The sequence below is a fragment of the Shewanella cyperi genome (genome assembly GCF_017354985.1).
GTDB classification, from domain to species: Bacteria; Pseudomonadota; Gammaproteobacteria; order Enterobacterales; family Shewanellaceae; genus Shewanella; species Shewanella cyperi.
Window position 1 is genome coordinate 3,876,632 of record NZ_CP071501.1, and the last position, 113,314, is coordinate 3,989,945.

Annotated in this window: 109 protein-coding genes, 1 tRNA gene and 1 pseudogene (2 of these 111 cut by a window edge); 71 read left to right on the forward strand and 40 right to left on the reverse strand. The window is 56.5% G+C overall.

Annotated elements, in window-relative coordinates; translation table 11 throughout:
• The 12 genes in view from JYB84_RS17185 to JYB84_RS17240 are tightly spaced (at most 33 nt apart) and all read left to right on the forward strand, a layout consistent with a single transcriptional unit that may run on beyond the window.
• Positions 1-502, forward strand: the final stretch of a protein-coding gene (locus JYB84_RS17185) for a glycosyltransferase family 2 protein (protein ID WP_207321223.1). Its footprint begins 1,193 nt before the window's first position; 502 of the gene's 1,695 nt are visible here — the last part of the coding sequence; its start codon lies beyond the left edge, outside the window; the stop codon is at positions 500-502.
• Positions 495-2,057: an HAL/PAL/TAL family ammonia-lyase gene (locus JYB84_RS17190; protein WP_207321224.1), complete on the forward strand. Its 1,563-nt coding sequence runs from the start codon at positions 495-497 to the stop codon at positions 2,055-2,057. The genes JYB84_RS17185 and JYB84_RS17190 overlap by 8 nt, the downstream gene beginning before the upstream one ends.
• Positions 2,054-2,482, forward strand: a complete 429-nt coding sequence (locus JYB84_RS17195) for an acyl-CoA thioesterase (RefSeq protein ID WP_207321225.1) — start codon at positions 2,054-2,056, stop codon at positions 2,480-2,482. The genes JYB84_RS17190 and JYB84_RS17195 overlap by 4 nt, the downstream gene beginning before the upstream one ends.
• Before the next feature lie 13 nt (positions 2,483-2,495).
• On the forward strand, positions 2,496-3,155 hold the full coding sequence (locus JYB84_RS17200; protein WP_207321226.1) for an outer membrane lipoprotein carrier protein LolA: 660 nt from the start codon (positions 2,496-2,498) through the stop codon (positions 3,153-3,155).
• A complete protein-coding gene (locus JYB84_RS17205; protein WP_207321227.1) occupies positions 3,152-5,446 on the forward strand; it encodes an MMPL family transporter in 2,295 nt (764 codons plus the stop codon). Before JYB84_RS17200 ends, JYB84_RS17205 begins: the two co-directional genes overlap by 4 nt.
• Entirely contained in the window at positions 5,447-6,712 is a 1,266-nt protein-coding gene (locus JYB84_RS17210; RefSeq protein WP_207321228.1) for an NAD(P)/FAD-dependent oxidoreductase, read from the forward strand.
• Between the two features lie 3 nt (positions 6,713-6,715).
• Entirely contained in the window at positions 6,716-7,348 is a 633-nt protein-coding gene (locus JYB84_RS17215; protein ID WP_207321229.1) for a DUF3261 domain-containing protein, read from the forward strand.
• A 33-nt stretch (positions 7,349-7,381) separates the two neighbouring features.
• Positions 7,382-8,581, forward strand: coding sequence for a beta-ketoacyl-[acyl-carrier-protein] synthase family protein (locus tag JYB84_RS17220; RefSeq protein WP_207321230.1), 1,200 nt, complete (start codon positions 7,382-7,384; stop codon positions 8,579-8,581).
• A complete protein-coding gene (locus tag JYB84_RS17225) occupies positions 8,574-9,065 on the forward strand; it encodes an ApeP family dehydratase (protein ID WP_207321231.1) in 492 nt (163 codons plus the stop codon). The genes JYB84_RS17220 and JYB84_RS17225 overlap by 8 nt, the downstream gene beginning before the upstream one ends.
• Before the next feature lie 24 nt (positions 9,066-9,089).
• Positions 9,090-9,815, forward strand: coding sequence for a 3-ketoacyl-ACP reductase FabG2 (locus tag JYB84_RS17230; protein ID WP_207321232.1), 726 nt, complete (start codon positions 9,090-9,092; stop codon positions 9,813-9,815).
• Positions 9,812-11,044, forward strand: a complete 1,233-nt coding sequence (locus JYB84_RS17235; protein ID WP_207321233.1) for a beta-ketoacyl-ACP synthase — start codon at positions 9,812-9,814, stop codon at positions 11,042-11,044. Before JYB84_RS17230 ends, JYB84_RS17235 begins: the two co-directional genes overlap by 4 nt.
• Before the next feature lie 14 nt (positions 11,045-11,058).
• Positions 11,059-11,826 (forward strand): hypothetical protein, encoded by a 768-nt coding sequence (locus tag JYB84_RS17240; protein WP_207321234.1) that lies wholly within the window; start codon positions 11,059-11,061, stop codon positions 11,824-11,826.
• A gap of 8 nt (positions 11,827-11,834) precedes the next feature.
• Here the strand turns inward: JYB84_RS17240 and JYB84_RS17245 are convergent, their stop codons facing one another.
• On the reverse strand, positions 11,835-12,959 hold the full coding sequence (locus JYB84_RS17245; RefSeq protein ID WP_207321235.1) for an HD domain-containing phosphohydrolase: 1,125 nt from the start codon (positions 12,957-12,959) through the stop codon (positions 11,835-11,837).
• A 163-nt stretch (positions 12,960-13,122) separates the two neighbouring features.
• Here JYB84_RS17245 and JYB84_RS17250 point away from each other — a divergent pair, with 163 nt between their 5' ends.
• The gene (locus JYB84_RS17250) at positions 13,123-13,431 is read left to right on the forward strand and encodes a rhodanese-like domain-containing protein (protein WP_207321236.1); all 309 of its coding nucleotides are present in this window, start codon (positions 13,123-13,125) and stop codon (positions 13,429-13,431) included.
• Between the two features lie 66 nt (positions 13,432-13,497).
• Here JYB84_RS17250 and JYB84_RS17255 read toward each other — a convergent pair whose 3' ends face one another.
• The 5 genes from JYB84_RS17255 to JYB84_RS17275 all read right to left on the reverse strand — a co-directional run bounded on the left by JYB84_RS17255 (position 13,498) and on the right by JYB84_RS17275 (position 17,123).
• Positions 13,498-14,085: an FMN-dependent NADH-azoreductase gene (locus tag JYB84_RS17255; RefSeq protein ID WP_207321237.1), complete on the reverse strand. Its 588-nt coding sequence runs from the start codon at positions 14,083-14,085 to the stop codon at positions 13,498-13,500.
• Between the two features lie 240 nt (positions 14,086-14,325).
• Complete coding sequence (locus JYB84_RS17260; protein WP_207321238.1) at positions 14,326-14,787, reverse strand: thioesterase domain-containing protein; 462 nt, start codon at positions 14,785-14,787, stop codon at positions 14,326-14,328.
• 1 nt (position 14,788) lies between these two features.
• Positions 14,789-15,226: a D-aminoacyl-tRNA deacylase gene (gene dtd, locus JYB84_RS17265; RefSeq protein WP_207321239.1), complete on the reverse strand. Its 438-nt coding sequence runs from the start codon at positions 15,224-15,226 to the stop codon at positions 14,789-14,791.
• Positions 15,227-15,231: 5 nt separating this feature from the next.
• The gene (locus tag JYB84_RS17270; protein WP_228290831.1) at positions 15,232-16,191 is read right to left on the reverse strand and encodes an alpha/beta fold hydrolase; all 960 of its coding nucleotides are present in this window, start codon (positions 16,189-16,191) and stop codon (positions 15,232-15,234) included.
• Positions 16,188-17,123 (reverse strand): virulence factor BrkB family protein, encoded by a 936-nt coding sequence (locus JYB84_RS17275; RefSeq protein WP_207323287.1) that lies wholly within the window; start codon positions 17,121-17,123, stop codon positions 16,188-16,190. The genes JYB84_RS17270 and JYB84_RS17275 overlap by 4 nt, the downstream gene beginning before the upstream one ends.
• A 117-nt stretch (positions 17,124-17,240) precedes the next feature.
• Between JYB84_RS17275 and JYB84_RS17280 the strand changes: the two genes are divergently transcribed.
• Both JYB84_RS17280 and JYB84_RS17285 read left to right on the forward strand, forming a co-directional pair.
• Positions 17,241-17,462, forward strand: a complete 222-nt coding sequence (locus JYB84_RS17280) for a hypothetical protein (protein ID WP_207321240.1) — start codon at positions 17,241-17,243, stop codon at positions 17,460-17,462.
• 23 nt (positions 17,463-17,485) lie between these two features.
• Positions 17,486-18,136, forward strand: coding sequence for a DUF2959 domain-containing protein (locus tag JYB84_RS17285; RefSeq protein WP_207321241.1), 651 nt, complete (start codon positions 17,486-17,488; stop codon positions 18,134-18,136).
• A gap of 43 nt (positions 18,137-18,179) precedes the next feature.
• Here JYB84_RS17285 and JYB84_RS17290 read toward each other — a convergent pair whose 3' ends face one another.
• From JYB84_RS17290 to typA, 4 genes are all read right to left on the reverse strand, one after another.
• Positions 18,180-19,061, reverse strand: coding sequence for a hypothetical protein (locus JYB84_RS17290; RefSeq protein ID WP_207321242.1), 882 nt, complete (start codon positions 19,059-19,061; stop codon positions 18,180-18,182).
• Positions 19,058-20,398 carry a diguanylate cyclase domain-containing protein gene (locus JYB84_RS17295; protein WP_207321243.1) on the reverse strand — a complete coding sequence of 447 codons (1,341 nt, stop codon included), beginning with the start codon at positions 20,396-20,398 and terminating at the stop codon, positions 19,058-19,060. Before JYB84_RS17295 ends, JYB84_RS17290 begins: the two co-directional genes overlap by 4 nt.
• 246 nt (positions 20,399-20,644) lie before the next feature.
• Positions 20,645-21,187, reverse strand: coding sequence for a phosphatase PAP2 family protein (locus tag JYB84_RS17300; protein WP_207321244.1), 543 nt, complete (start codon positions 21,185-21,187; stop codon positions 20,645-20,647).
• 242 nt (positions 21,188-21,429) lie between these two features.
• On the reverse strand, positions 21,430-23,244 hold the full coding sequence (gene typA, locus JYB84_RS17305) for a translational GTPase TypA (RefSeq protein WP_207321245.1): 1,815 nt from the start codon (positions 23,242-23,244) through the stop codon (positions 21,430-21,432).
• Between the two features lie 485 nt (positions 23,245-23,729).
• On the opposite strand from typA, the gene glnA reads away from it, so the two are divergent.
• Positions 23,730-25,139: a glutamate--ammonia ligase gene (gene glnA, locus JYB84_RS17310; RefSeq protein WP_207321246.1), complete on the forward strand. Its 1,410-nt coding sequence runs from the start codon at positions 23,730-23,732 to the stop codon at positions 25,137-25,139.
• Between the two features lie 174 nt (positions 25,140-25,313).
• Here the strand turns inward: glnA and JYB84_RS17315 are convergent, their stop codons facing one another.
• Together JYB84_RS17315 and JYB84_RS17320 are read right to left on the reverse strand one after the other, a co-directional pair.
• Entirely contained in the window at positions 25,314-26,429 is a 1,116-nt protein-coding gene (locus JYB84_RS17315; protein WP_207321247.1) for an aminotransferase class V-fold PLP-dependent enzyme, read from the reverse strand.
• Positions 26,430-26,432: 3 nt separating this feature from the next.
• Positions 26,433-27,611 carry a PrnB family protein gene (locus tag JYB84_RS17320; RefSeq protein WP_207321248.1) on the reverse strand — a complete coding sequence of 393 codons (1,179 nt, stop codon included), beginning with the start codon at positions 27,609-27,611 and terminating at the stop codon, positions 26,433-26,435.
• Positions 27,612-27,785: 174 nt separating this feature from the next.
• On the opposite strand from JYB84_RS17320, the gene JYB84_RS17325 reads away from it, so the two are divergent.
• From JYB84_RS17325 to glnG, 8 genes are all read left to right on the forward strand, one after another.
• A complete protein-coding gene (locus JYB84_RS17325) occupies positions 27,786-28,247 on the forward strand; it encodes an Lrp/AsnC family transcriptional regulator (protein WP_207321249.1) in 462 nt (153 codons plus the stop codon).
• 80 nt (positions 28,248-28,327) lie between these two features.
• A complete protein-coding gene (locus tag JYB84_RS17330; RefSeq protein WP_207321250.1) occupies positions 28,328-28,879 on the forward strand; it encodes a zf-TFIIB domain-containing protein in 552 nt (183 codons plus the stop codon).
• A 1-nt stretch (position 28,880) separates the two neighbouring features.
• On the forward strand, positions 28,881-29,525 hold the full coding sequence (locus tag JYB84_RS17335; RefSeq protein ID WP_207321251.1) for a glycine-rich domain-containing protein: 645 nt from the start codon (positions 28,881-28,883) through the stop codon (positions 29,523-29,525).
• A 77-nt stretch (positions 29,526-29,602) separates the two neighbouring features.
• Positions 29,603-31,735: a 5-histidylcysteine sulfoxide synthase gene (gene ovoA / locus JYB84_RS17340; RefSeq protein WP_207321252.1), complete on the forward strand. Its 2,133-nt coding sequence runs from the start codon at positions 29,603-29,605 to the stop codon at positions 31,733-31,735.
• A gap of 98 nt (positions 31,736-31,833) precedes the next feature.
• On the forward strand, positions 31,834-32,145 hold the full coding sequence (ppnP, locus tag JYB84_RS17345; RefSeq protein WP_207321253.1) for a pyrimidine/purine nucleoside phosphorylase: 312 nt from the start codon (positions 31,834-31,836) through the stop codon (positions 32,143-32,145).
• Positions 32,146-32,224: 79 nt separating this feature from the next.
• The gene (locus JYB84_RS17350; protein WP_207321254.1) at positions 32,225-32,761 is read left to right on the forward strand and encodes a DUF4124 domain-containing protein; all 537 of its coding nucleotides are present in this window, start codon (positions 32,225-32,227) and stop codon (positions 32,759-32,761) included.
• 128 nt (positions 32,762-32,889) lie between these two features.
• Positions 32,890-33,933, forward strand: coding sequence for a nitrogen regulation protein NR(II) (gene glnL, locus JYB84_RS17355; RefSeq protein ID WP_207321255.1), 1,044 nt, complete (start codon positions 32,890-32,892; stop codon positions 33,931-33,933).
• 21 nt (positions 33,934-33,954) lie between these two features.
• Positions 33,955-35,373, forward strand: coding sequence for a nitrogen regulation protein NR(I) (gene glnG, locus JYB84_RS17360; RefSeq protein ID WP_207321256.1), 1,419 nt, complete (start codon positions 33,955-33,957; stop codon positions 35,371-35,373).
• Positions 35,374-35,415: 42 nt separating this feature from the next.
• On the opposite strand, the gene JYB84_RS17365 is transcribed toward glnG, so the two are convergent.
• From JYB84_RS17365 to JYB84_RS17380, 4 genes are all read right to left on the reverse strand, one after another.
• Positions 35,416-35,964, reverse strand: a complete 549-nt coding sequence (locus tag JYB84_RS17365; protein WP_207321257.1) for a porin family protein — start codon at positions 35,962-35,964, stop codon at positions 35,416-35,418.
• A gap of 132 nt (positions 35,965-36,096) precedes the next feature.
• Positions 36,097-36,639: a porin family protein gene (locus JYB84_RS17370; RefSeq protein ID WP_207321258.1), complete on the reverse strand. Its 543-nt coding sequence runs from the start codon at positions 36,637-36,639 to the stop codon at positions 36,097-36,099.
• A gap of 110 nt (positions 36,640-36,749) precedes the next feature.
• Entirely contained in the window at positions 36,750-37,619 is an 870-nt protein-coding gene (gene fieF / locus JYB84_RS17375; protein ID WP_207321259.1) for a cation efflux pump FieF, read from the reverse strand.
• A 101-nt stretch (positions 37,620-37,720) separates the two neighbouring features.
• Positions 37,721-38,179, reverse strand: a complete 459-nt coding sequence (locus JYB84_RS17380) for a Spy/CpxP family protein refolding chaperone (RefSeq protein ID WP_207321260.1) — start codon at positions 38,177-38,179, stop codon at positions 37,721-37,723.
• Positions 38,180-38,369: 190 nt separating this feature from the next.
• Between JYB84_RS17380 and JYB84_RS17385 the strand changes: the two genes are divergently transcribed.
• Both JYB84_RS17385 and JYB84_RS17390 read left to right on the forward strand, forming a co-directional pair.
• Positions 38,370-39,056: a response regulator gene (locus tag JYB84_RS17385; protein WP_207321261.1), complete on the forward strand. Its 687-nt coding sequence runs from the start codon at positions 38,370-38,372 to the stop codon at positions 39,054-39,056.
• The gene (locus JYB84_RS17390) at positions 39,056-40,453 is read left to right on the forward strand and encodes an ATP-binding protein (RefSeq protein ID WP_207321262.1); all 1,398 of its coding nucleotides are present in this window, start codon (positions 39,056-39,058) and stop codon (positions 40,451-40,453) included. The genes JYB84_RS17385 and JYB84_RS17390 overlap by 1 nt, the downstream gene beginning before the upstream one ends.
• 4 nt (positions 40,454-40,457) lie before the next feature.
• On the opposite strand, the gene JYB84_RS17395 is transcribed toward JYB84_RS17390, so the two are convergent.
• The gene (locus JYB84_RS17395; RefSeq protein WP_207321263.1) at positions 40,458-42,239 is read right to left on the reverse strand and encodes a sigma-54-dependent Fis family transcriptional regulator; all 1,782 of its coding nucleotides are present in this window, start codon (positions 42,237-42,239) and stop codon (positions 40,458-40,460) included.
• A gap of 248 nt (positions 42,240-42,487) precedes the next feature.
• Between JYB84_RS17395 and exaC the strand changes: the two genes are divergently transcribed.
• The 8 genes from exaC (at position 42,488) to JYB84_RS17435 (ending at position 54,080) form a co-directional block, all read left to right on the forward strand.
• A complete protein-coding gene (gene exaC / locus JYB84_RS17400; protein ID WP_207321264.1) occupies positions 42,488-43,999 on the forward strand; it encodes an acetaldehyde dehydrogenase ExaC in 1,512 nt (503 codons plus the stop codon).
• 141 nt (positions 44,000-44,140) lie between these two features.
• Positions 44,141-45,154 carry an XdhC family protein gene (locus tag JYB84_RS17405; RefSeq protein ID WP_207321265.1) on the forward strand — a complete coding sequence of 338 codons (1,014 nt, stop codon included), beginning with the start codon at positions 44,141-44,143 and terminating at the stop codon, positions 45,152-45,154.
• Positions 45,151-45,780 (forward strand): nucleotidyltransferase family protein, encoded by a 630-nt coding sequence (locus tag JYB84_RS17410; RefSeq protein ID WP_207321266.1) that lies wholly within the window; start codon positions 45,151-45,153, stop codon positions 45,778-45,780. Before JYB84_RS17405 ends, JYB84_RS17410 begins: the two co-directional genes overlap by 4 nt.
• Complete coding sequence (locus JYB84_RS17415; protein ID WP_207321267.1) at positions 45,761-46,210, forward strand: (2Fe-2S)-binding protein; 450 nt, start codon at positions 45,761-45,763, stop codon at positions 46,208-46,210. Before JYB84_RS17410 ends, JYB84_RS17415 begins: the two co-directional genes overlap by 20 nt.
• Positions 46,207-48,447: a xanthine dehydrogenase family protein molybdopterin-binding subunit gene (locus JYB84_RS17420; protein WP_207321268.1), complete on the forward strand. Its 2,241-nt coding sequence runs from the start codon at positions 46,207-46,209 to the stop codon at positions 48,445-48,447. Before JYB84_RS17415 ends, JYB84_RS17420 begins: the two co-directional genes overlap by 4 nt.
• 346 nt (positions 48,448-48,793) lie before the next feature.
• Positions 48,794-51,652: a TonB-dependent receptor domain-containing protein gene (locus JYB84_RS17425; protein WP_207321269.1), complete on the forward strand. Its 2,859-nt coding sequence runs from the start codon at positions 48,794-48,796 to the stop codon at positions 51,650-51,652.
• Between the two features lie 127 nt (positions 51,653-51,779).
• Positions 51,780-52,244, forward strand: coding sequence for a tRNA (uridine(34)/cytosine(34)/5-carboxymethylaminomethyluridine(34)-2'-O)-methyltransferase TrmL (gene trmL / locus JYB84_RS17430; protein WP_207321270.1), 465 nt, complete (start codon positions 51,780-51,782; stop codon positions 52,242-52,244).
• A 333-nt stretch (positions 52,245-52,577) separates the two neighbouring features.
• Entirely contained in the window at positions 52,578-54,080 is a 1,503-nt protein-coding gene (locus tag JYB84_RS17435; protein ID WP_207321271.1) for a hypothetical protein, read from the forward strand.
• A 113-nt stretch (positions 54,081-54,193) separates the two neighbouring features.
• Here the strand turns inward: JYB84_RS17435 and JYB84_RS17440 are convergent, their stop codons facing one another.
• A complete protein-coding gene (locus JYB84_RS17440) occupies positions 54,194-55,204 on the reverse strand; it encodes an alpha/beta hydrolase family protein (RefSeq protein WP_207321272.1) in 1,011 nt (336 codons plus the stop codon).
• 55 nt (positions 55,205-55,259) lie between these two features.
• Here JYB84_RS17440 and JYB84_RS17445 point away from each other — a divergent pair, with 55 nt between their 5' ends.
• Together JYB84_RS17445 and JYB84_RS17450 are read left to right on the forward strand one after the other, a co-directional pair.
• Positions 55,260-56,399: a sensor histidine kinase gene (locus JYB84_RS17445; RefSeq protein WP_207321273.1), complete on the forward strand. Its 1,140-nt coding sequence runs from the start codon at positions 55,260-55,262 to the stop codon at positions 56,397-56,399.
• Entirely contained in the window at positions 56,380-57,054 is a 675-nt protein-coding gene (locus JYB84_RS17450) for a LytR/AlgR family response regulator transcription factor (protein ID WP_207321274.1), read from the forward strand. The genes JYB84_RS17445 and JYB84_RS17450 overlap by 20 nt, the downstream gene beginning before the upstream one ends.
• A gap of 132 nt (positions 57,055-57,186) precedes the next feature.
• Here the strand turns inward: JYB84_RS17450 and JYB84_RS17455 are convergent, their stop codons facing one another.
• The 7 genes from JYB84_RS17455 to JYB84_RS17485 form a co-directional block, all read right to left on the reverse strand.
• On the reverse strand, positions 57,187-57,714 hold the full coding sequence (locus JYB84_RS17455) for a hypothetical protein (RefSeq protein ID WP_207321275.1): 528 nt from the start codon (positions 57,712-57,714) through the stop codon (positions 57,187-57,189).
• Positions 57,674-58,249 (reverse strand): hypothetical protein, encoded by a 576-nt coding sequence (locus JYB84_RS17460; RefSeq protein ID WP_228290832.1) that lies wholly within the window; start codon positions 58,247-58,249, stop codon positions 57,674-57,676. The genes JYB84_RS17455 and JYB84_RS17460 overlap by 41 nt, the downstream gene beginning before the upstream one ends.
• Before the next feature lie 132 nt (positions 58,250-58,381).
• A complete protein-coding gene (locus JYB84_RS17465) occupies positions 58,382-59,818 on the reverse strand; it encodes a M16 family metallopeptidase (protein WP_207321276.1) in 1,437 nt (478 codons plus the stop codon).
• Entirely contained in the window at positions 59,815-61,146 is a 1,332-nt protein-coding gene (locus tag JYB84_RS17470) for a M16 family metallopeptidase (protein WP_207321277.1), read from the reverse strand. Before JYB84_RS17470 ends, JYB84_RS17465 begins: the two co-directional genes overlap by 4 nt.
• Positions 61,147-61,440: 294 nt before the next feature.
• The gene (locus JYB84_RS17475; RefSeq protein ID WP_207321278.1) at positions 61,441-62,085 is read right to left on the reverse strand and encodes a class I SAM-dependent methyltransferase; all 645 of its coding nucleotides are present in this window, start codon (positions 62,083-62,085) and stop codon (positions 61,441-61,443) included.
• Positions 62,082-62,462, reverse strand: a complete 381-nt coding sequence (locus tag JYB84_RS17480; RefSeq protein WP_228289657.1) for a hypothetical protein — start codon at positions 62,460-62,462, stop codon at positions 62,082-62,084. Before JYB84_RS17480 ends, JYB84_RS17475 begins: the two co-directional genes overlap by 4 nt.
• An 84-nt stretch (positions 62,463-62,546) precedes the next feature.
• Positions 62,547-63,167 carry a tRNA-uridine aminocarboxypropyltransferase gene (locus JYB84_RS17485; RefSeq protein ID WP_207321279.1) on the reverse strand — a complete coding sequence of 207 codons (621 nt, stop codon included), beginning with the start codon at positions 63,165-63,167 and terminating at the stop codon, positions 62,547-62,549.
• A 171-nt stretch (positions 63,168-63,338) separates the two neighbouring features.
• On the opposite strand from JYB84_RS17485, the gene JYB84_RS17490 reads away from it, so the two are divergent.
• Positions 63,339-64,145 (forward strand): putative porin, encoded by an 807-nt coding sequence (locus JYB84_RS17490; protein WP_228290834.1) that lies wholly within the window; start codon positions 63,339-63,341, stop codon positions 64,143-64,145.
• 60 nt (positions 64,146-64,205) lie between these two features.
• On the opposite strand, the gene JYB84_RS17495 is transcribed toward JYB84_RS17490, so the two are convergent.
• Positions 64,206-65,408 carry a multidrug effflux MFS transporter gene (locus tag JYB84_RS17495; protein WP_207321280.1) on the reverse strand — a complete coding sequence of 401 codons (1,203 nt, stop codon included), beginning with the start codon at positions 65,406-65,408 and terminating at the stop codon, positions 64,206-64,208.
• A 104-nt stretch (positions 65,409-65,512) separates the two neighbouring features.
• Between JYB84_RS17495 and JYB84_RS17500 the strand changes: the two genes are divergently transcribed.
• Positions 65,513-66,505: a LysR family transcriptional regulator gene (locus JYB84_RS17500; protein ID WP_207321281.1), complete on the forward strand. Its 993-nt coding sequence runs from the start codon at positions 65,513-65,515 to the stop codon at positions 66,503-66,505.
• 69 nt (positions 66,506-66,574) lie between these two features.
• A complete protein-coding gene (locus tag JYB84_RS17505) occupies positions 66,575-66,883 on the forward strand; it encodes a hypothetical protein (protein WP_207321282.1) in 309 nt (102 codons plus the stop codon).
• A 126-nt stretch (positions 66,884-67,009) separates the two neighbouring features.
• On the opposite strand, the gene JYB84_RS17510 is transcribed toward JYB84_RS17505, so the two are convergent.
• Entirely contained in the window at positions 67,010-67,717 is a 708-nt protein-coding gene (locus JYB84_RS17510) for a hypothetical protein (protein WP_207321283.1), read from the reverse strand.
• Positions 67,718-67,923: 206 nt separating this feature from the next.
• Between JYB84_RS17510 and JYB84_RS17515 the strand changes: the two genes are divergently transcribed.
• Positions 67,924-68,373, forward strand: a complete 450-nt coding sequence (locus JYB84_RS17515; RefSeq protein WP_207321284.1) for a tellurite resistance TerB family protein — start codon at positions 67,924-67,926, stop codon at positions 68,371-68,373.
• A 71-nt stretch (positions 68,374-68,444) separates the two neighbouring features.
• Here the strand turns inward: JYB84_RS17515 and JYB84_RS17520 are convergent, their stop codons facing one another.
• Positions 68,445-69,203, reverse strand: a complete 759-nt coding sequence (locus tag JYB84_RS17520; protein WP_228289659.1) for a class I SAM-dependent methyltransferase — start codon at positions 69,201-69,203, stop codon at positions 68,445-68,447.
• A 174-nt stretch (positions 69,204-69,377) separates the two neighbouring features.
• On the opposite strand from JYB84_RS17520, the gene JYB84_RS17525 reads away from it, so the two are divergent.
• Positions 69,378-69,986, forward strand: a complete 609-nt coding sequence (locus JYB84_RS17525; RefSeq protein WP_207321285.1) for an energy transducer TonB — start codon at positions 69,378-69,380, stop codon at positions 69,984-69,986.
• 38 nt (positions 69,987-70,024) lie between these two features.
• On the opposite strand, the gene yjeH is transcribed toward JYB84_RS17525, so the two are convergent.
• Positions 70,025-71,281 carry an L-methionine/branched-chain amino acid transporter gene (gene yjeH, locus JYB84_RS17530; protein ID WP_207321286.1) on the reverse strand — a complete coding sequence of 419 codons (1,257 nt, stop codon included), beginning with the start codon at positions 71,279-71,281 and terminating at the stop codon, positions 70,025-70,027.
• A gap of 162 nt (positions 71,282-71,443) precedes the next feature.
• On the opposite strand from yjeH, the gene JYB84_RS17535 reads away from it, so the two are divergent.
• The 5 genes from JYB84_RS17535 to menE all read left to right on the forward strand — a co-directional run bounded on the left by JYB84_RS17535 (position 71,444) and on the right by menE (position 76,985).
• Positions 71,444-71,872, forward strand: coding sequence for an Lrp/AsnC family transcriptional regulator (locus tag JYB84_RS17535; protein WP_207321287.1), 429 nt, complete (start codon positions 71,444-71,446; stop codon positions 71,870-71,872).
• Positions 71,873-71,960: 88 nt separating this feature from the next.
• Positions 71,961-73,682 carry a 2-succinyl-5-enolpyruvyl-6-hydroxy-3-cyclohexene-1-carboxylic-acid synthase gene (menD, locus tag JYB84_RS17540; RefSeq protein WP_207321288.1) on the forward strand — a complete coding sequence of 574 codons (1,722 nt, stop codon included), beginning with the start codon at positions 71,961-71,963 and terminating at the stop codon, positions 73,680-73,682.
• Entirely contained in the window at positions 73,679-74,494 is an 816-nt protein-coding gene (menH, locus tag JYB84_RS17545) for a 2-succinyl-6-hydroxy-2,4-cyclohexadiene-1-carboxylate synthase (RefSeq protein WP_228290836.1), read from the forward strand. The genes menD and menH overlap by 4 nt, the downstream gene beginning before the upstream one ends.
• A gap of 2 nt (positions 74,495-74,496) precedes the next feature.
• Positions 74,497-75,534, forward strand: coding sequence for an o-succinylbenzoate synthase (menC, locus tag JYB84_RS17550; protein WP_228290839.1), 1,038 nt, complete (start codon positions 74,497-74,499; stop codon positions 75,532-75,534).
• Entirely contained in the window at positions 75,528-76,985 is a 1,458-nt protein-coding gene (menE, locus tag JYB84_RS17555) for an o-succinylbenzoate--CoA ligase (RefSeq protein ID WP_207321290.1), read from the forward strand. Before menC ends, menE begins: the two co-directional genes overlap by 7 nt.
• A gap of 65 nt (positions 76,986-77,050) precedes the next feature.
• Here menE and rpoH read toward each other — a convergent pair whose 3' ends face one another.
• From rpoH to ftsY, 4 genes are all read right to left on the reverse strand, one after another.
• Positions 77,051-77,908, reverse strand: coding sequence for an RNA polymerase sigma factor RpoH (gene rpoH, locus JYB84_RS17560; RefSeq protein ID WP_207321291.1), 858 nt, complete (start codon positions 77,906-77,908; stop codon positions 77,051-77,053).
• Between the two features lie 177 nt (positions 77,909-78,085).
• Complete coding sequence (gene ftsX / locus JYB84_RS17565; protein WP_207321292.1) at positions 78,086-79,051, reverse strand: permease-like cell division protein FtsX; 966 nt, start codon at positions 79,049-79,051, stop codon at positions 78,086-78,088.
• A 25-nt stretch (positions 79,052-79,076) separates the two neighbouring features.
• Positions 79,077-79,763 carry a cell division ATP-binding protein FtsE gene (ftsE, locus tag JYB84_RS17570; RefSeq protein ID WP_207321293.1) on the reverse strand — a complete coding sequence of 229 codons (687 nt, stop codon included), beginning with the start codon at positions 79,761-79,763 and terminating at the stop codon, positions 79,077-79,079.
• On the reverse strand, positions 79,760-81,199 hold the full coding sequence (gene ftsY, locus JYB84_RS17575) for a signal recognition particle-docking protein FtsY (RefSeq protein WP_207321294.1): 1,440 nt from the start codon (positions 81,197-81,199) through the stop codon (positions 79,760-79,762). Before ftsY ends, ftsE begins: the two co-directional genes overlap by 4 nt.
• A 168-nt stretch (positions 81,200-81,367) precedes the next feature.
• Here ftsY and rsmD point away from each other — a divergent pair, with 168 nt between their 5' ends.
• On the forward strand, positions 81,368-81,985 hold the full coding sequence (gene rsmD / locus JYB84_RS17580; protein ID WP_207321295.1) for a 16S rRNA (guanine(966)-N(2))-methyltransferase RsmD: 618 nt from the start codon (positions 81,368-81,370) through the stop codon (positions 81,983-81,985).
• Positions 81,986-82,027: 42 nt separating this feature from the next.
• On the opposite strand, the gene JYB84_RS17585 is transcribed toward rsmD, so the two are convergent.
• Positions 82,028-82,630 (reverse strand): NapC/NirT family cytochrome c, encoded by a 603-nt coding sequence (locus JYB84_RS17585; RefSeq protein ID WP_207321296.1) that lies wholly within the window; start codon positions 82,628-82,630, stop codon positions 82,028-82,030.
• A 451-nt stretch (positions 82,631-83,081) separates the two neighbouring features.
• Between JYB84_RS17585 and JYB84_RS17590 the strand changes: the two genes are divergently transcribed.
• From JYB84_RS17590 to JYB84_RS17605, 4 genes are all read left to right on the forward strand, one after another.
• Positions 83,082-83,471, forward strand: a complete 390-nt coding sequence (locus JYB84_RS17590) for a hypothetical protein (protein WP_207321297.1) — start codon at positions 83,082-83,084, stop codon at positions 83,469-83,471.
• 96 nt (positions 83,472-83,567) lie between these two features.
• Entirely contained in the window at positions 83,568-83,846 is a 279-nt protein-coding gene (locus tag JYB84_RS17595; RefSeq protein ID WP_207321298.1) for a heavy metal-binding domain-containing protein, read from the forward strand.
• 23 nt (positions 83,847-83,869) lie between these two features.
• Entirely contained in the window at positions 83,870-85,354 is a 1,485-nt protein-coding gene (locus JYB84_RS17600; protein ID WP_207321299.1) for an efflux RND transporter periplasmic adaptor subunit, read from the forward strand.
• 8 nt (positions 85,355-85,362) lie between these two features.
• On the forward strand, positions 85,363-88,509 hold the full coding sequence (locus JYB84_RS17605; protein ID WP_207321300.1) for an efflux RND transporter permease subunit: 3,147 nt from the start codon (positions 85,363-85,365) through the stop codon (positions 88,507-88,509).
• Between the two features lie 47 nt (positions 88,510-88,556).
• Here the strand turns inward: JYB84_RS17605 and JYB84_RS17610 are convergent, their stop codons facing one another.
• Complete coding sequence (locus JYB84_RS17610) at positions 88,557-89,309, reverse strand: VOC family protein (RefSeq protein ID WP_207321301.1); 753 nt, start codon at positions 89,307-89,309, stop codon at positions 88,557-88,559.
• A gap of 99 nt (positions 89,310-89,408) precedes the next feature.
• Here JYB84_RS17610 and JYB84_RS17615 point away from each other — a divergent pair, with 99 nt between their 5' ends.
• Positions 89,409-89,837, forward strand: coding sequence for a globin family protein (locus JYB84_RS17615; protein WP_207321302.1), 429 nt, complete (start codon positions 89,409-89,411; stop codon positions 89,835-89,837).
• Positions 89,838-89,842: 5 nt separating this feature from the next.
• On the opposite strand, the gene JYB84_RS17620 is transcribed toward JYB84_RS17615, so the two are convergent.
• From JYB84_RS17620 to plsB, 3 genes are all read right to left on the reverse strand, one after another.
• Positions 89,843-89,916: transfer RNA gene (locus JYB84_RS17620), tRNA-Gly, on the reverse strand.
• An 85-nt stretch (positions 89,917-90,001) separates the two neighbouring features.
• Positions 90,002-91,246 (reverse strand): tryptophan permease, encoded by a 1,245-nt coding sequence (gene mtr, locus JYB84_RS17625; protein WP_207321303.1) that lies wholly within the window; start codon positions 91,244-91,246, stop codon positions 90,002-90,004.
• On the reverse strand, positions 91,246-93,663 hold the full coding sequence (plsB, locus tag JYB84_RS17630; protein ID WP_207321304.1) for a glycerol-3-phosphate 1-O-acyltransferase PlsB: 2,418 nt from the start codon (positions 93,661-93,663) through the stop codon (positions 91,246-91,248). Before plsB ends, mtr begins: the two co-directional genes overlap by 1 nt.
• A 150-nt stretch (positions 93,664-93,813) precedes the next feature.
• Here plsB and lexA point away from each other — a divergent pair, with 150 nt between their 5' ends.
• The 6 genes and pseudogenes from lexA (at position 93,814) to JYB84_RS17660 (ending at position 99,518) form a co-directional block, all read left to right on the forward strand.
• Positions 93,814-94,437, forward strand: coding sequence for a transcriptional repressor LexA (gene lexA / locus JYB84_RS17635; RefSeq protein ID WP_207321305.1), 624 nt, complete (start codon positions 93,814-93,816; stop codon positions 94,435-94,437).
• Positions 94,434-94,940 (forward strand): cell division inhibitor SulA, encoded by a 507-nt coding sequence (locus tag JYB84_RS17640; protein ID WP_207321306.1) that lies wholly within the window; start codon positions 94,434-94,436, stop codon positions 94,938-94,940. Before lexA ends, JYB84_RS17640 begins: the two co-directional genes overlap by 4 nt.
• A gap of 388 nt (positions 94,941-95,328) precedes the next feature.
• Positions 95,329-96,438 (forward strand): annotated as a pseudogene (coxB, locus tag JYB84_RS17645) (cytochrome c oxidase subunit II); the annotation flags it as partial.
• Positions 96,439-96,456: 18 nt separating this feature from the next.
• Positions 96,457-98,079 carry a cytochrome c oxidase subunit I gene (gene ctaD / locus JYB84_RS17650; RefSeq protein ID WP_207321308.1) on the forward strand — a complete coding sequence of 541 codons (1,623 nt, stop codon included), beginning with the start codon at positions 96,457-96,459 and terminating at the stop codon, positions 98,077-98,079.
• Complete coding sequence (locus JYB84_RS17655) at positions 98,080-98,646, forward strand: cytochrome c oxidase assembly protein (protein WP_207321309.1); 567 nt, start codon at positions 98,080-98,082, stop codon at positions 98,644-98,646.
• Positions 98,643-99,518 carry a cytochrome c oxidase subunit 3 gene (locus JYB84_RS17660; protein WP_207321310.1) on the forward strand — a complete coding sequence of 292 codons (876 nt, stop codon included), beginning with the start codon at positions 98,643-98,645 and terminating at the stop codon, positions 99,516-99,518. The genes JYB84_RS17655 and JYB84_RS17660 overlap by 4 nt, the downstream gene beginning before the upstream one ends.
• Positions 99,519-99,526: 8 nt before the next feature.
• Here JYB84_RS17660 and JYB84_RS17665 read toward each other — a convergent pair whose 3' ends face one another.
• Positions 99,527-99,742 (reverse strand): DUF2909 family protein, encoded by a 216-nt coding sequence (locus JYB84_RS17665; protein WP_207321311.1) that lies wholly within the window; start codon positions 99,740-99,742, stop codon positions 99,527-99,529.
• On the opposite strand from JYB84_RS17665, the gene JYB84_RS17670 reads away from it, so the two are divergent.
• The 12 genes from JYB84_RS17670 to JYB84_RS17725 all read left to right on the forward strand — a co-directional run bounded on the left by JYB84_RS17670 (position 99,741) and on the right by JYB84_RS17725 (position 111,476).
• Positions 99,741-100,502, forward strand: a complete 762-nt coding sequence (locus JYB84_RS17670) for an SURF1 family protein (RefSeq protein WP_207321312.1) — start codon at positions 99,741-99,743, stop codon at positions 100,500-100,502. The genes JYB84_RS17665 and JYB84_RS17670 overlap by 2 nt on opposite strands.
• 18 nt (positions 100,503-100,520) lie before the next feature.
• On the forward strand, positions 100,521-101,066 hold the full coding sequence (locus JYB84_RS17675) for a hypothetical protein (protein ID WP_207321313.1): 546 nt from the start codon (positions 100,521-100,523) through the stop codon (positions 101,064-101,066).
• The gene (locus JYB84_RS17680) at positions 101,066-102,049 is read left to right on the forward strand and encodes a COX15/CtaA family protein (protein WP_207321314.1); all 984 of its coding nucleotides are present in this window, start codon (positions 101,066-101,068) and stop codon (positions 102,047-102,049) included. The genes JYB84_RS17675 and JYB84_RS17680 overlap by 1 nt, the downstream gene beginning before the upstream one ends.
• Positions 102,050-102,066: 17 nt before the next feature.
• Complete coding sequence (gene cyoE / locus JYB84_RS17685; protein ID WP_207321315.1) at positions 102,067-102,966, forward strand: heme o synthase; 900 nt, start codon at positions 102,067-102,069, stop codon at positions 102,964-102,966.
• An 8-nt stretch (positions 102,967-102,974) separates the two neighbouring features.
• Positions 102,975-103,589, forward strand: coding sequence for an SCO family protein (locus JYB84_RS17690; protein WP_207321316.1), 615 nt, complete (start codon positions 102,975-102,977; stop codon positions 103,587-103,589).
• A 133-nt stretch (positions 103,590-103,722) separates the two neighbouring features.
• Positions 103,723-104,004, forward strand: coding sequence for an STAS domain-containing protein (locus JYB84_RS17695; protein WP_207321317.1), 282 nt, complete (start codon positions 103,723-103,725; stop codon positions 104,002-104,004).
• Positions 104,005-104,017: 13 nt separating this feature from the next.
• Complete coding sequence (locus JYB84_RS17700) at positions 104,018-104,380, forward strand: response regulator (RefSeq protein ID WP_207321318.1); 363 nt, start codon at positions 104,018-104,020, stop codon at positions 104,378-104,380.
• 21 nt (positions 104,381-104,401) lie between these two features.
• On the forward strand, positions 104,402-106,414 hold the full coding sequence (locus JYB84_RS17705) for a chemotaxis protein CheA (RefSeq protein ID WP_207321319.1): 2,013 nt from the start codon (positions 104,402-104,404) through the stop codon (positions 106,412-106,414).
• A 12-nt stretch (positions 106,415-106,426) separates the two neighbouring features.
• Complete coding sequence (locus tag JYB84_RS17710; RefSeq protein WP_207321320.1) at positions 106,427-106,963, forward strand: chemotaxis protein CheW; 537 nt, start codon at positions 106,427-106,429, stop codon at positions 106,961-106,963.
• 21 nt (positions 106,964-106,984) lie between these two features.
• Positions 106,985-109,570 (forward strand): methyl-accepting chemotaxis protein, encoded by a 2,586-nt coding sequence (locus JYB84_RS17715; protein ID WP_207321321.1) that lies wholly within the window; start codon positions 106,985-106,987, stop codon positions 109,568-109,570.
• A gap of 62 nt (positions 109,571-109,632) precedes the next feature.
• Positions 109,633-110,457 carry a CheR family methyltransferase gene (locus JYB84_RS17720; RefSeq protein ID WP_207321322.1) on the forward strand — a complete coding sequence of 275 codons (825 nt, stop codon included), beginning with the start codon at positions 109,633-109,635 and terminating at the stop codon, positions 110,455-110,457.
• A complete protein-coding gene (locus JYB84_RS17725; protein WP_207321323.1) occupies positions 110,454-111,476 on the forward strand; it encodes a protein-glutamate methylesterase/protein-glutamine glutaminase in 1,023 nt (340 codons plus the stop codon). Before JYB84_RS17720 ends, JYB84_RS17725 begins: the two co-directional genes overlap by 4 nt.
• A gap of 10 nt (positions 111,477-111,486) precedes the next feature.
• Here JYB84_RS17725 and JYB84_RS17730 read toward each other — a convergent pair whose 3' ends face one another.
• The gene (locus tag JYB84_RS17730; RefSeq protein WP_207321324.1) at positions 111,487-112,539 is read right to left on the reverse strand and encodes a polysaccharide deacetylase family protein; all 1,053 of its coding nucleotides are present in this window, start codon (positions 112,537-112,539) and stop codon (positions 111,487-111,489) included.
• 19 nt (positions 112,540-112,558) lie between these two features.
• Here JYB84_RS17730 and JYB84_RS17735 point away from each other — a divergent pair, with 19 nt between their 5' ends.
• Positions 112,559-113,314 carry the 5' portion of an MATE family efflux transporter gene (locus tag JYB84_RS17735; RefSeq protein WP_407696042.1) on the forward strand. 582 nt of this gene lie beyond the right edge of the window, so only the first 756 of its 1,338 coding nucleotides appear in the window; it begins with the start codon at positions 112,559-112,561; its stop codon lies off the right edge, out of view.

Genomic DNA, 113,314 nt, shown 5'->3' on the forward strand with positions numbered 1-113,314 from the left:
CAATGCCGCCAACTTCAATCGGGTGTTGAAGCAGCTCAATCCTGACAGCGATCTTAACCTCATACATATCAATGAGCTGGATCCATCTACCTCGGTCATGTTGGCCGATAAAGTAGCGGCCGGAGAGTTGGTCGTCATAGCGGCGGACCGCACCCCGGCAGGCAATCAGAGCCGTATCACCATGGCCCCATTTTTCGACGATGAAGCGGCCTTTCCCCAGGGCCCTTTTATCCTGGCTGGCCTGCTGGATTGCCCTGTTTACCTGATGTTCTGCCTGAAGGAAGAAGGGCGCTACCGCGTATTTGTCGAACCCTTTGCCGACAGTCTGAAACTCCCCCGCAAGGAAAGGGCCTCGGGGATAGAGCAGGCGGTAAAGCGTTATGCCTCACGGTTGGAGCACTACGCCCGGCGCCAGCCCATGCAATGGTTTAATTTTTTCGATTTTTGGCATCAACACAAAACTGCCGATGATAGGTCACAGGACAGACACACTCATGAATAACGCTAACCCATCAATACCAAATGAAGAGATTGTTCATGTTGGCCGCAGAATGCTCAGCCTGGAACAGGTCGTCGCCATCGCCGAAGGTGCTAGCGTAAGTCTTTGTAAAGACGATGATTACCGTGAGTATATTCAAAAGGGTGCCCGCTTTATCGACAGCCTGCTGCACGAAGAAGGTGTTGTCTACGGTGTTACCACAGGGTATGGCGATTCCTGTACTGTCAACGTCGGCCTGGATCTGGTGCACGAGCTGCCGCTGCACCTGTCCCGCTTCCATGGCTGCGGCATGGGTGAGATCCTCAGCGTGCCCCAGGCCCGCGCCGTCATGGCTTGCCGTCTCAACTCCCTGGCCATTGGCAAATCCGGCGTCAGTTATGAATTGCTGGAGCGTATAGAGACCCTGCTGAACCTCAATGTCGTCCCCGCCATTCCGGAAGAAGGCTCAGTGGGAGCCAGCGGCGATCTCACCCCCTTATCATACCTGGCGGCCATATTGGTCGGTGAGCGCGATGTCATCTATCAAGGCCAAAGGCGACCGGCTATCGAAGTATTGCAGCAGTTGGACCTGGCACCGCTAAAACTGCGCCCCAAGGAAGGCCTGGCGCTGATGAACGGCACCGCCGTGATGACGGCCCTGGCTTGTCTGGCCTACCACAGGGCGGATTACCTGTGCCGTTTGGCCAGCCGCATTACTGCCATGGCGTCATTAACGCTCAAGGGTAACTCCAACCACTTCGATGAGTTGCTGTTTGCGGTAAAACCCCACCCGGGTCAAAACCAGGTGGCGAGCTGGATCCGCGAAGATCTCAATCACCACGAGCATCCCCGCAATTCCGACCGGCTGCAGGACAGATATTCCATCCGCTGTGCGCCGCACATTATCGGGGTATTGGCCGATGCCCAGCCCTTCCTGCGCCAGTTTATCGAGACCGAGCTCAACAGCGCCAACGACAATCCCATAGTGGATGGCGAGGGTGAGCACATACTGCACGGTGGCCATTTCTACGGCGGACATATCGCCTTTGCCATGGATGCCATGAAAAACGCCGTGGCCAACATAGCCGATCTGCTCGACCGGCAGATGGCTTTGGTCATGGACACCAAGTTCAACAATGGCCTGCCGGCCAATCTGTCCGCGGCCCGAGGCGAGCGACGTCCCATCAACCACGGCTTTAAAGCGGTGCAGATTGGGGTCTCTGCCTGGACCGCCGAGGCGCTGAAACTCACCATGCCCGCCAGCGTGTTTTCCCGCTCGACCGAGTGCCATAACCAGGACAAGGTCAGCATGGGCACCATAGCGGCGCGTGACTGTCTGCGAGTGCTGCAATTGACCGAGCAGGTGGGCGCGGCCTCCTTGCTGGCCATGACCCAGGGTGTCCGTTTGCGGATCATCGCCGGCGAATTGCAGCAGGATTCACTCACGGCCTCAGTAGCCCAAACCCTGCATCAGGTCAGTGCCGATTGTGATCTGCTGACCGAAGACAGGCCGCTTGAGGCACTGCTGCGCAATACCGTAGCGAAAATTCAGCAACGCCAATGGGAGGTATGCCGATGAAGGCGCTGCTGAGCGTTGAAACCGAGATTCAGATACCCTTTTTCGACGTAGATTCCATGGGTATTACCTGGCACGGCAATTACCTGCGCTATTTTGAGGTGGCCAGATGCCTGTTGCTCGACAAGCTGGACTACAACTATCGCCAGATGCAAGCCTCGGGTTATGCCTGGCCCATTGTGGATCTGCAGGTCAAATATGTGCGCGCCAGCAGCTTTGAACAAAAAATCAAAGTGACCGCGTCTCTGGTTGAGTGGGAAAACCGTCTCAGGATTGATTATCTGATAACAGATGCGCACTCCGGCACACGCTTGACCAAGGGATATACGATTCAGGCCGCGGTCGCCATCGACAGCCAGGAACTGTGCTTTGTCACGCCCGAGGTGTTCCAGGCCAAGATCAGGCCATTACTTGAAAACATGGATTAACAAAGAGCCCCCAATGCAACTGATTGGCAAGTTAATATCCGGCATTCTGCTGTTCGCGCTACTGACCGCGGGCGCCGGGGCCGAAGATACTTTGTTCGACTCTCCGGCCGGCAGCGACGCGCTGAACGACTTCAGTACCAGCATGGGCGGGGCGCAGTCGCTGCGCGGCCAATTTGCACAATTGCGTCAACTCAAGGTATTGAAGCGACCACTGCACAGCGAGGGATATTTTTTGTTTGCCCCGGATAAGGGACTGGTATGGCAACAACAGACCCCTTTTCCAAACCGCTTGTTGCTGCAACAACATCAGCTGTGGCAGCAAGACAGTCAAGGGCACTGGCAGCAATTTCCAACCGGTGGCGCCGATTCCCCTGCGGGAATTATGCCTCTGCTGGTGAAGGGCTTACTCTCTGGTGACATCTCGCCGTTACAGGAGCGGTTCCAGTTGTATCTGCAAACGGGACCAGAGTGGCAACTGGGACTCGTGCCAAAAGACCCTGCCCTGGCCAACCTGTTCAGCCGCATCCGGGTTGAAGGCGCAGGGCAACTGGTGCAACGCCTGCAATTATTCAGTGCCAATGGCGACTGCAGCGATATCCACTTCAGCGCTCAGGAAGCGGGCCCGTTAAGTGACGCCGAACTTGCCACCTTTATTCCCGGCCAGACCCCATGAGCCCATTTCGCCGCCTGTTGTTATGGTGCCTGCTGATGTTTGGCCTGCTGTATCTGGGGGCCAGGCAGCAGAGCGACCCGATTGAGAACGACATTCTCGCCATGTTGCCCAGCATGCAACAGGACGCCTTAACGACCCAGGCTCTGGAGCGCTTACAACACCAACTGGGGGACAAATCTTACCTGGCGCTGGAAAGCCCAACCCGGGAAGGAGCTGTGCAAGCGGGCAAAACCATGTTAGCCCAACTGACAAAGGCATCGGAGGCCTTTGTGGAAGTGCACAGTGCCGATACCCTTGACCCCCAGGCCTGGTACAGATTCTATTTTCCCCATCGATTCGGGCTGCTGACCGAAGAGCAAAGGCGCCTGCTTGAGGCCTCCAACCTGGATCCGCTGCTGCAGGCCAGTCTCAGTCAGCTCTACAGTGGCTTCAGCCTGGGTCACAGCGCTCTGGTGGAGCATGACCCCTTATTGCTGTTTCCCGCCTTTGTCCAGGGACTGGCGGGCCAGCAGCAACTGCAAAGCGATCAAGGAATATTGCTCAGTCCCACCCAAGGAGGCTGGGCAGCGCTGCTGATATTGAAGGGGCGCGGCAGTGTGTTCAGTCCCGCAGCCCAGCAACAGCAACTGGCGGCCATAGACGCCGCAGTAACCGCCTTGCCGCAGGGGGTTACAGTGCTGCGGGCCGGGGCCTTGTTCCATGCGGCCGAAGCCACCGCCAGTGCCAAGCGGGAAATCAGCCTTATCGGGGGCCTGTCCCTTGCAGGTGTGGTGTTGTTGGTATTGTTGGCATTCAGATCCCTGACACCACTGCTGCTGGCCATGCTCACCCTGCTCGGTGGCCTGTTGTCGGCCCTGGTATGCACCTTGGTGTTGTTTGGCAAAATTTACCTGCTGACCCTGGTTTTCGGCACCAGCCTTATCGGTATCGCCATAGATTACAGTTTCCATTTCCATGCGGAGCGCCTGGGACGTAAGGAAACGGCCGGAACAACCCTGACGCGGATCCTACCGGCACTGACGCTGGCATTGGCCAGCAGCGCCCTGGCGTACCTGGCCTTGGCACTGACACCTTTCCCGGGCATGCAACAGGTGGGTGTGTTTTGTGCCGCGGGCCTCAGTGGCGCCTTTATCACTCTGTGGCTCTGCTTTCCCGCCCTTGGCGGCCGCCCCCTGCCCGAGCCCAAACTGCTCCTGGCTCATCAATGGCTGCAACTATACCACAAGCTGCTGGCTTCCCGTGCTGTTTGGGCTCTGCCTGCATTGATGTTGTCGGCATTGTTGGGCCTGGGCCTGCTGCAGGCCAATGATGATATTCGCCAGCTGCAGCAGGGCAGCGAACAGTTAACCCAAGAAGAATCCAGGGTCAGGCAATTACTGGCGGGCGGCACCGACAATCAGTTCCTGCTGCTGAGAGCCGGGTCGCAGCAACAGCTGTTACAAGTCTTGGAGTCAGTGCAGCCCACCTTGGACGCCGCGGTTAAGGCAGGCGAGCTGCAAAGTCACCTGAACCCGGCCAAGTACCTGCCTTCTATTGCCCGTCAGCAACAGGATTACCAACTGCAGCAACAGATCTACGCTGGCGGATTGGAGCTTGTGGCCGACTCTTTGGGGCTCACAACCGACGTTGCCACCGCTTTGGCCGGGGAATATGCCGCAGCCAAAGACGCCTGGATATTACCCGAGGCCTTCTTTGCATCACAGCTATCAGGGGAATTACGCGCCCTGTGGCTTCAGCAAGGTCAACAGTATGCCGCCATGGTGCTGCTGGGCGGGATCCGGGATCTGCCGGCATTGAAGCAAAGACTGGCGGCCTTGCCGGAAGTGCAACTGGTGGACAAGGTCGGTGATATATCGGCGTTGATGGCACACTTAAGGCAAATGACATTGGCGTTGCTGGCCGTCGCTCTGACCCTGGCGTTGCTGCTGTTCTCCCGTGGCCACGGCTGGCGCCTGGCGCTGCTGATGGTAAGTGTACCGGCATTGGCAGCGGCACTCACCCTCGGATTATTGGGCTGGCTTGGCTCTCCCCTGACCCTGTTTCACAGCCTGGCGCTGCTGCTGGTTTTTGGCATAGGTGTGGATTACAGCCTGTTCTTTGCCCGCTGTGAGCAGGATGGCGAGCGGGTGATGCTGGCGGTGTGCATGTCGGCCATTTCGACTTTGCTGGCCTTTGGCTTACTGGCACTGAGCCAGACCCCGGCAATTCATTATTTTGGCCTGACCCTGGCGCTGGGAATTGGCTTTACCTTTCTGTTGGCGCCGCTGCTGCATGTATTAAAGAGGAACTGAATGTCAGCCATCCCCGAGTTTGAAACCCAGGTCGCCATCATAGGGGCCGGCCCGGCCGGTGCCATTGCCGCCAGCTTGCTGCACAAAGCCGGGATCCGGGTACTGGTGCTGGAGCGGCAACAATTTCCGCGCTTTTCCATCGGCGAAAGCCTCTTGCCCTGCTGCATGCAGTTCATTGAGGCCGCCGGCATGTCGGAAGCCCTCAACAAGGCCGGTTTTCAGTTTAAGAACGGTGCGGCCTTCCGGCGCAACGGTAATTACAACTGCTTTGATTTCACAGATAAATTCACTCAAGGCCCGGGTACTACCTTCCAGGTGGAGAGAGCACATTTCGACAAGTTGCTGGCCGATACTGCCGCAGCTCAGGGAGTCAATATTCGCTATGGCCACAACGTCACTGCCATCGACCTCAATGCGCGCCCCATTCTCGACATCTGCGATGATCAAGGTCAGCAATACCGATTGCAAGCCGACTTTATCCTGGACGCCAGTGGCTTTGGCCGGGTATTGCCCAGACTGCTGGACTTGGAGCGTCCCTCAAACTTGCCACCCAGGCAGGCTATTTTCACCCATGTGGAAGATGGCATTACCGATCCCGACTTCGATCGCAATAAGATCCTCATCAGCGTCCACCCACAGCACCAGGATATCTGGTACTGGTTGATCCCCTTCAGCAATGGCCGCTGTTCATTGGGGGTTGTAGCCGAACCTGCACGTCTTGCCCACCAGCAAGGCACACTGGAGCAGCAACTGTTCGCCCTGGTCAATGAAGAGCCAGGACTGAAACGCCTGCTGTCCAATGCCAGGGCGGTCCGGGATACGGCGCAACTGGACGGCTATTCGGCACGGGTCAGTACCCTGGCCACCGACAAATTCGCCCTCTTGGGCAATGCCGGCGAATTCCTTGATCCCGTATTCTCCTCAGGCGTCACCATTGCTATGCAATCAAGTGCCTTTGCCGCTGATTGTTTAATAAGAAGGTACAATGGCGAAGAGGTTAGCTGGGACAAGGACTATTGCCAGCCTTTGACCCAGGGTGTCGACACCTTCCGTACCTATGTGGAAGCCTGGTATGACGGCCGCTTTCAACAGGTGATCTTCAGCGAAGATCAGAACCCCAAGGTCAAACAAATGATCTGCTCCATTCTCGCCGGCTATGCCTGGGACAGGGACAACCCCTTTGTGAAAGATTCGCTAAGGCGGCTGAATATGGTGGTAGAATTATGCGCGGATAGACAAAGCAGCCCCACCCCAGAGCCGAGTTAGTCAATGAAGCAATTATTCCTTTGGCCTTTCAGCCTCATAATGTTGTTGACCCTTGGTGGGTGCAGCCAGTTACTGCTGCGTCAGACCTGTGTCGGCCTGGCGACGGACATCAATTACTGCCTGGCTCCCTTACCGCTGCAGGATAAAGATCAGTTGCCAAAGGATCAGGCCCACGGGGCAGTGCAACCGGCCAGCCAGAGTGAAACCCAAAAAGTGAACCTGCAACTGGGTGAAACCCAGCATGAATTGCTGGGCCAGATGGTGCTGACGCCACAACGCCTGACCCTGGTGGGACTGGCCCCTTTGGGACACCCCCTGTTCAGCCTTGATTATGATGGCGTCAGATTACAGAGCGAACAAAGCCTGCTGCTGGGTGATGAGTTTCGGGCCGAGTACCTTATGGCCTTGATGCAACTCATGTATTGGCCTTTGGACAGCATCAATGCCAGTCTCAAGGGCGGTGCCCTGGTGCAGGAACCCTGTCACGCCGTACTGTGCCGGGTACTCTACCCCGATGGCGGCAAAGAGCAGATCCTCAGCATAGATTACAGCCACAGGGATCCCTGGCAGGCAAGAATCCACCTGCGCATTCCAGCGGTGGCTCTGAGCATGACAGTGACCCCCCTGGATTCCTAATAAACCCCGCCGGACTTGGGGTAGTTGATAAATATGACAAAGATAGCCATTACACAAATCGGACTGTGTACACCTCTGGGAAGCGACCCGGATACCGTGCTCAACCGCCTGCTGGCAGCAGATACCTCTGCCATGGTCTGGCGTGATGACCTGCTGTTGCAACAGCGAACCCTGGTCGGTGCGGTCGGGGATGCAGATCTGCCGCAGATTGCTCCCGAGTTGGCCCGTTTTGATTGCCGCAACAATCAATTGTTGCTGGCCGCTGCCAAGTCGCTGCAAGCAACCGTGGCCACGGCGCGAGCCCGCTACGGTGCCGATCGCATTGCCGTGGTCCTGGGGACCAGCACCTCAGGCATTTCCAAGGGCGAAGAAGCGCTGAAATACCGGGCCGAGAACGGCCACTTCCCGGCGGAGTACCATTACTTTCAGCAGGAGCTGGGCAGCACCAGCGATTTTTTACGGCGGGTTTTCGACCTTGATGGTCCTTGTTACACCCTGTCCACTGCCTGTTCATCCAGTGCCAAGGTCTTTGCCAGCGGCAAGCGCCTGTTGGATGCCAATCTGGCGGATATGGTGATTGTGGGCGGCGTGGATACCCTGTGCAAGCTGACCCTTAACGGTTTCGATGCGCTGGAGTCTGTGTCCAAGGGCCACTGCAATCCCTTCAGTGCCAACCGCGATGGCATCAACATTGGCGAGGGTGCAGCCTTGTTTGCCCTTGAGCGCGGCGACAACGGCATATTGCTCAGCGGTATAGGGGAATCGGCCGATGCCCACCATATTTCAGCGCCCCATCCCGAGGGAGAAGGGGCCATGGCCGCCATGAGAGCAGCCCTGGCCGATGCTGGCCTGACAACGGCGGATATCGACTATATCAATCTCCATGGCACGGCGACGCCGAAAAATGACGCCATGGAAAGCCGGGCTGTGACCGGTATATTTGGTGCAGAGGGTCCCTGGTGCAGTTCCACCAAGCCGCTGACCGGCCATGCCTTGGGCGCCGCCGGCGCCCTGGAAGCCGCCTTCTGCATTCTCTTGCTGTCCGATCTGAATCACAAGGGTGGCCTGCCCCTCCAGCACTGGGATGGTGTGGCCGACCCGGCCGACCCCAAGCTGCGGCTGGTGTCCGCCAAGGCGCCCAGATTCTGGCCCAAGCATGTGATGAGTAATTCCTTCGCCTTTGGCGGCAGCAATGCCAGCCTGATTTTCAGCCGGAGCCAAGCCAATGACTGATGCTGTGTGGCAAACGCCACCTTTGGCGGAACTGCCGATCGAAACCTTTATTCCCCACCGCGCGCCCATGGTGCTTATCGACAGGGCCCTTGAGCATCGCAAGGACTTCCTCGAAACTCAGGTGTGCATTGATGAGCAAAGCCCCTTCTTCGATGGGCTCAAAGGCGGCGTGCCCAATTATGTGGGCATAGAGTACATGGCCCAAAGCATTGCCGCCCTGGCAGGCATTGAGGCCAAGCTGGCCGGCCTGCCGGTCCGTATTGGTTTTTTGCTGGGCAGCCGCAAACTGCAACTGCATCAAGGCTGCTTCCTGGCGGGGCATGAATATCGTGTCCGGGTACAGCGACTGTATCAGGAAGACACGGGATTGGCGGTTTTCGACTGTCAGATCCTGGAGGGCGAGACGGTGGTGGCCAGTGCCAATATCAACGTATTCCAGCCGGATGATGCCCTGGCCTATATAGCCGAAAGCCGTCAGGATTGAAGCGGACGACATAGGAGAATAATAATGAAAAACAGGATCTTGGTTACCGGCTCCAGCCGTGGAATAGGCAAGGCCATAGCACTCAGACTGGCCGGAGCCGGCTATGATATAGGACTGCATTATCACAGCAATGCTGCCGCGGCCGACGCCACAGCCGCCGAGCTGACCACTCTGGGCGCCAAGGTGAGTCTGTTGCAATTTGACGTGGCCGATCGTCAGGCCGTGCGTCAGGCCATTGAGGCCGATATTGAGGCCAACGGTGCCTTTTATGGTGTGGTACTCAATGCCGGTATTACCCGGGACACGGCCTTTCCCGCCATGTCAGAGCAGGAATGGGACTCGGTGATCCACACCAATCTCGACGGTTTCTACAATGTGCTGCAGCCCTGCGTCATGCCCATGGTGCAGACGCGCAGGGGCGGTCGCATCATCACCCTGGCATCCGTTTCCGGCCTCGCCGGCAATCGTGGCCAGGTGAATTATTCCGCGTCCAAAGCCGGCATCATAGGTGCCACCAAGGCACTGTCGCTGGAGCTGGCCAAGCGCAAGATCACAGTCAACTGCATAGCACCGGGGTTGATTGAGACCGACATGGTGAGCGATTTCCCCAAGGACATGATCGACGAACTGGTACCGCTCAAGCGCATGGGTAAGCCGGAGGAAATTGCCGCCCTGGCCGCCTTCCTGATGTCCGACGATGCCGCTTACATTACCCGTCAGGTGATCTCGGTGAACGGAGGTATGCTGTGAGCCGCCGGGTTGTGATCACAGGTGCCGCGGCCATTTCCAGTCTGGGGCAGGATTGGGACAGCATAGCCACCAGCCTCAGGGCCATGGAGAACAAGGTAGTGCGCATGGCCGACTGGGACAGGTTTGATGGCCTTAATACCCGTTTGGCGGCCCCGGTCTGCGACTTTGTGGTACCGGCGCACTATTCACGCAAGAAGATCCGCTCCATGGGCCGGGTGTCCCTGATGGCAACCCGCGCCAGCGAGCTGGCCCTGGAAGCGGCTGGCCTGTTGGACAGTCCACTGCTGACCAGCGGCGACATGGGCATAGCCTACGGCTCCTCCACCGGCAGCACAGATCCTCTGATAGGCTTTGGCCGCATGCTGGCCGACGGTGATATGTCCGGCATAGATGCCACCAGTTATATACGTATGATGGCCCACACCACGGCGGTCAATGTCGGGGTTTACTTCGGCCTCAAGGGCCGGGTGCACACCACCAGCAGCGCCTGCACCTCGGGCAGTCAGGGTCTGGGCTACGCCTACGAGGCAATCAAGTTCGGCCGCCAGACGGCCATGCTTGCCGGCGGCGCCGAGGAGCTGTGCGCCAGCGAGGCCGTGGTATTCGACACCCTGTTCGCCACCAGCACCCGCAACGACAGCCCTCAGCTGACGCCGCGCCCCTTCGACCGCGATCGCGATGGTCTGGTGATAGGTGAAGGGGCCTGTACCCTGGTGTTGGAAGAACTTGAACACGCCAAGGCCAGGGGCGCCAGGATCTATGCGGAAGTTGTGGGCTTTGGCACCAACGCCGATGGTCTGCATGTGACCCAGCCCAATGCCGACACCATGGAGCAGGCCATACGCCTGGCGCTCAAAGATGCCAATCTCGCGCCCGACGCCATAGGCTATGTCAATGCCCACGGCACAGCCACCGACCGGGGCGATATCGCCGAAACCCGGGCAACGGCGGCGGTATTCGGCGCCCGCATGCCCATCTCGTCCCTCAAGAGCTACACGGGTCATACCCTTGGCGCCTGCGGTGCCTTGGAAGCCTGGCTCAGCGTTGAGATGATGAATGCCGGTTGGTTTGCACCGACCCTGAACCTGCACAATATCGATCCCCAATGCGGTGAACTGGATTATCTGCACTCGGGGATACGGGCATTGGATACCGAATTTGTGATGAGCAATAATTTTGCCTTCGGCGGTATCAATACTTCACTGATTTTCAAACGCTGGAATAACTGACAAGGACTTCATTTATGTGGCGCAAGACACTGAATACCATCTGCAAACCGGCCCTGCTGTTGGCGCTGTTGTTGGCGCCGCTGGGCTTAAGTGCCCGGGAATACAGTCAGCAGGATTTTATTGAGGCTTTCAGTAGCCAGAATGTCTATAAAGTGAGGCGGGCCTCGGACGCGCTGCAGTTTGAGGGCATGGGCGAACCGGCAATCTTTGCCAATATTGCCACTGAACTGGCCAAACTGACCGAGACACAGGAGTCACTGGGAAAGCAGGAACTGCAGCTCAGCGCCTGGTTAATGCGCGCCCTGGCATACTCAGGCGACCCCAAGTTTCAAAACCTGTTGCAGGAATACACAGGCAAACACAACCACAAGAAACTGCGCCAGTATGCCAAGGAAGCACTCAGCAGTTTCAAGCAGCAACAGTTATGGCAGCCCATCATCAACAATCGGGCACATTGGGATCAGCAGCTAAGCCCAAGAATTAATGCCCTGGCCAACGGCCTGCGCAGCGGTCATCTGGAGCTGATGCGCGAAGCGGCCCGTACCATCACAGCCGATGCCATCCATCATCCCTTTTTACTTAAGCTGTTATCCGGGGAGCTTGCCCGGCAACACTACCTAAGTGACGAGGGTTTATCAGTGGACACCTACGCCTGGATGGCCAAGGCCCTGGCCAGCTCGGGAGAGGCAGAGTACGAACCCCAATTGCGCGCCATGGCCGACGGCAAATTGCCCAAGTCCCTGCGTAAGTACATCAAGGGTTACCTCAAAACCTATTATTAACCCTTGCATCATTCTCCATCAGGGAAGCCCAGAATAATGTCCTGGGCCTCCTGACCGCGTCGCTTCAATGCCGCCACACAAAGCGGATCCAACTTACCCAAGGCGACCATGCACTCCAACTCCTCCAGTGCCTGGGCAATTGGCCAAGACGTCTTGTAGGGACGCTTGCTGGTCAGGGCATCGAAGATATCCGCCACTGCTACTATTCTGGCCACCTTGGGGATAGCCTCGCCCTTCAGGCCCCGGGGATAGCCGCTGCCATCAAGAAACTCGTGATGACAGGCCACCAGATTGAGCATGATGTCCGAGTCCGGCAGATGCTCGACCCCAAAATCACCCAGGATCTTGCGGATCAACAACTCTCCTTTTTCCACATGGCTGCGCATCAGCTGCCACTCACCGGCGTCCAGGGGGCCGGGTTTCAGCAACACCCGGTCAGGAATACCTATCTTGCCCACATCATGCAGCGGGGCAAACAAGGCAATATGCTCTATTTGTTCATCAGTAAGTTCAAAGGCTTCCCTGACCTCGATGGCAATCAGCCTGGAATAGCGTGCCATGCGCTCCAGGTGGGCACCTGTTTCAAAATCCCGCAGATGGGCAAATTCCCGCGCCACCCGCGCCGAGTTCAGCACTGTGCGGATAGCCCTCAACTCGGCACTGATGGCCATATTGATCAGGTTGGAATAGAGCAGTAAATCCCGCTGCACCTTGGGGGTGAAGGCCGCCGCCTGGCAGGAGTCGAAAAACAGGAAACCTATCAGCTGCTGCTCGTCGTACAAAGGCAGGGTGAAGGATGACAAATAATCCTGATCCAGCAACCACTGACTGTGGCGGGTATGGGGACCAAAACTGCTGCGGATATCGTCCACCACCCGGCAGTAACCCGTATGGGCCAGGGAAGACAGGGATTCGCTGTGGCTCAGGGGATACTGGTAGGCCTGAATGGCCGTGCCTCTGTGGGTACTGTTGATAAAGGTTTTGAGCATATCATCGCCCGCATCGTAGAGGGCGAAGGCAACCCTGTCGATTTGGGGCATGGTCTGCTTCAGATGATTGTGCATCCGCGTCAAACGCTCGGCAGCCGTGCCCCTTTCGGGCCAAAGGTGTTCCGGATGAAAATGCTGTTCCATGGCTGCCCCCAATCCAGATGCTGTGCCTTAAAGTGCATCCCCAGACTAGAGCCACTGATGGCCTCCACTCTTTGATCCTGCGCAAAAAGCGTGCACTCTATTGCAGTTCACATTCAATTAGATTATTTTCAATCAGATTTTTCTAATTAAAGAGAGTAAGCCCATGGAGCAACCACAAGTGAAGTGCCTTGACGCCGCTGCCAGCTGGCAGCTGATTGACCAGGGGATTCCCGTTATAGATGTGCGCAGTGCCGCTGAATTTGCCGCCGGTCACCTGCAGGGAGCCACCAATGTGCCCCTGGACTCCCTGAGTCAGTGGGCACAGCAACAGGCCGATAAACAGCAAGCCTTGTTACTCTACTGTGGCGCAGGTATTCGTGCCCAAAAGGGTTGCGATCTGTTGTGCGCAGAGGGCTTTATGGCCGTCAGCAACGCCGGGGCCCTCAAGGATCTGCTCAGCCACAGGGACTGACAGCAATCTATGCCATACAGCAAAAAACCGCCTGGGAGGCGGTTTTTTTATTGCAGAAACTGAAGCTTAGATAGCCAAAGCTGCCATGGCGTTCCGGGCCTGTGACAATCCCTGCTCGCTGGCTTCTGGCCCCATATTCAGCGCCTCGGCATACACCACCTCTACTTCGCTGATACCGATAAAACCCAGTACGGTTTTGAGGTAGGGCACCACATGGTCACTGGCGGCATCTTTGTGTACTCCACCGCGGGTGGTGATCACTATGGCTTTCTTGCCCTGGATCAGCCCCACCGGGCCTTGTTCGGTATAGGTAAAAGTCACACCGGCGCGGGCCACCAGATCAATCCAGTTTTTCAGCTGGGTAGGAATACCAAAGTTATACATGGGCGCAGCAATCACCAGAGTATCGTGGGCCTTCAGCTCGGCGATCAGGCTATCGGACAATGCCAGCGCCTGCTGCTGGCGTTCGCTGAGGGAATCACCGCCACGCAGTCCGGAGGCAATCTCACCATCCAACACAGGCAGGGGATCGGCGGCCAAATCCCGCACAGTCACCTCGACTTCGCTCATTTGTGACAACAACTGATTGACCAGATTCCCCGATTGGGAATAACCACCAAGAATGCTGGATTTCAACACCAAAACTTTTGACATAACTCACTCCCAATTTCACAGCACCCCAAGGTGCGATTCGATGGTATTGAGTCTATTGACCCACAAAAGAGAAAAAAAGCGGATTAAATTGGAGAAATACTTCTAAAAAATAGAAAGCTATTAAAATTGAAAACTTTAAAAATAGCAAGGCCAGTCAATGACTGGCCTTCGCATCCTTCTGTCTGAAGGCAATACCGGATTGCCGTTATGGCACACAAGAGAACGACAGAGAGAGTGCCATCAAGCCGGCTTATGTGCCCCCGGCAAGCTGACATACTGACCGCTGAACTCGGCGCATAACTTATCAGCACACCAGAGTGTCACATCCAGCGTCACCTTAACCCGTTTACCACGGGCCAAGGGGCTGAGATCTTGCCCTGGCCAACTGACTCTGGCCACAGGGGCTCCGGTGACGGGTGCCAGATAACGAATATGGGCGTCGGCCAGCACTATATCCCCATGCAGCTCGTGACTGCGCTGCATCAGCCACAGCAGGCCCCAGCCCGTCAGGGTCAGCAAGGTATAAATACTGCCGGCAAACATGGTCTGGTGCAGGTTAATATTGGGCGCCAGGGGCGCAGCCACCGTCAGCTGCTCGCCGTCAAACTGTTGCGGCCTGATTTGCATGAATTCACTGACGGGAATAGTGTTGTGCCAGGTGGCGGCAAGCTCGCTCACCAGGGCATCAAAGTTGGATGACATATTAGACCTGTAAATGAAAGGTGACCGGACCGTCGTTGACCAGTTCGACCTGCATATTGGCACCAAAGCTGCCGGTTTCCGTGGTCATTCCCTGGCTGCGGCAATAGTCAATGAACGCCAGATACAAGTGTTCGGCCTGCTCAGGGGTACCGGCGCCGGAGAATCCCGGCCTGAGACCGCGGCCCGTATCCGCCGCCAGGGTAAATTGGGACACCACCAGCAGGGCGCCACCGGCTTGGGACACATTGAGGTTCATCTTGCCTTCGGCATCGGCAAACACACGATACTGCATGACCTTATTGGCGAGCTTTTCCAGTTTGGCCCTGTCATCGCCGCGCTCGACTCCCAGCAATACCAGCAAGCCCTTGTCTATGGCGCCGGTCGTTTCCCCGGCCACTGTCACCCGCGCCCGGCTGACCCTTTGAATCAATGCAATCACATTTACTACCTGTTGATTTGCTGTTGTTGAACCATGGTTTGAATTGCGTCGGCAACTGCCCGGCACATCTTGGCATCTGCCAGGGAATGAAACCCCTCTGGCACCTTGGTGATGTCCACTGTACCGGCCTCGGGCAACCAGATTTCAGATTGCAATACCGACCAGGGACACACCCAATCCTGCTCACCCTGCAACACTAGGCTTGGCGCGGTAATCTTGGTCACCACCCGCTGCAACAACTCCAGCGCGCCGAAATAGTGATTACGGGCGTAATGCAGTTCGGTGCGGGCCAACACTGTACTGTGCCAACCTATGGGCTGCAACAGCCGGTTACCCGGAAAAGCCAGCGCCATTTCCCATTCCAACCAGCGCCGCAGCGCCGGTTCGCGGATCTTATCGTCGGCATGTTCAAATGCCTTGTGAAAATAATCGAATAGCAGGGGCAACCAGCCCTTGATGGGAATACCACTGCTGAATCTTTGGTAATCCTCATCAAACAGACGGGCAGCGCCATCCGGGCCGTAAAGCCAGGAAAGTCCGGTAAGGGAAGGCACAAACAAGCCCCAATACACCTGCGCCATGACGCGCTGGGGGTAGAGACCACTGTATATCAGTCCCAGAGTGGCACCAAAGGAGCCACCAACCAGGCACCAGGCCTCTATGCCCAAGGCCTCACGCACCAACTCAAGGTCGGCCAACAGCGCCTGCAGATGGTTGTGGTTCAGCTCTCCCCTGGGCAGGGACTGACCTGCTCCGCGTTGGTCGAGCAGCAACAAACGCACCCTGCAGTTGGCAAACAGGCGGGTATCATCGGCGTTGCAACCTGCCCCCGGGCCACCGTGGAGATACAGCACAGGCACCCCTTCGGGATCGCCATACTGGGCCAGATGCAACTCGTGACCGTCGCCAACCGGGAGCCTGTGGCTGGCCAAAAGAGGCAATGGCATGCCGGCATCATGCATCATGGCTTATCCTCACCTGGCTGAGCGTTCGACACCGCCCCGTCTTGGATGCCGACATTTTCAGAGGACTCGGCACTCTCTGTGCTTGCAACACGCTCCGCACTGGCGACACTTTCGGCATGGTCCAGGTATTCGGGCAAGGCTGCCGTGATGACAGCACCAAGCAACACTATCATCCATGAAAGGTAGACCCACACGAATAGAATGGGAATGGTCGCCAGGGCGCCGTAGATGGCCTGGTAACTGGGAAAGTGGGTCACGTAAAAGGCAAAGCCCTTCTTGCCGGCCTCAAATAACAGCGCCGCCACCAGAGCGCCCAACAACGCATGGAAAAACCTCACCCTCTGATTGGGTACCGCCATATACAGCAACAGGAATGCTGCGATGGAAAACAGCAGCGGTAAGCGTTGCAGCAGCATGGGTACCACGCCGTAAAATTCCGCCTCGTGGACCACCTTAAGTGATACCAGATAAGAGGTGGCAACCAAGCTGGCACCAACCAATACCGGCCCTAGGGTCAAAACCATCCAGTACATGGAGAAAGACACCATCAGGCGGCGCTTTTCCCTGGTACGCCAAATGGCGTTGAGGGCCTTATCGATGGCGGAAATCAGCAGTATGGCCACCAACACCAGAAAGCCAATACCGACGGCCGTTCCCTTGGAGGCATTGCTGACAAACTCATTGATATACACCTGAACCGTATCACCGGCGGCGGGCAAAAAATTCTCGTAGACAAAGGCTTCTATCTCGCCACGGATCCCCTTGAACACGGGGAAGGCTGACAACATTGACATGGTAACGGCCACCAGGGGTACCAGTGACAACAGGGTGACATAGGCCAGATGGCCGGCACGGATGTTGATTTGATCTTCGATCAGCCGCTGCCGCAGGTGCAGCACAAAACGCCAAATGCCGCGAAACCAATGCACCATCTTTATCCCATCTATCTTATATTTCACTGCTTTTCTCTTGCGGGCTGTGGTCATGGGCGGTTAAGTTCGTACAATAAAGCCTAGAACAAGTTCATGACAAGTCTAAGGAGTGAATTGATGAGCCAACAAGGTTCTGCCGGTAATGTGATAGCCGCGCTTGCCAGTCTGTTTTTCCCCGGCCTCGGCCAACTGCTGCAGGGACGCATACTTGCCGCCCTGGTTTTCTTTGTCGTCACTGTGGTGGGCTACGCCCTCTGGTGGCTGGTGGTGCCCGCCATTATTGGTGGCATTGCCCATCTGTGGGCCATCATAGATGCGGCCAAATTCAAGGCCGACTGAGGGCCCCAAAGGAGAATGACTCAATGAAGACATTACTGACACTGACCCTGGCCTGCTCCCTGATGCTGCTCAGTGGCTGTCAGAGTGCCTATTATGGCGCCATGGAAAAGGTCGGCTATCACAAACGCGACATCATGGTTGACCGGGTGAAGGATGCCAAGGAATCCCAGGAAGAAGCGCAAAAGCAATTCAACTCGGCGCTGGAGGAAATGCAGGCCCTGCTTGGCCACAGTGGCGGCGATTTGGAGCGGGCTTACAGCAAGGCCAAAGACGAGTATGACGCCTCGCTGGAAGCCGCCGAGCAGGTCAGCAGTCGCATCGATAAGGTAGAAGATGTGGCCGAGGCGCTGTTTGAAGAATGGCAGAATGAAATCGGCGAGATCAGCAGCGCCAACCTGCGCAGCAAAAGTCAGGCAAAACTCAGGGAAACCAAGCGTTCCTATGAGACCATGGTACGCAGCATGCGTCGGGCCGAGAGCAAGATGCCGCCGGTGCTGACCGCCATGAAGGACAATATGCTGTATCTCAAGCACAATCTGAATGCCCAAACCCTGGGGGCCATCAAGGGTGAATTCGGCAACCTGAAGCGGGATATCACGGGACTTATCAAGGAAATGAAAAAGTCCATCGCCGAGTCCAACAAATTTATCGCCGCCATGGAAGCTGGCGAGTAACAAACCAAAAGCAACACGGCCCCTTGGGGCCGTTTTTGTTAGCCTACTTCCCCCCGAAACGGCGCATCACCTCAAGCTGCATAGCACGGATCTCATCGGCATTCGAAGTACGTGGCAACAGGGGATTTTGCAGGTACAGGAAGCGGCGTTTGGCAAAGTCAGCGCGCTCAAAGGCACTCCTGTGCTGGGGAAAACCATAGAACAGCTGGTCGAAACTGCCATCTGCCTGGGCACGTTTAAGGCCATATTCCAACCGGTTGGCCAACAGCTCGTTATCGCGGGCCACAAAGAAATACATGGCTGCCGGATATACCAGCACCAGCTGACGGTCGACAGCCACGGTCGGCATATCCCGGTTGTCTGTCTCGGCAAAAATTTCGGTCACACCCCGGGGGAAATAGCTTCCCGGATGCCGGGCCAGGAAGGGATAGAGATCCACTTCGGCTACATCTGTATTCACTTCCAGGCGATTGAGCCTGAGTACCTGGGTGTCGGGCCAGTCCCGCCCCTGAATCGCTGTCAGCGACGTCAACTGCTTCAAGTCAGTGATGTTGGCATAGAGCTCAGAATCTGCCTTATTAATGGCCAACAGGCGGATACCGTACATGCCCTTGGTTAGCGGCACCCGCACCGGCCTTGCCTCCACCTCCCGGCCATAACTGGTCATGGTCCAGAACACGTCTATGGTGCCCTTTTCCAACTCCCGCAGATGGCGCTTCTGGGAAATCTCAATGTCTATGGCCTTAAGCTCAAAGGGGCCGTATTTATCACTGGATTTTTCCAGGGCCAATTGCAGCAGCAGCCCAAAGTAGCTGTTGTTCGGGTTGTGCTTGAGACTGGTGGCATCCACATAGGTCACCCGGGTCGGTTCCGCCGCAGTGGCCAGGGCCGACAGCAGACAAAGCAGCAGGGTTAAGCCCCTCATGCCTGCACCGCGCTGAGTTTTCGTTGCTGTTTGTCCTGATACATGGCCTGGTCCGCATGGTGCAGCAACTCGGAAATGGCATTGCCGTGTTCGGGGAAGCAAGCCACTCCCAAACTGAGACTGATATCCAGGTGTACCCCTTGATAATCAAAAGGCTGACTGCATACCTCACCGAGTAACTTAGCCTTCACCCTATCCTGCTGCTCGCGGGTGCAAACCCTGGGCAGGATAAGCAAAAATTCATCGCCGCCCAACCTGGCCACGGTATCCGAGCCCCTCAGGGTGTGCCTCATTCGCCTGGCAACTTCCACCAACAGTGCATCCCCCACGGCATGACCATAGGTGTCGTTGACCTGTTTGAATCGATTGAGATCGATATTGATGATGCTGAAGCGGGATGCTGTGCCTTGCTGGGACAGCTGCTCCAGGATCAACATGGCGTGGCGGCGGTTGGGTAACTTGGTCAACACATCCTGCATAGAAATTTGATGGGCCAAACGATAGGCATTGAGCACCAAAATAAAGCTCAATAACAGGCTCAGAGCCACGGTATACCCCGCTACCCTGGGCAAATTGTCCTTTACCCAATTGGACACTGGAACTGCGGCAGATGACGCTTTCAGGGACAGCCCCATTTGCCAACTGCCACTGACCAGATGCACTGTCTCGCTCAGCAGCGGGTCCTGAAATACGCCCGGCTCACCAAAAAACACTTCGCCATCGGCACCGGTACCGTCGCGACCGCGAATCGCCAGACTCACGTTATCCGGAAGGTCATAAACCCCGGCATCGCGGAACAAACCATCAATATCCAGAACTATGCTGCATGTCCCCCAGTACTGGCTGTTTTGGGGCGCATCCGAGAAAATAGGCACCCTGGCTATGATGGCCGTGCCGCCCTGAACCAGCTCCAGTGGGCCGGATATAATAATGTGCTGGGCCTGACGTGCCTGCTGCACCGTCTGCCATTGATTGGGATAGTCGCGAAAATCCAAACCTATGACCCGCTCGTTGCCTTGCAGCGGATAAACGAAGGCCATGACATCATTGGGTGCCACCCCAATATTGCGTATATGCTCCGCCTTGCGGGTCAGCTGCATGGCCACCTGTTCCCACTGTTCAAAGGTGGATTCGGGACTGAAGCTGATGAGGGTTGCCAGACTGTCGGCCAAAAACACTTCGGCATTGACCTCGGCTTCGATATTGGCGCGGATCAGTGCCAATTGTTGCGATAAACCACGGGAGCGCTCGGCTTCCGCATCGCGAAGATAGCTCTGCTGCAGGTACTCAACTGTGGAATAGGCCAGTATTATGTACACCAGCACAAAGGCAACCATGCCTACTTTTGTCCTGAATAACTTACCGGCGTTCATTGTTCAGTACTCAATGCCAAGTGCTCTGGAGCCAAGCATAGCACCGGGGAGGTCGATGCCAGCTTAAGCAGGAATGATTCTTTGGGGTAGAGTAAAGCATAACATAGTGTTAATAAATCAATTTTTACCCTGTCTCCCAGTGTTCAAGCCCCAGACCCACAGAAAACACCGGCCCATGCACCCTGTGTAAAATTGTATCAAGCCGGCTTGTCACCAGCGGCCAGTGAACATCAGACCATAACTGCCATTGGCTGCGTAAGGGGTGATTTTGATGCCTTTATAAGGTTCGACGAAGTAATAGCTGCTCAAAATGCCGATCAAGGCACCGGCGGCAACATCCGTGGTGTCATGTTTATCGGACTCAATCCGGGTATAGCCCACGTAGGCAGCCACGAGATAAGCCGGTACACCATAGCCCCAGCCATAGCGGCGCTGAATAAAGGCTGCACCGGTAAAGGCCGTGGCCGCATGACCGGATGGGAAGGCGCTGCAGCAATTGCCATTGGGCCTTTCCTTGTGCACAGACTTTTTCAGTACATAAACCGTGGTTTCCGTGGTCACAACCGCCTTTATCCATTGAATGCTGCCATCAAAACCATCCTCATAAAACAAGGTTGCCGCCAACGCCACGGCCGGGACGGCATATTGCAGAGTATCCCCCTGCTGCTCGATTGAGTCTTTGGCAAGCGTCTTGAGCGGCCAGGCAAACAACAGCCAAGCCAACAGAGGATAAAGCCAAATCCTGGGAGTCATAAAAGTACATGGTGCCATGGTAATCACCTCGAATGTGCTGTAGCGGAGACACCAGAAGTTCATGACTCAGTCTGGATAGCCGGACTGACGTGTGCAACTTTGGTTCCTCATTAACCAATTAGTACAGACTTGGCATAGTCCCCAGCCTTTCATAGCTCTTTTTGAGGTAAGTCAATCGGCACCTCGAAGAGTACCAATAAAAAACCCGGCGCAAGGCCGGGTCTTTTTATTTTTTAACGCTATCAGCCTTGGCGGCTGGCGCGCTTGCGATCGTTTTCGGTCAGGAACTTCTTACGCACGCGAATGCTCTTGGGCGTGACTTCCACCAGTTCATCGTCATCGATGAATTCCAGTGCCTGTTCCAGCGTCATCTGGATATGAGGAGTCAGAACCTGAGCCTCGTCGGTGCCTGATGCACGCATGTTGGTCAGCTGCTTACCCTTGAGGCAGTTTACCGTCAGGTCATTGGAGCGGCTGTGGATACCCACTACCTGGCCTTCGTAGACTTCGGCGGCGTGGCCGATCATCAGACGACCGCGATCCTGCAGACCGAACAGGGCGAAGGTCAGCGCCTTACCAGTGGCGTTGGAGATCAGTACGCCGTTGGCACGCTGACCGATTTCACCACCCTTGTAAGGACCGTAGTGATCAAAGGTATGGTACAGCAGACCTGTACCTGAAGTGGCGGTCATAAACTCGGTTTGGAAACCGATCAGACCACGACTTGGGATCACGAAATCGATACGCACACGGCCTTTACCGTCGAGCTGCATATCTTTCATGTCAGCCTTACGGGTGCCCAGCTTCTCGATAACTGTACCTTGATGGTCTTCTTCCACGTCAACGGTCAGGGTTTCGAACGGCTCACATTTCTCGCCGTCGATTTCGCGAATGATCACTTCAGGACGGGACACGGCCAGCTCGAAACCTTCACGGCGCATGTTTTCAATCAGAATAGACAGGTGCAATTCACCACGACCGGACACGCGGAAACGATCCGGGCTGTCGGTCTCTTCCACACGCAGGGCCACGTTGTGCACCAGTTCCTGTTGCAGACGCTCGAGGATGTTACGTGAAGTCACGTACTTACCTTCTTTACCGGCAAACGGAGAAGTGTTTACCTGGAAGGTCATGGTCAGGGTTGGCTCGTCAACGGACAGAGGCGGCAGCGCCTCAACATTGCCGGCGGCGCAAATGGTATCGGAAATTTTCAGCTCGCCCAGGCCAGTGACGGCCACAATGTCACCGGCGTTGGCAACATCGACTTCGTGGCGCTCCAGGCCCATGTAGCCCAGTACCTGACCGATTTTGCCGTTACGGGTTTTGCCGTCGGCACCGACCACAGTCACCTGTTGGTTGGTCTTGACGCTGCCGCGCTTGATGCGACCCACGCCGATAACGCCCACGTAGCTGTTGTAGTCCAGCTGGGAGATCTGCATCTGGAACGCGCCTTCGGCGTCTGCATCCGGAGGAGATACTTTTTCCACTATGGTTTGGAACAGCGGCGTCATGTCAGCGCTGGTGTCATCGGGATCCAGGGTCGCGAAGCCGTTCAGGGCAGAGGCATAAACGATAGGGAAGTCCAGCTGCTCATCGGTGGCACCCAGGTTGTCAAACAGGTCAAACACCTGGTCGATAACCCAATCAGGGCGGGCACCGGGACGGTCAATCTTGTTGATGACCACAATAGGCTTGAGCCCTTGAGCAAAGGCCTTCTTGGTCACGAAACGGGTCTGTGGCATGGGGCCGTCAACGGCATCCACCAGCAGCAACACAGAATCCACCATGGACAGTACACGCTCAACCTCACCGCCGAAGTCGGCGTGGCCGGGGGTGTCCACGATGTTGATACGGTAATCGTTCCACTTGATGGCAGTGTTCTTGGCCAGGATAGTGATACCACGTTCCTTTTCCAGATCGTTGGAGTCCATCACCCGCTCAGTGGCTTCGCCCCGTGTTGCCAGGGTTCCTGACTGTGCCAGCAGCTTATCAACCAGGGTGGTCTTACCGTGGTCAACGTGCGCAATAATGGCGATGTTACGTAAATTCTCTAACACTATTAGCCTCTTACCATCAAAATACTGTGGGGTTCGACGACAGCATAGCAGCTGTTTATGACGGCAAGACGTACCTGCGGTCGCTGCTTTGTATCACCGGCGCCAGCCGTTTATCGACCCCCCAATGAGGTCAGTCTAACGGATGGTTGCTTTAAAAAGCGTGACATTCTACTCTAGCAGCGCCCCATCGCACAGGATTATTTTTTGGCCGCTTATGGAAGCTATAGTCCGGCAAGACTGCACCAAGATGCTGCATTCGCGTGGTGATTGCACCACCATAAAGCATCGTGCGCACCAAAATAGTGCAACCCGGAGCAATTCTGCGTTACTCACTCAAACCATCCCCTTATACATCATGATCTTAGCAACCTGGCACGAGTCTCGCTTTAGATGGGCAACTTCAAAGCGCGATACCAACCGGGATTTGTTGCTTTGCCAGATAAGATGATTAAGGGAACACCCTCTACCCTACCGGAGACTTGAGAATGTCAGTTGAAACAGTGTTAAAGCAGCTTGAAGAACTGGAAGTGAAATTTGTGGATCTGCGCTTTACCGACACCAAGGGTAAAGAGCAACATGTGTCTATCCCTACTCATCAAGTCGATGCCGATTTCTTCGAAGATGGCAAAATGTTCGACGGTTCTTCCATTGCCGGCTGGAAAGGCATCAACGAGTCAGACATGGTACTGATGCCAGATGCGAGCACATTCGTGCTGGATCCTTTCACCGAAGAAACCACCGCCATCATCCGCTGTGACATCCTCGAGCCAGGCACCATGACCGGCTATGATCGTGACCCACGCTCCATCGCCAAGAAGGCCGAAGAATACCTGCGCGCTACCGGTATTGCCGATACAGTGCTGATGGGTCCAGAGCCAGAATTCTTCCTGTTCGACGACGTGCGTTTCGGCACCGACATGAGCGGTTGCTTTGTGAAGATCGACGCCAAGGAAGCGGCCTGGAACTCAGGCACCAGCTACGAAGAAGGCAACACTGGTCACCGTCCATTCGTTAAAGGCGGTTACTTCCCGGTTGCTCCTGTAGACTCTTCACAGGACCTGCGCTCTGCCATGTGTCTGGTGCTGGAAGAAATGGGTCAAGTGGTTGAAGCCCATCACCACGAAGTGGCTACCGCCGGTCAAAACGAAATCGCCACCCGTTTCAACACCCTGACCAAGAAAGCCGACGAAATCCAAGTCCTGAAGTACGTGGTGCACAACATGGCCCACGCCTATGGCAAGACTGCGACCTTCATGCCCAAGCCAATCGTTGGTGATAACGGTTCAGGTATGCACGTTCACCAGTCTCTGGCCAAAGACGGCGTTAACCTGTTTGCCGGTGACAAGTACGGCGGGCTGTCTGAAACTGCCCTGTACTACATTGGTGGTATCATCAAGCACGCCCGTGCCCTGAACGCCTTCACCAACCCAAGCACCAACTCTTACAAGCGTCTGGTTCCACACTTTGAAGCACCAGTGATGCTGGCTTACTCTGCCCGTAACCGCTCTGCTTCTATCCGTATCCCTGTGGTACCAAGCCCGAAAGCCCGTCGTATCGAGACCCGCTTCCCAGACCCAACTGCCAACCCATACCTGGGCTTCGCTGCCCTGCTGATGGCCGGTCTGGACGGTATCCAGAACAAGATCCACCCTGGCGATGCCATGGACAAGGACCTGTACGATCTGCCAGCCGAAGAAGCGGCCGAAATCCCACAGGTAGCCGAGTCTCTGGACGTGGCTCTGGCGGCTCTGGATGCAGACCGTGAGTTCCTGACCAAGGGCGGTGTGTTCAGCGATGACTTCATCAATTCCTACATCAAGCTGAAAACAGCTGAAGCCGAGCGCGTGAACCGCACCACTCACCCACTCGAGTTCGAGATGTACTACAGCCTGTAATACCCTGCAGAACCGCCGGGCAACCGGCGGATAAAAAAAAGAAAAGCGCCCCGGGCTCAACCCCGGGGCGCTACTTTTTTATGGCTGGCTGTAACTGCAAAGCTGGCCATTCGCGGTAGCCACATGAAAAAGCCCCGGCTCTGGCCGGGGCTTTTATTTTGAGCCGGGGTTTACCTAAGCCAGGACCCCTTCCACACAGGCGATAAAGGCGCGGATATCGGCCACATCATTATAGAGATGCGGCGAGACCCGCAGGCCATAACGGCGGCGATCAACGCTGATAGCTGCCGCAGCCAGCGCTTGCTGCACCGCCTCATTGTCCTGACCAAAATCCAGGATCGCGGTCCCGCTACGATTTTCAGGCTTGATACGCAGCGCACCATATTGGTGCAATCCATCATAAAGCATTGAAACCAAAGCCTGATTGTGCACACGCAGCACATCGGAGCCCAGCTCGGCGAACCAGGCGATGGCATGTGCGGCTATGGCATAGGGCGCCACCGACGGTGTGCCGCCCCAAAAGCGCAGCGCAGTTGGATGATTACGGAATTGGTGAATATCAAATTCAAACGGATTCTCGTGGGAGAACCAACCCACATCCCTGGGCAGGCAAAGGGACAATTGTTCAGGATTAACCCACAAGTAAGCGGCACCGGGACCGGAGCAGAGCCATTTGACCGCCGATCCTATCAGAAAATCCGGATTTAGCCTGGCAAGCGACAGCGGCACCACACCCGCAGACTGGGCCACGTCAATCAGGCTGAGCACACCGAGGTCCCGGCAGCGCGCTACCAGCTCGGCCACGGGCGCCAGGGCGCCGGTATTGGAATAGGCGTGACTGATAAAGGCAAGATCAAGATCGGCACTCAGGTACTGGTCCCAGACATTGGCATCCGTAATATCGGCGTCCGCCGGCACAAACACCAGCTCGGCCTCGGGCAGCGCCTGACGCAGGGCAAAGCCCATGGAGGGAAAATCCTGCTCACTCATGAGAATACGGGCACCGGCACGATTCAGCCGGGGATGGGACATCACCAGCTTGGTCAGCGCCGAAGACAGGTTCACCTGGGGACAGAAGTCCTCTGCCCGGCCGTCAAACAGCCAGGCCAGAGAAGTGCGGAACTTGTCGACCACACCCAGCCAGTGGCCCCAGGGTTCGCGGCCACTGTCTTGCCAGGGTTGCCAAAAATCCTGCTCAAAGCCCGCCTTGGCGGCCTTGAGGGGGCGACCCACCGAGTGATTCAGCAGGTACACGCCCTCTGGCAGGTAAAATTCATTTTTATAATCCATGACTTACCCCAGACTTGCCTTCAGACGCTGTATATCCTGCCAGCGGGTGCGGATATCGCTGCGCTTTGCGGCAGCGCGCCTGTCCCTGAGTTTCTCCAGGGAGGCCAACAGCACATGCAGCGGTGGACCACTGGCGGTCACCTTGGACATGTGTTGCTGCTGCATATCAACCGAGGGACCAGAGATATACTTGTGCACCAGCTGGTCATGGTGTTGAATAGCCGTCTGACCATGCAGTTCACAGACCTCCAGGAACAGCGGCAGGTTCTGCTGGTACCAGGCTTCCTTGTGACCGCCGCTGGCCTTGAGGAACTGGTCCATCAGGCTGGTGCGGCGCATGCAGTCGCGCAGTATGGCCTGATCTTCGGGCATCATGTAGAGAAACTTGTCCACCAGCATTTGCGAGTAAGACTGCTCATTGGCAAAACACAGTCCCAGCAGTAAGTCGATCACATTGATGCCGGCAAAGTCGCCGGCGTTGGCACCGCGGTACACCTGGCTGCCGACCCGATACGGCTTGTAGTAAGGCCGCACGCAATAGAAGAAACGATCGGTATCCAGCTCGTTGAACAGAGTGGCGTTGGAGTCCATCACATCCTGCAGCGCCTGACGCGCCACCTTGAGCAGATCGGCACTGATGGGATGGGAAATACCCAGCGGCAGGATTTTCAGCAGGGCATCGGCGGCGCGCTTATAGGCCAAAATGCCCTTGGTGTTGTAATCCACGAACAGACGCTCGTCGGCCAAATCGGTAAAGCGCTTGTACAGGCCGTTATGAGCACGGTTATGGGTAGTCAAATGGGCGGTGGCAAAACGGGGGGTCACGCCGATGGAGGCGCCAATCTGCATCGCCAGGGCCGAGGCTTCCACCAGGGGAGAACTGGTCTCCCGGCTGGGCTCTGTTATCTCATGGCGCCGACAGGCCGCCATATACAGACCCACATTACCCAGCAGATCAAAGGCCGCATCAAAGCCTTCATCTGTATTGCCCTCGTCGAGCAGCGCCAGGATCAGGGTGCGACCTTCACTTTCCAGCGCCTGCTTGTACTCTTCGCCTACGCCCTCAACATTGGCCCTGTCATCCTGCAACCAGTACAGGGCTTCCAGACTGTTGTTCAGTTCCACAAAACGGGTGCGCAGCCAGTCATCAAAGGCTTCCACGTTCAAGGTCATGTGTTTCATTGCGGCTTCTCCATGGCGCTTATATCAGGGTTTGTTAAAGCTCTTTTTGAGACCATCAGCCTAGCACAGTGGCAAGATTGGTTTTCACCAATCAGCATTACTTTCGCCACCGACATTGGTGCATTTCAATAATTAATTGGACATATTTAACGAAATTCACCAAACCAGTCACATATGGATAAGAAAGACCTCGCCATCATAGACAGATTGCAACGTGATGGCCGCATCAGTATCAGCGAGCTGGCCGCCAGCCTGAATATGTCCGACACCCCCTGCATTCGCCGCATCCGCAAGCTGGAGCAGGATGGGGTGATCAGCGGTTACGCCGCCCAACTGGACCCGCATAAGGCCGGTTTTAATGTCATTGTTTACGCCGCTATCCGTCTGAGCGAGAACTCAGATACCGCCGCCGAGCGCTTCGAGACCGCTGTCGCCAAATTGCCGGAAGTGATGGAATGCTCGGTGATCACCGGCTCCCACGACTATCTGCTGAAAATTGTTGCCCGGGATCTGCCGGCCTACGAGCGCTTTGTGAAAAAATCCCTCGGTAGCCTGCCTGCCATAGCGGGCATCGAATCCACCCTGGTGCTGAAACAAACCTTCAGCCGTACCGCCCTGCCGCTCAGCGCCAATTGAACCCAAGTGTCACTTGAGCGCAAGAGTCCCATGGCTTAAGGTAAGTCGAGGCGCTAACCACTTTATTTGGCGGAAAAAAGATGAAATGTACCAGCTGCAAAAAGGGCACCCTGGTGCCCACCCGTTTGGATGGTCTGTTCCCGGCCCACAGCTGCAATCATTGCGAGGGCCACTGGGTACTGATTGAAGACTTTGTTGCCTGGAAGCAGCAACAGGGAGCGTCCGAGCTGGAGGAAGGTCGGGCCGTGGTGGTGGAAGAGCTGGAGGAAAGCCGCCAGGCCCTGCTGTGTCCCATCAGCGGCACCCTGATGCGCAAACTCAGGTTCAGCCTCTACAGCAATCATCATCTGGATTACAGTTCCGCCGTCGGTGGTGTCTGGCTGGATCGCGGTGAATGGCAATGGCTCAAACGCGAAAACCTGGCCCATTGTCTCAATCAACTGGTCACCGAAGAATGGCAGCACAAGTTGCGCCAGGCCCAGAGCCGGCAACATCAGGCAGAGCTTTACCGGCAAAAATTCGGCGCCGAGACCTATGAGGAACTGGTGCGGATCCGCACCTGGCTCGATGAACAGCCGCACAGGGCCGCCCTGAGGGCCTATTTGCTGGCCGATGACCCTTACCGGAACTGACATGGCCGGGCTGTTTTTTGCGTGTCTGGCGGCCCTGCCGCTGCTTCTGGTACTCAGATGGCGCCAGCGCCGCAAACAAAGGCGTGAACGCCACATACGCGAACTGGTGTTTCCGGACAAGCTTTCACACCGGCTGGCCGAGCGCTATCCCCACCTGGGTCAACAAGGCCAACTGCTGGTGCTTGAAGGCTTGCGCAATTATTTTCAGCTGAGCCTGACCGCGGGTCGTCAACCACTGGCCATGCCATCACAGGCTGTGGATTGCGTGTGGCACGAATTTATCCTTTTTACCCGTCAATACCAGAAATTTTGTCGCCGTGCCTTCGGTCGTTTTCTACATCACACACCGGCCGAAGCCATGCAGTCCCAGACCTCTGCCCAGCAGGGCATACGTCGCTGCTGGCGTCTGGCCTGCAAGGCCGAGGGCATAGACCCCAAACGGCCTTCGAGGTTGCCGCTGTTGTTTGCCCTGGACAGCGAATTGCAGATAGCCGATGGCTTCAGCTATAGCCTGGATTGCCTGCGCCACCCCGGCAGCTATTGCGCCAGCCACATAGCCTGTGGCACAGGCTGCAGTAGTGACAGCGGCTGCAGTGACAGTGGTTGCAGTGACAATGGTTGCAGCAGCTGTTCCAGCGGCGACTGAACCCGCCTGGCTGTCACAAGTGTCTGCCAGGCTTAAAGGCCCCAAAATAGATTGCCAATCAACAGGAGTGACTGCACATGGAAAACACCGCCCTGCCAACCCCCTTGCTCAGTGGCGCGGATGCCGAGGCCAAGCGTGATGAACTCAGGCACTATTTTCGCAACAGCCAGCGTCAGTATGAGTCCCTGTTCAGCCTGCTGACCTCGGATGATGCCTTCTACGTCAAGGCGGAGCCCCTGCGTCATCCGCTGATCTTTTATTACGGCCACACGGCCACGTTCTTCGTCAACAAACTCAAATTGGGTAAATACCTGGACGAGCGCATCAACGAACACTTTGAGTCCATGTTCGCCATAGGTGTCGACGAAATGTCCTGGGACGACCTGAACCAGGCCCACTATGACTGGCCAGCCGTGGCACAAGTGCGCGATTATCGCGCCAAGGTGGTGCAGTTGGTGGAGCACCTGCTGGATACCATGGAGCTGCAATTGCCCATTACCCAGGACAGCCTGGCTTGGGTGCTGCTGATGGGCATAGAACATGAGCGCATCCATTTGGAAACCTCCTCGGTGATCATTCGCCAATTGCCGCTGACCATGGTCAGGACGCACCCGGACTGGCCCGGCTGTCAGGACTGGGGGCCGGCACCCGAGAATAAGCTGATCCCCTTTCAGGGGGGCGAAATAGTGCTGGGCAAGGATGAGGAAGATGCCAGCTATGGCTGGGACAATGAGTACGGCCGCCAGCACCACAAGCTCAAAGAATTCAGGGCCAGCGAGCATCTGGTCTCCAACGGCGAGTATCTGGCTTTTGTCGAGGACGGTGGCTATCAAAATCCCGACTATTGGACCGAGGAAGGCCGCGGCTGGCTGGCGTTTACCGGGGCTCAAATGCCCCGTTTCTGGCGCCGCGATGGCGACAACTGGCGTCAGCGCAATCTGACCGAGGAAATCCCCCTGCCGCTGAACTGGCCGGTCGAAGTCAACCAGTTGGAGGCCAAGGCCTTTTGCAACTGGAAATCCCAAAAAACCGAACGCAGGCTGCGACTGCCCACCGAAGCCGAATGGTACCTGATGCGCCGGGAGCTGGCGGGCGACAGCATAGCCGTAGGCGCCACCCCGGCCTGGAGCGAGATGCCCGGCAATTTGGCGCTGGCATTCCACGCCTCATCCTGTCCGGTCAACCGTTTCCGCCAGGGACGGCTGTACGACATAGTGGGCAATGTCTGGCAGTGGACCGAAACCGCCATCGACGGTTTTCCGGGCTTTGCCGTGCATCCCCTGTACGATGACTTTTCCACCCCCACCTTTGACGGCAAGCATAACCTGATGAAGGGCGGCAGCTGGGTTTCCACCGGCAATGAGGCCATAGCCTCGTCCCGTTACGCCTTCAGGCGCCATTTCTATCAGCACGCAGGTTTCCGATATCTGGAATCAGCCCAGGCCCCCGACGAGGGATTGAAAGTGAATGTGTACGAGACGGACGAATCCATCTCCCAATACCTGGAATTCCACTATGGCCGTGAGTATTTCGGGGTGGCCAACTTCTGCGTCAACGGTGTTACTCAGGCGTTGGCGGAGCTCGACCTCAAACCCAATGGCAAGGCGCTGGACATAGGTTGCTCAGTGGGCCGGGCCAGTTTTGAGCTGGCCAGGCACTTTGCCCAGGTGGACGCCATCGATTTCTCGGCCCGCTTTATCCAGCAGGCCTATGCCCTGACCGAGCAGGGCGAGAAGCGCTACACCATACGCACCGAGGGCGATCTGGTGGAATACCGTACCGTCACCCTGGCGGCTCTGGGATACGAGCAGGTGAAACACAGGGTTCACTTTGCCCAGGGTGATGCCTGCAATCTCAAGCCCATGTTCAGTGGTTATGATCTGGTGTATGCGTCCAATCTCATCGACCGCCTGGCTCAGCCACAGCAGTTCCTGGGACGGATCCATGAACGCCTCAACGAAGGCGGCTATCTGGTAATCGCCTCACCCTATACCTGGCTGGAAGAATACACGCCCAAGGCCAACTGGCTCGGTGGTATCAAGATCAACGGCGAAAACTTCACCTCCCTCGATGGCTTGACCGAGGCGCTGATAGAGCGCTTTGAACTGGTGGCGGTGAAGGAAATTCCCTTTGTTATCCGCGAAACCAAGCGTAAGTTCCAGCACAGTCTGTCGGAGATGAGCATCTGGCGTAAAAGAGAAAAACGCTGAAGCCGGGACCGGCCGGAGCAACTCAAATTTTATTCAGTAGTCCGGCCGGGTAATTGACGATATTCTCAGTCATTCACTAAAAATACTGAGGAATTGACATGCAATTGATAGAAAAGGTAAACGTAGCCACAAAAGCCAATCTGTATTTTGATGGTCGGGTCAGCAGCCGCAGTATCTTTCTGGCCGACGGCAGTCGCCAGACCCTGGGAGTCATGTTGCCGGGAGAATACAGGTTCGACACCAGCCAGGCGGAGCTGATGCACATCACTTCCGGCCCGGTAGAAGTGCGCCTGCCGGGGGAAACCGACTGGCGCGTATTGCAGGAAGGCGACAGCTTTGAGCTGGCGGCCGGAGTTGAATTTGATATCCGCTGTCAGGGGATTGCCGAATACCTGTGCAGCTATCGCTAAGGCCCTTGGTCGAGGGTGGATGATCCCGGCGTCAAAACGGGCTACTCTAGTGAAAGAATTGGCCACCAGGAACGCCATTATGCGGATATTCACCCTCACCCTCTTGCTGCTCGCCGGCCTGTGCCAGGCTGCCGTGTATAAATGGGTCGACAAGGACGGCAAGGTCCATTACAGCGATGAGCCCAAGGGCGATGCCCAGCTGGTTGAACCCAAAGAAAATACCCAAAACCAGATCAGCGTACGGCCACCTGTGGATCTCAGCGCCGGCAAGCAGTCGCCTGCGGCCCATATCGAGTATCAATTAAGCATACTCAGCCCGGAACACGAGGAAACCATCCGCAATAACGACGGTAACTTCAGTGTCAGGGCCAGCATAGACCCCGAACCTCCCAAGGGTGCCCTCTGGGTGTTAAGGCTGGACGGCAAGGTCTGGCAAGACCCCACAACCAGCCCCTTCTTCCAGCTGGAAAACATAGATCGCGGTGAGCACAGCATCCAGGTGCAATTGATCACCCAAAACGGCAAAGTCCTTGCATCCAGTCATACCAGAACCCTGTTTCTGCACCGCGCAACCTTGCTGCAGGCGCCCCAGCCGGTACAACCCAAAGCTGGATAATGAATTTATTTCTTGGTAAACAGTTAGTTATACGCCAAGCCTATAAATAGTCAGTCGCCCGTTCCAGGTTGCAGTTTGCACCATATTGGTGCACCATATTGGTGCAAACACAATTTCCGGAACGGCCGATGGATACTCTCAACCTGCTCAATCATTTGGTTACCGCCGTACTGGTCATAGATAGTGACTTGCGGCCCTGCTTTGCCAACGCTGCCGCCGAGCAATTGCTGGGGGCCGGCAGCCATCGCCTCACAGAACATCCGCTCACCGAGCACCTGCTGTCGCTGGACGTGGAGCGCCGTTTGTTGGAAGACGCGGTGCGCCAGGGCCAGGGATTGACGGTGAACACCGCCAGCCTGGTCACCCTGGATGGCCAGCAACACACAGTGGATCTGACCCTGGTGCCCTTGGAGCAACAGCAGCTGAGCCTGCTGGAGCTGCGCCAGGTGGATCAACAGCGGCGGATCCACCAGCAACTGAGCCAGGATGCCCAGCAACAGGCGGCGCAATTTCTGGTGCGCAACCTGGCACATGAGATTAAAAATCCCCTTGGTGGCCTGCGCGGTGCGGCGCAGCTGCTGGCGCGGGAACTGGAGGAACCGGCGCTGAAGGAATTCACCGCCCTGATCATTGAACAGGCAGACAGGCTGCGTTCCCTGGTGGATAAATTGCTCGGGCCCCAGCGCCCCACCCAGCACAGTCCCCACAACATCCACCAGGTGGTGCAAAAGGTGCTGAAACTGGTGGAGGTGACTCTGCCAAGGAATATCCGCCTCAAGCGTGACTATGACCCTTCGATTCCGGACATCAATATGGATCCGGATCAGCTGCAGCAGGCGTTGCTGAACATAGTGCAAAACGCGGTGCAGGCGCTGGAAGAACGGGGCGGCGAGATCATTATCAAGTCCCGCACCCAGCATCAGGTCACCATAGGCACCCAAAGATTCAAACTGGTGGCCGAATTGTCCGTGATAGACAACGGACCCGGCATCCCGCCCGAGTTGATGGATACCCTGTTCTATCCCATGGTCACGGGGCGGGAACAGGGCTCGGGGCTGGGACTGTCCATTGCCCACAATATTGCCAGGCTCCATGGCGGTCGTATCGACTGTCATTCGGCCCCCGGCCACACGGAATTTGTGATTACCTTGCCGATCATCAGCGGCAAGTAGCAGCCACACAGAGGAGATGACATGAGTATCAGCGAACAGGTTTGGATCCTCGACGATGACAGCTCCATACGCTGGGTGCTGGAGAAGGCGCTCAAGGGCGCCAGGCTGACCACGGCCAGCTTTGCCGCGGCCGAATCCCTGTGGCAGGCACTGGAATTATCCCAGCCCCAGGTAATCATTTCCGATATCCGCATGCCGGGTACCGACGGTTTGACCCTGTTACAACGACTGGGGCTGCACTATCCCAATATTCCGGTCATCATAATGACCGCCCATTCGGATCTCGACAGTGCCGTCAGCGCCTATCAGGCGGGGGCATTTGAATATCTGCCGAAACCCTTCGATATAGACGAGGCCATAGCCCTGGTGGAGCGGGCCTTGACCCACGCCAACGAACAAAGCCCGGCGCCTGTGGTGGAAGAAAGACTCAAGACTCCGGAAATCATTGGCGAAGCCCCGGCAATGCAGGAGGTGTTCCGCGCCATTGGCCGCCTGTCACGCTCTTCCATCAGCGTGCTGATCAACGGTCAGTCCGGTACCGGCAAGGAGTTGGTGGCGGGCGCCCTGCACAAACACAGCCCACGTAAGGACAAGCCCTTTATCGCCCTGAACATGGCGGCCATCCCCAAGGATCTGATCGAATCCGAGCTGTTTGGCCATGAGAAGGGCGCCTTCACCGGCGCAGCTGCGGTACGTCAGGGCCGGTTTGAACAAGCCAACGGCGGCACCCTGTTTCTGGATGAAATCGGCGATATGCCATTGGACGTGCAGACCCGACTGCTGCGGGTACTGGCCGATGGTCAGTTTTACCGGGTCGGTGGTCACTCGCCGGTACAGGTGGACGTGCGCATTATCGCCGCCACCCATCAGGATCTGGAACAGCAGGTGCAAAAGGGTCAATTCCGTGAGGATCTGTTCCACCGTCTCAACGTGATCCGGGTGCATTTGCCGCCCCTGGCACAAAGGCGCGAAGACATTCCCCAATTGGCCAGTCACTTCCTGGCCTCGGCGGCCCGGGAAATCGGCGTCGAAGCCAAGGTGCTGGCACGGGAAACCGCACTCAAGTTGCAACAATTGCCCTGGCCCGGCAACGTGCGTCAATTGGAAAATACCTGCCGCTGGCTGACAGTCATGGCCTCGGGCCAGGAAATCCTGCCCCAGGATCTGCCACCGGAACTGCTGAAGGAACCTCTGACACTCGGCCAGGGCAGCCCGGAGCAACATACCGGCGGCTGGCAGGAGGCACTGCGGGCCTGGGTGGATGTGCGGCTTGGCAATGGCGACAGCGATCTGCTGACCGAGGTGCAACCCGAGTTTGAGCGCATCTTGCTGGAAACCGCCTTGAAACACACCCAGGGTCACAAGCAGGAAGCGGCCCGCCGCCTGGGTTGGGGCCGCAATACCCTGACCCGCAAATTGAAAGAACTGGAAATGGAATAGCAAAAAGGGATGCACTGCATCCCTTTTTTGTCGACCGAAGGCTTAGAAGCGGTAATGCATACCGACGCCGAACTGGTGCACCCGGGTGCTGGCAAAGTAATTGTCGTAATCTTTCGACTCGGGTTCGGTTTCGCTGTACTCGTAAGACAGACGCAGCGCCAGGGATTCAGTTAAGGTCATATCCACGCCCGTGCCCAGCAGCCAGCCAATGCCACGATAGTCATCTGTAGTGCTGTCGTCAGGGCTGTAGATGGCTTCCCACAACAGACCGCCCTTGAGGTACACAGTCACCACATCGCTGTAGGCGTGGCGCACGGTCGGCGCCAGGGTGATGGCGGCTGAGCGGATATCAACCTCATCGATATAGCTGTCGGTGCCGTGAATACCGGCTTCCAGGCCGAAACTCTTGTTGAAGTTGTAGCCACCATAGACACCCAAACCCAGAGCTGACTCTTCGAAGTCACCGATTCTGTCGGTCATGCTGGTATGGTTGATTTGCCCCCCCAGGTAATAACCCAGGTCCTTGGCGGCAAAAACGGGAGAAGTCAGTGACAGCAGCAAGCTGCCGACGAGTAATGAATTCAGTTTCATGATCTTCCTTATGGGGTTTGTCGCTACAACCAGCGACCGTCCTTATGATGCGGCGTCATATTAACCGCTTAATATCCCGAATAAAAGCAATAAAAAAGGACGCCATAGCGTCCTTTTTTACAAACAGCGGAATTAAAACTGGTAGTGCATGCCCAGAGCAATCTGGGATATGTCGGCATCCAAGTCATCAGCAAAATCACCGTCCAGATCGCCGCTGGAACGATCGTAGCTCAAACGAATGTTCAGATGCTCATTGATGGCGGCATTCAGGCCCAGGCCCCAAGTGAAGCCAGTCCCGGTGAAGTCATCATCACCGAAATCAGTGTCCACAACCACCGCCATGGATGCCAGGCCAACCTTGGCAAAGCCGGAGAACATATCGTTGAACTGCACAGTGAACTTGGGGGTAAAGGTCCAGGCACCTGCGCCTATATCCACGTTGTCTTCACCCAGATCACCGCTGGCAAACAGGTTGGTTTCCAGGCCGAACCACTCGTTGAAGTTGTAGCCACCGTAAGCGCCTAAGCCCACTCCGCTTTCGGAAAAATCATTGTCAACCGACAGTTTTACCTGGTTGACGGCGCCACCTATATAGAAACCTGTCTTGTCGGTTTCCGCCAGTGCAGAAGTGCTTGCCAATACGGCGGCCAGGGCGGCTATTTTGATTGCTTTCATTCTTTGAGATCCCTCTGTGTTTAATGTTCGCTTGCATTGTCATTCGGCCAGGCTGAACAACAGCTGAACGCTTATATCCGTTTTTTTACTGATTTTCAAAACTTTATGGGTCAAATGGGATCCTGGTGAATGATGACTTCGGCATCAAGGAACTCACTCTTTATTCTGGCGCTGGTGTCATCGGAAATGCCGTGGGCATCCCTGAGCGGCAGGTTGCCATCCAATTCCAGATGCAGCTGGATAAAGGTGGTTTTGCCGGCCCGGCGGGTACGCAAATCGTGGATGCCATTGACCCTGGGATCGGCCTGGGCCAACTGCACTATGCGCAGGCGACTGTCATTATCCAGCTCACGATCCAGCAAGGTCTGCACGGCACCATAACCCAGTCCGAGCGCCTGCTGGCCTATGTAAAGAGCGATCAGCAAGGCAAACAAACCGTCGGCCCACCAAAAACCGTATTGTGCCAACACCAGTGCCAGCAGCACTGCGCCATTGAGCAGTAAGTCGGAGCTGTAATGCAGCGAATCCGCCGCCACCACACTGCTGCCGGTTTCCTTGAGCGCGCGCCGCTGCAAGAGCACCAGGGCCAAGGTCAGTACTATGGCAATGATGGATACCCAAATGCCGATATTGGCGTGGGAGAGGGGTGTGGGATTGAGCAAACGATCGCCACCGTGGAACAGCAGCAAAAAGGCCGAGCCGAGGATAAAGGCGGATTGCGCCAGGGAGGCCAGTGGCTCGGCCTTACCATGACCGTATCTGTGTTCGTGATCGGCGGGCATCAGGGCATAACGGATGGCAGCAAAATTGACCAGGGACGCCAGCGCATCGGCAAAGGAGTCGGTCAGTGATGCCAGCATGCTGGCGGAGCCAGACCAGAGCCAGGCGAGGAGCTTAATCAGTATCAGGGTCAGAGCAGTGGCCACGGAGGCGCGTGAGGCCAGTTTTACCCAGAAGTCATAGTGATGATCGGCATTCATGGAACGGGAGTCACCTTAGTACGGGGACTCCCTTTATAGCAGAAATTACAGAGGGTTAAAACGCGGTTTATCAGCTAATTTGCAGTACAAATTCGGCGGATTCAGCGTTTTCTGCCCCCGTGTTCCGCAAACTGCTGCCGGAATTTTTCCTGTTGTTCAGGGGTCAGCAATTGATACACCTGCTGCTGCAACTTCATGAAATTCAGCATACCTTCTTCATGGTGCTGTTGCTGCTCGGCGATCAGTGCCCGGGCCACATTTTCATCAAACTTTGAGGCACTGACCAGGGCCAGCATCTTGCTTCTGTGGGTCTCGCGCTCCGATTCATCCTGCTGCTCGCTGCGGGCCTGGCGTTGTTCCTTCATCAGCGATTTAATCTGTGCCTCCTGTTCCTCGGTCAGATCCAGATTGCGGAACATATGACGCATACCCTGATGCATTCCGGGGCCGTTTTCACCCCGGTCTTCACCATGTTCATGGGCCACGGCGACGGTACCACCGAGTAACATAGCGGTTGCCAGCAGGCCCAGCAGGCCTTGAGTTAATTTGGATTTCTTCATGGTTCACCTCTGTGATTGGCTGTATCGACGCTTCCCAGTTTATGGCCGTCAACGTAAGTGTGGGTCTGGCCTGCGTAAAACTGTGTAAAGGAAGGGTTTCCCGCCATCTTTACATTGACTTACACTGGCTTGACAGCGCTTGACCTTAAAGACTTGTATACTCGGGCGCAGTACAGCTGCGGAGTAGTATATGAACCGAATCTTGCTGATTGACGATGACCTGGGCCTGGCAGAGCTGCTGGGACAACTGCTGGAACTGGAAGGTTTCGACCTGACCCTGGCCCACGATGGCCAGACAGGGCTGGATCTGGCCCGGCAACAGGAGTTCGATCTGATATTGCTGGATGTCATGCTGCCCAAGCTCAACGGCTTTGAAGTGTTGCGCAATTTACGGACCCACAAGCAAACCCCGGTGCTGATGTTAACCGCCAGGGGCGATGAGATAGACAGGGTCGTCGGTCTGGAAATCGGTGCCGATGACTACCTGCCCAAACCCTTCAACGACAGGGAACTGGTGGCCAGGATCCGCGCCATTCTGCGGCGGGCCCAGCCTCCCAAAATGGACACCCACACCCAGCCGATACAGGAGTTTGGCGATTTGCGTCTTGATACCGCCCGCCAGGAAGCCTTCTGCAATGAGCAATTGCTGCTGTTAACCGGCACCGAATTCAGCCTGCTGCTGCAACTGGCGCGCCAGGCCGGTGAGTTGGTCTCCAAGGAATGGCTCAGCGAGCAGGTGCTTGGCAAGCGTCTGATGCCCTTCGATCGCAGCCTGGACATGCACCTGTCCAACCTGCGCAAGAAGCTGCCCGAGCGCAGCGATGGTCGCCCCAGGGTCAAGACCATCCGCGGCAAGGGTTATATCTGGTTACCCTGATGAAAAAACTGTCATCCCTGCTCGGCGCTCTGAGCCCCAATCGACTGTTTATCAAGCTGTTGCTTGGCTTTTGGCTGGGCAGCTCGGTAATTATTGTTGCCATTGGCAGCCTGCCCTTGTTGCAGCAACACTTGGATACAGCTCCCCTGCCGCCCCATCTGCAACAACTGCTGGAACGGGCCGCCAGGCCCCTGGTAGAGCGCCCGGGGTTGATGACGGCAGAACGGATCCGCCACTGGGACCGCATGAACCGGCGCGATGATAAACCGGTGCGACTGATCCTGGTCGACGACGAAGGCAAGGTGCTTAACGACAGGCCATCGCGGCAACTGCTCAACTTTATGCTGTTGGCCGAAGATGCGGGACACCCGATCAGCCATCAGTACCGTGACGACATGCTGTTTGGCCCCTTCAGGTTTCAGGCCGGCACCGACAGCTATGCGCTCTATGGCAGGCTGCCCGGCAAGCATCCGCGGCCCTGGTTTATATTTTTCAATGAAAACAAGATGCTGACCCTGGGGTTGGCCGTGCTGCTTTCGGGCCTGTTGTGTGGCCTGCTGGCCTGGCACCTGGGCAAACCCTTGCGCCAGCTAAAACACAGTGCCGATACGCTCGCCGCCGGGCAACTGGACAGCAGGGTCGACAGCCAAACCGCACGCCGCCGCGACGAACTGGGTCAGGTGGCAAGGGCCTTTAACGGCATGGCCGATGCAGTCGAGACCATGGTGCGCAACCAGCAGCGGCTGATGGGTGACATCAGCCATGAATTGCGCACGCCACTGACCCGGTTGCAACTGGCCCTGGCACTGGCCCGTAAACGTGGTGAGGAAACTCCGGAAATTAACCGGATTGCCTATGAAGCGGGTCAGCTGGAGCAGCTGATCGCCGAACTGCTGACCCTGTCTCGGCTGCAACTCAATGCTCAGGAACCCAAGCGACTGTTAAGCCTGGGCGACAGCCTGGATCAGGTGCTCGACGATGCGGATTTTGAAGCCAGCGAACAGAATAAACAGTTACATATCAGCCTGGATGAGGAGTTTCAATTTCAGCACTACCCCAAAATCCTGGCGCGGGCGGTGGAAAACCTGCTGCGTAACGCCATCCGCTATGCCAACGGGGCCATCTGGCTGAGCAGCGAGTTACAGGAAAATAATCTCATCCTGAAAATTTGCGACGACGGCCCCGGGGTTGCCGAGGCCGAGTTGGAAGCCATCTTCCAGCCCTTCTATCGCCCCGACACCTCCCGGGAAAGAGAGAGCGGCGGCTGGGGCCTGGGACTGGCGATTACGGCTGCGGCGGTCAAGGCCCATGGTGGTGAGATCCGCGCTGAAAACCGCCCCGAAGGCGGCCTGTGTGTCAGCCTCAGCCTGCCGCTCACTTCGTCCGAGCAGCGCTAATCTCTCAGCCCCTCACACAAGACTGGCGCAGACGACGATAGATCTGATTACGACTGATGCCCAGGCGGCGGGCGCAGGCGCTGACATTACCGTTACACTCAGCCAGGGTGGTGAGGATCTGCTGCCGCATCCGCTGCTCAAGTTTGCCATCAGCCTGACCACAGTCATGGCCATCCGCCTGGCCTGTGTCATGTTGTCGCCCCTGCCGCAGACGGGCCAACAGCGCCTCAGGTACATGCTGCAACTGCAACTCGGGTTCATCTTCGGCCAACAGGCAGACGACCTGCATCAGGTTGTCCAATTCCCTCAGGTTGCCCGGCCAGGCATAGGACTCCAGCCAGCCCAGTAAGTCGGTGCTGATGCCCTGATCCTGGCTGCGATACTTGCGATGCAGCTTGTGGATGATCCGGCTGCGATCGCTGCGTTGGCGCAGCGGTGGCAAGATCACCTGCAAGCCATTGAGCCTGAAATACAAATCCTGACGGAAACGCCCTTCGTCCACCATGGACTGCAAATCCATGTGGGTCGCGGCCACAACCTGAATATCCACTTTCACCGCCTGCAAACTGCCCACGGGGGTCACCTCCCGCTCCTGCAACACCCGCAGCAGTCGTCCCTGTGCCGCCAGCGGCAGCTCGCCTATTTCATCCAGAAACAGAAAGCCGCCATCGGCCTGACGTATCTTGCCCAGGTACCCCTGTCGGGCGGCGCCGGTGAAGGCGCCGGCCTGGTAGCCGAAGAGTTCGGATTCCACCAACTCCGCCGGCAGGGCGGCACAATTGACCGCCACCAGCGGCCCCTTGCGGTGGCTGTCGCTGTACAGCTGGCGCACAAAGTGCTCCTTGCCAACGCCGGTTTCCCCCTGGATAAGCAGGGGGATCTGCCTTGAAACCACCTTGCGGGCCAGTTGCCAGGCCTGCTCCAGCTTAGGGTCATGGAACTTGACCGGCTTGGCGCCCTGGATTTTTTTGCTCGGCGTGTCGCCAAGGGCCGAGGTGGCCAGATGCAGCTCACCCCAAGGGCACTGGCTGCTCTGCCGCTGCCAATCCTCACCCAGCAGCTCGGCCAAATCCGCTCCCGGTTGGGCCCGCCCCAGATATTGGCGCGCCATGGGATTGAGTCCCAGCAAACGGCCGTTGTCATCGGCGATCAGTATCCCCTGCCAGCCGGAAGACAACAGCTGCCGGCTCGCCGCCAGATCCACCCGGAAACGTCCGCCCGGCAGGGAGCACAGCAGCGCCGTCTCCACCTGCTGGGCCAGGCTGGAGATCAGCATCAGGGTTTGCTGGGTGTGTCTGAGTCGCTCGGAAGTGATGTCGAGGGCGCCGATAAGCTCACCGTTGGGGGCAAAAATGGGACTGGCGGAACAGCTCATAAAACGGTGCTGGCGGAAATAATGTTGCTCGCCCACCACAGACAAAGCCTGCCCCGCCCTCAGGGCCGTGCCTATGGCATTGGTGCCCTTGTGCTCCTCCAGCCAGTTAACGCCGCAATCCAGGGCCACATTGGCCAAGCGATCCGAGTAACGCACCAGTCCCCAGTGCCTTAGCACGAAGCCATCGCTGTCGGACAGAATGAGACGACTGTCGCTGTGGGCCATCAATTTGGAAAACAACGGCAGGGCATGTTGCTCCACCAGGCTCACCAATTGGCGCCGACTTTCCAGCCGTTCATCCAGGTCGGCCGCCGTCAGCCTCAGCCCATCGGCAGGGCGATTTTCATGCAGACCTGCGTCGGCGCTGCGGCGCCAGGAATCCGCCAGCCAGGGTTGCAGCGAAGCCTTCATATCTCCTCCATGTGTTCCGTTCCGTGACACCTGAGTGTAGCGGAAAGTGACAATGCGACCAGGACAGTCCGGCCCAACCTTGGGCACCCAAAGGCCAATGACATAGAAAAACCGGAAATTCATCATACTGTTAGCCAGTCATTGCCACAAGTTGCACCATCTTGGCCCGTCCCTTGCGCTATAGGGCCAGCAACCCGCGGGTTGCGCCACATTCAACAAGACAATCAATAACACGGAAGGACAAGCCAATGATCTACAGCGCTCCAGGTACCCCGGGTGCCATAGCCAACTTCAAGGCCCGCTATGACAACTTTATCGGCGGCAAGTGGACACCGCCGGTGGGCGGCCAGTACTTTGACAACATTTCCCCCGTGACGGGAGAGGTCTTCTGTCAGGCGGCACGCTCCGATGGCCGCGACATAGAGCTGGCGCTGGATGCGGCCCACGCCGCCAGGGAAGCCTGGGGTCAAACCTCGGTGACCGAGCGGGCCAATCTGCTGCTGAAAATCGCCGACCGGGTCGAGCAGCAGCTGGAGCGGCTGGCGGTGGCGGAAACCTGGGAAAACGGCAAGGCGGTGCGCGAGACCCTGAATGCCGACCTGCCGTTGTTTGTTGACCATTTCCGCTACTTCGCCGGCTGCATCCGCGCCCAGGAGGGCAGTGCCGCCGATTTGGACAGCAAGACGGTCAGCTACCACTTCCCCGAGCCCCTCGGCGTGGTGGGACAGATCATCCCCTGGAACTTCCCCTTGCTGATGGCGGCCTGGAAAATCGCCCCGGCACTGGCGGCCGGTAACTGCATAGTACTCAAACCCGCCGAGCAGACCCCGGTATCCATCCTGGTGCTGATCGAGGCCATAGAAGATCTGCTGCCACCCGGGGTGCTCAACATAGTCAACGGCTTTGGTGCCGAGGCCGGCGCGGCATTGGCCACCAGCAAGCGCATCGCCAAGCTGGCCTTCACAGGTTCCACCGAGGTGGGCAATCACATACTCAAGTGCGCCGCCGAGAATCTTATCCCCTCAACCGTGGAGCTGGGCGGCAAGTCACCCAACATCTACTTTGCCGACGTGATGAACCACGAAGACAGCTATCTGGACAAGGCCGTCGAGGGCTTGCTGCTGGCCTTCTTCAATCAGGGCGAGGTCTGCACCTGTCCCAGCCGGGTGCTGGTGCAGGAGTCCATTTACGATGCCTTTATCGAAAAGGTCATTGAGCGCGCCAAAGGCATACGCCAGGGCAATCCGCTGGACACCGAAACCCAGGTGGGCGCCCAGGCCTCACTGGAGCAGTTCGACAAGATCCTCAGCTACCTGGAAGTCGGACGCAGCGAGGGCGCCCAGGTGCTACTGGGCGGCCAAAGAGCCACCACGGCCCAGGGTGGTTACTATATCCAACCGACACTGCTCAAGGGTCATAACAAGATGCGGGTGTTCCAGGAAGAAATTTTCGGTCCCGTGGTATCCATCACCACCTTCAAGGACGAAGCCGAGGCCCTGGCGATAGCCAACGATACCCAGTACGGCCTGGGTGCCGGGGTCTGGACCCGCGACATGAACCTGGCCCAGCGCATGGGACGCGGCATTCAGGCCGGCAGGGTGTGGATCAACTGCTACCACGCCTATCCGGCCCACGCCGCCTTCGGTGGCTACAAGAAGTCCGGCATCGGCCGCGAAACCCACAAGATGATGTTGTCTCACTACCAGAACACCAAAAACCTGCTGGTCAGTTACGACACCAACCCCCTGGGCTTCTTCTGACAGGCAAAGCCTCCAAACAAGACCCCGGCCCAGGCCGGGGTCTTTGCCTTCGACATATTTCGCAATACTTCAAGCCCTTCTAATGCAAGGGCGCATTTGTTAGCTTGGACAACTGAGTTTGCCAAATGCAGAGGGACCAAGATGGCACACCGGCTGGAAAGCCTGTTGGCACAATGGCGCCGGGATCCGCAGGCGGAGTGGGTGCTGGCGGTGATCAATTCGGTGCAGGGCTCCGCCTATCGCAAGACGGGTGCCATGATGCTGATCCATCCCCTGGGACCCAGTCTCGGGGTGCTGAGCGGCGGCTGCCTGGAGGCCGACCTCAGGCGCCAGGCCCAAAGGGCGCTGCAGGAAGGACGCGCCATCAGACGCCGTTACGACGCCAGGGAAGAATCCGATGCCAGCTTTCAGCTGGGCTGCGGCGGTGTGGTGGACATTTTGCTGCTGCCGCTGCACGGCAGCAACCAGGCACTGGATTTCGACGCCATGCAGCAAGCCCTTGAGCGGGGGGAAAGCGGTTTCTGGTGCCTGACCCTGCCACCCGAAGATAACTCCTGGGTCACGGCAAATATCCAGGCCCACTTCATTGCGAAGGATCAGGCCCCCTTTCCGGCCACGGATTTTCCCCGCCCCGGTCAATTGACTCTCGATAAGCAGCTGCTGGTGGTGCCCGTTGCCCCCAGCCCCAGGCTGGCCATATTCGGTGGCGGTATGGATGCCATCCCCCTGGCCAATACGGCCAGGCAGTTGGAATGGCAGGTCACAGTGATAGATCCGCGCACCGCCTACGGCCGCAGCTGTGACTTCGGCGGTTGCCACACCCATAAATTAGACGCCGATACCCTGCCGCAGTCCCTGCTCAATGGCCTGGATCTGGCTGTGGTCATGCACCACAACCTGGCACTGGATGCCGCCGCACTGGCACGCCTCAAGGACGTCAATTTGAAATACCTGGCCCTGCTGGGTCCCAGGCACAGGGGCGAGCGGGTGTTGGCACTGGCCGGGCTCAATGAAGCCGACTTCCTCTGCCCCCTGAGCACACCCGCAGGCCTGCCCCTCGGCGGCGACCTGCCGGGAGACATAGCCCTGTCGATTGTCGCCGCCTGCCAGGCCGCACTGTCTGGCATACGGCTGCAACGGGAGTCAGGCTCATGAAGCTGCTGCCTGTCCTGCTGGCCGCCGGTGCATCGAGCCGCTTTCAGGGAGCCAAGCTCGCGGCATCCCTGCCCAATGGCCGCACCTTGCTGCAACAGAGTTTCGCAACGCTCAAGGAGCTGAAAGGCAGCTGCGGCACCCAACTCCTGCCGGTGCATGTGTGCCTCGGTGGTCACTATCAAAGATTGCGTCCCCTGTTGCCTCGGGATACGCCCGTGATTGCCAGTGCGGATTGGCAGCTGGGTTTGGGTCACAGCATAGCCACGGTCGCGCGCTTTGCTGCAACACAGCAGGTGGATGCCCTGCTGTTGACGCTCGCCGATCAGGTGCTAATCAGCACCCGGGACTTGGAGCAGCTGTTGGCCACCTGGCAGGAGTCCGGCCACACCAGCGCCGCCTGGTACCTGCAGCAAGCGGGCGCCCCGGCGATTTTTAACCGCGCTGAATTTGCCGCCCTCGCCAATCTCAGCGGCGATCGCGGCGCCAAAGCCCTGCTGAGCCAACTGCAGGGACAGAAAAAACTCGCCTGGTTGGCACTGGACAGTGCCGCCACCGACATAGACACCCGCGCCGACCTCAGGCGCCTCAGTGAGCAAGGAGAGATAAATGTCACAACTCAGGATTAATGGTCGCCTCTATACCCTGGATGCCGACCCCAGGATGCCGTTGTTGTGGGCCCTGAGGGACATACTTGGCCTCACTGGCACCAAGTATGGTTGCGGTGCCGGTCTGTGCGGTGCCTGTACCGTGCACGTGGACGGTAAGCCGGCACGGGCCTGCCTCACCAGTATCCAAAGCTTGGAGGGCAAGTCGGTCACCACCATTGAGGGGCTTGAGGATGACAAACTCAAGGACAGTTGGCGCCGACACAAGGTGCCCCAGTGCGGTTACTGCCAAACAGGGCAGCTGATGTCGGCCTCGGCACTGCTGAGCCAGAATCCCAATCCCAGCGATGCAGAGATAGACAGCGCCATGTCGGGCAACCTTTGTCGCTGCGGCACCTATACCCGGATCCGCGACGCCATCAAGGACCACGCCAGGGAGACCAACAAATGAGCCATTTCACCGCTGTTGAAAATTTCAGTCGTCGCGATGTCCTCAAGCTCTTTGGCGCCACCGGCGGCGCCCTGGTGCTCGGCGCCTCGGGGGTCAGTTGGAGCCCCATGAGTCTGGCCAGGGGTGAAGAGCAGCGCCTGAACCTGTTTATCGCCATCGGCGAAGACAATCAGGTTTACCTCACCTGCCATCGCTCTGAAATGGGCCAGGGGATACGCACCGGCATACCACAAATCCTGGCCGACGAACTGGAAGCGGATTGGGACAAGGTGGTAGTGGTCCAGGCTTTGGGAGACAAGGCCTACGGCAGTCAGAACACAGATGGCAGCCGCAGCATTCGCAAAGGCTTCGACAAAATGCGCCAAATGGGCGCCATGGCAAGACACATGCTGGAGCAGGCCGCAGCGGCCCGCTGGCAGGTCCCCCTGTCAGAGGTCTATGCCAAGGCCCATAAGGTGCACCACAGGCCCAGTGGCAAGGCCCTGAGTTTCGGTGAGCTGGCCACGGCAGCGGCGGCTTTGCCACTGCCGGCCGAGGATAGCCTTAAACTCAAGAGCGCGGATAACTTCAGTCAGATTGGTCAGCCCCGCACCATAGTCGACATGGATGCCATACTCAGCGGCGGTGCCGGCTATGGTTTCGACACCCGCCTTGAAGGCATGCGTTACGCAGTCATTGCCAGACCTCCGGTGCTCGGCAGCAAGGTCGAAAAATTTGATGCCGGTGCTGCCCTGAAAATCCCCGGCGTATTGGAAGTGGTTGCCATGCCCGAACCCAGGGGCGCGCCAGCCTTTCAGCCCCTGGGTGGTTTGGCAGTGATCGCCACTAACAGCTGGAGTGCGCTGGAGGGCCGCAAGGCTCTGCAAATCCACTGGAGTCACAGCAGTCATCAATCCCACGACAGCGACAGTTTTCTCAAGACCCTGGTTGAGCGGGTACAACAGCCCGGTAAGGTGCGCCGTGAGTTGGGGCAACAGCCGGACAACTGGCCGGCAGAGCGCAGCCTGAGCGCAGTCTACACAGTGCCTTATCTGGCCCACGCCATGATGGAACCCCCGGCAGCCACCGCCCGGGTCGATGAACAGGGCTGTGAAATCTGGGCCTGCACTCAAACGCCCCAAAGCACCCAGGGCACGGTTGCCGAACTGCTGGGAATAAGCGAAGAGCAGGTTAAGGTCCATGTCACCCTGCTGGGTGGCGGCTTTGGCCGTAAATCCAAACCCGATTTCAGTGCCGAAGCCGCCTGGCTGGCGAAGCAAACCGGCAAACCGGTGAAAGTGTTCTGGAGCCGTGAAGATGAGCTGCAACATGGCTACCTGCATGCCATCAGTGCCCAGTATTACCGGGCCTGTCTGGATGAGCAGGGCAAGGTTGCAGCCCTGCTGGCCCGCAGCGGTTTTCCATCCATCAGCAGCACCTTTACCGAGGGCGTCGAAGATCCTTCAGACAGCGAACTGCAGCTGGGTTTCACCGACGTGCCGCTGGCATTGCCGGCGCTGCGCTGCGAGTCGGTCAGGGCCGAGGCCCATACCCGCATCGGCTGGCTCAGATCCGTGTGCAATATCCAGCATGCCTTCGGCATCGGCAGCTTTGTCGACGAACTGGCGCTGGCCTCGGGCAAATCCTGTCCGCAGATGTGGCGCGAATTGCTGGGCCAACCCAGGCAGGAAACCTTTGCCAATCAGGGGATGAAATACGGCAACTATGGCGAGGATCTCCAGCGCCATCCGGTGGACGTGGGCCGCTATCTCAAGCTTATCGACCTGATGGAACAAGCCATGGCCCAATCACCCGCGCAAGCCGGTGAGGGTTGGGGCTTTGCCGTGCATCGCAGCTTTGTCAGTTATGTAGCGGTTGCCATCAAGGTCAAATTGGACGGGAAAAAACTCACAGTGCTGGAAGCCATCTCCGCCATGGACGCCGGCACTGTGGTGAACCCGGACCGGGTCGCCGCCCAGCAGGAAGGGGCCGTCATCTTTGGTCTCAGCCTGGCCATGCTGGGTGAAATCGGCTTCAAGGATGGCCAGGTAGTGCAGTCCAACTTCCACGACTATCCATTACTGCGTCTACCCCAATGCCCTGCCATCCGCACTATCTTGGTGCCGTCCGGCGCCGCCCCCGGTGGCGTGGGTGAGCCCGGAGTGCCACCTGTGGCGCCGGCACTGACCAACGCCATAGTCGCCGCCGGCGGTGAGCGTTACCGGGACCTGCCACTGAGCAAGCATCTGACGCTTTAACACGCCACAGTTACAGCTGCCATGCCCCGCTAATACCGGGGCATACTTCCAAACTCGATTTTCCTGGCATTCTTTCCGTTTTACGCCCTCTCACTTAGCCATCAGCTATATCCCCAAGTGCTGCCTTCGCTCTCCAGCCCTTCACAAAACGCCAATGCGTCAATATGAAAATCATTTAAAATCAACACCAAAGATAGCTTGACTCCTGGTTCCACACAGGTCAGGCACAGCATTTAACCGCTACAAATTAATACAACATTCAGACAAAGATCCATTTACACTCGAGCAAATTGTTCCACAAGAAGAACAATCACAAGTAACACTTCATCATTTATCGGGAGTTTGTATGTTGAAACAACAACAACTGGCATGCGCTATCCGCTTGTCTTTGCTTGCTGCCAGCGGCATGGCCGCCCTTTCTCTGGCAGCCCCTGTGGCGGCCGAAGAAGAAGCCGGTGCCAAAATTGAAAGAGTTGAGGTTACCGGCTCACGCATTTACCGCGAAGGGGCAATTGCCCCCAGCCCGGTCACGGTCATCAGTGCAGAGGCGCTCATCAATACAGGCGCGATCAACATAGGTGAGGCCCTTAACGAGCTGCCAGCGCTGGCCAACACCTATTCACTCTCAAATTCCGGCAGTTCCATCGGTACCGCGGGTCTTAACCTGTTGGATTTGCGCGGTATGGGCGCCTCCAGGACCCTGGTATTGGTGGATGGCAAACGCCATGTGGCCAGCAGCCCAGGTACGGCTTCTATTGACGTGAACACCATTCCAACAGAGTGGGTTGAGAGCGTTGAAATTATCACTGGTGGCGCATCGGCCATCTACGGTGCCGACGCGGTGACCGGCGTAGTGAACTTCAAGATGAAAAAGCAGATTGAAGGTCTGAGCGCCAGCGCCATGGCAGGTGTTGCCGATGACAGCGACTATAACAACCAGAAATTCACCTTCGCCTATGGCAGTAATTTTGCTGATGGCCGCGGCAACGCAGCTTTGTCCATCGAATATGCCCAACAAGATAAATTGGGCATGCTTGATCGTGACCAAACAGCTGTTTCTTGGGCGTCCCTGAGAAACCCCGATGGTGATACAGTCAATACCCTGCATCCCAATGCCGGCTATTGGGCCATCAGCAATGGCGGCACAGTAGGATTCTTTGGCGGCACCCCTGGCATCTATACCTTCAAGCCAGATGGCACTCCAGTCGAAGTCGGCACAGGTGAAATTACCGACAGCATCAAGTGCGCCGGTGAAGGTTGCGACTTTATTAACCTGCGCCAGTGGGAAGAACTGCAGCCCGAATTTGATCGCACTACGGTCAACTTCAAGGGTAACTATGATCTGAACGACAACCTCAATGCGTACGTTGAAGCCAAGTGGAGCCAAACCAATGCCACCACTTCTGGCCAACCGGCATTTTTCTTCTTTGACCCCGAAAACACCTTTATCACCCGCGATAACCCGTTTATCTCCGATGAGCTGGGCGCATTGATGGATCAAACCGGCGCAGGTTATGTGGTCGTCAACCGCTTTATGACCGACATGGGTCCCCGCATTGAAGACGATGAGCGAACCACCCAACGCTATGTTGCCGGACTGAAAGGCGTAGTGCTGGAAGATTGGGACATGGAAGCCTATGCCGTTTACGGTGAAACCGAGCAAACCCGCACCAACCTTAATAACCTGATATTCAAAAATTTCCAGCAATCGGTTGATGCCGTGTTGGATAGTAATGGCAACATTGTCTGCCGTGACGAGGCCGCTCAAGCTGCCGGCTGTGTACCTGTGAACCTGTTTGGTGATGGTGCGGTCAGCGCGGCAGCTGCGGATTGGTTCAGCACTACCACGGTAGGCTCGGCCACCATCAAGCAAACTGTACTGGGTGGCACACTCTCGAACTCAGCTCTGCTTGAACTGCCTGCCGGCATGGTAGGCTTCGCAGCCGGTGTCGAATATCGCAAGGAAGAGAGCCAAACCCATGAGGATCCGTTCGCGGCGTCGGGGGCCACCTTCTTCAACGCACTGCAGGACGAGGGCGGCGACTTTAGCGTCAAAGAAATCTTCGCTGAGACTTCCATTCCCTTGCTGGAAGATCTGCCGGGCATCCAGAACCTGACCCTGGATGGCGCCATCCGCTACGCCGACTATTCCACCATAGGTTCAGCAACCAGCTGGAAGCTGGGGCTGGATTGGACCATAGTCGATTCACTGCGCCTGCGCTCGACTCTGTCAACCGCACTGCGCGCACCCAACATTGGCGAATACTACGGCGCCCAGTCACAGAACTTCTTCAATGTGGACGACAGCTGCCGTGCCAGTAACCTGGCCGACCTAACCGCTGAACAATACGCGGTTCGCTCAGCCAACTGCGCCGCACTGGGTGTACCGGCAGACTTCGACTCCGACTACGACAGCGCCACCTTGGAAGGGGTGTCCGGCGGTAACGATCAGCTGGATCCTGAAAAGTCTGACAGCTACACAGTCGGTCTGGTTTACCAACCTTCCTACCTGGAAGGCTTCACCATGACTGTGGATTACTGGAACATAGACATCACAGATGCCATAGCCAACATCTCGGCCCAGGACATCATAGACCGCTGTGTTGATTCACCAACCGGTATCGACAACCAGTACTGTGCCTTGATTACCCGTGACTCTGCATCCCACGAAATCACCAACCTGGTGCAAACGGTACAAAACGTGGCCAAGCAGGAAGCCTCTGGTATAGACCTTGAGTTTGGCTACGACTTCCAGCTCTTTGGCGGCGATCTGCGCACCAACCTCATCAGCACCTACCTCATTGAGCGCAATGAATATCCATTCCAGGATGAGAAGGACGAATATGAGGAATATGCCGGTACCGTGGGTGAAGCCAAGTGGCAAGGCCAGCTGAACCTGAACTACAGCTACGACGCATGGAATCTGAACTGGAAGACCCGCTACCTGGATGAGGTACAGCTCTACACCAAGCAATTCCGCTCCAACTACGACGTGCCATACTCCAATGTCATGACCTACGGTTCCTACAGCATCACAGATCTGTTTGCGACCTATGCCATGGACAATGGTTTGGAAATTGGCTTTGGCATAGACAACCTGTTTGATCGTGACCTGCCGATTGCCACCACAGGTACAGGTTCAGGCAGCGCCAGCTATGACAACATAGGCCGCTTCTTCTATCTGACCGCCAGCTATAAGATGTAATACTACACACCAGAATAAGGGCCCCTGATTCAGGGGCCTTTTTATTTGCAGGACAAATGGCAGTGGTTTTGTCATTGTCGATCGCAAACCCTATAATGCGCTTTTCATGCCGTAAGCAGGTCAAGCCATGCTCCATATTGCCCTCTATGAACCCGAAATCGCCCCCAACACGGGCAATATCATCCGCCTGTGTGCCAACAATGGCTGCCAGCTGCATCTGATCGAGCCTTTGGGGTTTGATTTGGAAGAGAAAAAGCTGCGCCGGGCCGGTCTGGACTATGGCGATCTGACCCGGGTGACCCGGCACAAGGACTATGCCAGTTTCCTGGAGGCCATGGCGGGACGACGGATTCTTGTCTGCACCACCAAGGGCAGTCGCCCCCATTCGGAGCTGGACTACCAAGCCGATGATGTCTTGCTGTTTGGTCCGGAAAGTCGCGGCCTGCCGCTTGATATCATCAATGCCACGCCGCAGGATTTGCGCTTGCGGATCCCCATGACCGCCAGCAGCCGCAGTCTGAACCTGTCCAACGCGGTCGCCATTATCAGCTACGAGGCCTGGCGCCAACTGGGTTACCCCGGCGCGGTTTGATCCAGGCACTTTGATATAAGCACTTTGATGTTTGGCGGGCACTGGCAAAGACAGTTGCTATTGCCGCCAACGACAGCAACAGAAGGCTTATTAACATTGCCACCCATGAAAAAAGTCTTTATAGTCAGTCGCCTGCATTGACCTGAGTTCAATGGACAGACTTCGCCCGCCCTATTACCACACCCCAGTCTCAAAAGTCCTGTTTGCAGAGACGTTTGTCACCCGCCATGGTATTCATGGTGAGAGGCAGGTTGGGCAGTGACTTATGGTCGGCAATCCACACCAGGCGTGAAAATGAGTTCACGCCCCATCAAAAAACGGAGACACAAGGGAATGTTCAAGGAAAGAAATAAACTGTATCTGGCCTGCCTTATAGCAGCCAGTCTACTGGTTGGTTGCGGTGGTTCAGGAAGCAATAGCAATCAAAATCAAGTAGAAGAGACACCACCGCCGCCACCACCACCACCGCCACCACCACCGCCGCCGCCGCCGCCGCCAGTGAATGTCTCAGGTAAAGTCATTGATGGCTATGTTTCCGGCGCCACTGTTTGGCTGGATATTAACGGCAACGGCATTTTTGATGAATCGGAGCCCAAGACAGTTTCCGAGGCTGGCGGAAATTACCGCCTGGAACTGCCCGATGAGCTGAAGGATTGTGCCGTTTACAGCAACCTTTATGTTGATGTGCCCATGGGTGCCATGGATGAAGACACTGGCGAGGTGACCGAAGCCTATCAGATGATGTTCCCGGCCCGTCTGTCGCCCCTGTCTGACGAAGATATCTTCAACATATCGCCACTCACTACTGTGCTGGCGGACCTTATCAAGGCCGACTTGGCGAAGGACAAGCAAAATGGCTTATCCTGCGGTGAGCTTAAGAGCAGCGCACAGCTGAGAAGCGACATTCAAAGTAAACTGGATGATGCCATAGCCAATCTGGTGGCCCACTACAATATCGCCGCCGCAACCATCTTCGCCGACTTTATCGGCGCAGAAGACGAAGCCACCAAGCAATTGGCCCTGAGCATAGTCAAAGGCCTTAAGGCAAGCTATGCCTATAAGGACACTGTCAAGGCCAAATACCCCCAAGCCAGCTATATCCGGGTTGAATATTTCCAGGGCAGTGAATCAGACAATCAAAACGCCTATCCCGACGCCTGGTATCGCCAGACCGCGGTGTGGCTGCCAGATGGTTTTGAGAGTGAACTGGTGAAAATGGCCGACGATCTCAACCGGGAAATCAGACCTATTTATCTGCGCAAGGTGCAGGATAAGACCTGGGGCGATGGCACACTGAGTATCACCAAGGACATTGCCAGCCAGGGTGGTGATGACAGCCCTTACATTTGCTCAAGCAGCGAAGCGGTTTCTATCAGCCGCAATGGCGTGACCTACAAGCTGGATAACGGTTCCTCAGGTGGTCAGGCTGACAGCATCCAGGCCTGTGTCAATGATGGCCTGGTGCGGGATCCGCGCAGATACTTCTATGTGGATTATCTGGCACAAGGCGTCAGATATGACGCCAGATTTGACGTCAATGCTAACCAAAGTGACTATTATGCGCTGCCGACCTGGGTCCAACTCGAACAGCAGGAACCAATGGACTTCAGTGAATTGATTGCCCACTTCGAAACCCTGGAGTATGTCTTTGACGCCGAAGTGAATAACAGCAGATACGAATCCTGGCACAAGCGCTCCACCGATGATGCCCATGGCAACCGGGTGCAAATTGATAAGTATTCCACCGGCCAATGGGTCCGCCTGAGCTATCGCGATGACGGCACTTATTTTAAGGAATGCAGTCAGGACGGCAAAATCTGGGGCAGCTGCACCTAAGCCCGGACCGCAGGCCTTGCCACACAAAAGCGCCATATCACAAGGATATGGCGCTTACGCGATAACCAAGCGCCATTAAGCTCTTGCGCTCGCCAGGGCCCACACTGGTGACATTAGAGATAGATTTTCAGCCAAGCCAAAATCTTGTTGAATGCCGCTTCACGGTGAGGCTTGAGTCCATGATCCCCATCCCGGTAAATGACCAGTTCATGGGGGCGCCCTGCTTGTATCAGCCTATCAGCAAGCCTGCGGGATTGTGCCACATTCACCCGATCGTCCTTATCACCGTGGAGCAGTAAAACAGGCATGTTGTCAGGTAAATCCTGGTACCAGAACATCACTGAACGCTTTTCCAATTCTGCCTGGGTGTTGGTTTGATAGTTGGGGATCCGGTATTGATATACAGCTTCCATCTCGGGGCGTTCTTCATGGGTTTTGGTCAGATCTGACATACCGGCCCATACGATAATGGTCTTCAAATTCAGCTGCTGCCGGGCAGCCATATAAGTCATATGCCCGCCCCGACTGACCCCAAACATAGCGACTCGGGCAGGGTCAACTTCGGGTAAGCGCCGCCCCAGTTCAACCAGCTTAATCACATCATTGAGATCCTTGCCGCCAAACTCATCCTGCTGCCTATATTGACTGGCGAGCACAATATACCCGGCATCGGCAAATCGGCTTTGGGTTTCAAGAAATCCAAATAAACTCAATGAACCAAATTTGCCATTCCCACCCCGATTAAAGATCAGCAAAGGTTTTTTTACATCACCATTCCCATCCTTTCTGGCAAGGTAGTATCCCTCTACCTCAACCTCATCGACCAGATAGCGAATATTAAAACAGTCATATGTTTGTTTGACCTCCTGATAGCGCTCCTCACTGAATCTATTTTTAATTTTTCGCTCAAACAGCAGCTTTGCAAAGAAACCATCACCTTTTCCCATGCGGGTGAGCACATCCACGGTGGAAAACGCAACAAATCCATCATAAGTCTGCCTGTCATTTGCGAAACAAGAGGTCTTTGATACTAAATCAGGCTCGCTGGCGAGAGCAGCAGCAGGGAACACCAGGCCCCAGATAAAAAACAGATTAATTGCGCAAAATTTTGTTAAGAATTGCATCTCTAGTCTCCTCAAATTAAGTTGGAGCTAGAATAACGAGCGGGTTCAGGGTAAGGTGAAATATTCGATTAACCTGCCCTATTTCCCGTTAAACGGACCTGAAGCCTCGATGAATAGAAACACAAGTACCCTAAAAAACGGCTTCAAGGCAGGACAAGGGGCGCGACTGATACTGGCTCATGGCTGCTTTTTATTGCTGCTCACCGCCATTACCTTCCTGTTTTCATCACGCCTGAAACCCGATATTGCGGGACTTCCAGCCGATTATCTGGGCACTCACTTTTTTCAGCATCTGCTACCCAATCTGATCTTGTTCTATCTGTTTTATTCATTTCTGGCAAAGGTGGCTTTAACGCATTCGGTAAAATTTTTTCTCGTCGGTTCCTTGTTTTGCATAGGAATATCAACCTACCTGGATGTGCAATTAGATCTCATACTGATCGATAACCAGCTCCCCGATACTTACAGAACCCTGGTTAATTACCTGATCATGTCCAACCTCATTGCCAACTGTTTTTTCAGCCTTTGTGCCACTTTTTTTAGATTCACAATAGATTGGTTTGACAACAAAAATATTGAGAAAGCCCTGAAATTATCCGTTCTGGAAGCCGAATTAGCGCTGCTAAAAAGTCAAACCAACCCACACTTTTTGTTCAATACCTTAAATTCACTCTACTCAAGTGCTTATCAGGAAGGCGCAATGACCACGGCTAAAGGTATCAACTATCTTGCCGAGCAATTGAGATACCTGCTCTATTTAAACCTGGACGATCCCATTCTTCTCAGCCGTGAAATTACCTTTATTGAACAATATATCGCCCTGCAACAGCTTAGATTTGGTGACAGTTTGAATATCAATTTCTCCGTCCACGGAGCAAACCATGATGTCAGGGTATACCCCATGCTGTTAATGCCTCTGGTAGAAAATGCGGTAAAGCATGGTTATGGCCCTAAAAGTGATGCCGACATTGTCATTTCTATTGTCTGCAAAGAAAATAAAATCACGGTTACAACAGCCAACCCAATCAATACCTCCACCTTGGCATCAAATAAAAGTGGCGGATTGGGACTGGCTAATGTCAAAGACAGATTGAGTTATCTCTACCCCCAGTGCCATAAATTTGTGGTAACCGTCGAAGACAATATTTTTAATACTTATATGGAGCTGAATAGTAATGAAGCTTGTCATAGTTGATGATGAGCAGCCGGCAATTTCGCTGTTATTGTCATATTGCAGCAAGATCCCTCAGTTGGAAGTCTGCGCGACCTTCGAAGATCCCTTGCTGGCCATGCAATACATGAATTCCCATGATGTCGATGTCTTGATTTCAGATATCGACATGCCGGGACTGAATGGTATAGAGCTGTGTAAAAGCTTGGTTCGTCCCATCAAAACCATTTTTGTCACTGCCCATGATGATTTTGCGGTTGAAGGCTTTGGTCTGAGTGCCATTGATTATCTATTAAAGCCTGTGGCTTTCCCCCGATTTCTTCAGGCTATAAACAAGATAAGTCTTAACGGAACCGCCATCACTGGCCCAAGTAAAGACTATATGTTCATCAAGATCGATGGCATAAAGAAACGGGTAGATATCCAAGAGATTCTCTTTATTGAAGCTCAAGGGGATTATCTGAAAATCAAGTTGAAAGACAAACATTACCTGATACTGCAAACCATGAGTGAAATCGATAAGCAGCTACAAGGGTTTGACTTTATTAGGATTCACCGCTCTTACATAGTGAACTTAGCCTATGTTGATCTCATAGATAAGGATTACCTGGTGATTGGGGACTGCGAGCTGACCATAGGTAAAACCTATCGAAATGCATTACATGCCAGGCTCAACTGAGCCGGCATCTGTCAACTATTGCTCCCCAGTTGCCATGACAAAGAAAAACAACCATCTCAAGTCATAGGCCAGCTTGACTCAGCCCCGTCACATCAGTGGCTGTTACTGGGTTTTTCCCCTGGCACCTTGAATTCAGGGCCGCTCAGGCTGCAGCGAAATCCCGCGGTAAAACCGGTACTGCTCGGCGTCGTCGTCGAGGAATTGGGATTGTTGCAGCCATTGCCAGCCCTGGCCCTTGGGTTCAAACAAGAGTTGGATCAGCGCCGGTCTGTCGTCCAGCTTGCCCTCTCCCAGCAACGAGTAACCATCTCCACGGCGATAGAGGCTGAAGCGCTGGCGTTTGTCCTCGCCGACGCCATCGTAATAGGTCAGCCAGATCTGTTCTTCCTGCTGCAACCTGAACCACCAGGTTTCACTGAAGCTGTGACGGGCCGCTTCGCTGACCGAAATCACCAACTGGCGACCATCGGCGGAGCAAAGTACCTCTGTGCTAACTGTCTTTGGGGTTTCCTGGGCTTGGGCGGAGGGCCCCTGCCAGTGACCGGCAAGGGTGCGACAGAAGTCGCCAAAGGAAGCTGGCGCCGCCAGCAGCGGCGCACAGCCGAACAATAGCAGGGCGCTAAAAGAGTTCGATATCGTCTTTACGGTAAAGGTGTTCATCCCGATAGAGTGCCAAGGCTTCATGAAGTGGAGTGCCCTGCAGCACAAGATCGAACATTTTTCTTTCACATTCAAGAGAGTATGTAGTTTTTATCTGCTGCTGTATTTTTTCCCAGGCCTCAACCCTGAGCCTTTGTTCTTCATCGCAGAGCAGTTCCTCCGTCAGTGCCAGCCCGGTCACCACGTGTTGCAGCCGCTGTGACAGGCGGTCATAAAACTGGAAGGCCACCACTCCCTTATCGATTTCGGTTTCCAGGGAGATGCCATGGCGGATAATGTCAGTCGGAGTGTCCGGCTGCTGTGCCAAATGCAGGTTAACCTGGCGTAAGTGGGAGGCCATATCGGTAAACTGCTGTCCCAGACCGGTAACATTGTAGTCACCGTCGGTCAGGGTCAGTTCTATTTGGGCCATGGAAAGCAACAGCAACTTGACCGTCTCCTGCACATGCACCCAGTTGGCCTGACCCAGCAGTGCCCGCTCCAACATATCCACCGACATTCCTTCTTCCATGTTGCTCTGATCTGCCATTGTCATAGCCCGTCCTTTCAGCTCTTGCGGCGACTGCGCCAAACCTGGAATAAAGTGTAGAACAGATCCCCACAGCCAGCAGTCGATAAAGAAAAAGGCCTGCAATTGCAGGCCTTTGGCTGATGACTAAGCTTGGGCTCAGTTGCCGAAACCCACATCCTGGATATTGACCTTGATGACCTCACCGTACTTGGCCGCAATCGGTGCTATTTCAGCGGCATTGCCGATCAGCACAAATTGCAGATTTTCACGGGGGAAATAGCTCGCCACCAGACGCTGAGCCTCGGCCAGTGTCAGACCATCAACCCGCTGCTGGAATTCATTGATGAAGCTGTCATCAAAGCCGTAGAGGTACATGTCCGACAGCAGACCCGCCAGCTGCCCCGCGGTCTCGAACTTGGGCGGGAACTGGCCTTTGACATAGGCCTTGGCCGAATCCAGGGTTGCCTTGTCTATTCCCTGCTCCCACAGTCTGGCGTAAGTCTTGAGCGCCAGATCTATGGCCTGCTCAGTGGTCGCCATCTTGGTAAAGGTGCTGATCTGGAACACACCGGCGCTGCTGTAGGGCACAAAGCCAGAGTGGGCGCCATAGGTCAGACCGGCATTGACCCTGAGCTCGTCATTGAGCCAAGAGGTAAAGCGGCCACCGAGTATGGTGTTGACCACGCTCAGCCCCACATAGTCGGGGTTGTCGCGGCTGATCCCCAGACTGCCGATAAGGAAGGTAGTCTCTATGGCATCGCCCTTGTCCACCAGCAGCACCCGGCTCTTGTCGAGCTTGGGCAGTCCTGCCTTGAGGTCCGGCTGTTTGAGGCCTTCCACCTTGTGCCAACCGCCAAACAGAGCTTGGAGTCGCTGCTTCATGGAGGCAGGGTCAAAGTCACCAACCACGCTGATGGCCGTGTTACCCGGCAGGTAATAGTTGGCATGGAATGCCCGCAGTGCGTCCGCGTTGAGGGTGGCCAGGGATTCCCGGGTGCCCGAACCGGCGTTACCGTAGGGATGCTGGCCAAATACCAATTTGTCGAAGTAACGGCCAATCACGGCGCGGGGGCTTTCCTTGGCCTGGCTCAGACCGGCAATCTCCCGCTGCTGCAGCTTGGCAAACTCATCGCTATTGAAGTCGGGGCGCATCAGCACGTTGGCAAATAGCGGCAGCATTACCTCTGTGTCCTTGGCCATGAAATCCGCCGCCAGTACACTGCCTTCCTTGCCGGCATCGGCACTTAAGCTGGCGCCGAGGAAATCCACCGTCTGCTCCAACTCGGACTTTGAGCGGCCCGCGGCACCCAAAAGCAATCCCTGGGCCGTCATGGACGCTATGCCCGCGGTACTGTCATTGACACTGCCGGCACGGACCACGGCGTTGACAGTGATCAGCGGCACTTCCTTTTGAGGCATCAGGAACAGGGTCAGACCGTTGTCCAGTGTCAGTCTTTCGTAAGCGGGCACCACGAAGCCCTTGGCCGGGCTGTTATTTTGAGTGGCGACGCCAGTGCCTTGGGTCATGGCACAGGCACCCAGGGTCATCACAGTCGCCATCGCCACCACGAGTTTTAACTTGCTCAACTTCATTTATCTGTCTCCTCGGTGGCATCCAAAATGGCAACGGTACGATTGGCGCGCTTCAGATAGGTCTGCACCACACGTTGAATGTCGGCCGTGGTCACCTTGTTGTAGGCATCAGGAGCACTGAACAACTTGTCGAAGCTGCCAAAGAACAGTTCATAGGTGCCCAGGGTATTGGCCTTGCCATCTATGGTTTCCATGGTGCGATAAAAATCCATCAACTTGATGTTTTTGGCTTTTTCCAACTCTTCCTGAGTCACACCTTCGGCGGCAATTTTGTTGGTCTCGGCAATCAGCGCCTTTTCCAGCTGGTCGGCACTGACACCCGGCGCCGCGACACCCATGAGGTAATACAGATTGGGGTCAAAGGACATGGGGAAATAGGTGTCCACTTCCAGCGCCAGCTCTTTATCCACCAAAGCCTGGTACAGGCGCGAACTGTTGCCCTGGCTCAAAATCGAGGCCAGCAGATCCAACGCGTAGTAGTCTTCATGGCGGGTAGCCGGTACATGGTAAGCCATCATCACATTGGGGCTGGTCACAGAGGCCTTCTGCACATAGACCCTACGCTCACCCTTTTGCTCGGGCTCCACCGTCTTGATATCTCGGGGTGGGGCCTGGGCCGGGATCGGTGCGAAATACTTGTCGGCCAGGGCCTTAACTTCGGCCAGCTTGACGTCACCGGCCACCACCACCACGGCATTGTTGGGGGCATAATAGGTCTTGTGATATTGCACCAGGTCGTCCAGGGTCCAGGCGGCAATATCCGACTCATGGCCTATGACGGGCCAGCTGTAGGGGTGGGCACGGAAGGCGGCACCTTTCAGCTCTTCCATCAGGGTGCGCCAGTTGGAGTTTTCCAGTCCCGTGGTACGTTCGGACGCCACCACACCGCGCTCGCTCTCAACCATCTTGGCGTTGATATCCAGATTGGCAATGCGATCGGCTTCGAGATCGAAAATGGTTTCCAGGGCCGAGCTGGGGAACCAGTCGGTATAAACAGTAGTGTTTTCCGTGGTGTAGGCGTTGTTGGCGCCACCGGCCGCTTCCATGGTGCGGTCGAACATCTTCGGACCGTACTTTTTGGCACCGTTGAACATCATGTGCTCAAAAAAGTGGGAGATCCCAGTGATCCCCGGAGCCTCGTTGCGGGAACCCACCTTCCAGAACAGATACATGTTGGCATTGGGTATGGAGGAGTCCTCCAATACCATGATTTTCATACCGTTATTCAGGGTAAATTCCTGGATATCGGCAACAGTGGTGGCCTGGCTCTGTCCCTGGACTGTCATCAGCCCCATGGCAAGCACCAGGGCTGACAGTGTGCGCTTCATTGGCATCCTGCTCCTTGGCGAATAGTTATCAAATAGTTAAACACGTTATTAGACGCAATCCCCGCCGGCAACACAAGCCGGACAGGGAGCGAATTTGTAACCTCAGGTTATACCGGCGAAAAGCCGGTAATCAGGGCAATAATTACAGCGTATTCAGGGCCTTCAGAGCCACCGAGGTCATGGCTTCGACGCTGTTTTCACCAACTTGTTCTTGCCCAATACAAACGCGAGCACCGGGCGCATGGGGAATATTGGTATCTGAAGGCCCTAAGCTACACTCCTGTGGGCCTGTTGTTAATCCGGCAGTCGGAAAAACACCACATCCTTGTCCACCAGCTCCAGTTGCCAACCCAGTTCCGCCGCCAGCCAGGCGAAGGTTTCATCGGAATAAAAATTGATATGGGTGGGGTCATTCTTGTAATGCCAGCGGCCAAAGGCCTCGGCATTCAATACCCGCTTGGTCATGATAGCCAACAGACCGCCTGGTTTAAGCAATTGCTGCAATTGACGCATCAGGCATGCCGCATCGGCCACATGCTCTATCACTTCGGTCAGAGTCACGCAGTCGTAGCGCCTGTCGAGCGCCGCTTTATCGGGATAATAATAGAGATCGTAGTTGGCGAACTGAAAACCTTGCTCGGAGGCCATCTTCGAAAGTAAAGCGCCGGCGCCACAACCGAAATCCAATCCTTCTGCGTCAGCGGGCAAACGCGCCAGTACCGGTATCAGGGTACGGGAAAGGAAGCTGCGGTAACCCGGGGTATCGGCACCATTATCGTGTTTGTCGTACTCGGCCTTTTCCTCAGTCGCCGATAAATAGAAGGGTTCAGGCACCTGTACCAGGGCGCATTCACGGCAGCGAAAATAGGGGCGACGCCTGTCCTCTGCGAACAGGTATAAGGATCTTCCACCACAAAGGGCACAGGAAAAGATACTCATGGCTTGGGCTTCTTAGGCTCCAGCTTAGGGCTCTTAGGCTTCTGCTCAACTATTTTGCGCTCCTGCTTGGCAGCATCCTGAGCTTGTTTGAGGTACTTATGCTCCCTGAGTTCCCGTTCGCTGAATTGCTGCGCCGCCTTTTGGCGCTGGCTGTCTTCCCAGTCACCATGCTGTTGCCGCTCAAGCAACTTTTGCTCGCGGGCCTCGGTGGCGGCCGCGGCGGCCTTGGCCTTCTGCAACTGCTCGGCCTCGGTCACCAGCTGCTGTTCATGGGCCTTTTCCGCCTTCATGACCAACCTGGGTTTAGTGTCGTCAGCCGCAAACGTCGCAGTGGCTGCACAAGCGAGCATCAATACCAGAGTGAATAGGAATTTCATGGTGTTCCCTCCGTTGGAGACAGGGGTTTATTGTCACCGCCCCTGGCTTTTTAGGCAACCTCAGCCACAGAGGACTCGGTCCAGTTAGCTCTCCCGGTAGCGGGCCCGTACCTGCGCCGGCATGGCCGCCAGGCGCTTGGTCACCATGGCGGTTTGCGCGGCGAGCAAAGGCGCCACATCCAGCCCGGGGTGCAGGCATTGCAGACCATGGGCCACAGCTTCCAGGGTCGACAGGCTATCACTGCGACCGGCCTTGCGGATCCTGTAGTCGGAACCGATTTGCGGCTGGAAACTCAGCCTCGGCAAGCCATGGAGCCAGGGATTGAGATGGTACATCTTCAATGCCTTGCGCCAGGTGGCATCGATAAGCAGCAGCAAAGGTCTGCCGCCCGATTGTCCGGCACCCGCAGAGCATGGTGCGATGTCAGGCTCGGAAGTCTCATCTTGCGGGTACACCAGATACAGGGGGCCGGCGCGGGCAGTAAGTTCGGCCTGCACATCAACAAAATCCGTCTTGGATTCGCCGCAGAGGATCCGGGTTTGCGGCAACACCAGGGGCAACAAACGGGCAGTGTTTTTGGCATGGGACGCCTCATCCGGATGCTGCAACACCCAGATATCCACATCACAACCCATTGGGCTGATGGCGGCACAGAGACAGACCGCCAGCGGATAACCACACTTGGGACAATATTCCCGGGACAAGGCCGTATTCCAATCTTGAACTTTGTAACCAAAGTTTAACCCAGCCTGGCTACCAATTGCCAAGACTGGCGGAGCTGCTATAGTGGCCGCGCGACAAGGATGTGCAAGTTACTGAATGGTTGACGGTAATGAATTTCTTGCGCAGCTATGCAAATTAACAAGGAAAGTAACATGACAAATAAACAAATCCCTCTTGCCCTGGCAATGATGCTGGCATCTGGCCTGTCTTACGCAGCCGCAGATGTGCCCTTCCAACATGAAGCGTCTGTGAGTTATGGCTCCAATACCGACGACTTCGGCGATGGCAGCTGGAATCTGGGCTACAGGTTCTACGCTTCTCCGGTCTCCCAGGAACAGCAACCCTACGCCCTCAGCGGCTTTTTGGCCCAGACCTCCAATCTTGGTGCCGGCTACACCACCGTAGACGATGCCGATCTTGATGCCTATCATCTCGATGGTCAGTACGTGTTCAGCAACAAGTGGTTCCTACTGGCTGGTTACGACAAAGTTGAATTCGGCTCTGATTTCGCCAGCTTTGACAGCCATGTCTACAGCTTCGGCGGGGGCTACTATTTCAACGACCATTCGGCGGCTTTCGCTTCATACAGCCGCCAGGAAAGCGACTCAAACTGGCCAGGTTCAGATTTCAGTGTTGATCATTATGCTCTGGGAGTGCGTAGCTATATCAAAATGCAAAGCACCGCCGGTGTGGACTTGCAGATGAACGTGACCCATAGCCGCATGGATGGCGACTCCAACAGCGCACTCAATTTGAACGCTGATTGGTACCTTACCCGCGCTTGGTCCATCGGTGGCCATTACAGCATAGACGAGGATGGTGATGATGCTTACGGACTGCAAACCGCCTACTGGTTGCGTTTGAGCGACAACATATCCCTGACCTTTGCCTTGGCCAAGACGATTGAACCCGATAGCGACGGCATGTTTGCCAACATAGGCCTCAACGGTCGTTTCTAATTTGGTTTAACGAAACCGATTGCATCAACCCAGAAGCCAGCTTCTGGGCTGACTTTATTCTCAGTCGCTGAGCGGCTCCCTGTGCCAGTGGCTGAGATGTTTCATTCCCATCACCCCCAGCAGTAAAAATGCCATGGCCCCCATGGGCAACCCCAGCGCCAACGGCGCCGGCATTGGTGTCACCTGCACCAGGGCCGCAATCACCGAAGCCCCACTCATCTGGATAAAACCCAACATGGCCGTGGCCGTGCCGGCCCGCTCACCAAAGGGAGCCAGTGCCATACTGGTGGCAGGTCCAAGCAAAAGAGCAAATCCTACACACAGCAACATCATGGGCAGCATAAAAGCAAATGAGGCCGCCAAGGGACCGGACCAGACAGGCAACTGCAACACCAGTTCCAGCAGCGCCGCCAGGGTCATCAGCCACAGGGCGACAATGACCGTTGGCCTGTTGCCCAGACGTTTGGTCACTACCGGCGCCGCAAAGCAGGCTATGACGTTGACCAGGGCATTGAGACCAAACAGCCCGGAGAAGGTCAGTTCGGATACCCCCAGTTTGCCAATCAGCCATACCGGCGAATAGGACACATAGCTGAGAATAGCCGCCATGGCCGCCATGCAGGTCAGGGCGTAAAACATGAAGTGACTGTTGGCCAATACCGGCTTGTACCTGGCCCAACTGTAGAGTCGCCCCTGACTGTCGGTGTAGGCCGGACGGGTTTCAGGTAGGCGATATCCCACCACCAGCAGCATCAACAGGCCATAGAGCGCCATAAAAGCGAAGGTGGAGCGCCAGCCAAATTGCAGTGCCAACAGGCCACCCAGGGTAGGGGCCAGGGCCGGTACCACACAGATGGCGCCATTGAGATAACTGTAAATGCGCGCACCTTCGGCAGGACTGAAGCGGTCGCGCACCGCACTGAAGGCCACTATCGAAGTAGAGCAGGCCGCCAGGCCCTGAAGCAGGCGGGCCAATTGCAACCATTCAAACTCAAGGGCTGCCGCCGCCAACAAGCTGCTCGCCACGTACAGCAAGATGCCGAACAGGGCCACAGGCCTGCGACCAAAACGATCCGCCAGCGGACCTATGAGTATTTGTCCCACGCCCATGGCGAACAAAAACAGTACCAGGGTGGATTGCACTGCACCGGAGCTGACACTGAAGTCCCGCGCCATGGCAGGTATGGAGGGCAGATAAATATCTATGGCCAGGGGGCTCAGCAGCACCAGGGACATCAAAATAGGCAGCAACTTGACAGGCATTTTCCAACTACAATCCGCGACAATATTGGCCCATGTTACCCGCACCCATGGTATGAATAGAAATGGTATATAATCCAAAGCAAATTTCCATATAGGAATATCTCATGCATTTGGATAAGTTGGCGCGCTTGGATCTCAACCTCTTGGTGATCTTACAGGTGCTGTTGGAAGAGCAAAGCGTGACCCGGGCCGCCGCCAGGCTCAATGTCAGCCAGTCGGCACTGAGCAAGAGCCTGAGTCGACTCAGGGAAACCCTGGGTGATCCCTTGTTTTCCCGCACCGCCCACGGCCTCAAGCCCTCGGCCCATGCGCTGATGCTGGGACAAAAATTGCCGCGCCTGTTACAGGAGGTGTACCAATTGACCCTGCCGCCCGGCTTTGACCCAGCAAGCAGCAATCGCAGCTTCAGCTTTGCCATGGTAGAAAGTGCCTATGAAACCCTGATCCCGGGGTTTATTGGTCCGCTGCTGGCCCAGGCGCCGAACCTGCGCATCAACTCCTATATGTGGAGCGAGAAGTCCATCAGCGACCTGCAACTGGGGCAAATTGACTTTGGCATAGATGGAATCGATCTTCAGCCCCAGTCCAATTTCCATATCGACAACTTACCCGAGGGCATCTGTCACCAAACCTTGTTTACCGACAGCCAGGTTTGTCTGGTGCGTCAGGGACATCCGCTGCTGGCACTGCATCAGGCCGGTGCATGGAATATAGACGCCTATCTGGGGGTGCAGCATGTGCAGGTTCGCTGTGAGGGCAGCGACTGGTGGGCACTGGATTATCACCTGGCGGAGATGGGCCGGCAGCGCAGCCTGTGCACCACGGTACCGGACTTTTACGGCGCGGCCAGCGTTTGCGCCCATACGGATCTGGTCTTTACCCTGCCCGAAAGCTTTGCCCGCCATGCCATTAAGCTGTATCCGCTGGTGATATTACCGCTGCCATTCGACTTTATCCCCCTCGCCTATGTGCTGCTGTGGCACCAGCGCAACAATGCCGATCCCGGCCATCAATGGATCCGCGACATTATCTGCCAAAGCGTCAGCGGAGCCTTCGGTCAGCTGGCAACGCCCACTGCCGGATTAAATTCAGATTAACCATAATTCACGTGATCAGCGGCCCAAAGGGGTGCAGACTGAAGCCTCAGTTCAATACAGGAAAACGCCATGATCTACAGCCAGTTCCAAGCCCATCAACCCTTTGACAACCGCTTTGCCGGTGCTCGCGGTCTGTTGATGTTTGCCGCAGGCATTGCGGTACTGGCGCTGGGATTGATCCTCTTGCCCTTGCTGTTTCTTGCTGCGGCTATCAGCACCCTGGTGCTGGCCACCTTCGGCAGACAATGGCTGAAAGGTAAATTGGCAGCCAGACAAGCAAGCCATGATGGCAGCGCATTCGGGCGTTTTCGATTTGACGACAGTTTCCAACCCAGGCCCCATCAGGGCCGCACCTTTGACCATGACCCGGCTGACTGAGCCTCGATGAGCGCTGTCGTCCCCAGCGCTCAATGACAACAGCAGCACTTGGCCCTCTCCAGGGCCTTTTTTTTTGCCCAAAGCAAAACGGGGCCAAATGGCCCCGTTACCGAGTCGGGTGTGACATCAGCCGGCCTGTTGCTGCCGTTGCACCATGTATAAACGATACAGGGCAACGTTAACGAACAGGCCGATAAAGGCAAACAGGGTTTCCACCAGGATTTGCAACGGCAGGCCCACCAACTGGGCGGCCTGGGCCAGAGTGCCCCCCACAAGTGACAGCGGGATATAGAGCAGCAGTAACACCATGGTTCTGAAGGCGATGGGGCCACTGAACACGAAGCTGCTCTTGATGGCCTCAAGCGGTGTAATGTGCTCCACCACAACCATAAAATTCACATAGGCCAAACGGGCAAACAGGTAGAAGCTGATGGACAGGCCAATGATCCAGAAGGGACCAAAGGCCGCAAACAGCATCACAGGCGCCACAATTGCCATGCCTGAAAACACGGCGGCCAGCAGCAGGGGCGGCACAAAGGGCAAGCTGGCCTTCAATACGGCACCGCTGCTGAGTTCATGGCCATCGGAGCGCAATTGCAGGAATAGCGTCAGGGCAGCAATCAAGATAGAAAAAATGACCAGCAGCACCATCACGGCGATAAAGTGGGGCGCGCCGAACTTGGGATCAGTGGCGTCGGCTATGGCCAGTTCATGGCCAAGCCAGGCCTGGATACCCACCTGCAGCAACAACAGCGGCATGGTCAGAACGGCCAATTGGCCCAGATGATTGCGGAAAAAATAATAGGCTTCACTCAAAATGGCAGAAAGTGACATGTGCGTTCCAATGACTGATGAACAAGAAATCCGGCGCCGAGCCTGTAACGGTCGATGCAGGCAGTGACCCAATGTTATAGTGGCCCTAAGAATACCCAATATCAGGCCCCGATGCACAGCACTAATGCTGTGACCGGGCGCAAAAGCGCTGCAAAAATCGCCTTGATTTGGCAATTGCAGTGGCCAGAGATCCAGGAGAGCCGAGCATGATAGCCGTATTGAAAAATCTGCTTAACGCCAAATGGCAACAGGCCGGGCAACCGGAAGAGGACATTGGGTTGGCCGCGGCCGTCATGTTGGTGGAAGTGGTGCTGGCCGATGACGAGTTGTCGCAGACCGAGTCCCGGCTCTTGCCCGAGTTACTGATGGAACTGCTGGAGATAAATGAAACAGCAGCCAACCAACTGATAGTGGACGCCAAGTTGCATCACCAGAACGCCACCTCGTTATTTGAATTTACCGATAAGCTCAACCACAGGTTCGATCTGCAGCAGAAACAGGCCCTGCTGCTGGCCATGTGGCGCCTGGCGTTCGCCGATGGAAAACTGTGCCGTTATGAAGAACAAATCATCCGTAAAAGCGCCGATTTGCTCCACCTCAGGCACAGTGAAGTGATTCAGCTGCGTAACAGCGTGCTGGCCGAAACCGGCGAATAGCACTTCTGCTTCTTTTTTCAGGGCATGGGAGCCTGGCCAGCCTCAGCCGGCCGCTCATGCCATCCAAAACCTCAATGACCGCGGCCGAATTTCAGCACAAAACGGCTGGTTTTGCCGCGAACCGAAGGATCGAACACGGACAGGGTCAAGGGATCGTCCGGATTCTCCAACACATCAGTGCTGTCCAGCAGTTTGAAACCCGCCTGTTCCATGCGACGGATCACCTCACTGCGATCAATGCGATGCAGCTTTTCCGCGCTGCTGACATCGGCACCGGGCACTGTGGCATGGTCTATGATGGCCACATAACCATCGGCCTTGAGAGCCCGGTAGAACAGGGCAGTGAGGCGATCCACGTCTATGGCCGGCCAGCTGTCATCATGAAAATAGGTGTCATGGAAGCCAAGCACGAAGAAAATACGATCGAAGCTGGCATCGGCAAAGCTCAGGTCGTTGGCCTCGGCGATCAGCGACTCCACATTCGGCAAACGCTCGCTGTAGCTGCGACGTTTCAGGTCTTCGGCGGCAAAGGGCAGATAAGCCTGGTTATTGTGGGCAACAACTTTGCCCTTGGGCCCCACAGTCCGGGCCAGCAATTCGGTGTAGTAACCGCCACCGGAAAACAAATCCAATATCTGTTGTCCCGGCTGCACCTCGAAAAAGTGCAATATTTCCTGTGGATGCCGGTTTGCATCCCTTACCCTGTCTGTAGCCGGCCGTTCGCTGGCACTGATGGCAGAAGCGATAGCATCAGCATTTTCTGCTGCCTGGGCCTGCATCAGCAGCAGGTTGGTCAGCACACAAACTCCCAACAACCACTTGTGTTTCATATTTGCCTCAATAGTAAACTTTTAGATCTAATTAAGTAAACAAACAGTAACCTAACCGTTTTTGCATTGTAAGTTTTTGCATTTATTGGGAATAAATGTAAGAAAATGTTTGTCGTCGGTCACACTTTGCTGCTAGCTCTATCAGGGAAGAGTTAATTAAGGAAGGGGAACACCATGAACAATATGCTGGTACAAAAAACTTCCATCACAGCGATGGGCGCGTTAATTACCCTGGCGCTGTTTGCCTGTATGGCGCGGTTGATTTATCAACCGCCCATGGCGCCGCCAACTACTGTAACGACACCAACGATAGAAATCACCCAGACCATAGTTGAGCTCCCGCCCAAAACCAACCGCGAGTTGCCAAAGCCACCGGAGATGATCAGCCCCCCCAGAGTGACCACGCCTGTAGCAGGCGCGCCAAATGGGACAATTGAAACTCCAACAATTACCGAGTTGCCGCAACCACCCGTAATTGACAATGGTCCCGGCGGCACCTCGGATTACGAGGTGATGCCCGTGGTACAAATTGAGCCCCAGTACCCGATAGATGCGGCCCAGAATGGCATCGAAGGTTATGTGATTGTACGCTTTGATGTCCAGGCCAACGGCGCCGTGACCAATGTACAGGTGGCGGACGCCAATCCCCGCCGCATCTTCGACAAGTCGGCCCTGGCTGCGGTAAAAAAGTGGAAGTACAAGCCGAGATTAGAAGCCGGCAAGGCGGTCGCGGCCCCCAATCAGCAGGTGCGTTTGGACTTCACCCTCGACAGGAAAAACTGAAGCAAAAGGGGCACAGGTGTCACCTGTGCCCTTCCTTATCAGCCCTGACTGGCGGGGATCTTGGCCAGGTGGGACTTTTGCCACCAGAGTATCGGCGCCACTATGGCCACCAGCATCAGGGCATAGGCCATGCGCTCACCCAGAGCCGCCGCCATACCAATACAGAACAGCAGTCCCAGAATTATCCAAGGACGACATTCCCGCCCCAGCAGGCGCCAGGCCGCCAACATCGACAGCAGATAGATGATGACGAACACGCCGTTGCTCCAGGCAATAAGATGCTCCAACTCCTGACCAAACAGGAAACACAGGCTGAGTACAAAAGCCATCAACCCCAGGATCCCGGTCAGCGCCCGCACCGGCACCCCATGGCTGTTAAGCTTGCCGAACCAGCGCGGCGTAATGCCCTCACGACTGAAGCTCCACAGCAGGCGAGCGGCACTGCCGGAATAGACGTTTACCGTCGCCAGGCCAGAGGCAATGCCCAAGATACCGATAATTTTGGCGCCACCACCACCCAGCAGGGTATCAAACACTCCCATCATGGCCACGGGGGCCTCGCTTGGCACCAGCATCAACAGGGCGGTGCAGACCACGTAGATCAGCCCCACCAGCACTGTGCCCAACATCATCGCCGGGATCATATCCTTTTGTGGCTCGCGAAAGTCGTTGGCCAGATGGGTCATGGCCTCAACTCCGAGAAAGCTCCAGAAGGCAATGCCGGCCGCCGCCATAACGGGGGACGTCGCCAGGCTCAACTCGGGCAAGGTCAGTTCAACCTGGCCACCTTGCACCCCGAAGGCCGACAACAGCGCCAACACCACTGTCACTATCCCCAGGGTCAGACCAAATTGGGCCTTGGCCGACAGGTGCAAACCCTTGAGGTTGGCGAGCCACAAACCGAAGATCACCAGCAACTGCGCCAGTAACAGGCCCCAACCCGCCAGGGGGATCAAGGCGGTCACAAATTGGAAGGTCATCAGGATCGCGGCCGGCGCTCCCATGGGCACCACCAGCAAAAAGATCAGCCCTATGGTTCGTCCCAGGGTACGGCCAAAGGCTTTTTCCACGAAGAAGGCCGGTCCCGCCGCATGGGGAAAACGACTCGCCAGGCGTCCGAACACCAAGGTAACGGGAATGATGGCCAGGGTCAGCAGGATCCAGGCCAACAGGGCACCGCTGCCCGCCAGCTCCAATGTCATCTGCGGTAAGATAAACACCCCTGTGCCCAGCAAAGTGGTGGCCATCAGGCCCGCGCCCTGCCAACGTCCTATAGTTCCGCTAATCTGTTCCATCTGCTAAATTACCCCGGCTCTGAATGGCAAAAGTATAGTCCCAAGGCCTCCGCCAATCTGCCGCCCTTTTCCGCCAGAGTCACACACAATACCGACAATTTGCCGGTTTTCAGCTAAAATGCCGGCAAAATGCCGGTGTGCTGTAAATCAACGGAGTTCAAGTTGGACAAATTCGATCAAGCCATCATCAATGCCCTGCGCCAGGATGCCCGCCAGAGCGTGTCTGCCATCGCAGAGCAGGTCAATCTGTCCCGCAGCGCCGTGGCCGAGCGGATCAAGAAGCTGGAGCAAAGCGGCGTTATCCGCGGTTATCAGGTACTGCTGAGCGAATCCCAAAAGGAAGGGGTGTCGGCCTATTTCGAGATCCAGCACAAATGCCCCCGCTGTGCCGATGTGGTGCATGTGTTTCAGGCCATCCCCGAGGTGATCACCTGCCGCGGTATCTCAGGTGACATGGATTTGCTGGTCTATGTCCACGCCCCCTCGATGCGCCGTTTGCACGAGATCCGCGAATACATAGACACCCACATAGACATAGTGAAAATCAAGACCCATGTGGTCATGAGCGAGTGGATTAACAACCAGGGTTGAAGCGGCTCGCATTTTTACGCTGGCAGAGATATCTGACTGAAAAGATTAAGGGTACACTGGATAGCAAACCCTTGCCGGAGCCCAGCCCATGCAGCCTGACAGTCACAGCCTCGCCGATCTGAACCTGCTCTGGGGATCGCTGATCCTCGAAGAACTGGCCCGTCTTGGCGTGCAACACCTGTGTATGGCGCCCGGTTCCCGCTCCACACCTCTGACCCTGGCAGCCGCCGCCCAGGATAAAATGCAGCGCCACCTGCACTTCGATGAGCGCGGTCTGGGCTTTTTAGCCCTGGGACTGGCCAAGGCCAGTGCCGCCCCCGTAGCCATAATCACCACCTCGGGCACCGCTGTTGCCAACCTCTATCCGGCAGTTATCGAAGCCGCATTAACCGGCGTCCCCCTGGTGGTACTCAGCGGCGATCGACCTCCGGAGCTGCTGGGCTGTGGCGCCAACCAGGCCATAGACCAGAGCGGCATCTTTGCCGGTTATGCCGACAGGCTCAATCTGCCACCGGCCGACCCACAGCTGCCGCCCCAGGCGCTACTGAGCGCCATAGATGAGAAGGTCGCTAATGCCAGAGGGCCGGTGCACATTAACTGCATGTTCCGCGAGCCCCTGTATCCCGATGGCCAGGCGAATTTGAGCGGTTTTGCCGATTATTTGCGGCCGCTGGAGGCCTGGCAGCAACAACAAACACCCCTGGTGCAATTCGCGCCCCACTCCCCCCTGTCTCTGCCACCCCAGGATGCCATGCTGCGCTTTGCCCACGGCAAGGGCGTGATTGTGGCGGGCTGCCTGACACCCGAAGAGGATCCCGGCGCACTTATTGCCCTGTCCCAGAGTCTGGGCTGGCCGCTGCTGACCGATGCCCAAAGCCAGCTCAGGCAGCATCCCGCCGTCATTGGCCATATAGATCAGCTGTTGCAACAGCCCAAGGCCAAGGCCCTGCTGGAGCAGGCCGACAGGCTGTTGCTGATAGGTGGCCGTCTGCTGTCGAAGCGGCTACTGGCCTACATCAAAAATCGCGACTGGCACAGCCTGTGGCAGGTGCTGCCGAGCCAGCAACGGCTGGACCCAGACCACAGCAACAAGCAGGTGTGGCTGGCCAGTGCCGGGCAACTGGCGGCCCTGAACTGGCCCCGCTCCTCGTCGGCCAATTGGGCCACGGAACTGACGGGACTGAACCAGGAGCTGGAGCAACTCTTCATCCGGCATATCGACAGCGGCGAATTCGGCGAGGCCCAGGTGGTCCGCGCCATGGTGTCCAGACGCACCACGGAACAACAGTTCCTGCTCGGCAACAGTCTGCCGGTGCGGCTGTACGACATGTACGCCCCCATCAGTTGCTGCGCAGCAACCACTTACACCAACCGCGGCGCCTCGGGCATAGATGGCCTGCTCGCCACCGCCTGCGGCCTGGCACGCCATGGTGGACGCCCCACCAGCCTGGTGCTGGGTGATCTGTCGGCCCTGCACGATCTCAACTCTTTGGCCCTGGCACGGGATCTCGGCAATCCGCTGGTGATAGTGGTGCTCAACAATGACGGCGGCAACATCTTCAACCTCTTGCCGGTCCCCACCGAGGCCCTGCGCAGCGACTTCTACCGCCTCAGTCATGGACTGGAATTCGGTTATGGTGCCGCCATGTTTGGCCTGCCCTATGACAGGGTCGAGTGCCTGGATGACTTTATCAGCGCCTACGAGGCGGCGCTGGAGCACAATGGCGCCTCCGTCATCGAGGTCAGCGTTTCCAGCCACCAGGCCAGCGCTCAAATCGCCACACTGGGCCAGTGGGTGAAGCAACTGTGAGCAAGCCGCTACTGGTGCTGCTGCATGGCTTTCTCGGCGATCGCCATGATTGGCAGCCCTTGTTGCATTTGCTTGAACCCCACTTTCATTGCCTCTGTCCCGAACTGCCGGGCCATGGGTTGAATGTCGATCAGCCCTTGCCCACACCGGGCCTTGAGGCCGCGGCGGCCCGTATTCTGGCGCAGCTGGACAGCATTACACCCCATGGTGCCCAACCGGGCAGGTTTCATCTCTACGGCTATTCCCTCGGCGGCCGCATAGCCCTGCACCTGGCTAAACAGCTGGCCCTGTCGGCGCCGGAGCGCCTGCTGAGCCTGACCCTGGAATCCAGCCATCCCGGTCTGGCATCGGCATCCGAGCGGCAAGAGAGGATCGCCAGTGATGCGGTCTGGGCCGAGCGGCTGCGCCATGAGCCCATGACAGACTTTCTGGATGCCTGGTATCGCCAGCCGCCCTTTGCCGAACTGAGTGAGCAAGCACGGTCAGCATTAATCGAAAAACGCGCAGGCCAGAACCCGGCAGCGCTGGCAAACTGCCTGCAGGCCTGCTCACTTGGACTGCAACAGGATTTGAGTGCCCTGCCCGGCCAATTGCCCTGTCCCGTGCATTACCTCTATGGCGAACGGGACAGCAAGTTTGCAGCCCTGGCCCAGGCATGGCGGGCACAAGCGGAGCAGCAGCCCGGCACTAACAAGCTGCACTTACACCCCATTGTGGCGGCCGGGCATAACTGCCATCTGGCCAGGCCCGAGGCGGTGGCAGAGGTGCTTATTCAGCAACTGCAACAAATTCATCTGCAAAAAGGCTTATAACAGTGACCGAAATAACCCGTCTGGCACTCTATGGCTATCAAATCCCGCTTAATCCGCCCCTGCCGGTGGGCCGCCAGCGCATAACCAGCCGTCATGGTCTGTTGCTGCGGGCTTTCACGGACCAGGACGAAGCCGTGGTGGAACTGGCGCCGCTTAGTGGCACCGACATGGATGGCGAGCCCATTGAGGGCTTCAGCCGTGAAAGCCTGAGGCAGCTGCAGGAAGAGTTGATCGCTTTGTTGCCGCAACTTGGCAGTACCGAGGCGCTGGAAAGGGCTGCCGGGCAAACGGCTTTGCCTTCCCTCGCCTGGGGCCTGGGACTACTGGCCCTGAAACTGGAAGGTCAACTCACCTCCAGGCAACCCAGGCTTGCCCCTGTGCCTTTGATTTATCGCCTGCCCAATGAAACAGCCGATGAGCTGGTGCAGCGGCTGGCCAAACTGCCAAGGGATTGCCGCTTTGCCAAGCTCAAGATAGCGCAGAATGACGTTGAGACTGAGCTTAGGCTGATCTATGCCCTGCTGGCCGCGAGGCCGGATATCAGGTTACGCCTTGATGCCAACGGCGGTTTCACACTCACCCAGGCCGCGGATTTTTGCGCCTGTCTGCCCAGGATCAGTATCGATTTTATTGAAGACCCCTGCCGGGAAAGCGCCGATTGCGAGGCCCTGCACAGTGCCTTGGGTCTGGGCTATGCCCTGGATGCGCCCCTCAATGCCCCCGACTTCGAGCTGAGTCCACTGGCAGGGCTCAGGGCCCTGGTGCTCAAACCCATGCTGATCGGCAGCCCGGCCAAGGTGCAGGCGCTGATTGCAGCGGCGCAGCAACTGGGCATGCGCTGTATTATCAGCTCGACACTGGAATCCTCGCTCGGCATCAGCGATTTGGCTGCCTTTGCCGCCCAGGAAACCCCGGATGAGGCGCCGGGGCTGGACACGCTTGCCGCCTTTGAGGCAGATCTGCTGGTCAGCAGCGGCAAGGCCCTGCGCCTGGAGTTCGGGCAATTGCCGCTATTGGCATCCTGGGAGGCGGGATGTTAGCCGGCATCAGCCCCTTGCACCGGATGGCGGCACGCCAGCCTGACGCCATCGCCGTCATTGCCAAGGCCCAGCTCAGTGAGAACCAGAACGGTGAGATTCAGCTCAGCTACGGTGAACTCAACCATAGGGTGCTGGCCACGGCCGCGGCCCTGAAGCAAGCCAAGATTAAGCGCCTGGGGGTGATCGGCCCCAACAGCCTGGAGCAGATTATCCTCTATTGGGCCTGTGTCGATGCCGGCAGCCTGTTTTGCCCCCTGTCCTGGCGTTTACCCGAGGACCAGCTGGCTCAGCTGGCCACAGAGCTGCGCCTGGACGCCCTGAGCCTAGATACCGAGCATGATCTCAAGCTCAACGGCATGTCTGTGCCGCGTTTTCCTTTACCGAACTTGCCGCTGCCAAACTTTGCCAGCAGCGCCTTTGAGCCCCCAACACCCGCGCCAATCGATCCCTTGCGGCCGGTGAACCTGATCCTCACCTCGGGCTCCAGCGGTAAACCCAAGGCGGCGCTCCATTGTCTGAACAATCACATGGCCAGTGCCGAGGGCGCCGCGAGCCTGATCCCACTCTCACCTGGGGATCGCTGGCTCCTGTCGCTGCCGCTGTTTCATATCGGCGGTCTGGCGATAGTTAACCGCTGCGCCCTTGCCGGGGCCACTCTGGTGCTGCCGTCGGCCCAGGGGCTTGCCAAGGACATTCGCCGCTTTAAGGTCAGTCACCTGTCGCTGGTGATGACCCAGTTGCGCAAACTGCTTGTGGAAGACCCGGATGCCCTGGGCAGAGTGAAAGCCCTTTTGCTCGGCGGCAGCGCCCTGGCGCCCGACCTGCTGACGCGACTTAAGGAACTCAATGTCAGCGCCTTTGGCAGCTATGGCATGACGGAAATGTCGTCGCAGATCACCACAGGTCTTATCAATGCCAGTGTTGAGGGCATGGGCCACAGTGGCCACTTGCTGCCGGGGCGGGAACTGCGGCTGGTCGATGGGGAAATCCAGCTGGAGGGGCCCTGCCTGTTCCTCGGTTATCTGGAAGGTGACAAGATTAACCTGCCGCTGACCGCCGATGGCTGGTTTGCCAGCGGCGATCTGGGCCGGCTAGATGAGCATGGCCGGCTGCATGTGAATGGCCGCAAAGACAACATGTTCGTCTGTGGCGGTGAAAACCTGCAACCGGAAGAAGTGGAAGCGGCCCTGAAGCAGCATCCGGAGATAGAAGAGGCGTTGGTGTTCGGCGCCGAAGATCCTGAATTTGGGCTGCTGCCCCAGGCCATACTGCGTTGCCGGGAAGGTTGCCGGAACACCATGCCGAGTCAGGCGCAGCTGGATGCCTTTCTCGCCCCCCGGCTGGCACGCTTCAAACGGCCCCGGCGCTACCATCCCTGGCCCGAGCTCATTGACTCAGGGCTCAAGCCCAACCGCAAGGCGCTGATTGCCGCGGTTAAAGCCAAGTACTAAAAAGTCATAAAAAGCGCGCACAAAAAAACCGGCCTTGGCCGGTTTTTCTTTAGATGCTTTCGAGATCAGGCTTCCATGCAGGCCTTGAGCTTGTTCATGGCATTCTTTTCCAACTGGCGAATGCGCTCGGCGGACACTTGATAGGTATCGGCCAGCTCCTGCAGGGTGATCTTGTCATCGTCCAACCAACGGGCTCGCAGAATGTGCTGGCTGCGCTCGTCGAGGGTCTTGATGGCCGACAGCAGACGCGCCTGGGAATTGCTTTCCCAGTTGTCGTTTTCCACCTGGGAAGCCAGATCGGAAGAATGGTCTTCCAGATAATGCACCGGCGCAAAATCATGCTCATCGTCACTGTCGTTGAGCAGATCGAAGGCCGGATCCTGGGCCGCCATGCGCGATTCCATCTCGGTCACATCCGCCTTGGACACGCCGAGATTCTCCGCCACCATGGTGACTTCCTCATCGCTGAACCAGCCCAGACGTTGCTTGGCCTTGCGCAGGTTGAAGAAGAGTTTACGTTGGGCCTTGGTGGTGGCCACTTTAACTATGCGCCAGTTTTTCAGCACATATTCATGAATTTCAGCCTTAATCCAGTGCACGGCAAATGACACCAGGCGCACACCCACTTCGGGGTCGAAACGCTTGACGGCCTTCATCAGGCCTATGTTGCCTTCCTGGATAAGATCGGCCTGGGGCAGGCCATAACCTGCATAACCCTTGGCCACATGCACCACAAAGCGCAGATGCGACATAATCAGCTGTTTCGCCGCCTGCAGGTCCCCGGTTGCCTGTAAACGCTTGGCAAGCGCGTACTCTTCCTCCGCCTCCAGCATTGGCATGCTGTTGACCGAATGAATGTAGGCTTCAAGGCTACCGCTTCCCTGGGGAACCATCAGTGCCATTGATTGCGTTTGTTCAGTCATTGGAACTCCTGTTTACTACTCAGTTGTGCCACATGCCCCCGCGTATCGGGGTGCTTATGAGCTGATGAACTATCGGATATCTGACATTCTATGTCAAGGCACCAGTCCATCGGGGCTTATTTTGTCCCCGACTTTGAGACTGTTCAAGTGAATAAAAGTTCACTTTTGACCCTGACTTCAGGAGGGCTCAATCGCCCTAAGATGTTGACGTACTGAAAGATATGAACCCAGCCAGCCGAGAAAGGCCGCCAGCAATACCAGTTGTAACAATTCTTTTACCGACAGCGATTGCATCTGCATACTGCTGCCATAAAGTCCCAGCAACTCGGCCAGGGCACCGTCGAGATACCACACCAGCAGGTTGATAATGAGCCAGGCCAGCAAGCCGCCGATAATGCCGTACCAAATGCCGGTGTAGAGGAACGGCCGTTGAATAAAGGCCTCGGTGGCCCCCACCAGCTTCATCACCTCGATTTCACTGCGCCGGTTCATTATCGCCAGGCGTATGGTGTTACCTATGACCAGCACCACGGCCAGCACCAGCAGGGCGGCGATGGCCAGCACAGTGCGCTCCAGCAGCCTCAGCACCGCCTGCAAACGCTCCAGCCATTCGATGTCGAGGCGACCGAAGCTGACCTCCTGTTCCCGCTCCAGCTTCGACAACAGCTCACGGGCACCTGTGGGGCTGGAATAACGGGCCGTAGGGGTGACAGTCACCACAGCCGGCAGCGGATTGGAATCCAGGTAGGCCAGGGCCTCGCCAAAACCCGACAGGCGCTGGAATTCATCCAAGGCCTTGGCCCTGTCGATGTAGTTGACCTCGGCCACTTCGGGAAACACCTTGATCCGGGAGATCAGGCTCTGGATCGCCTGCTCGCTGCGGCCTTCATCGATAAAAAGGGAGATTTCGGCGGCGCTGTTCCAGGACTGGGTCACAGTCTCGGCGTTTTTCACCAGCACCTGCAATGCCGCCGGCAGGCTCAGACTCACTCCCAGCACCGCCATGGTCATCACTGATGATACGGGATTGCGCCACAGCTCGCCCATGCTGGCCATGCCCTGTTGCAGATGTCGGATAAAGAACATCACTATCCGGCCGGATATGGGCAACTTGCTGCGGGTCAAATCGGCATGATTGGCCATCGGGGTTCCTCGTGGCGTCTGGGGCTCAGTTGGGTTCACCACCGGTCGCCAATTCCTGGGCGCCCAGCATACGTCCCTGTTTCAGGGTCAGGGTGCGGTATTTCATCCGTGCTATCAGACCCAGATCGTGGGTGGCGATCAGCACGCTGGTACCGGCATCGTTGAAGGTCTCGAACAGGCGCAAAATGTCCATCGACAGCTTGGGGTCGAGGTTACCCGTGGGTTCGTCCGCCAGCAGCAAGGCCGGCTTGTTGACTATGGCGCGGGCTATGCCCACCCTTTGCTGCTCACCGCCGGACAGCATGATGGGATTGTGTCTTTCCTTGCCAAACAGGCCCACCATGTCCAGCGACGCCGCGACGCGTTTGCGGATCTCGCCGTGGCTGAAGCCCTCGATCACCAGCGGCAGGGCCACGTTGTCAAACACGCTGCGGTCCATCAGCAGATGATGGTTCTGAAAAATCATGCCGATCTCCCGGCGCAGAAAAGGCACATGGCCGCGGTCAATACCGGCGATGTCGTGGCCGTTGATCCACACCCGCCCGGCACTGGCACGCTCGATAACGGTAATGAGCTTGAGCAGGGTGCTCTTGCCCGCCCCGGAGTGGCCGGTCAGGAAGGCCATCTCGCCCTTGCGCAGATGGAAGCTGACATCGGTCAGGGCCTTTTGGCCCCCGGAGTAGATCTTGCTGACCTGCTCAAATCGAATCATGAGTTATCCGTTTTATCCTGGCTGAATAGGGCATCGATAAAGTCGCGGGCATTGAACTCGCGCAGATCATCAATCTGCTCACCCACACCTATGTAACGGATAGGAATACCAAATTTATCGGCAATGGCAAAGATCACCCCGCCCTTGGCGGTGCCATCGAGCTTGCTGAGGGTGATGCCGGTGACACCCACCGCCTCCTGGAACAACTGTGCCTGGCTGATGGCATTCTGGCCTGTGCTGGCATCCAGGGTGAGCATCACCTCGTGGGGCGCGCTGTCGTCCTGCTTCTTCATCACCCGCACCACCTTCTTGAGTTCTTCCATCAGGTGGCTCTTGTTCTGCAGGCGACCGGCGGTGTCGCAGATAAGCACATCTATCTTGCGGGCACGGGCGGCCTGCAGGGCATCAAACAGCACGCTGGCACTGTCGGCCCCCGTGTGCTGGGCCACCACGGGAATATTGTTGCGCTGACCCCAGACCTGCAGCTGCTCCACTGCGGCGGCACGGAAGGTGTCACCGGCGGCCAGCATCACGCTCTTGCCCTGGCTCTGGTACTGTTTGGCCAGCTTGCCTATGGTGGTGGTCTTGCCGACGCCGTTGACGCCGACCATAAGGATCACAAAGGGGCCTTCGGCATTTTCGGGCACCAGGGGAATGCTCACCGGCGCCAGGGTCTTGTGCATTTCTTCCCTGAGCAGCTCGTATAAGGCCTCGGCATCCTTGAGTTGCTTGCGACTGGCGTGCTCTGTCAGCTTGGCAATAAGACGACTGGTGGTTTCCACCCCGACATCGGCGATCAGCAGGTGCTCTTCCAGCTCTTCAAACAGCTCATCATCGATCTTCTTGCCGCGGAACAGACCGATAAAGCCGCTGCCGATATTTTCGCTGGTGCGCTTAAGACTGCGCTTGAGACGGCTGAAGAAACCCTCGCGAACCGGCTTTTCCTGGGGCTCGGGCTGCAGTTGCTCGGCCTCGGCCGCCGCTTCCGCCGCCATTATGGCCTGGGCTGCCTCGGCTTCCGCTCGAACTTCGGCTTCCGCCTGAGCTTGAGCTTCGGCTTCTGCCTGGGCCTGAGCTTCGGCTTGCGCCCGAGCCTGAGCTGCGGCCTCCGCCCGGGCCTTGGCTGCGGCTTCTGCCTGGGCTTGAGCTTCGGCTTCCGCCTTGGCTTGAGCTTCGGCTTCCGCCTTGGCCTGAGCTTCGGCTTCCGCCTTGGCCTGAGCTTCGGCTTCCGCCTTGGCTTGAGCTTCGGCTTCCGCCTTGGCCTGGGCTGCAGCTTCCTCAGCTGCTTGAGTGTCGACGGCCACTTCAGGCTCAGCAGCCTGAGGTACTGGCTCCGCTACCTTGGCTTCCGCCCCGGGTTGTGTTTGCTGCACTGCCTCTGCGGCAGCGTCTTCCTTGTCCCGGCGGAACCAGGAAAAAAAACCTTTCTTTGACATGTATGATACCGATGCTCGAATAGCGCGCTGCGCTTGCTGTCCATTGCCGCGCTAAAGTCTCTGGAGGAGGATCCATCCCCATTGGCCGCGGTTTACGCTAGAATGGCGGCGCTTATAAGGTGGCCTAGTCTACCACTTTCTTTCTGTTGGCAAAATCTTGGGGGCACTATGGCCAAAAATACTTCAGCACAGTCACGGAGTGGGGCTGCCAAAACGGCTGGCCGTCCGGGTCAGGTGCGCATCATTGGTGGCCAATGGCGTTCACGTAAATTACCTATCCAGGATTTGGAGGGTCTCAGGCCCACCACAGACAGGGTGCGTGAAACCTTGTTCAACTGGCTGATGGGTGAGCTGACCGGTGCCCGGGTGCTGGACTGTTTCGGTGGCAGCGGTGCCCTGGCACTGGAGGCCCTTTCCCGTTATGCGGCCTACGCCAGGATCTTCGAACTGCAAAACGGCGCAGCGCAGCAGCTCAAAACCAACCTTGCCAGCCTCAAATGCACCCAAGCCGAGGTATTTCAGGGAGATACCCTGCAATGGTTGGCCCGCGGTACGGATCAAGGCTTTGACATCATCTTTATCGACCCGCCATTTCGCAAGGGTCTGGCCCAGCAATGCCTCGATGCCCTTGTGACCCATGGCTGGCTGAATCCCGGCGCCCTGGTCTACCTGGAAACTGAGTCCGAACTCGGCGCCCCAGCGGTGCCCACCCACTGGCAGGAACTGAAGCACAAGCAGGCCGGCCAGGTCAGCTACCGCCTCTATCGCTGTGGCGAGCCGCTATAGCAAAAGCCCTGCAAATGCAGGGCTTTTTTGTTCAATACTGGGTTAGCCTTCGGCTTCGCTCTCACCCTTTTCGCCTTCAGCCTCTTCCTTCGGATAAGGATGGGCCACGCCACGGTGACAATCGATACAGGTCTTGCGTTTTTCCGGGGCTTTCTTGGCGTTGTTCTTATGCATACGCACCGCCTTCTTGCTCATGGTATCCGGCTGATTATCATAGATACGCTTATGGCAGTTTTGACAGGTGGATGAGTCTATGGAACGCAGGAAGTCACGTGCCTTGTCGGCCTGCTCCTTGCGGTTGGCGTCCAGCCAGGCTTGGGTATTAAAGCCATCGATCATCATAAAGGTCAACGCATCCTTGGACACTATGATCTTTTTCTTCAGGTAGGCAAAAGGTTCCTGGGGAATATGACACTGCTGGCACTGCACCACTATGCCTTGCTTGTTGTTGCCATGGGCTGAAGCCATCACTTCATCCTTGAGGGAATGATTGCTGTGGCAGGTCATACAAAATTCGTCGGTGCTGGTCATATGCAGTGCGGTCTGGGTGCCAAAAAAGCCAACCACACCCACCAGGATACCCAGCACCAGCAGGCTGAATACCGAGATTTTCGCACTGGGTTTAAATAGGGCACGCCAGTTCATGATGCTATCTCCAAAGGGTAATTTATTTGTCTGGTTATGGGCTCATGTTAGTGCAGTTTTGGAGACAGAAACTTGATACAGCTCCTGATTTCATCCTTCTGTTACCCCTTTGCCAAGAAAATCCGCATCTGGGACGTAAAGCCAGCAAAGCCGCTGAAAGTGCACATAAAATCCATTCAGCTAAAGCTAATCCATGCCCCCATGGGCCGCAAGGTCTCTGCCCGCCACAGCGCAAATAATTGTGAAAAGTGTGAGCTGGATGCCGTTGACTGAATACATTTGCCTCTCGCCCCTGTCTGATAAAGAAATCACCAGCCTTAAGACAATCACCCAGGTTATCGGATCCTTGTCGACTATCCCTTAAGAGGTAAATTCAGCAAGTGTGAAATATATCAAGCCGTCTTTTTGAGCTTATGTTAAACTCGGGGCCTGTTTTATCAGGATCTGTTCAATGTTCTGTATCGGACGCACCATGCGACAGTCACTGCTGGTCATCTATACCCTGCTTGCCCTCTTGGGTCAGGCAGTGTTGGCCAATGGTTACGCCATGGGAATGCCCGAACATGAGCAGATGACCATGAGCAGCGACAACTGTGATGAATCCCAGAGCCATTGCTGCGATATGCCCATGACTGAACCGGAACAATCCCAGGGTTGTTGTGATTCGGACACGGGTTGTCAGCCGGATTGCGGCCACTGCCTCAGCATTTCCCTGACCACGGGACTTATCTACAGCGCCGACTGGCCCGTCATGCCTCTGCCCCGCACAACCATTACAATGGCCCAGCCCCATATTCCCCCTGTGGCTCCTCAAGCCAATTTCAGACCCCCTATCGCCTGAACTCCTGCTTTGCGCTATAGCGCATAACACATTAAATTAATGAATAATTTGGACAGGCTGCCGCTTCCCGACGCGACCTGTCCGCAGGAGAACAAGATGAAAATAATCATTAGCCTGCTGCTGGCCTTGGCGCTGAGCGGTATTTCCCATGCCAATCCCATTGAGGCCATGGAACAGGTCTATGCCTGCCCCATGCACCCTGAGGTCACAGGCAAAGCCGGCGACACCTGCCCCAAGTGCGGCATGAACCTGGTCAAGGCTGAGCCCGGCTACGCCTGCCCCATGCATCCTGAAGTCACAGGCCAGGCCGGAGACAGCTGCCCCAAGTGTGGCATGCATCTGAAACCCACCAAACACCAGACACACCAGCACTGATGGCTCGGTTCAGGAGAGTTAACATGAATAACAATGCCAAACTGCGCCACCCCCGCGCACGTCAGGCCGCGCTGCTGGCCGCACTGGCGATGTCGGTGCCGGCATTTCTGCCCTGGCAGTCGTTGCAGGCTGCAACCCTGACGGAAACGCTGGCGCCACAGGGCAAAGTCTATGCCTGTCCCATGCATCCCCATGTGCGCAGCCATGAGCCGGGCCGTTGCCCCGAGTGCAACATGTTTCTGGTAGAACAAGTGGAAGAGGAAGAAGAGGAAGAAGCCGTCATCGACGCCAAACCGGACCCGATGGAAGCCATGGCGGAGCACCAACACCAGGCTTCGCAAACGGAACAGCCCAAGTTACAACCGCTGCCGCAAAGCCTCTCCGGTGAGGCCACGGTCAAATACGTTTGCCCCATGCATTCCCATATCATCAGCGATACCCCCGGCACTTGCCCCATTTGCGGTATGCAGCTGGAAAAGGTGGAGATGCAGGCACATCAGGAAGTTCAGGTGGATGTATCTGGCAGCATGCAGCAGGCCCTGGCACTGCGAGTTGCCCCGGTGGAGCGTCAGACCCTGTGGAAATACGTCCGTACCGTGGGTCAGATTGACTATGACGAAAGTCAGCTGCAACACATACACGCCCGGGTCAGCGGCTGGGTCGACAAGCTGACCATAGAAGCCGTTGGCGACCGAATCAAACGCGGCCAGCTGCTGTATGAACTCTATTCTCCCGAGCTTATCAATGCCCAGGATGATTACCTGCTGGCGCTGGATACCCTCAAGAGTTCCGGCAACAGCGAGCGTTATCAAGAACTGGTGCGCAAGGCGGGGCTGCGCCTGGAATTGCTGGGCCTGAATCAGGATCAGATAGTGCAACTGGCCAAGAGTCACAAGACCCAGTACCGGGTGCCCTTCTATGCCAAAACCGACGGCGTGGTCACTCAGCTCAATATCCGTGAGGGCATGTACATCCAGCCCATGACAGAGATGATGGCGCTGACGGACTTGTCCAAGGTTTGGGTCATAGCCGATGTGTTTGAAAACGAGCAAAGCTGGTTGACCCTGGGTCAGAGTGCCGAGATAGACATCCCGGCCCTTGGCATCAGCGAGTTGCCCGGCGCCATAGATTACATCTATCCCGAGTTGGATCCCCTGACCCGCAGCCTGCGGGTCAGGATAGTGCTGGATAACAGCGCCAGCCTGGAACTCAGACCCAAGACCCTGGCCAAGGTGGCCCTGTTTGGCGGTCCCAAGCACGATGTGCTGGCACTGCCCCAGGAAGCCCTGATCCAGACCGGCAAGCAGAATCGGGTGGTGGTCAAACTCAGCGACAACAGCTTCACTGCCCGTGAAGTAACAGTGGGTATGCTGAGCCAGGGCCGGGCTGAGATTATCTCGGGCGTCAGCGAGGGTGAGCTGGTAGTGACTTCGGGTCAATTCCTGCTGGATTCAGAGGCCAGCCTCAAGGGCAGCTTGATGCGCCTTGGCAGCGGCCACCAGCACTAGGAGGCGCCATGCTGAATTACATCATTCAAACCAGCATACGCCAGCGGCTGATGCTGGTGATAGTGACCTTGCTGCTGGCGGTTTTTGGTATGGGTGAGCTGCGCAAGACGCCGCTGGATGCCCTGCCGGATCTGTCCGACGTGCAGGTGATCATCAAGACGCCCTATCCGGGTCAGGCCCCCAAGTTGGTGGAGGAACAGGTGACCTATCCCCTGTCCACCGCCATGCTTGCTGTGCCCGGTGCCAAGACGGTGCGCGGCTTTTCCATGTTCGGCGACTCCTATGTCTATGTGATCTTCGAAGATGGTACCGACATCTACTGGGCCCGCTCGCGAGTACTGGAATACCTGAGCCAGGTCAGCAGCCGTCTGCCGGACGGGGTTCAGCCCGCCCTGGGCCCGGACGCCTCCGGTGTGGGCTGGGTCTATGAATATGCCCTGGTGGATCGCAGCGGTAACCTGGACCTGTCGCAACTGAAGAGTCTGCAGGACTGGTACCTCAAGCTGGAATTGCAAAGCGTGGCCGGGGTGTCCGAAGTGGCCACAGTCGGCGGCATGGAGCAGACCTATCAGATAGTGTTGCAGCCGGACAAGATGGCCATCTACAAGCTGGATATAGCCACGGTACGCCAGGCGATTTCCCGCGCCAATGGCGAGGCCGGTGGCTCAGTAGTGGAAATGGCCGAGGCCGAATACATGGTGCGGGCCAAGGGCTATCGCCAGACCCTGGAGGACTTTCGCGAGATCCCCCTGGGAATCACCAGTGTTTCAGGCACCCCGCTGCAACTGAAGGATATAGCCAATGTTCGCAAGGGGCCGGCCTCCAGGCGCGGCATAGCCGAACTCGACGGTGAGGGAGAAGTGGTCGGCGGCATCATAGTGATGCGCTACGGCGAAAACGCCCTGGCCACCATAGAAGCGGTCCGCGCCAAGCTGGAACAGCTGAAGACCGGTCTGCCTCAGGGGGTGGAGATCATCCCTACCTATGACAGATCCAACCTGATCACCCAGTCGGTGGATAACCTGGTCCACAAGGTCATTGAGGAAATGCTGGTGGTGGGCCTGGTGTGCCTGCTGTTCCTGCTGCACGCCCGCTCCACCCTGGTGGCGGTGATCACCCTGCCGATGGCTATCCTCATCGCCTTCATCATAATGAATGCCATGGGTATCAACGCCAACATTATGAGCCTCGGCGGTATTGCCATCGCCATAGGTGCCGTGGTGGATGGCGCCATTGTCATGGTGGAAAACCTGCACAAACATCTGGAGCACTTCAAGGCCGAGCAACAAAGGGAGCCCATAGCGGCGGAGCACTGGCGGATTGTCGCCGAGGCGTCACTGGAGGTGGGACCGGCACTGTTTTTCTCGCTGCTGATCATCACCCTGAGCTTCGTGCCGGTGTTTGCCCTGGAGGCCCAGGAGGGACGTCTGTTTGCGCCCCTGGCCTACACCAAAACCTTTGCCATGGGCGCAGCGGCGCTGCTGTCCATCACCCTGGTGCCGGTGCTTATGGGCTATTTTATCCGCGGCAAGATCCCATCGGAGCGCAGCAACCCCATCAGCCGGGTACTGATTGCTCTCTACCGTCCGTCCCTGGGGCTGGTGCTGCGCTTCCCGCGCACCACACTGCTGCTGGCGTTGATTGCACTGGGCAGCGCCTGGTATCCGGCCAGCCGCATGGGCAGTGAGTTTATGCCGGCACTGGAGGAAGGGGATCTCCTGTATATGCCCACGGCCCTGCCCGGCATCAGCGCCGGCAAGGCCGCCGAGATTTTGCAGCAAACCGATAGGCTGATCCGCACAGTGCCCGAGGTGGCGCGGGTGTTCGGCAAGATAGGTCGGGCCGAAACCGCCACCGATCCGGCGCCACTGACCATGCTGGAAACCACCATAATGCTCAAGCCCAAGAGTGAGTGGCGTACCGGCCTGACCCTGGACGGCATTATCGAGCAGCTGCAGCAGACGGTACGTGTGCCCGGACTCACCAATGCCTGGGTACAGCCGATCAAGACCCGCATCGACATGCTGTCCACCGGCATCAAGACGCCGGTGGGGATCAAGATCACCGGCGCCGATGTTAACGAGCTGCAGTCCATTGGCGCCGAGATCGAGGCCATATTGGCCCGGTTGCCGAACACCCGCTCCGCCTATGCCGAACGGGTCGGCGGGGGTCGCTACATAGACATCAGCCCCAAGCTGGAAGTGGCCTCCCGCTACGGTATGACACTGATGGATATCCAGGACGTGGTGCGCTACGCCATCGGCGGCATGCAAATCGGTGAGTCGGTACAGGGAGCCGAGCGCTATCCCATCAACCTGCGTTATCCGCGGGAACTGCGCGACAATATTGAAAAACTCAGGGAATTGCCGGTGATCACCAAGACGGGCCATTACCTGCCACTCGGCAATCTGGCCCAGATAGAGATCAGCGATGGCCCGCCAATGCTGAAAAGCGAGAACGGCCGCCTGATCTCCTGGGTGTTTGTCGACATAGGTGATATTTCCATTGGCGAATACATTGAGGCCGCCCAAGCGGCACTCGACCAGCAGCTGAAACTGCCGGCCCGCTACAGCTACAGCTTTGCCGGTCAGTACGAGTATATGCAGCGGGTCGATGCCAAGCTCAGACAGGTGATCCCCATGGCACTGGCGGTGATCTTCATCCTGCTGATGCTGACCTTTGGCTCGGCGTTACAGGCCGCGGTCATCATGCTCAGCCTGCCCTTCGCTCTGGTGGGCAGCGCTTGGCTGCTGTACCTGCTGGGTTATCATTTATCTGTGGCGGTTGCCGTGGGCATGATAGCCCTGGCCGGAGTCGCGGCCGAGTTCGGGGTGGTGATGCTGGTGTATCTCAACAACGCCATTCGCCATCGCAAACACAGCGGGGAGTACCACAGCGAGGCCGATCTCAAGGCGGCGCTGATGGAGGGCGCCGTGATGCGGATCCGTCCCAAGGCCATGACAGTGGCGACCATCTTCTTCGGCCTGCTGCCCATCATGTGGGGCTCGGGCGCAGGTAACGATGTGATGCAGAAGATTGCCGCCCCCATGATTGGCGGCATGGTCACGGCACCGCTCCTGTCGCTGTTTGTGCTGCCGGCCCTGTACCTGTTGGTCTATCGGCGTAAACTGCCTGCCAATATTGAGCAGGCTTAATATGCCAAGGGGCGCCACAGGGCGCCCCTTTTTTATCCGTGACCAAATCAGAAATCCAGGGCTATGACAGCAAAGGTCGCTCCCTGGGGATCCTTGAGCACGCTGAAGCGGCCCACATTGGGAATATCCGTCGGCGGCACACAGACCTCGCCATCCAAGTTCAGGGCTTGCCCTGTCACGGCGTCGCAATCACGCACCTGGAAATACAGCAGCCAGTTGGCCGGCTCTTCAGCGTCCATGGGCATGATGCCACCGCATTCCCGGCCATCGGCCAGTACCTCGTGGTATTCCATACCCGGCAGGGATGAAGTGCGAAAATCCCAGCCGAACACCCGGTGATAGAAATCCATGGCACGGGACGGCTCCCGGCAGGCCAATTCCATCCAACACAGGCTGCCCGATTCACCGAAGCGGCGCGCGCCTATGTGTTTATCGGCCTGCCACAGGGAGAAGCGAGCCCCCTGGGGATCGACCATGTGCGCCATTCGACCGGCTTGGGCGACAGCGTGGGGGCCAAACAGCAGGCTGCCACCGGCCGCTTCGGCGCGGGCTATGGTAGCCTCAAGATTATCGCAGGCAAAATAACCGCCCCATTGGCTGACCTCACCCTCAGGCAATTTAAAAATGGCCCCCAGATCGTCCCCCTCCAGGGTGAACATACAGAAGGCGCCGGCCGGTGCCACCAAGTCAGCCATTTCCCAGCCCAGCAGGGTCCGGTAAAACTGCTTGGCGCCGGGCCAGTCCGTGGTGCCAAGCTCGCTCCAACAGGGGTGCCCCGATTGATAGGCTGATATCTTCATGATTGCAGTTCCCTTTTTCACCCATGAGTCTTTAGTAAAGTCAGGGAAGGAATATTTGTCTATGCTGTAACCAGGATAAAGTGCAATGGAGACATAGGGATGTCAGTCACAGCCCAGCAAGTCCGCTTAATCAAACACTCATTTGCCCTGGTCAAACCCGAAGCCGATGCGGCAGCGGCGTTGTTCTACCGCACCTTGTTTGAGATAGACCCCAAACTGAAGCTGCTATTTCGCCAGGATCTGCGCAGTCAGGGACGCAAACTGATGGCCATGCTGGATGCTGCGGTGCAGGGGCTGGATGCGCCGGACAAGCTGGTGCCCATTTTGCAGGACCTGGCCAGGCGCCATGTGAAATACGGGGTCAAAACCAACCATTTCAGTCCGGTGGGCAATGCGCTGTTATTTACCCTGAAACAGGGGCTGGGTGATGCCTATACCGACGAAGTCAAAGCGGCTTGGATAGCGGTAATCCACCTGGTGGCGGATGTAATGAAGGCGGAAATGGATAAGGAAGTAACGCCGGCGTAGGGAGTTGGAGCGGGTGAAGGGAATCGAACCCTCGTATGCAGCTTGGGAAGCTGCCGTTCTACCATTGAACTACACCCGCGAACCGAAATAGCCTTGGTTTATCTGCGTTATAAACTACTGATTTAAAAATCATTGTCAAGCCAAGACTCGCTGAGCGCGACTTATCAGGCGTATACGGGCAGCCATTGTGCCATGGCCAGCAAATGACAGGCCGCCGTCAGTATGCCGAAGGCCACCACCAACAGTATCACCGCCTTGCCGCCGGGAACCTTGAATCCCGAGTAGCCTGGGTCGGCACGGCGCATCCTGTGGGCCATCATACCCGGGACTATCAGGGTCCATACTGTGGCCGCCAGGGCAGCAAAGCCAATGGCCACCAGGAAACCGTCGGGGAACAACAGTCCCAGCACTGTGGGTGGCACAAAGGTCACCAGAGCAGTCTTTAACCTGCCCTTGCCATCGTCGGCAAAACCAAACAGGTCCGCCAGGTAATCAAACAGGCCCAGGGTCACCCCTAGGAAGGAAGACGCCACCGCCAGGTGGGCAAACAGGGTCAACATGCTCGCCAGCCAGCTATTTGACATGACCTGGGTCAGTGCCGCCACCAACACCCCCATATTGCCCCCTTGGGCAATGATGTCGCTGAATTGGCTGCGCGGCAGGTTGCCCATGGTGGCCAGCATCCAACAGGTGTAGATAACCAGCGCGATAAAGGTGCCGATAAACAGCGCCTTGGCAACTTTCGCCGGCTCCTTGCCATAGTATTTCACCAGGGAAGGCACATTGCCGTGATAGCCGAAGCTTGCCAACCCGAAGGGCAGTGCCGCCCACAGGAAAGGTGCAAAGCGCTGCTCGCCATCGGGCTGAAACAAGGTAGTGGTATCCACATCCAACAGCAGCTGGGCTATGGCCAGGAAGAAACTGATGATCATGGCCCCCAGCATCAGGGTACTTATCCTGTCCACCGCCTTGGTGCTGATCACCACCACGGTCGCCAACACCAGGGCAAAGAGTAAGCCCGCCAGGCTTTGGGGCAGTTCCAGCCCCAAACCGGCGACGCTGTGATTCACTATGGAACCGCCGCCGCTGATGTAGGCGTAGGTAAGAATGTAGAGCACGAACGCAATCGACAGGCCATTCACTATGCGACCAAAACGGCCGAGTGATTCCCGGGTCAGGGTATCGAAGCTGGCCCCCGGCTCAAAACGCAGGTTGGTTTCCAGCAGCAGCAGGCCCGAAAGCAACATGCACAGCCAGACCCCGACCATCATCAGCAGCGAATAACCAAACCACATGCCGGCACCCACCACGGGCAGGGAAAACATGCCGGCCCCGACCGTGGTGCCGGCAATAATCATGGCACCACCCAACAGGGATTTCGGGGCTTGCACGCCCATATGGTTAGCCATCAGCTCTCCTTGGCCACAGTGTCAACTATGGTTTGGCGAACCGTGGTACGCAGCAAGCCATTCACATGGTCGCGGATCCTGACGACATCTGCGCTTTGAGACACCTGGGCAAGATACCCCAATTCCTTGAGTTTGCTGGACAAAGTCCCATAGAGCTTTTTGTCGTAGAACTCGGGCGCGGTAATACCGTGCAGGGCGCCGAGGCGACTGGCCAGCAAATGACTTTCATTTTCCAGCTCGGCCCTTTCTATGTGGGGCTTGGCGGCAAGCAGGTTGAAAATAATGCCATAGCGCTGCAGGGTTTCACTGATAATTCCCGCCAGCAACAGCAGCTGGTTGATGCGTTCGTTCACCGCCTGCAATGTGTCGGTAGCGGTAACCAAACCATCTTCAATCAATTGATCCAGCACGGCATCCACATAGGCGGGCACATCGTCTATGCCCATAAAGAGTTCGGCCTTAAGCAGGGGATAAAACTCGGCCACAATGGCCTGTATTTCTTCCCGACCGATATTTTCATGGTGCACCAGGCAACTAGCGATCAGTGACGGAACCACCATCAGGTGAATGACATTATTGCGGTAGTAGGTCAGGGAAATCGCCTGATGCTCTTCAATCGCTATGATGTCACCCAGGGCATCGGAATGCTGTACAAACTTGTTCAGCTTCAGCCCCTGTTCCACCAGTTGATGGCCGTTACCTTCTGCCACCGAGATGTAGGAGGTGTAAGGCACCTGTTTGAGCAGCTTCAGATACAGATCCAACTGGCGCTCCAGCTGGCTGCGTTCCAGGGCATTTTGTTCGGAGGCCAACAATACCAAACTGTTGAGGGTAACCGAACTGGCGGCCGCCGCATTGTTGATCCGGGTCATCACCTGATTGGCCAGGGCATTGACCGCCGGCGTCAGCCAGGAAGGTTTCTGATCCGGGTCCTCATCCAGGGCACCGCGCCACTCGGGAACACGGTCGCTGAGGAAAGATTGCAGGGTGATGGGCTCGCCGAAATTCACATAGCCCTGACCAAAGTTGCGCAACTTGCGGATGATGCCCAGCACCTGCCACAGGGATTCCTTCTGCTTCTTCTTGCCGCTGAGTTCCTTGTGGTAGGTGGCCACTTCCATCACATGGTCATAGCCCAGATACACGGGCACCAGGGTGACCGGACGCTCTATGCCACGCAGTACACTGTTAAGCGTCATGGCCAGCATGCCGGTTTTGGGCGCCAGCAGACGACCGGTGCGTGAACGGCCACCTTCGGTGAAATACTCCACCGAATAGCCCTTGGCAAACAGCTGATCCAGGTATTCGCGGAACACTGCGGTATAGAGCTTGTTGCCATTGAAGCTGCGGCGAATAAAGAAGGCGCCGCCGCGACGGAACAAAGGTCCCGCCGGCCAGAAGTTGAGGTTAATGCCCGCCGCGATATGAGGCGGTACCATGCCCTGGTAATAAAGAATGTAAGACAGCAGCAGGTAATCCATGTGACTGCGATGACAGGGCACATAGACAATTTCATGGCCATCATGGTGCAGCTGACGCACCTGCTCGGCACCGCGGATATTGATACCGCTGTAGAGCTTGTTCCACAGCCAGGTCAGCATACGCTCAGCCACCCGCACCAGGCTGTCCGAATAGTCGGCCGCTATCTCGTCGAGATAACCTATAGCCGTTTCGCGGGCCTTGGCCTCGGAAACCTTCTTGGCAGCCGCTTCTTCGGCAATGGCCTTTTTCAGGTTATCGGACTGCAACAGCGCATGGAACATGGCCTGACGATTAGGCAACGCCGGACCTGTCATCACCTTGCGCTGACGGCGGAAATGCACCCTGGCCACCCGGGCCAGTTTCTGGGCAATGCGTTTGTCGGTGCCGTGTTCATCGGCCATATAACGCAGGGAAACCGCATTGGAAAATTGCACGAAGTTGTGACGACCGAGGAACAATATCATCAGGCACTTGCGCAACCAGGTGGGATTTTCCCGCTCCAGCAATGCCGCGCGCATGCTGTCATCTTCCTTGCCCGGAGTCCGGCCCCAATAAAGGCTCACCGGGACCAGCTGGATATCCAGCTCCGGCTTTTGCTTATGGACAGACAGTAACTGCATAAAAGCATTGAGGAAGGGTTCATTGCCCTGACGCTGCCCAAACAGGGGTTTTGCCCCCTCAAGGCAAACCACCCTCGGACTGCTCAAACCATTCACGTGCAGGGGCTCATAGGGGCTTGGCAAGCCAAACTTGGCGGTGACTTCACTCAGGGCGGCAATATCACTTACCGATTCGGTTTTCATGACGTAAACCAGGGGGCGTGCCGCATCAAGATTAAGATCGGCAAAAGGCTCCTGGGGCACCACTATGGTGTGCACCAGTTTTTTCTGGATCCAGCGGAGGGTTCTATACCACAGCGAGTCTTGGGTTGACATTCTTCTTCAGCAATCTTGGCCACTTCGTTAGCCGCATAGAATATCAGACCACACAGTCACAGTGCCAATAATCTAAACACTGGTTAATACTTGCGCTGTTTAAAATACTGTATATACTAACAGTAACTGTATAGAAAAACAGGAATGAGTATGAGACCGCTGACACCGCGCCAGGCTGAAATACTGGACCTGATCAAACGCAATATCGCCGATACCGGTATGCCGCCAACCCGTGCCGAAATTGCCACACGTTTGGGCTTCAAAAGTGCCAATGCCGCCGAAGAACATCTCAAGGCACTGGCCAAGAAGGGCTGTATTGAAATTATGCCCGGCACCTCCCGCGGTATTCGTCTTGCGGGCGACGAACATGAAGACGCTGAGCATCAGGGATTGCCGCTGATAGGTCAGGTGGCGGCCGGTGAGCCTATTTTGGCCCAGGAACACGTGGAGCAGTATTACCAGGTGGATCCAGCCATGTTCCGCCCCCAGGCCGACTTTTTACTGCGGGTTCGGGGCGACAGTATGAAGGACATAGGCATACTCGAAGGCGATCTGTTGGCGGTACACAAGATGCAGCAGCCGCGCAACGGTCAGGTGGTGGTCGCCCGGGTTGAAGATGATGTGACGGTCAAACGCTTCGAACGCAAGGGCAATGTGGTTTACCTGCATGCCGAAAACGAAGCCTACGCCCCGATAAAGGTGGATCTCAGCTGCCAAAGTCTGACCATTGAAGGTCTGGCGGTCGGTGTCATCCGTAATGGAGACTGGTTATGAACAAGCTGCTCGGTAATGCTCCCCGCCATCCCGGCCTGTGGCGCGACCTGCCCGCTGACAATGCCGGCGCCAATACGGAAGTCAGCATGCTGACCACCAGCGATCAGGGCCGTAACGAACTAAAGCACTTGTGCCCCCAATTGGCGCAGCTGAGTCATCAGGGTCGTTGGATAGTGCTGATCAGTCCGCCCAATATAGGCTACAAAGACCTCCTGGCCCAGGCCGGCGTGCGTATGGACAGAGTCTTACTGGTGCATGCCAAGGATGAAGTGGAAACCCTGTGGGCCATGGAAAAAGCGCTGACCAGTGGCACTTCCAGTGCGGTACTTTGCTGGAGCAGCAGCCTGGACCCCAGAGATGAACGCCGCTTACAGCTGGTTGCCAAGAGTGCGGTTGCCATGGGTGTCATATTTCAGGATGTAAATGCTCACTCTCATGGAAATCCTTGTCACCAAGCCGCTATTCCCATGACCCTTTCCAACCAGTTTCAACCGCTGCACTGATCCCCTTCCATCCCCTTGAGCCCCAGTGGGGCTCTTTTTTTCAATAATTTTTTCAGTTAATTAGAAAAGAAAGTGATCTTGATCAATATTTAAACTGCAAGTAATGTAGTTCAGGGTAACAACGATAGTTTGTTATATCCGGGATAGATTATGTCGTCGCAGTGAGCCCTGTTTAACCACGGCCCTCTGTGTATCAGACCGATATATTCAGCTGTAGGTGCAGGCGTGGTTAGCAAGGCAGTAGGCTACAGATAGAACAAGATAAACCGCCAACGCACTTTGAAGTCATCGTTGCTTTTTTGGGAACCGAAGAGTTTGCATAGAGCAGAGACTTACTGTGTGACTCTTCTTTGTAGTTGCGATTCGCAATTGACAGAGGAGACGTCTTGTGAAGCGATTGTTGTATTGTGTTCTGGTGCTGATGGCACCGCAATTGGCAGCGGCAGACATGTCGCTGAATATGACCCAGGGGGTGACAGAAATCAGTGGCAGGGTATATCACCTGCACATGACGATTCTGTACATCTGCTGCGCCATCGGGGTGGTGGTATTTGGCGCTATGATTTACGCCATGATCAACCACCGAAAGTCGAAGGGCGCCGTGGCGGCTCAGTTTCATGAGAGCACCAAGGTAGAAATAGCCTGGACGGTTATCCCTTTCATTATCCTTATCTCCATGGCCATACCGGCCACCAAAACCCTGATCGCCATGGAAGACCCTTCCAATGCAGATCTGACGGTGCAAGTCACAGGATCTCAATGGAAATGGCATTACAGCTATTTCGATCAGGACATCGCTTTTTACAGCATCTTGTCCACGCCGATGGAGCAGATCGAAGGTAACGAGGCCAAAGGCGAAAACTACTTACTGGAAGTAGACAAGCCGCTGGTCTTGCCTGCCAATCGCAAGATACGTTTCCTGATGACCTCAGATGACGTTATCCACTCCTGGTGGGTGCCTGCCTTTGCGGTGAAGAAGGACGCCAACCCGGGTTTCATCAACGAGGCCTGGACCCGTATCGACAAACCCGGCATCTACCGGGGCCAATGCGCTGAGTTATGCGGCAAGCAGCATGGCTTTATGCCCATAGTGGTGGAAGTCTTGCCCGAAGCCCAGTTTGATGACTGGCTCGTGGCCCAGAAAGCCTCTGCTCAACAGGCAGCGGCGGAAGCCCAAGCCTCGCTGACACAAACCCTGTCGATGGATGACCTCATGGCTCAGGGTGAACAAATTTACATGGCCCGTTGTGCTGCCTGTCACCAACCCAATGGTGCAGGTTTGGCGGGCGTATTCCCCGCGCTTAATGGCAGCCCCATAGCCACCGGCCCTGTCGCCAATCACCTGGAAATTGTGATTAACGGCAAGACGGGTACGGCTATGCAAGCCTTTGGCAAACAGCTCACCGCTCAGGAAATTGCCGCGGTTATCACTTATGAGCGTAATGCCTGGGATAACCACACGGGTGACACGGTGCAGGCCGCCGACGTCAACAACCATGGGCAGTAGGGGGAATACATGAATTCAATTAGCCGCGAACTTACCTCAGGGCTCAACGAAGTGACGCAGGATCATGAGCACGATACCCATGAACATCATGGCCCCGCCACCGGCATACGCCGCTGGCTTTATACCACCAACCACAAGGACATAGGCACGCTTTACCTTTGGTTCAGCTTCATCATGTTCCTGGTGGGTGGTGCCATGGCCATGGTCATCCGTGCCGAATTGTTCCAGCCCGGTCTGCAGTTGGTCGAGCCGAACTTCTTTAATCAGATGACCACAGTCCATGGATTGGTCATGGTGTTCGGTGCAGTTATGCCCGCCTTTACAGGGTTGGCTAACTGGCTGATCCCCATGATGATAGGCGCGCCGGACATGGCGCTGCCCCGGATGAACAACTGGAGTTTCTGGATCCTGCCCTTTGCCTTCCTGATCCTGCTCAGCTCCCTGTTTATGGAAGGCGGTGCGCCCAACTTTGGCTGGACCTTCTACGCCCCACTGTCGACCACCTACAGCCCCGACAGCACAGCGCTGTTTGTGTTCTCAGTGCATATCATGGGTATGAGCTCAATCATGGGGGCCATCAACGTCATAGTCACCATAGTCAACCTGCGGGCACCTGGCATGACCTGGATGAAGTTACCGCTGTTTGTCTGGACCTGGCTCATCACTGCTTTCCTGCTGATCGCCGTGATGCCGGTACTGGCGGGAACTGTGACCATGGTGTTGACCGACAAATACTTCGGCACCAGCTTCTTTGCCGCGGCCGGTGGTGGTGATCCTGTAATGTTCCAGCACATCTTCTGGTTCTTCGGCCACCCCGAGGTGTACATCATGATTTTGCCGTCCTTCGGCATTATCTCAGCCATTGTGCCCACCTTTGCCCGCAAGAAGCTGTTCGGCTATGCCTCCATGGTGTATGCCACCGCCAGTATCGCCATCCTCTCGTTCCTTGTGTGGGCCCACCACATGTTTACCACGGGTATGCCGGTTTTTGCCGAACTGTTTTTCATGTACTGCACCATGCTGATCGCCGTACCAACCGGGGTGAAGGTGTTCAACTGGGTGGCCACCCTGTGGCGTGGTTCCATCAGCTATGAAACGCCCATGTTGTTTGCGCTGGCTTTCATAATTCTGTTCACCATAGGGGGCTTTTCCGGCTTGATGCTGGCCATTACGCCGGTGGATTTCCAGTACCATGACACCTACTTCGTCGTGGCTCACTTCCACTACGTATTAGTAACGGGCGCCATCTTCTCCATCATGGCCGCAGCTTATTTCTGGCTGCCCAAGTGGACCGGACACATGTATGACGAAAAGCTGGCCAAGATCCATTTCTGGTGCTCAGTGGTTTCGGTGAACGTGCTGTTCTTCCCCATGCACTTCCTGGGCTTGGCCGGCATGCCACGAAGGATCCCCGATTACTCGGTGCAGTTTGCCGACGTCAATCAGATAGTGTCCATCGGCGGCTTTGCCTTTGGCCTGTCACAACTGATCTTCCTGGCGGTGGTGCTTAAATGCATTCGAGGTGGTGCCAAGGCACCTGATAAGCCATGGGATGGGGCCGAAGGTCTGGAGTGGACGCTGCCGAGCCCGGCACCCTACCACTCATTCAGTACCCCACCCGAGGTCAAGTAGATGACAGGCCCCAAGCCTTCCAATCGCAAGCTGATCCTGGGGTTAACCCTGGGATCCCTTGCCATGTTCGGCTTCGGTTTCGCCCTGGTGCCCCTGTATGACGTCCTGTGTCAGCAATTGGGTATCAACGGCAAGACCAACTCGAGCGCCGCCGAATATGCCGATATGCAGGTAGATCAGCAGCGGACCGTGCAGGTGGAATTTCTGGCACAGGTCGAACCCGGCATGCCCTGGACCTTTGGCCCCAAGATCAAAAGGCTGCAGGTCCATCCGGGCGAATTGGTGCGCACGGCCTTCACCGCCCACAACCTGTCTTCCAGGGAGATTGTGGGTCAGGCGATTCCGTCCGTGACGCCGGGCCAAGGGGCCGCATACTTCAACAAGACCGAATGTTTTTGCTTTAACCAACAGACACTGGCGGCTCAGCAGCAGGCCGAATTGCCACTGATATTTTTCGTGGACCCTGATCTGCCCGAGCACATTCAGACTTTGACTCTCTCTTATACCCTTTACGACATCAGCGCCCGCAGCGGCAGCGCTGTCGCCAAGGCAGGAGCAGCAAAATGACAAGCAAACACCAACCCTATTACGTGCCAGCCCAAAGCGCCTGGCCCATTATTGGCGCCCTGGGGCTGTTTTTAATTGCCTTCGGTGCCGGCAGTTACGTCCAACAACTCAAAAACGACGGCTCGGGCGGCGGTTATATACTGCTGGCCGGTATCGCCGTCATACTGTTCATGATTTTCGGCTGGTTTCGTACCGTCATTGCCGAGTCCATGGCGGGGCTTTATTCGGGACAAATGGACCGCTCCTTCCGCCAGGGTATGAGCTGGTTTATCTTCTCGGAAATCATGTTCTTCGGCGCTTTCTTCGGTGCCCTGTTCTACACCCGGATGATTGCCGTGCCCTGGCTCGGCGGCGCATCCAACAACGCCATGACCCACGAGGTGTTGTGGCCCACCTTTGAGGCCATCTGGCCTTTGGAAAAAACACCGGATGGCACCAGCACCCAGGCCATGGAATGGCACGGTTTGCCGTTGATCAACACCATACTGCTGCTGACCTCCTCCTTCACCTTACATTTCGCCCACATGGCGCTGGAAAAAGGCAAACGCACCGCCCTGACCCTGTATCTGGGCATCACCATTTTGCTGGGTCTGAGCTTCCTGGTGCTGCAGGCAGAAGAATATATGCATGCCTACACGGAAATGGGACTGACCCTGTCATCCGGCGTCTACGGCAATACCTTCTTTATGCTCACCGGGTTCCACGGCATGCACGTGACCCTGGGCAGCATTTTCCTGTTGGTATTGTTTTTCCGGGTGCTGAAAGGCCATTTCGCTCCAGGCAAGAGCTTCGCCTTTGAAGCCGGCAGTTGGTATTGGCACTTTGTGGACGTGGTCTGGTTGTGCCTGTTCCTGTTTGTGTACGTTCTCTGATCGGGTGATCAGTAGGGCCTGGGATTGGGGTGGATCCAACCCATTCCCAGTGCCACCAGCAATAACACAATGACCAGGGCCGAAAATAATACCCTGCGGCCCAGATAACGGCTCATGGGTGCTGTGGATTCACCTTTGACCATAACGAAAAAGGCGCGCCCCAGGTTGAACAGCACCACAACAAGTAGCAATACCAGCACGAGTTTAAACAGAAGAGGTGTCATGAAGTTTCCTGTAACGGTTTCGGCGAGTCGACTGGGGTTAGTGTTGTTTACTCTGGGACTGTTTGTGGTACTCGTCAAGCTGGGACTGTGGCAACTGTCGAGGGCAGAAGAAAAGACGCTGTTGGCTCGGCAAATGGAACAGAGGCAAGACCGGGAACTGAGCGTGGCGGAACTGGAGCGGATGCCTGAATCGGAACTGACAGGATACAGGCTCAAGGTCGAAGGGCGCTTTCTCAGCCCTGTACTGCTGCTGGATAACCAGGTTTATCAGGGCAAGGTGGGCTATCTGGTGTACCGGGTCCTGGATAGCGGCGCACAGAAAAAGCTTCTGGTGGAACAGGGTTTTATCGCTGCGCCGGCCACCCGGGATCAGCTGCCGGACGTGCCTGTGCCGCCAGATCCCGTAGTCCTCAGCGGACGCCTGTATCAAAGACAAAGCAATCCGCTCAGTCCAGGATTGGGACCGGAAATCGGCGCCGTGACCCGGATACAGAATCTGGAACTGGCGGAGTTGGAACGTTTTCTGGCGCTGCCGCTGCAAAAGGCAGTATTGCAACCAGACAAGCTGCCTGGCGCCGAATTGCCCAGACAATGGCTGCCGATGCCAATGGCAGCCAGCAAGCATCTGGGCTACGCGGTGCAGTGGTTTGCACTCGCCTTGGCCCTGTTGCTCTTGAGCCTGTGGGCCTGGTGGCGTTCCTCCAAGCAGGGCAAGCCATCACAGGAATTAACAAGCACCGGGGAGTTCCCGGGACAATAACAGCAAGAGGAGAGACTGATGACCTCCCGTCAACGCAAGAGTGCGCGCCCACTGGTTCTGTTACTGCTGGCCTTTGTTGTGCCTGTAGTTCTGGCCAAACTGGTATTGAGTCAGCATTGGTACCAGGAAGCGGCCACCAACCAAGGCACTTTGTTGCCTGGTGACACCAATTATAACGACCTGGGTATGAACAACCCCAAACCCAGACAATGGCAGGTACTTTATCTGCTTCCCGCCACATGTGACGATTTCTGCCGCGAGCGCCTGTATTTGTTACAGCAAAGCCACACCGCCCTTGGAAGGGATATGGACAGGGTTATCCCTTTGATTTTGCTGAATGCTGATAGTGATATCGCCGCCCTCCAAGACCGTGCTTTTACCACGGCACAAGCCAGCACAGCGATAAGCCAACTCTTGGCCGGACAGCAACTGCTGGTTGTCGACCCATTGGGCAATTTGGTGATGCGTTATCCGGCACTCACCACGGATGAAACTCAGCTGCAACAGGGCAAAGCTTTGCTGGCGGATCTGCGCAAACTGCTGAAACTGTCGAGGGTGGGATAATGCTGCTGAAAAACGTATTGCGACTGACATTGGTCTTCACCCTGATGGTGATCTTCATGGGCGCCTACACCCGTTTGTCGGACGCGGGTCTTGGTTGCCCCGATTGGCCGGGTTGTTATGGCCACGTCAAGGTTCCCACGGCCGATCATGAATTGGCCAGGGCCGAATCGACATTTCCCGGTATGACGGTCGAGCCCGCCAAGGCATGGCTGGAAATGATCCATCGCTATATCGCAGCAAGTTTGGGATTGCTGGTCATTGGGATCCTGGTCATGTGCCTGCGGGGTGACGATACACCCAGGCGACTGCCGCTGCTGATTTTGCTGCTGATCCTGTTTCAGGGAGCGCTGGGGGCCTGGACAGTGACCATGAAGCTGATGCCTGTGGTGGTGATGTCGCATCTGCTCGGCGGTTTTACCCTGGCCTCGCTGTTGTTACTGCTGTATCTGCGCACCCGGCCGCTGCGGATCCCCGGCGGCGACAGTCGCATGCGACAATTGGCTCCCTTCGCCCTGATGTGCCTGGCAATTTTAGTGCTGCAGATTCTGCTCGGCGGTTGGACTTCGTCGAACTATGCCGCCCTGGCCTGCACCAGTTTGCCCATCTGTGAAGGCGACTGGACCGGCAATCTGCAACTGGCAGATGCCTTTTCACCCTTCCAGGGAGAGCATCCCAGTTTTGAGTACGGGGTGCTTGACTACCATACCCGCATGACGATTCACGTAGTGCACAGATTCGGCGCCATGGTGACGGCCCTGTTCCTCGGTGTTCTGGGTTGGCGCCTATGGCGGCAGTCCAGAGCCTACCTGCTCAGGCAGGCTGGAGTGGTGCTGATGTTGCTGTTATTGGCGCAAGTGGCTCTCGGCGTGTCCAATGTCGTTTTACACCTGCCCTTGGCCATAGCTGTGGCCCACAACATGGGTGCGGCACTGCTGTTGTTAACCCTGGTGTTTATCAACTACGCCCTGTGGCGCAAAGCCTGATCAATAAGGAGAACAAGATGGCCAAATCCATACCCCTGGGAGCCCCGCAGGCATCGCTGAAACTGAATTGGCGGGCTTATCTTGAAATGACCAAGCCCAAGGTGGTGGCCCTGATGCTGCTTACGGTACTGGTCGGCATGTGCCTGGCACTGCCCGGCGCAGTGCCGTTACAGCCACTGCTTGCCGGCCTTGTTGGCGTAGCCATGATGGCCGGGGCGGCCGCGGCAATGAATCACCTTATCGATCGGCGTATTGATGCCCAAATGGCACGTACCTATAACCGGCCATTGCCCAAGGGCAAGGTGCCCGTAAGCCATGCCATCGCCTTTGCAGGCGGTTTGGCGGTGGGCGGATTCGCCCTCTTGTATCTGGTGGTCAACGCCCTGACCGCCTGGCTGACCCTGGCGAGCCTGCTCGGTTATGCTCTGGTGTACACAGCCTATCTCAAGCGAGCCACACCGCAGAACATAGTCATTGGTGGCTTGGCGGGAGCCATGCCTCCCCTGCTGGGCTGGACCTCAGTCACCAACGAATTTCACGGCCATGGCCTGCTGTTGGTGATCATCATCTTCACCTGGACCCCGCCGCATTTCTGGGCCCTGGCCATTCATCGCCGGGCCGATTACGCCAAGGTGGATATTCCCATGTTGCCCGTGACCCACGGGGTCGAGTTCACCAAGACCTGCATATTTCTGTATACCCTGTTGCTGGCGGTTGCTTGCTTACTGCCGGTGCTGGTGGGTATGAGCGGTGTCATCTACCTGGTGGGTTCGACGCTGCTGAGCCTGGGCTTCATCTATAAAGCCTGGCAATTGAAGTACCATGAGCAAGCCGGCACTGCCATGGGCGTATTTCGCTTCTCCATTTACCATCTGATGCTGCTGTTTATCCTGCTGCTGGTTGATCACTACCTATAGGAGGCCAAATGGAAAAAAGATGGCTGGTCAGTGTGATACTGGCTATTGGTCTGGGCGGTCTGGCCTTACTGGGACTCACAGGCAGCAAGGGGGCTGCACCGGAACTGGAAACCGGTTTTGTATTTCCCGAGCCACGCACACTGTCCGATTTCAAACTGACGGATCAAAATGGCAGCGCCTTTACCCGGGAAGCACTGCAAGGAAAATGGAGCCTGGTGTTTGCCGGCTACACCTCTTGCCCCGATGTGTGTCCAATCACCATGGGTTTACTCAATGCCATTTATCCCACCCTGGTGGACAAGGCGCCCTTCCAGGTGCTGTTTCTCTCGGTTGATCCCGAGCGTGACAGCACCGCCAAGCTCAAGGACTATATGGCCTTCTTCAATCCGGCCTTCAAAGGTCTGAGCGGCCCCCATGCCACCTTGCTCCCTCTGACTCGGGAGCTGGGCCTGGTCTATGCCATGGTGGGCGAAGGTAAAAACTATCAGGTTGATCACAGCGCCAGCCTGGTGTTGCTCTCCCCCGAGGGCCGCCGTCTGGCGGTTTTCAAACCCCAGGCAGGTAAAATCCTGAGCAGCAGTGCCCTGAGCGCCGACATCAGCAAACTCATGGCCTGGTACTGAATCCAGGCTCAGCCCGCCCCGCTCAACACGGGGCCAATTCAAAAAAATTCCTTGCGTATTGCGGCAATACTGAAAATTGGCGTCTATCTTTTGTGAGAACAGTGACGAAGGACCAGGCTCACAAGGAATATTCATGTCGAAAGACGCTATCGGCTTTGGCAGTGAACTGACCATACGCAACATCCAGGATGCCCACCATCTGCTCAGCGACAAATTACACCAGAATCAACCCTTGGTGCTGGATCTGTCGGGCCTTATCAAAGCAGATACCGCAGGTGCTCAGTTGCTGTTCCTGACTTATCTCCATTGCCAACAACAAGCCATTCCCCTGCATTGGCTGGGTGCCAGCCCCGAGCTGGCAGGGCAATTGGCAGCCTTGGGAATAATGATTCCGGGACTCGGAAGCGAGCAGTAAAAGGACACAATCTATGAAAAAGATACTTGCCGTTGATGATTCAGCATCCATGCGCCAAATGGTGGGCTTTACCCTGAAAACTGCCGGCTTTGATGTGACCGAAGCCACCAATGGCGACGAGGCCCTCAAGGTGGCCCAAAGCAAAAACTTCGATCTGGTGATCTCCGACGTCAATATGCCCGTCATGGATGGCATTACCCTGATCCGCAATCTGCGCAATCTGCCCGCATACAAATTTACTCCGCTGCTGATGCTCACCACAGAATCCGGCGGTGACAAAAAGCAGGAAGGCCGTGCCGCCGGCGCCACAGGCTGGATAGTCAAACCCTTCAACCCCGAGCAATTGCTGGCCACGGTGCGAAAAGTGCTTGGATAATTTTTTGGGAGCAAGGCCAATATGGACATTGATCTGAGCCAATTCAGCCAAGTGTTCTTTGAGGAAAGCATTGAAGGACTGGCCGTCATGGAGTCCGAGCTGCTGAAACTCGACATAGCGGCGCCGGAGCCCGAAACCATTAATACCATTTTTCGGGCGGCGCATTCTATCAAGGGCGGCAGCGCCACCTTTGGCTTTACCTCAGTGGCCAATTTCACCCACCTGCTGGAAACCCTGCTGGATCAGATCCGTGATGGTCAACGGCAAATGACAGCCGAACATGTGGATCTCCTGCTGGCGTCGGTGGATTTGCTGCGCGGCATGATAGATGCCCTGATGAACAAGGGCGACTATGACAATGACAAGGCCCAGCAACTGCAGCAGCGGCTAAGCAAATTGTTGGCTGAGGATGCCAAAAGCCCAACAAAACAAGTCGACGCCCTGCCGCCTGCAGAAGAACAGCCAAATGGTTGGCAAATTGAATTTGTGGCCGGAGTCGACATTCTGCGCTGTGGCAACGATCCCCAGTTGATGTTCGCCGAATTGCGTGAAAAGGGCGAGCTTGATGTCCGGCTGCAAGCTTCACAACTTCCCCCATGGCATGATTTTGATCCCGAGAGCTGTTATCTGAGTTGGCAATTGACGCTGCATGCCAATGTCTCCCTGGACGAGGTCAAGGAGGTATTTGAATGGGTGGAGGATGAATGTCAGATTCGCTATCAGCCCCTCTTTGAAGCAGAACCGACCACTGAAGCCCCTATTGCCGAAGACACGGCTGTCGACAAGCCGCTTGTCAAAGCCCCGGACTTAAAGTCCGTCCCGCAAAACAAGGGCAATGAAAGCAGTTCCATCCGGGTCAGCACAGAAAAAATCGACATGCTGATCAACATGGTGGGCGAACTGGTTATCACCCAGGCCATGCTGGGCCAAATAGGCCGTCAGGATGAGATAGGCCCCGAGTCCATGTTGCTGTTGCAACAGGGGCTGGAACAACTGGCATCACACACCCGGGATTTGCAGGAAAGCGTAATGCAGATCCGCATGCTGCCCATCAGTTTTGCCTTTAACCGCTTCCCCCGCCTGGTACGTGACATAGGCCAGCAACTGAACAAAAAGGTCGAGCTGGAACTCAAGGGGGAAGACACCGAGCTGGACAAGACGGTGCTGGAAAAAATTGTCGACCCCATGGTGCACCTGGTGCGCAACTCCCTGGACCATGGCCTGGAAAGCCCGGAAACCAGACGCAAGTTCGGCAAGGCCGAGACAGGTACCATCACACTCAATGCCTTTCATCAGGGCGGCAACATAGTTATAGAAATTACCGATGATGGTGCCGGCCTCAATACCGCCAAGATCCTGGCCAAGGCCCGTGAAAAAGGTCTGGTGGGCGCCGACGAAGAACTCAGCGATGAGGCGATTCACCAGCTGATATTCAAGCCAGGATTTTCCACCGCCGACGCAGTGTCAGACCTTTCCGGTCGCGGTGTGGGCATGGATGTGGTCAAACGCAATATCCATGAACTCAACGGCAGCATAGAACTGAGCTCCCAGCCGGGCAAAGGCAGCCGCATTACCATACGTTTGCCTCTCACCCTGGCCATTCTCGACGGCCAGCTGGTGCGCATAGGCCGGCACATCTATGTGGTGCCACTGGTCTCAATTTATGAATCGTTGCAGGTCGCGCCCAGCCGTATCAATCGCCTGGGCGAAGGTCAGGAACTGATTCGGTTAAGGGACGAATACCTGCCCGTGGTTAAGGTGCATCAGGTGTTCAACCATGATGCCGAGGCCCGTGAAATCAAAGATGGCTTGGTGATGGTAGTCGACAACAGCAATGAAAAAGTGGGCCTCCTGGTGGATGAACTGTTGGCCCAGCAGCAAGTGGTGATCAAAAGCCTGGAGGATAACTACACCCGCATCCCCGGCATTTCGGGTGCCACCATACTGGGGGATGGCACGGTAGCGCTGATCATCGATGTTGCGGGTCTGGTGAATCTCGCCGGACTGCGCAATGGCAAAGAGCATGCAGCATAAGGAACGCTGACTATGGCAGACATAACACTGGAGCAACAGACAGAGGCAAATCAACAGTACCTCAGTTTTGTCATGGCCGGGGAAGAATACGGGCTGGATATATTGTCGGTGCAGGAAATCCGCGGTTGGGAAGCCACAACCGTGCTGCCCAATGCCCCCGTTTATGTCAAAGGGGTCATTAACCTGCGCGGCACCATAGTGCCAATCATAGATTTACGGCAAAAGTTCGGTATCAAGACCCTGGAATACGGCGCAACCACAGTAGTGATAGTGGTCAAGGTTGCCCTGGAACAAAGCCAGAAGGTGATTGGCATAGTGGTCGATGCCGTGTCCGACGTATTCAGCATTGACCAGGACGAAATCCGCCAGGCCCCTGACTTTGGTGCCGAGACCGATCTGAAATTTATCAAGGGGTTGGCCAATGTGCAGGACAAGATGGTGATACTGCTGGAAATCAACCGCTTGCTTGGCAGCGACATGCTGCCGGACCCCGCCACCTTAAGCAACATTCTGAACTCACTGGATCTGCCTCAGGCCGCCAGTGCCTGAACCCACACGAGAGGATCTAACATGGACGCAGGAATCAAGCCCCTGATGGGTAATCATCCCCTGACGCTGGCAGGTGTAATCACACTGACAATTGCTTTGTTACTGGGCCTGGTCGGTCAGACGGGCAGCTATGTTATCGCTACCCAGGCGCTGGCGCTGGCCTTGCTGCTGACAGGCATTGCCCGCCAGGGACGCTGGCATACTCAAGTCCGCGCGGCTCTGGATGCCATAGCCGACGCCCTGGACAGGGACAGCATAGGGCAACTGGGTCAGTATGAGATCCCAGGCTGGGAAAGCTTCGGAGCCAGGTTCAGGCAATGGTGGCAGGCACAGCAACAACGCAAAGCCACCCTTAAGGCCCTGGATATTTGTCAGGCCAACGTGATGCTGGCGACCCCGGAAGGTGAAATTGTCTACTTCAACCACTCACTGAAAAAGACCCTCACCGAAGCCGAAGAGGACATTCGTCAGGTGCTGCCGGATTTCAGCGTTTCCCACCTCAACGGCGCCAACATGGATGACTTCCATCGCAACCCAGCCCATCAGCGCAAGTTGATCAGCTCACTGAAGAGCGTCTATGCCACCCGCATCAAGGTAGGCAGCCGCACCTTCAGCCTGATAGCCTCCCCCGTGTTCGACGAGCAGCAACTACGCATCGCCACTGTGGTCGAATGGCAGGATCTGACCGAAAGCCTGGCCAAGCAGGAAGAGGCCGAAAAACTGCAAAGGGAAACCACCCGCATCAAACAGGCTTTGGACGTGTGCCAGGCCAATGTGATGATGGCCGATGAAAACTACAACATCACTTATTTCAACAAGTCCCTGGTGGAAATGCTGACCAGCAATGAAAAGCAGCTGCAGCAATCCATCAGCCGCTTTGAGGTTGCCCGCCTGATGGGCGCCAACATAGATATTTTCCATCAACATCCTGAGCACCAGCGGCAACTGCTGGATAAACTGACCAGCAGTTACCAAGCCAGGATCAAGGTGGCGGGGCTCACCTTCAACCTGATAGCCACGCCGGTATTCGACAATGGCAAACGCACGGGGACAGTGGTTGAGTGGCGCGATATGACGCAACAACTGGAACGGGAGGAGCGGGAGCAGCGCCTGGCGGAAGAAAATGCCCGCATCAGGCAAGCGCTGGACAATGTGTCGTCCAATACCATGGTGGCCGACAATGACTGCAACATCATCTATCTCAATGGCGCGGTGCAGAACATGTTCAAAACCGCCCAAAAAGATATCAACCGGGACCTGCCCAATTTCAATGCAGATAGGCTCATAGGCCAGAACATAGACCTGTTCCACAAGCATCCGGCCCACCAACGCAACATTCTCGGCGGCCTCAGTTCAACCTACGACAGCCAGCTCAAGGTGGGTGGCCGCACCTTCAGGATCATCGCCAACCCCATTCACGACGCCAACGGCCAGCGAATTGGCACAGTGGTGGAATGGTCCGATAGAACCGCCGAAGTGGCCATAGAGCACGAGATTGACGGCATAATCGCGGCCGCCAGTGCCGGCGATCTGAGCCAGCGCATCGCCACCGAAGATAAGGCCGGCTTTTTCCTCAACCTGTCCAAGGGACTCAACAGCCTGGTGACCATAGCCGACAACGTGATATCCGATGTGGCCGATGTTCTCGACGGCCTGGCCAAGGGGGATCTGACCCGCAAGATCCAGGGGGACTACCAGGGGCAATTCGGCAAGCTGAAAACAGACGCCAACGCCACAGTCACCCGCCTGACCGAAGTTTTGATGGGGATCAGCGAATCGGCCAATACCGTCACCTCGGGTGCCGAGGAAATCGCCCAGGGCAACACGGATCTCAGCCAGCGCACCGAAGAACAAGCGGCCTCGCTGGAAGAAACCGCCTCCAGCATGGAACAGATGACCGCGACCGTGAAGCAAAGCGCCGAGAATGCCACCCTGGCCAACAAGCTGGCCCAGGAGGCCAGCAACAAGGCCAACCACGGCGGCAAGGTGGTCAAGCAAGCCGTGTCGGCCATGGAAGCCATCAATGACTCCAGCAAACGCATTGCCGATATCATCAGCGTCATAGATGAAATCGCCTTCCAGACCAATCTGTTGGCGCTCAATGCCGCGGTGGAAGCCGCCCGCGCCGGTGAGCAGGGCCGCGGCTTTGCCGTGGTGGCCGGTGAAGTTCGCAACCTGGCCCAGCGCAGTGCCGGTGCCGCCAAGGAAATCAAGGAATTGATCCGCGACAGCGTGAACAAGGTCAACGACGGCACCTCGCTGGTGAATCAATCCGGCTCGACCCTGCAGGAGATAGTCCAGGCCGTCTCCAAGGTGGCCGATATGATCAGCCAGATAAGCATAGCCGCCGAGCAGCAGGCATCAGGGATCCAGGAGGTTAACAAGGCCGTCGCCCAAATGGATGAAATGACCCAACAAAACGCCGCCCTGGTGGAGGAGGTGTCAGCCGCCGGTGATGCCATGGCCGAGCAGGCCCGCAATATGAAACGTCAGCTGGGCTTTTTCAGAACCGGGGACCATGCCGCCGCGCCACTGGCGTTGGTATCCGGCGATAAACGCCCGGTGGCCAGTTTCAAGGCCAGCAAGGAGGAGTGGCACGAATTCTAAACCGGCTCGGCAAATGACGGAGGGCAGGCATCTTGGTGTTTACATCAGAAAAGGAATTTCCGATGACCGCGGCCAACTTCAATTTTATCAGGGAGTTGGCCTACGGCCAGACGGGCATAGTGTTGCCGGAGCGTAAAAAACACATGGTCTATTCCCGCCTGTGCCGGCGATTACGTTTGTTGGGCCTGAGGAATTTTGACCAGTATTGCGCGCTGCTGCAGACCGAGGAAGCCGAGTTGGGGCAGTTTATTAATGCCCTGACCACCAATCTGACGTCTTTTTTTCGGGAAAGACATCACTTTCAATACCTTGAAAATCACTTAATGCCCCTGTGGCAAAAACGCAGCAGCAAGCGTTTAAGGATCTGGTCTTCGGCCTGCTCCTCCGGTGAAGAGCCATACAGCATAGCCATGACCCTGGCGCGCCATTTCAATCGTGGCGGTTGGGATTTGAAGATCCTGGCCACGGACGTGGACACCAATGTGCTGACCCGGGCCGAGGCCGGCCTGTATTCGGCCGAGGTGCTCGACAGCCTGTCCGAGTCGTTCAGGGACGAGTATTTCAGTCTCCAGCAACACCAGTACCGCATTCACAATGACATCCAAAAGCTGGTTTACTTTCGGCAACTGAATTTGCTGGAATCCTGGCCCATGCAGGGGCCGTTTGATGCCATCTTTTGTCGCAACGTACTGATTTACTTCGACCAGGATACAAAGCGAAAAATCATCAGCAGGTTCAGAAAGCTGCTCAGCGATGACGGCTTCCTTTTCATCGGTCATTCGGAAACCCTGACCCAGATTTCTGATGAGTTTGAGCTGATTGGCCAAACCATCTACAAACCCAGGTTGGCACAATGCGCACAGCCGCAGCTCAGGAGCGCCAGATGATCAAAGTGCTGGTGGTGGACGACTCGCCGCTGGTGCAGCAGCTGCTCAGCCATATGCTGTCCCAGGCCGAAGATATACAGGTGGTCGGCTGTGCCGGCGATCCCTATGAGGCCAGGGAAATGATCAAGGCCCTGTCGCCCCACGTGCTGACCCTCGACGTGGAAATGCCCAAAATGGATGGCATAGCCTTTCTGCGCAACCTGATGAAACTCAGGCCCATGCCTGTGGTAATGATCTCCACCCTGACAGAGAAAGGTGCCGCCATCACGTTGGAAGCGCTGGCATTGGGTGCGGTGGACTATATCTGCAAACCCAAGCACGACCTCAGCATTACCCTGTTGGAATACCAGGAAGAATTGTTGGAAAAAGTACGCCTGGCGGCGTCAAGCCGGGTTCACCCACCCAGCCCACCACCCCAAATCACCACAGCGCCCGAGGGCAAACTCAAAAATCGGCTGGTCGCCATAGGGGCGTCCACCGGTGGCACCGAGGCCATTCAACGACTGGTGACGCCGCTGCCGGAAAGCTTTCCGCCGATACTGATAGCCCAGCACATACCAGCGGCCTTCAGCGCCTCCTTTGCCCGTCGATTGGACAGTTATGCCCGGATGACGGTTATCGAATCTCGGGGAGGCGAAATAGTTAAACCCGGCATGGTCTATATTGCCCCGGGCCATGCCCACCTGGTGGTCGAACGCCGCGGGGGTCATATGTTCACCGCCCTGCGGGATACGGATCCCGTCAATCGCCACAAGCCCTCGGTGGATGTACTGTTCGACAGCGTGGCCGAAATCGGGGCCAAGTCGACCATCGGCGTGTTGCTGACGGGTATGGGCCGGGACGGCGCCAGGGGCCTGATGAACCTGCGCCAACAGGGTGGTTACACCCTGGCCCAGGATGAGGCCAGTTGCGTGGTCTGGGGTATGCCGGGGGCGGCGGTGGAACTGGGCGCAGCCTGTGAGCAGGTGCATCTGGACCGCATGGCGGGCCGCTTGTTGCAACTGCTCAAGTCCGACTAGCCGTGGTCAATCAGGGCTCTTGCGGCCACTCGCCGTTGTCCATGGGGCGAACCCAGGCCTGGGAAAACCAATAATAACCACTGTGACTGCGACTGGGTGCGGTGCAATTGTAGCGCGAGCGCCCGGGGGGCAGATCACGAGCGGCCTGAATACGCATCCGCTGACCATCCAGCCATTCGGGCTTTTGCGGACCTTGACCCGAGACATAACACATCATCTGCAGCGGATTGAAATCCTGGGTATCCAGGGTCAATTCCAGCAGGGGACGACGCTCGTCCACAGCCAATTGGGGATTGCTGCGGTTCTGCTTCAGCACGGGCATATTAAGGCTGCTCAGCTTGGTTTTCAGCTCTCCCAATTCTCCATAACGCCCGCCCACGGGAAAACGTGGCAAGGCGGTCAAGGCCGAATACTTACCGGCGGCACCCGACTGTTGACCAAAGCCGACAAAGCCTTGCTTTTCCAGCCATAACTGTAAGTCCGCATTGTATTCACCATAGGGATAGGCGAACAGTTTCAAACTCTTGCCGCTGATTTTCTCGATTTCGGCCTCGGTGTTAAGAATATTGGTTTCCATACGCGCCAACCAGGCGGCGGCATCTTCCCCCGGCAAGCGACGGATCAGGTGCTCGTGGCCATAGCTGTGATTGGCCAGATCCACCCCCGAGGCCGCCAGGCGCTTGAGTGTTTCGCGACTCATCATGCCACCAAAGCCCTTGTCCATGGGTTCAATGGCGACAAACAGGGTGTAGGGGAATCCGTATTGTTTTAGTATGGGGTCCGCATTGTCGGCTATGTTCTGGTAACCATCGTCAAAGGTGATGGCGACCGTTTTGGGCGATAGTACCGAGCCCTCCCTTATGGCTTCGACCAGGCGACTCAGGGGCACCACCTTGAAGTCATTGGCGGCCAAATAGGCCATATGCTCGGCAAACTGCGCCACGGACACGCTGGTGGCCGCCGGAGTATTGTCGGCAACATGATGGTACTGCAGGATCACGGCGGCCCGCGCCGGGATGGACAACAACAACAGCAGGACAGCAGCAAAGCAAGACCGCAACATGAATAGTAACCTTCTGAATATGATGAATATATCTTCCCTGTGGCGGGACAGCACCAAACATAAGGCGCTATTTGCCCTGGCATTGCCCATGATGCTGTCCAATATCACAGTTCCCTTGCTGGGCTTGGTGGATACGGCCGTCATTGGCCATTTGAGCGACGCCTATTATTTGGGAGCCGTGGCCTTTGGGTCAATGGTGATCACCCTGATTGTCTGGTTGCTCGGCTTTTTACGCATGGCCACCACGGGTCTGGTGGCTCAGGCCTGGGGCGCTGGCAATCATAAAGCTCAGGCCCAAACCCTGTGGCAGGGTCTGGCGCTGGCGGCCCTGCTGGGACTTGGGATCCTGCTGCTGCAATCCCCCCTGTGGCAGCTGGCACTCTGGTGCGCGGACGCCAGTCCCGAGGTCAGCCATTTTGGCAGTCAGTACTTTGCCATTCGAATCTGGTCGCAACCCCTGGCGCTGGCCAATCTGGTGATGCTCGGTTGGTTATTGGGCCGAGGTCGTTCCAAGGCCGCCATGTGGCAACTGATAGTCTCCAACCTCGCCAATATAGCCCTGGATCTGTTGTTTGTACTGGGATTCCATTGGGGGATCAGCGGCGCAGCCCTGGCTTCGGTACTGGCAGATCTGTTTGCCTTTTTGCTGTTGGCCACCCTCACCCGCCGGGAATTGATGGCCATCAACAGCCTCGCCCTCCCTAACTGGCATAGCCTGCAGCAGGGTATGGGCCGACTGCTGCGGCTGAATCTGGATATTTTTATCCGCAGCCTG

Excerpts from the sequence above, each read along its gene's own strand:
- JYB84_RS17475 (WP_207321278.1), bottom strand. The coding sequence starts at position 62,085 with ATGAGTATCTTTTCCTGTGCCCTTTGTGGTGGAAGATCCTTATACCTG.
- JYB84_RS17240 (WP_207321234.1), top strand. The coding sequence starts at position 11,059 with ATGTGGCGCAAGACACTGAATACCATCTGCAAACCGGCCCTGCTGTTG.
- JYB84_RS17290 (WP_207321242.1), bottom strand. The coding sequence starts at position 19,061 with ATGAGGGGCTTAACCCTGCTGCTTTGTCTGCTGTCGGCCCTGGCCACT.
- JYB84_RS17405 (WP_207321265.1), top strand. The coding sequence starts at position 44,141 with ATGGCACACCGGCTGGAAAGCCTGTTGGCACAATGGCGCCGGGATCCG.
- JYB84_RS17395 (WP_207321263.1), bottom strand. The coding sequence starts at position 42,239 with ATGAAGGCTTCGCTGCAACCCTGGCTGGCGGATTCCTGGCGCCGCAGC.
- JYB84_RS17320 (WP_207321248.1), bottom strand. The coding sequence starts at position 27,611 with ATGAAACACATGACCTTGAACGTGGAAGCCTTTGATGACTGGCTGCGC.
- JYB84_RS17710 (WP_207321320.1), top strand. The coding sequence starts at position 106,427 with ATGGCAGACATAACACTGGAGCAACAGACAGAGGCAAATCAACAGTAC.
- ctaD (WP_207321308.1), top strand. The coding sequence starts at position 96,457 with ATGAATTCAATTAGCCGCGAACTTACCTCAGGGCTCAACGAAGTGACG.
- cyoE (WP_207321315.1), top strand. The coding sequence starts at position 102,067 with ATGGCCAAATCCATACCCCTGGGAGCCCCGCAGGCATCGCTGAAACTG.
- JYB84_RS17385 (WP_207321261.1), top strand. The coding sequence starts at position 38,370 with ATGAACCGAATCTTGCTGATTGACGATGACCTGGGCCTGGCAGAGCTG.
- JYB84_RS17270 (WP_228290831.1), bottom strand. The coding sequence starts at position 16,191 with ATGATGCATGATGCCGGCATGCCATTGCCTCTTTTGGCCAGCCACAGG.
- JYB84_RS17380 (WP_207321260.1), bottom strand. The coding sequence starts at position 38,179 with ATGAAGAAATCCAAATTAACTCAAGGCCTGCTGGGCCTGCTGGCAACC.
- JYB84_RS17210 (WP_207321228.1), top strand. The coding sequence starts at position 5,447 with ATGTCAGCCATCCCCGAGTTTGAAACCCAGGTCGCCATCATAGGGGCC.
- JYB84_RS17465 (WP_207321276.1), bottom strand. The coding sequence starts at position 59,818 with ATGAAGTTGAGCAAGTTAAAACTCGTGGTGGCGATGGCGACTGTGATG.
- rpoH (WP_207321291.1), bottom strand. The coding sequence starts at position 77,908 with ATGACTGAACAAACGCAATCAATGGCACTGATGGTTCCCCAGGGAAGC.
- fieF (WP_207321259.1), bottom strand. The coding sequence starts at position 37,619 with ATGAATGCCGATCATCACTATGACTTCTGGGTAAAACTGGCCTCACGC.
- JYB84_RS17460 (WP_228290832.1), bottom strand. The coding sequence starts at position 58,249 with ATGACAATGGCAGATCAGAGCAACATGGAAGAAGGAATGTCGGTGGAT.
- trmL (WP_207321270.1), top strand. The coding sequence starts at position 51,780 with ATGCTCCATATTGCCCTCTATGAACCCGAAATCGCCCCCAACACGGGC.
- ppnP (WP_207321253.1), top strand. The coding sequence starts at position 31,834 with ATGCAATTGATAGAAAAGGTAAACGTAGCCACAAAAGCCAATCTGTAT.
- JYB84_RS17695 (WP_207321317.1), top strand. The coding sequence starts at position 103,723 with ATGTCGAAAGACGCTATCGGCTTTGGCAGTGAACTGACCATACGCAAC.
- JYB84_RS17255 (WP_207321237.1), bottom strand. The coding sequence starts at position 14,085 with ATGTCAAAAGTTTTGGTGTTGAAATCCAGCATTCTTGGTGGTTATTCC.
- JYB84_RS17705 (WP_207321319.1), top strand. The coding sequence starts at position 104,402 with ATGGACATTGATCTGAGCCAATTCAGCCAAGTGTTCTTTGAGGAAAGC.
- JYB84_RS17640 (WP_207321306.1), top strand. The coding sequence starts at position 94,434 with ATGAACAAGCTGCTCGGTAATGCTCCCCGCCATCCCGGCCTGTGGCGC.
- JYB84_RS17215 (WP_207321229.1), top strand. The coding sequence starts at position 6,716 with ATGAAGCAATTATTCCTTTGGCCTTTCAGCCTCATAATGTTGTTGACC.
- JYB84_RS17315 (WP_207321247.1), bottom strand. The coding sequence starts at position 26,429 with ATGGATTATAAAAATGAATTTTACCTGCCAGAGGGCGTGTACCTGCTG.
- JYB84_RS17440 (WP_207321272.1), bottom strand. The coding sequence starts at position 55,204 with ATGCAATTCTTAACAAAATTTTGCGCAATTAATCTGTTTTTTATCTGG.
- JYB84_RS17500 (WP_207321281.1), top strand. The coding sequence starts at position 65,513 with ATGCATTTGGATAAGTTGGCGCGCTTGGATCTCAACCTCTTGGTGATC.
- JYB84_RS17495 (WP_207321280.1), bottom strand. The coding sequence starts at position 65,408 with ATGCCTGTCAAGTTGCTGCCTATTTTGATGTCCCTGGTGCTGCTGAGC.
- JYB84_RS17195 (WP_207321225.1), top strand. The coding sequence starts at position 2,054 with ATGAAGGCGCTGCTGAGCGTTGAAACCGAGATTCAGATACCCTTTTTC.
- JYB84_RS17220 (WP_207321230.1), top strand. The coding sequence starts at position 7,382 with ATGACAAAGATAGCCATTACACAAATCGGACTGTGTACACCTCTGGGA.
- JYB84_RS17205 (WP_207321227.1), top strand. The coding sequence starts at position 3,152 with ATGAGCCCATTTCGCCGCCTGTTGTTATGGTGCCTGCTGATGTTTGGC.
- JYB84_RS17370 (WP_207321258.1), bottom strand. The coding sequence starts at position 36,639 with ATGAAAGCAATCAAAATAGCCGCCCTGGCCGCCGTATTGGCAAGCACT.
- JYB84_RS17410 (WP_207321266.1), top strand. The coding sequence starts at position 45,151 with ATGAAGCTGCTGCCTGTCCTGCTGGCCGCCGGTGCATCGAGCCGCTTT.
- JYB84_RS17260 (WP_207321238.1), bottom strand. The coding sequence starts at position 14,787 with ATGTCATCCAACTTTGATGCCCTGGTGAGCGAGCTTGCCGCCACCTGG.
- JYB84_RS17435 (WP_207321271.1), top strand. The coding sequence starts at position 52,578 with ATGTTCAAGGAAAGAAATAAACTGTATCTGGCCTGCCTTATAGCAGCC.
- JYB84_RS17665 (WP_207321311.1), bottom strand. The coding sequence starts at position 99,742 with ATGACACCTCTTCTGTTTAAACTCGTGCTGGTATTGCTACTTGTTGTG.
- plsB (WP_207321304.1), bottom strand. The coding sequence starts at position 93,663 with ATGTCAACCCAAGACTCGCTGTGGTATAGAACCCTCCGCTGGATCCAG.
- JYB84_RS17190 (WP_207321224.1), top strand. The coding sequence starts at position 495 with ATGAATAACGCTAACCCATCAATACCAAATGAAGAGATTGTTCATGTT.
- glnG (WP_207321256.1), top strand. The coding sequence starts at position 33,955 with ATGAGTATCAGCGAACAGGTTTGGATCCTCGACGATGACAGCTCCATA.
- JYB84_RS17285 (WP_207321241.1), top strand. The coding sequence starts at position 17,486 with ATGAAGACATTACTGACACTGACCCTGGCCTGCTCCCTGATGCTGCTC.
- JYB84_RS17245 (WP_207321235.1), bottom strand. The coding sequence starts at position 12,959 with ATGGAACAGCATTTTCATCCGGAACACCTTTGGCCCGAAAGGGGCACG.
- JYB84_RS17615 (WP_207321302.1), top strand. The coding sequence starts at position 89,409 with ATGTCAGTCACAGCCCAGCAAGTCCGCTTAATCAAACACTCATTTGCC.
- JYB84_RS17280 (WP_207321240.1), top strand. The coding sequence starts at position 17,241 with ATGAGCCAACAAGGTTCTGCCGGTAATGTGATAGCCGCGCTTGCCAGT.
- JYB84_RS17450 (WP_207321274.1), top strand. The coding sequence starts at position 56,380 with ATGAAGCTTGTCATAGTTGATGATGAGCAGCCGGCAATTTCGCTGTTA.
- glnA (WP_207321246.1), top strand. The coding sequence starts at position 23,730 with ATGTCAGTTGAAACAGTGTTAAAGCAGCTTGAAGAACTGGAAGTGAAA.
- JYB84_RS17330 (WP_207321250.1), top strand. The coding sequence starts at position 28,328 with ATGAAATGTACCAGCTGCAAAAAGGGCACCCTGGTGCCCACCCGTTTG.
- JYB84_RS17715 (WP_207321321.1), top strand. The coding sequence starts at position 106,985 with ATGGACGCAGGAATCAAGCCCCTGATGGGTAATCATCCCCTGACGCTG.
- JYB84_RS17520 (WP_228289659.1), bottom strand. The coding sequence starts at position 69,203 with ATGAAACACAAGTGGTTGTTGGGAGTTTGTGTGCTGACCAACCTGCTG.
- exaC (WP_207321264.1), top strand. The coding sequence starts at position 42,488 with ATGATCTACAGCGCTCCAGGTACCCCGGGTGCCATAGCCAACTTCAAG.
- ftsY (WP_207321294.1), bottom strand. The coding sequence starts at position 81,199 with ATGTCAAAGAAAGGTTTTTTTTCCTGGTTCCGCCGGGACAAGGAAGAC.
- JYB84_RS17480 (WP_228289657.1), bottom strand. The coding sequence starts at position 62,462 with ATGAAATTCCTATTCACTCTGGTATTGATGCTCGCTTGTGCAGCCACT.
- JYB84_RS17490 (WP_228290834.1), top strand. The coding sequence starts at position 63,339 with ATGACAAATAAACAAATCCCTCTTGCCCTGGCAATGATGCTGGCATCT.
- JYB84_RS17725 (WP_207321323.1), top strand. The coding sequence starts at position 110,454 with ATGATCAAAGTGCTGGTGGTGGACGACTCGCCGCTGGTGCAGCAGCTG.
- JYB84_RS17590 (WP_207321297.1), top strand. The coding sequence starts at position 83,082 with ATGTTCTGTATCGGACGCACCATGCGACAGTCACTGCTGGTCATCTAT.
- JYB84_RS17335 (WP_207321251.1), top strand. The coding sequence starts at position 28,881 with ATGGCCGGGCTGTTTTTTGCGTGTCTGGCGGCCCTGCCGCTGCTTCTG.
- yjeH (WP_207321286.1), bottom strand. The coding sequence starts at position 71,281 with ATGGAACAGATTAGCGGAACTATAGGACGTTGGCAGGGCGCGGGCCTG.
- menE (WP_207321290.1), top strand. The coding sequence starts at position 75,528 with ATGTTAGCCGGCATCAGCCCCTTGCACCGGATGGCGGCACGCCAGCCT.
- JYB84_RS17415 (WP_207321267.1), top strand. The coding sequence starts at position 45,761 with ATGTCACAACTCAGGATTAATGGTCGCCTCTATACCCTGGATGCCGAC.
- JYB84_RS17690 (WP_207321316.1), top strand. The coding sequence starts at position 102,975 with ATGGAAAAAAGATGGCTGGTCAGTGTGATACTGGCTATTGGTCTGGGC.
- JYB84_RS17720 (WP_207321322.1), top strand. The coding sequence starts at position 109,633 with ATGACCGCGGCCAACTTCAATTTTATCAGGGAGTTGGCCTACGGCCAG.
- menD (WP_207321288.1), top strand. The coding sequence starts at position 71,961 with ATGCAGCCTGACAGTCACAGCCTCGCCGATCTGAACCTGCTCTGGGGA.
- JYB84_RS17420 (WP_207321268.1), top strand. The coding sequence starts at position 46,207 with ATGAGCCATTTCACCGCTGTTGAAAATTTCAGTCGTCGCGATGTCCTC.
- JYB84_RS17680 (WP_207321314.1), top strand. The coding sequence starts at position 101,066 with ATGCTGCTGAAAAACGTATTGCGACTGACATTGGTCTTCACCCTGATG.
- lexA (WP_207321305.1), top strand. The coding sequence starts at position 93,814 with ATGAGACCGCTGACACCGCGCCAGGCTGAAATACTGGACCTGATCAAA.
- JYB84_RS17425 (WP_207321269.1), top strand. The coding sequence starts at position 48,794 with ATGTTGAAACAACAACAACTGGCATGCGCTATCCGCTTGTCTTTGCTT.
- JYB84_RS17295 (WP_207321243.1), bottom strand. The coding sequence starts at position 20,398 with ATGGTTGCCTTTGTGCTGGTGTACATAATACTGGCCTATTCCACAGTT.
- JYB84_RS17595 (WP_207321298.1), top strand. The coding sequence starts at position 83,568 with ATGAAAATAATCATTAGCCTGCTGCTGGCCTTGGCGCTGAGCGGTATT.
- JYB84_RS17505 (WP_207321282.1), top strand. The coding sequence starts at position 66,575 with ATGATCTACAGCCAGTTCCAAGCCCATCAACCCTTTGACAACCGCTTT.
- JYB84_RS17350 (WP_207321254.1), top strand. The coding sequence starts at position 32,225 with ATGCGGATATTCACCCTCACCCTCTTGCTGCTCGCCGGCCTGTGCCAG.
- JYB84_RS17325 (WP_207321249.1), top strand. The coding sequence starts at position 27,786 with ATGGATAAGAAAGACCTCGCCATCATAGACAGATTGCAACGTGATGGC.
- JYB84_RS17455 (WP_207321275.1), bottom strand. The coding sequence starts at position 57,714 with ATGAACACCTTTACCGTAAAGACGATATCGAACTCTTTTAGCGCCCTG.
- glnL (WP_207321255.1), top strand. The coding sequence starts at position 32,890 with ATGGATACTCTCAACCTGCTCAATCATTTGGTTACCGCCGTACTGGTC.
- JYB84_RS17230 (WP_207321232.1), top strand. The coding sequence starts at position 9,090 with ATGAAAAACAGGATCTTGGTTACCGGCTCCAGCCGTGGAATAGGCAAG.
- mtr (WP_207321303.1), bottom strand. The coding sequence starts at position 91,246 with ATGGCTAACCATATGGGCGTGCAAGCCCCGAAATCCCTGTTGGGTGGT.
- rsmD (WP_207321295.1), top strand. The coding sequence starts at position 81,368 with ATGGCCAAAAATACTTCAGCACAGTCACGGAGTGGGGCTGCCAAAACG.
- JYB84_RS17275 (WP_207323287.1), bottom strand. The coding sequence starts at position 17,123 with ATGGTGCATTGGTTTCGCGGCATTTGGCGTTTTGTGCTGCACCTGCGG.
- JYB84_RS17670 (WP_207321312.1), top strand. The coding sequence starts at position 99,741 with ATGAAGTTTCCTGTAACGGTTTCGGCGAGTCGACTGGGGTTAGTGTTG.
- JYB84_RS17660 (WP_207321310.1), top strand. The coding sequence starts at position 98,643 with ATGACAAGCAAACACCAACCCTATTACGTGCCAGCCCAAAGCGCCTGG.
- JYB84_RS17470 (WP_207321277.1), bottom strand. The coding sequence starts at position 61,146 with ATGAAGCGCACACTGTCAGCCCTGGTGCTTGCCATGGGGCTGATGACA.
- JYB84_RS17605 (WP_207321300.1), top strand. The coding sequence starts at position 85,363 with ATGCTGAATTACATCATTCAAACCAGCATACGCCAGCGGCTGATGCTG.
- JYB84_RS17390 (WP_207321262.1), top strand. The coding sequence starts at position 39,056 with ATGAAAAAACTGTCATCCCTGCTCGGCGCTCTGAGCCCCAATCGACTG.
- JYB84_RS17300 (WP_207321244.1), bottom strand. The coding sequence starts at position 21,187 with ATGACTCCCAGGATTTGGCTTTATCCTCTGTTGGCTTGGCTGTTGTTT.
- JYB84_RS17225 (WP_207321231.1), top strand. The coding sequence starts at position 8,574 with ATGACTGATGCTGTGTGGCAAACGCCACCTTTGGCGGAACTGCCGATC.
- ovoA (WP_207321252.1), top strand. The coding sequence starts at position 29,603 with ATGGAAAACACCGCCCTGCCAACCCCCTTGCTCAGTGGCGCGGATGCC.
- ftsE (WP_207321293.1), bottom strand. The coding sequence starts at position 79,763 with ATGATTCGATTTGAGCAGGTCAGCAAGATCTACTCCGGGGGCCAAAAG.
- ftsX (WP_207321292.1), bottom strand. The coding sequence starts at position 79,051 with ATGGCCAATCATGCCGATTTGACCCGCAGCAAGTTGCCCATATCCGGC.
- JYB84_RS17250 (WP_207321236.1), top strand. The coding sequence starts at position 13,123 with ATGGAGCAACCACAAGTGAAGTGCCTTGACGCCGCTGCCAGCTGGCAG.
- JYB84_RS17610 (WP_207321301.1), bottom strand. The coding sequence starts at position 89,309 with ATGAAGATATCAGCCTATCAATCGGGGCACCCCTGTTGGAGCGAGCTT.
- JYB84_RS17600 (WP_207321299.1), top strand. The coding sequence starts at position 83,870 with ATGAATAACAATGCCAAACTGCGCCACCCCCGCGCACGTCAGGCCGCG.
- JYB84_RS17700 (WP_207321318.1), top strand. The coding sequence starts at position 104,018 with ATGAAAAAGATACTTGCCGTTGATGATTCAGCATCCATGCGCCAAATG.
- JYB84_RS17515 (WP_207321284.1), top strand. The coding sequence starts at position 67,924 with ATGATAGCCGTATTGAAAAATCTGCTTAACGCCAAATGGCAACAGGCC.
- JYB84_RS17585 (WP_207321296.1), bottom strand. The coding sequence starts at position 82,630 with ATGAACTGGCGTGCCCTATTTAAACCCAGTGCGAAAATCTCGGTATTC.
- JYB84_RS17525 (WP_207321285.1), top strand. The coding sequence starts at position 69,378 with ATGAACAATATGCTGGTACAAAAAACTTCCATCACAGCGATGGGCGCG.
- JYB84_RS17730 (WP_207321324.1), bottom strand. The coding sequence starts at position 112,539 with ATGTTGCGGTCTTGCTTTGCTGCTGTCCTGCTGTTGTTGTTGTCCATC.
- JYB84_RS17510 (WP_207321283.1), bottom strand. The coding sequence starts at position 67,717 with ATGTCACTTTCTGCCATTTTGAGTGAAGCCTATTATTTTTTCCGCAAT.
- JYB84_RS17365 (WP_207321257.1), bottom strand. The coding sequence starts at position 35,964 with ATGAAACTGAATTCATTACTCGTCGGCAGCTTGCTGCTGTCACTGACT.
- JYB84_RS17675 (WP_207321313.1), top strand. The coding sequence starts at position 100,521 with ATGACCTCCCGTCAACGCAAGAGTGCGCGCCCACTGGTTCTGTTACTG.
- JYB84_RS17200 (WP_207321226.1), top strand. The coding sequence starts at position 2,496 with ATGCAACTGATTGGCAAGTTAATATCCGGCATTCTGCTGTTCGCGCTA.
- JYB84_RS17655 (WP_207321309.1), top strand. The coding sequence starts at position 98,080 with ATGACAGGCCCCAAGCCTTCCAATCGCAAGCTGATCCTGGGGTTAACC.